We start from the raw sequence: 115,343 nt of genomic DNA, 5'->3' as shown, positions 1-115,343 counted from the left end.
CCTCCGTCCCTCATATCGACGCGATGCGGCCGGTCCAAGAGCAGCTGTCGTCCGTACTTTTAGGGTGGAGTGCAGCAGGGGGCTCGTTGCCCGGGTCACGATCCCTGTCCTTGGGAGCCACACCATGAAAATCGGAATCACCTGTTATCCGACGTACGGCGGATCCGGTGCTGTAGCTACCGAGTTGGGTCTCCTTCTCGCAGAGAGGGGGCACGAGGTCCACTTCGTGTCGTATGCTCTGCCGTTCAGGCTCAACAAGTTCCGCGAGCGGGTCTTCTTCCATGAAGTAGAGATGGAGGACTACCCCCTCTTCGAGCACCCACCGTATTCGTTGGCCTTGGCTGTCGCCCTCCATGACACTGCCAAGAAGCACGAACTGGACCTCGTCCATGTACACTATGCGATTCCGCATGCTACGTCGGCCTGGATCGCCCAGGAAATGCTCGCTCAAGAGCGCGATCTCAAGATTCTGACGACGCTGCACGGGACCGATATCACCCTGGTGGGTCTGCATCCGTCATTCCACGCGATCACCCGGTTTTCGATTCTTCGTTCTCACGGGCTCACTGCGGTGTCCGAGTTCCTGAAGCGTGAGACCGTTCGTGATTTCACTGTCCCGGAGGACCGTATCGAAGTGATTCCGAACTTCATCGATACGAAGGTGTTTCGACCGGGCCTGGAGCCCTGCCACAGGGCTACACTCGCGCCCGACGGCGAGAAAATTGTCATGCACATTTCCAACTTTCGGTCTGTGAAGCGCGTCGAGGACGTGGTCGCCACGTTCGCTCGCTTGAATGACAAGGTGCCGTCGCGCCTCGTACTGGTCGGAGATGGCCCGGATCGACTCAGGGCGCTCATGAAGGCGGAGGAACTGGGTGTTCGTGATCAGGTTCTCTTCTTGGGGAAACACACCTCCGTGCATGAGTTGTTGTCATGCGCCGACCTCTTTTTGCTCCCTTCAGAGAGCGAGTCGTTTGGCTTGGCCGCTCTGGAGGCCATGGCATGTGGGACTCCGGTAGTGGCATCGAACGCGGGTGGGATCCCAGAGGTCGTTGTGGACGGGGAAACCGGATATTTGTTGGACATCGGAGACATCGATGGCATGGCCGATGCCGGGACCCGGATCCTAGAGGATGAGGATCATTGGCAAAGACTGTCGGAGGGCGCCCGTGCCATGGCGGTTGAACGCTTCTCTGCGGCCCGCGTGGTGCCACAGTACGAGGCATACTACGACCGAGTGGTCAACGGCGGTGGCGAGTGACGATCTGGGAGGCCGTCTTTCTCGGATTCGTCCAGGGGGCCACCGAGTTCCTTCCCGTGTCGAGTTCGGGACACCTGGTCATCGCGCAGACCCTGATGGGGATCGACATGACCGGCGTCGTGTTTGAGGTCGCGGTTCATGTCGCGACTCTCGTGTCGATCCTATGGGTGTACCGAGAGCGTGTGTTGGCTCTTGTGTCCGGGATCTTTGCGAAGGACGGCAAGACCTACGAGTACGTCGGATTGCTGATGGTCGCGACACTCCCAGCCGGCCTGGCTGGTGTCTTTGCGAAGGACTGGATCGAGGGGCTCTTCGAGAACCCCATGGCGCCCGGGATCGCTCTTTTGGTAACCGGGGTCGTTTTGTGGTCGAGTCGGGGCCCCATTGAACGCGCGGCCCTCGCTCGGCCAGGCTGGACCGCTGCCTTGGCGATTGGGGTTGCGCAGGCATTCGCGTTGGTGCCCGGTATTTCCCGTTCGGGGTCCACAGTGGTTGTCGCACTGTGGCTCGGTGTCGCATCGGAGGAGGCAGCCGCGTTTTCCTTTCTGATGGCGGTTCCCGCGATTGCTGGAGCGGCTGTGTTGCAATTCGGAGGATTGGGCGGGGGCGGGGGACCAAGCTCGGCTGCTCTCCTGGCCGGTGGTGTCACGGCCGCGCTTACCGGCGTCTTCGCCATCAAGACATTCGTGGCCATGCTCAGCAAGAAATCTTTCTATCTTTTCGCTCCCTATTGCTGGGTCGCGGGAGCCGGGTTCCTGACCTTCCTATGGGTACGCTGAGCCTGCTCGCCTAGCAGATGCATCCGATGATGACGGAGTGGGAGGGGGCCCCGTTGCATACATGGGCCGCGGCATGGGGCGTCCCTCAATTGCTTGTGTGGGACCGGGTCACATCCACGAATGACGTACTCCTCGGCTGTGCCTCTGAAGGGGCTCCCGTACATACCGTCGTGATTGCGGATGAACAATCTGAAGGAAGGGGCCGCCGGGGGGCTGATTGGTTTTCTCCGTCGCAGGGCGGCCTGTGGATTTCTTTCCTCGCGTGTCCGGGGCCCGAGAGTGCTCCCGTGCTCCCACTCCTGAGTGGGATTGCCGCGGCCCGCGCCATTGAACAGTCAGTATTGGGGTGGCGCGGGTCTGCGTCTCGTGTGGGTCTGAAGTGGCCGAACGACCTCATCATCGCGGATCGCAAGGTCGGTGGTGTGCTTTGTGAGGCAGTGGGAGGTCGCGTCGTGATCGGGATCGGGATCAATGTGAGGGCGACAGTCCAGGACCTGCCCCCGGAAATTGCTGACCGTGCGGGTGCCGTTGAAGAGTTCGCAGTGACACCGGTGCGTCATTCGGCACTGGCAGGGGCGCTTGTTAGGGAGCTGGCAGGGCTCACCGAGACTGCGGGCCGTATGATCGGGGTGACCGAACTGGCTGAACTCCGGGACCGCGATGTTCTTTCCGGGCGTCGCGTGATCACGGAACAAGCCGGTGAAGGAGTGGCTATCGAGATCAGTCCGGAAGGAATGCTCCTACTGGAGCGGCCGGACGGCTCGCGGGTATCTGTCGTCGCAGGGAGCGTGCGGCCGATATTGTGATTCTTCTGTCGAGATTCTGAGTCTGGAGAGACCGATGCAACTCGTCGTCGACGTAGGTAACACCGAGACCGTTGTTGGTTTGGCATTGAGCCCGACCGACATCGTGAATCATTGGCGTGTATCTTCATCCGTCCCGCGCACTGAGGACGAGATGACCGCGCTCATTCGTGCATTCTTGACCGGCGATGGCGTCGATGAGAACCTCATCACCCAGGGGGTTGTCGGGTCCGTCGTACCGTCGGTGAACCACGTGTGGATGAAGACTCTCGGCAAGATCGTGAGCGGCGACGTGCTTGCGGTCGGTCCGGGGAGCGACCTGCCCATTCGGCTCGACGTTGAAGAGCCGATGTCTGTGGGCGCGGATCGTGTGGTAAATACACTCGCGGCTATGGAGCTCTACCATCGAGACACGATCGCGGTCGATCTCGGGACCGCCACCACCTTCGACTGCATTACGGGCGAGGGCGTCTTCAAGGGTGGGGTGATTTCCCCGGGGCTGAATGCCGGCATGGACTGGTTGGCCGCACGTACCGCCAAGCTGCCCAAGGTCGAACTCCAGCCACCCGGACTAGTAATTGGCCGCCGTACGGATACCTGTATCCAGAGCGGCGTCTTCTATTCGGCGCTCGACGCGGTAGATGGCATCGTGAGGCGGATAAAGAACGAGTGGGGAAGTCCGGATGCTCTAGTCGTAGCCACAGGCGGCTTCGCGAACACGATTGCTCCTCACCTTCAGACTGTCGATGAGACTGAGCCATTCCTGACGCTTTATGGCCTTGCGATGGCGGGTAAACACATTGCCGGTGCTTCCTGAGGACGGCGTGAAGTCGCTAGTTTCCCAGTCTTGGTACCTGTACCCAACACACTGATTCGGTCCCCATGACGCTTTCTCCCGTTTTTCGTTCCCAGGATGCTGTCCTGCTCCTCGCTGGACAGGGCGTTTGGGATCATTTGGCCGGTGATATGGAGGCCCAAGCGAACGCTGTGCGGATGGTCTACGCGGACCTGGAAGGGGTTCTCGGGGAGGAATTCCGCACAGAGGCCGCACACGTGCCGTCCGCGAGTGAAGTCACAACTCCAGAGGGGCTCCACTTTTTGCAGGAGTACTTCTTCTTGATCCTCTTCCGCTCGATCTTCGGGTCCCTCGGTGTGACTCAGGATCGGTTGAAGGCGTACACGGAGCTGAACTTCTGCATCAAGGGCACGATCACGGCCGCAGACAACATCTTCGACGACCAGGAAAAGTCGCTTCTGCCGCTCGCGCCCCACGCTGGGGTTCGCTTTGTGTCCATTCTACAGCTCATGAGCTTTGAGCGGCTGACACGGAAGGTGTTGGACCGGGCACAGGACGCTGCGATCCTCACGGGGGATCAGCGCGATGGTATACAGAAGGGGCTCTTGGACCGCATGGCCTCGATCGGCATCCTAGAAGGCTCCGAAGAGGGAGGGGTCGATGAGATCCCGACACCGGAGGTCATGGTCGAGAAGGTGCATCGGATCCGGGGCGGGTCGCTTTTCGCCTTAGCGTTTGCTGCTCCGAGCGTGCTTGAAACGGGCGACATGGCAGAAAAGATGGCCAAGGCCGAGGTCGCTGTGGCCCAACTCGGTACGGCTTTCCAGATCGTCGACGATCTCACCGATTTCGAATTCGATGTGGGCCGACGGACGCATAACCTCCTCACGTCGCAGATCCATCATCATGGATCGCCTGAGGAAAAGGCTGCGCTTGATCGATTCTGGAACGGTGAAGCCGTTGCAGAGGGTGCTGTCGAGAGCATCTTCCGCCACTCGGCGCGGGCTGTCCTCGAGACCGCGTATGCCGAGGCACGCGCTGCGTTCGCGGGTCTACAGGCGCTAGGTCACTGGTTTGATCCGGCGCTCGCAGACGAGGTCGTACATGCCATTGTCGGGTTAGACGGCGTCGCGCGAATGGAAGCGCTGACTTCCGAGGCGTAGTTCACCCCGAGCCGTGTCATGCGGGGAGCAGGGAGACACGACTAACGCCCCTGGGGCGTCGCGCCGATCAGTGCCGTTACGGTTTCACCGATGTGGACCATCTGCGCCTGTCGCCGGCCCGCCCAGGTAGAGAGCCTCAAGAGGTTCGAGGCCACGGCCGTTGCGCCGAAGAAGGTCATGAGGACCGGAAGGACGAGCGCCGCGCGCCCAAGATCCTTTGGCGCCGAACGTCTCGCGGAGCTCACCAACCAGCACGCCCCATTCCCGGTCTGTCAGTGCACGGGAGAGTGCGATCCAGACGCCTCAGATTCGGCATGAGGCTCGATTTAAGATCCGGTCACCGCCCGGCCAAAGATCTCGTTGAGCTCTTCGTCGCTGTATTTGTGCTCCTCGCTCATACCGACTTCCGGGCAATGTGTATGTTAGAGGCGAACACGGGGCGGCCCCCGGGAGTATGGGAAGATGTTCTATTCTGACTCGGCCGGTAAAGTCTTTCCACCACGCCGGTGAAACAAAAGGCAAGGGAAGGGAATGAGCATCGCAATTCTAATTTTGCTGTTCGCAGTCGTGATCGGCACGACCGGAATGGTCGGGATGTTTGCGTATTTCTTCCACCGCATGAGTCGATTAGAGAGTGGTCGCGGTACGGACGGTCGCTCGGATCACCTCATCCAGCGCGTCGAGGCGATGGAAGAGGAGTTGCTCGCTACCCATAGCGAAATCGTGGCATTGGTCGAGCGGTTGGACTTCACCGAGAAGCTCCTCACGCCGAGTGAGAGCGAATCGGGCACGAGGGATTGAGGAGCGAGCGGGTCTGATGGCAGGTTCTAGTTTTGGCGGGTTCGGCATCGGGGAGGTGCTGTTCATTATGGTGATCGTTCTTCTTCTTTTTTCAGTTCGACGGAGTAACCCAAGGCCATGAAAAGATTCTACTCCAGGTCACTCGGGGCGATTTTATACACCCTGCTGCTACTCGGACTCTCTGCCTGCGTGGCCGGGAGCGGGCGACCGACTGCCGACCCATTCGCTGGAGGCACTGGCGGTGCACGTCCGGAACGTTCTTCCGGACCTGAGTCGCGGACCGTCAAGATCCATGTACGGAATGTAAATTTCATGGACGCCACGCTCTACATCACGGAGCCGGGTCGGCGGCGCATTGGGCGAATTCCCGGAAACGAGACGCGCACCTTCGATGTGTCCTCGGCGGGATTCACGCAGGTACGGTTTCGCGCCGAGCTCTTGGGGGGCACGACCTGCACCACGTGGTACGTGCAAGCGGACGCCGGAGGTGACGTCGACGTCCTCATCGATTCGATGGAGCGACCCCGGCGGCCGAACGGACAAATGTCGCTCTGCGACGCGCAGACACGCCGCCGACGATAGGCGATTCGGGCCTCGCCCGTGAGCGAGGACGGGTCGCTAAGACTCTTCGAGTCGAACCCCTCGGATGGGGCCCGAATGAGAAAGCTCACCTAGGCGTTGCAAGGGCAGGGGAAATGCGCGAAGGTTGGGCGTACAAGAGTCATCAGAGATGAGGCTTGATTTTTGAAAATGACGGCGATGGTCTCGTGTTTCTAGGAGGTCGACGTCGTTTGGATTTGTGACCACGTTGGTCACGCCCGCGCGGGAGTGCCGCGCAATCAGCAGGTCGGTTAGTACGTATTTACGTGATTCCGGCTCGCATCACCAAGGAGCGCACGAAATGCGTACCAAGGGAACCGTTAAGTGGTTTAACGATCAGAAGGGATTTGGCTTCATCACGCCGGAGGACGGAAGCAAGGACTGCTTCGTCCATCACAGCGCGATCCAGGCCGAGGGTTTCAAGACCCTCGCCGAGGGAGCTTCGGTCGAGTTTGATATCGTCGAAGGAGCCAAAGGTCCGGCCGCTGAGAACGTGGTCGCTAGTTAGATCTGGGTTAAGAAGGACAGAAGAGGCGTCCCGCATTGCGCGGGGCGTCTCTTTTTTTGTCCCTACGGTTGCCGGCTTCCCGTTTTCTGCGACATGTTCTGGGATGATCTCTCAACTATGTCCGGCCGTGCGACGCACTAGGATGTGCTGCGCCTTGGCTGCGTGCCTTGTTCTCACTCCTCGCCCGGTCGACGCCCAGACTCGCGCGCTCACGACCAATAATCGGACGATCTTGGGTTCGTCTGAGGATCTGACGGCGGGGGTCACCTTCGTGGACGTTGACGGGGACCAGGACCTTGATGTCATCTACGCCAACGGACGGCACTGGGCCCAACTCAACGAGGTCTACCTGAACAATGGTGTAGGCCAGTTCACTGTGGGTTTCGCGCTGGGTCCGGAAAAGGCGACGACCTACGCAACGCCGGCCGGGGATCTTGACCACGACGGAGATGTCGACGTCGTGGTCGGAAATGATCGAGCCGAGAACTGGGTGTACCTGAATGACGGCCACGGTCGCTTCGAATTGGCGTGGTCTGTGGGTCCGGAGGTTGAACCAACACGGAGCGCGCAGCTCTACGACCTGAACGGCGACGGTTCGCTGGACGTCTTTGTTACCAATCGCGGTACCGCGAACGGGTTCTACCTGAATGACGGGACCGGACACTTCGGCCCCAAAGTGGAGTTTGGTGAGGCCGACGGATCCACGATTGCCGTCGCCATTGGAGATGTCGATGCGGACGGACACCCGGACCTGGTGCTCGCCAACCGTGACGGACAGGCGAACCAGATCCTCATCAACGACGGAAATCTCGGCTTCGACCGAGCCGTGGAGTTCGGCACGGGGAGCGACGAGACCCGCTCCGTGGCACTAGCGGACCTGGACGGGAACGGGACGCTGGATATCGTCGCGGTGAACATTGGTGAGCCGAACGCCACATATATGGGGCGAGGCGACGGGACATTCGCTCCGGGTCTCATGTTTGGTGGGAACGAGCAGACCTACGCGGTCGTGGTCACTGATGTCGATGGCGACGGGGCGCCTGACGTCGTCGTCGGCAACGTCCGGGAACGGAACGCTGTGTACTTCAACGACGGTGCGGGAGGGGTTACGGAAGGGCAGTGGCTCGGCGAGGAACGCGATACGTCCTACGGTATCACGGCAGGTGACCTCAACGGCGACGGGTTTCCCGAGATTGGATCTGCGAACTCCGGGGCCGTAAACCGGATCTTCCTCAACGTGCCCGCTGGGGCGGGGCGCTGACCCCGCCTGAAGCCTAAGGAGTCGGTCCGCCTTCTGGCGACTCCTGTCCTGCGCCGAGAAGATCCTCGGTGAAGTCCACACGCTCGGTCAGGCGCTAGACCTGTCGCTCGAGTTGCCGTATGTGCTCAGCCGTGTCTTCGTCGACGCTGTCGTCGACCCGCTGCAGCTTCGCCCATTCGAGCTTGGAATCGAGTTGGGCCTTGTAAGCCTTCAGGGCGATGATGCCGATACCAATCGCTCCTGAACTGAGAAACAGGGCGAAGGTGCCTGTTCCGTCCCAATCCACTGTGGTGATGCCGCGTGGACCGGGCCAGGATGAGATGCGTCGGGGTCTTATGGCCCCGGAGGAACCTATGGTTCGTACGGGTAGGAGTCCCGCCCGGGTTCCGTCGCCCTGAGACGGGTGGGTTCCGGTCCCGAGTCACCGCTGTTGGCGGGATCGAGACCGGAGTCCCCGATCTAGTTGTTGCCTCTGCCGCCGCTCCGGCTGCTTCCGCCGATCGGGTCACCAGCGGGCATCTGCAGCGTTGGCCCAGGAATCGTGTTTTCGATGCGCGACTGCCAGCGGCGAATATCTGCGGCCACTAGGCGCTCGTGAGGTGTTGCGGAGCCTGCGGCCTCGATTCCAGCGGCGAGCTGATCGATCCGGTCCGCGAGTACCGCGCGCACTTCCGCGGCCGTCTGCGAACGACTGGCCTGCTGCATCATTTTGTCGGCCACGGCCCGCTGTACGGTGTGGAGAACCTGCGCCTGATATTCGTTGCTCGGCGTTGCCACACCCCAGGTCGCGTCCAGCAGCCGGTCCGTGACCTCCTCAAGATCGGGATAGTCACCCTGACTGCCGTAAAGAACGAGTCGAGCCATGCGCTGCGGCTGCAGGATCTCTCCCACTGCGAAGGCCGCCGCGGCACCGGCCGCACCAAGGGGGTCGAAGATGAGTTCGGTGTTGCCCGGGAAGGACTCGCCATCCGCATGCCGATACGCCGGGGGCGGGAGGAGCTCGAGGATGTTGTCGGGCAAGGCGAGGAAGTCCACGCTCAACGTGGACAGGATCGTCTCCAGGGCGTCACGCTGCTCGTCTGCGTCGACGACGGTGAACGGCGTCTGTCCATCACCCTTCAGGGCGTAACGATAATCCGCACCGCCCAGACTCTGGGCTGCGGAGCGGAGCTGGAAGCGGTGGTGCATGTAGAGCGGCAGGAGCACGTACTCGAGGTTCGAAAGCGGCTCGCCGTCTCTGATGGCATCCGGCCCGAAGTTGTCCAGCCCGATGTCACGAATGCGAATCTCGAGTTTAAGGTGGTCAACCAAGTTGGAGCCGTTGTCCCATACGCTGGCGTATTGATGGGCTGCGCCGATGAAGTTGTTGTTCGTGTGGCCCATATAGACGAGCCCTTCCGCGACGCCCTGGTCTGCGATCTCTCGTAGCGCGGCAACCTCGTCCGTCCCCGCCGGAAAGTCTCGGTAGAGCCAGTTCACGCTGAGTTCGTCGTACTTCCCGATGCGTTGTACGTATGCATTCGAGAGGTCGATCTGGCCGTTCCGGTCTATTTGGGCGTATGGCGCCGGATAGTCCATCACACTCTCCCGGCCGTATGCGCTTGCCATGTAGTTGTGCGGGAATCCGATCGTGTGCCCGACCTCATGGGCGGACAGTTGCCGCACCCGTGCGAGGGCCATCTCGACGGCGTCCGACTCGGGAGCCACTTGTGCCAGGTATTCGAAGTTGGGCGCCGCTTCAAACTCGGCACAGGATTCGTAGTACTCACATCCGGACTCCAGCGAACCCGGCATGGCGGACAGGAAATCCTGTTCGGTAATGCCGCCGCCGCTGAAGGGAGGCACCATACCCTGGCCGTGTAGGTAGTCCTGGCGAAGGCGCAGTGAGCCCAAATTGACGACGCCCCGGATGATCTCGCCGGTGCGCGGGTCGGTGATGGTGTTGCCGTAGGAGTAGCCGCGTGTCCGCCGGTGCGTCCAGTGGATCATGTTGTAGCGGACATCTTGAGAATCAATGCCGTCAGGAAGCACTTCGACCTGAAAACCATCGATGAAACCAGCCGCTTCGAATGCGGTGTTCCACCAGCGGGCTCCCTCGATCAGGGCGCTGCGGACGGGCTCTGGAGTACCGGGATCCACGTAGTAGACGATGGGATCGACCGCGGCTGAGCGCTCGGCGATCGGATCCGTCCGCTCGAGGCGATGCCGCGCGACCCAACGGACTCGGAGATCTTCGTCGATCGCCGTCCCGTAATCGGCGATGGTCGGACCCTGCACGCCCACCCGAGGATCTGCGACCCTCGTCTCATAAGCGTTGTCGGGCAGGGCGATGAACGAATGATGCTGCCGGAGCGTGATCGCTCCACCACTCGCAGCGACACTGCGAACTAGAAAACCAGGGTCGCTACTCGTGAACGTGAGCGTCGCCTCCACTTCGATGTTCTCTGGGAACGCACGAGTCGCTGGTAAGTGGATCGCGCTGCGACTGCGATCGAGCGTGAAAGTTCCTTGATTACGCGCGGCGATTTGGTCAGCGATGCCACGAGCATCCCGGAGGAAGAACGAAGTCGCGTCCACCAGCACACGGTCATCGCTCTGAGCTACGATGTCGAAACCCCAATGCACGGACGGCGCGAAGGCGTCACGTACCGCATCCACCTCAGCCGGATTCTCAGAGATCGCGCGGAACCGATAGTTCGGCTCCATGAGAAGAACGCGTGGGCCGATTCGTTTGGCGGACAGGATGTAAGCCCCGCCGAGCTGACCCCGATCGATACCTACCGGGTTGCTGCCCAAGCCTGAGCCCATCGAGATCTGATAGAGGAACTCCGTGTCGAGCTTGTCGATCTCCCAATAGAAGGCACCCGTTCCGTCGTCCCAGTACAGGTTGAAGAAGCCAGTGAAGGCCTGCGTGCCCTCCGTCTTCGATTCGATGGTGGGGAGTTCGTCCTCCTGGGCTGTCGCCTGGGTGGGGGAGAGCGCGAGGGCGGAAACGGCTAGGAGCGCAAAAAGGAGTCGTGGTACGCGGAACGACATGGAGTCACCTCGGTTTGGAGCGGTAAGCGCCCAGGATGGGGGATCTCGCCCCGCGTCGCCAGTGAGGCCGGGTGCTCCGCTTGCCTCACGCCGACTCGGCCGCGTCCCCGGCCCTCTTGAGTTTGTTCGTCGGGGCACCTGTGGGCACGCAGCCTGCCGGATGGGCCCGTGTAATGCCGGCGGCGATGACCCTCGGCATGCTCCACTTCTTTTCGTCCGCCTGTTGGACTCTGCCTGGTGGCCTCCAGCGGAGTAGTGCCTCTACAGACGCTCCTTTGTCAGGCGCGCGGAATCGGGGCTCCCGGGGGATGGGCCGGTCGCCCATCCGGTCGCTTGACACCCCCGCATTCCCGGCGAAGTTATTTCCCTGTTAGCACTCAGATACAATGAGTGCCAACCTGGAAAACCTGCCTATCAATGCCCCATTTCAAGTAGGAGTATGGCCAATGGGTAACGCCGCGAATGAGGTCAAGCCACTTGCTGACCGCGTGGTCGTAATGCCGCTCGACGAAGCCGAGCAGATGCGGGGTGGCCTCTACATCCCCGATACGGCGAAAGAAAAGCCCTCCCAGGGTGAAGTCATCGCCGTCGGTCCGGGAAAGCTCTCTGATGAGGGTGCCCGGCTCGAGATGGACGTGAGTGTTGGCGACAAGGTGCTGTACGGGAAGTACAGCGGCACCGATGTCACGCTGGGCGGTGAGGAATACCTCATCCTCCGCGAATCCGACATTCTCGCCATCGTTCCGTAACGCAATCGCAATCGACTAGGAGATACGAATCATGGCAGCTAAAGAGCTGGGATTCGACGTCGAGGCGCGTGCGCGTCTCAAGAATGGCGTCGACAAGCTTGCTCGGGCCGTGAAGGTCACGCTCGGGCCGAAGGGTCGTAACGTGATTTTGGACCGGAAGTTCGGTTCCCCCACGGTTACGAAGGATGGAGTTTCGGTCGCGAAAGAGATCGAACTCGAGGATCCCATTGAGAACATGGGTGCCCAGATGGTGAAGGAAGTCGCCACCAAGACGTCTGACGTCGCTGGTGACGGAACCACCACCGCAACCGTGCTCGCTCAGGCGATCTTCGGCGAAGGGCTGAAGAACGTTACCGCCGGTACGAACCCGATGGGCATCCGTCGTGGAATCGATAAGGGTGTTGAGATCGTCGTCGAGGGCCTCAGGGCACTCTCCGTCGAGACGAAAGGCAAGAAGGAGATCGCACAGGTCGGCGCGATCTCGGCGAACAACAACGCTGAGATTGGTGAGCTGATTTCTGACGCGATGGAGAAGGTCGGTAAGGACGGCGTCATCACGGTCGAGGAAGCACGTGGCCTAGAGACGACGCTCGAGACGGTCGACGGCATGCAGTTCGACCGTGGTTACCTCTCCCCGTACTTCGTGACGGATCCGGAGCGGATGGAAGCGGTACTTGAGGACCCGATAATCCTCATCCACGACAAGAAGATCGGCAGCATGAAGGATCTTCTCCCGATTCTCGAGAAGGTCGCGCAGATGGGTAAGCCCCTTCTGATCGTCTCTGAGGACGTCGAAGGCGAGGCCCTGGCCACGCTCGTCGTGAACAAGCTCCGCGGAACGCTCAAGGTTGCCGCTGTTAAGGCACCTGGCTTCGGTGACCGTCGTAAGGCCATGCTGCAGGACATCGCTGTCCTGACGGGCGGCCAGGTCGTCTCCGAGGAAGTCGGCTTCAAGCTCGAGAACGCTGTCGCCACCGACCTCGGTAGTGCCAAGCGTGTCGTGATCGACAAAGACAACACGACGATCATCGACGGTGCGGGCGAGAGTGAGCAGATCAAGGGCCGGATCGACGAAATCCGTGTCTCGATCGATAAGTCCACGTCGGACTACGACCGCGAGAAGCTCCAAGAGCGTCTCGCAAAGCTCGCCGGTGGTGTGGCCGTCATTAACGTCGGTGCCGCAACCGAGACCGAGATGAAAGAGAAGAAGGCTCTCGTGGAAGATGCACTTCACGCGACACGTGCGGCTGTTGAAGAGGGCATCGTCCCGGGTGGTGGTGTTGCCTTGCTTCGCGCGCAGGCGAGCCTGAACGAGACCACGCTGGACGAAGATGACGAGCAGGTCGGTCTGCAGATCCTCGTTCGTGCGCTCGAGCACCCGATTCGTCAGATCGCGACGAACGCAGGTGTTGAGGCCAGCATCGTGGTCGAAAACGTCCGTAACGGTGAGGGCGCCTTCGGTTACAATGCGCTGACCGACGAGTACGAGGACTTGGTTAAGGCTGGCGTGATCGACCCGACTAAGGTCGTTCGCTCAGCGTTGCAGAACGCGGCTTCGATCGCGGGTCTGCTTCTCACCACGGAAGCGGTTGTGGTGGATACGCCTGCTGATGATGCACCGCCGGCAATGCCGGGTGGTGGTGACATGGGTGGGATGTACTAGCCCAAGCAGTTCTAATGGGTACGAACGCGGCCCGGTCACCGAAAGGTGGCCGGGCCGTTGTTCGTGCAGGGTCGTCTTATCTTCCGGCATGTCTATCAAATCCTATATCCGCACGGTCCCCGATTACCCGAAGCCGGGAATTCTATTTCGGGACGTGACCGGACTCTTAGAGAACGCTGCCGGACTGCGGGAGGCCGTCGACGCCATCGTGGCTCGTTACAAGGACCAACCGGTCGACCTGGTCGCCGGCATCGAGGCCCGTGGCTTCATCTTCGGGACCGCCGTGGCCTATGCGCTCGGCGTCGGCTTCATTCCCATCCGAAAGGCGGGGAAACTCCCTGGTGACGTGATCGGGATCAATTACGAACTCGAGTACGGCACGGACAGGATAGAGGTCCACGTCGGAGCCATCCAGGACGGGAACCAAGTACTACTGATCGACGACTTGATCGCCACCGGCGGGACAGCGATTGCTGCGCTTGAGCTGATTCGCCGGTCCGGAGGGGTCGTGCCCGAAGCGTGCTTCGTGATCGACCTGCCCGACCTAGGGGGCGCGGATCGGCTCAGGGCGTCAGGGTGCGAAGCCCACGCGCTCTGCGCGTTCGAGGCGAATGACTGAAGAAGCCGCACGAATCCTCGCGGACTGGATCTCGATCCGAGCAGCTCCGGACTCCTTGATGGGCCTCCCCGACATCTGGAGACACCGTGGCCTGGTTCGATACCGCAGGGTATAATATCAGCTGTATGATTACACGGATGCGGGCCCGTTCGGAGGCTGCTGAATGAGAATACTCACCGCCATGTCGGCGCTAGGCGTGGTGCTAATTGTTGCGAGTGAGTCGATCCCTGGTGCCACAGATCATCTGGTTCATTCCGCGACCCTTATCGGGGTGGGCGAGGCCACGGACGTATCCCTCGAGGAGAACGAGGTTGTCCAGCAGTATTGCGTTCGTTGTCACAGTGACCGTCGCCTTACGGGTAATCTCTCTCTAGAGGGCTTTGACGCCTCGGCCCCGGAGACCAACGCTGTCGTGGCCGAGCGCATGGTGCGGAAGCTCCGAGCCGAGATGATGCCTCCGCCCGGGGCTCGGCGCCCTTCGGGTGACACGTTGCTCCGTTTGGTGGAGGGACTGGAAGCGCGCTTGGACGCGACGGCGGCTGCGAATCCGAATCCGGGCGCACGCACGTTTCAACGCTTGAATCGGGTCGAATACGAAAGGTCCATTCAGGACCTTTTGGCACTGAACGTGGACGCGGGGGCATACCTGCCGCTCGACACGAAGAGTGCCAACTTCGACAACATCGCGGATGTGCAACTGCTGTCCGCGACGCTCCTCGATTCTTACATGAACGCGGCCAGTGAGATCAGCCGACTTGCCGTGGGTGATACGGAAGCGCTGCCGAGCACCTCGACGTACACGAATGCGGGATACGTGACCCAGTGGGACCGCATCGAGGGGGCTCCGTTCGGGACTCGGGGTGGAATCTCCGTCTCGCACACCTTCCCAGCGGACGCTGAGTACGTCTTCAACATGGCGTTCGAGCACACGACGACCGGTGGCTTCTTCGGGGGAACGACCGCTGGAGAGCAGATCGAGCTGTCGGTGGACGGCGCCCGCGTCCAACTCCTCGATGTCGATCGATGGATGGACGTATCGGACCCGAACGGGGCAAACATGCGCTCCGAGCCGGTGTTCATCCCGGCGGGCCCACATCGAGTGACAGCGGCGTTTCTCCAGCAGAGCGAGGGGCCCAAGGAGGACTTGGTCTCCCCCCACGAGTGGTCGCTGTCAGACCGTCAGGTGGGCGTGAACGGATATGGGGTCACCGCAGTCGCGCACCTCAAGGACCTGGCCGTGGTCGGACCCTACAACGTGCAGGGTGTATCGGACACGCCGAGTCGCGACAGGATCTTCACTTGCCGGCCGGCGTCTCGTGCAGAGGCGCGCCCGTGTGCCGAGAACATTCTGACTCGACTTGCCCGACGGGCCTTTCGCAGACCCGTAACGGGCGCGGACATCGACGGCTTGATGGGCTTCTATGAGATGGGCGAATCCGAGGCCGGATTCGAGCGGGGCGTCCGCACAGCCCTGGAGGCCATGCTCGCCAGCCCAGACTTCGTCTTCCGTTTCGAAGAGCCGGCTGGGGCGATCACGCCGGGTCAGCCGTACCGCCTGAGCGATGCGGCCGTGGCCTCGCGGTTGTCGTTCTTTCTGTGGGGTACGCCGCCCGACTCAGAACTTCTGGCCTTCGCGGAGCGGGGCGCTCTGAGCGATGAGGACGTGTATCAGAGTCAGGTCCTACGCATGTTGGCCGACCCGCGGGCTGAAGCGCTCGGCACCCGTTTTGCTGCTCAGTGGCTTCGGTTGGACGACTTGGAGAAGGTCCATCCGGATCGTCTTCTTTTCCCGGATTTTCATCAACAGTTGGCTGACGCCATGCGGCGGGAGACTGAACTCTTCTTCAGTAGTCTCGTCCGAGAAGACCGCAGTGCGCTGGACCTATACGCGGCGGACTATACCTATTTGAATGAACGCCTGGCCAAGCACTACGGGATCGATGGCGTGACAGGTGAGCACTTTCGGCGGGTCGAGTACCCTGACGAAACCCGCCGGGGCGTATTAGGGCATGGGAGTGTGCTCACGCTCACGTCGCACGCTGGGCGCACCTCACCGGTGCTTCGTGGCAAGTGGGTCATGGAGGTGCTTCTCGGAACGCCCCCGCCACCGCCGCCACCGGGGATCCCAGATCTGGAAGAGACCGAGGCCGCCGAAGACGGCCGTTTCCGGACGACACGTGAGCGGATGGAGATCCACAGCGAGAACCCGACATGTAATTCATGTCATCGATTCATGGATCCAATCGGCCTGGCGCTCGACAACTTTGACGTGACGGGGCGGTGGCGCATTCGCGAGAACGGAATGCCGCTCGACACACAGGGGAAGCTTTACGACGGCACCTCGATCACGAGTCCGATGGAGCTGCAGCGTGCTCTCGTCGCTCGGCCGATTCCGCTCATTCGGACGTTCACCGAAAACCTCATGGCCTATGCCCTGGGGCGCCGTGTTGAACACTTTGATCAGCCGACAGTGCGCGCAATCGGAGCGCGGGCAGCCGGTAACGACTACCGCATGTCAGAATTCATCATGGGAGTGGTCACGAGTGACGCATTCCTCATGCAGCTTGCACCCGACGTAGAGACGGACGGAATCACCAGTGGCGCCGCACAGCGGCATCCATAGGAGAGTCAGATGGACTTCATCACCGGCAAGCACCTTCCCAGGCGGACCTTTCTGAAGGGTATGGGTGCAACCGTCGCGCTGCCGCTCCTGGACGCGATGGAACCAGCGGGGCGCGCATGGTCGAAGCTTCCTAAGCGTGCGGATCCCGCACGCCTTGTGGCCATCGAGATGGTACATGGTGCGGCGGGCAGCAATGAGTGGGGTGCAACGCAGAATCTGTGGGCTCCGGCACAGGTCGGCGCCGACTTCGATCTGGCGCCGTCCGCGCTGAGTCCGCTGGACGCCTACCGCGACTACCTGACGATCGTCAGCAACACCGATGTGCGTATGGCAGAAGCGTTCCAGCCGACTGAGATCGGGGGCGATCACTTCCGCTCGAGCGCAGTCTTCCTCACACAGGCGCATCCGAAACAGACGGAAGGATCCGACGTGCATGTCGGCACGTCCCTCGATCAGCTCTACGCGAACCGCTTCGGTCAGGATACGCCGATCCCGTCCATGCAGCTCTGCATCGAGAACATCAATCAGTCGGGAGGCTGCGCGTACGGGTACACCTGCGTCTACACCGACTCCATCAGTTGGGCTTCTCCTACCGAACCGCTCCCTGTCATTCGTGATCCCCGCGTGGCGTTCGACCAACTTTTCGGGGCAGGCGGAACGCCTGAGGAGCGCAACGCCCGCAGGCGCACAAACAAAAGCATTCTGGACTGGGTCACAGGACGGGTCGCTGCGCTCCGCACACAGCTAGGGCCGACCGATCGGGAGCGGCTGGATCGTTACCTCGAAAATGTGCGTGAAATCGAGCGACGTATTCAGGCCGTGGAAGCACGCAACATGAGCGGAGCCCCGCGCGAGCTCCCGGAAGCCCCAGCGGGTGTTCCGGATTCGTTCGAGGAGCACATGCGCCTCATGTTCGATATTCAAGCCTTAGCATTCGCTTCCGACGTGACCCGCGTCTTTTCACTAAAAATGGGTCGGGACTCGTCAGCTCGCGTGTATCCGGGGAGCGGCTCGGACCGACCCTTCCACCCGGCCTCACATCATGGTGGACGCGAGTCGGCGATCATGGAATTCTCAAAGATCAACCAGTACCACGTCAGCATGCTGCCGTACTTCCTGGATCTGTTGAAGGACCTCGAGGAGGGTGACTCGAACATGCTCGACAAGACCATGATCATGTATGGCTCGCCCATGGCAGACGGGAATCTGCACAACCACCGGAGGGCCCCGCTAATCGCGCTGGGGAAAGCCAACGGTGCGCTCGAAGGCGGATTGCATCACAAGGCACCAGACGGAACCCCCATGGCCAACGCGATGCTCAGCATGATGCACGGCCTGGGGATGGACGACATGGACAGCTTTGGCGACAGCACAGGTGAGTTCACACTAGGGTCTACTCCAGGGTCGTCGCGCGGGTGATGTCCTCATGAGTCTCGCCGGAATCCGCCCCAGTGCGAGGTCGCTTGGGGCTCTGTGTCTCGTGTTGGTGCTGACGGCGGCGGGGTTAGTGGACACTTTGCCTGATGCGGCGCGCGAGGGTGACGCGGGCGAGGTGCGGGCGCTCCTTCAGAACGGTGCCGATGTCAACGCAGCTCACGCCGACGGCATGACAGCACTGCATTGGGCAGCCGAAGCGGGACACGCAGAGATCGCCCAGATCTTGTTGTCTGCGGGGGCCGACGCGGAGTCCGTGACCAGACTCGGAGACTACACCCCGCTCCATTTGGCCGCCCGGAACGGACACGCCGACGTGGTGAAGGCTCTCCTCGCATCAGGAGCGGATGCCAATGCTGCAACCACCGCTGGAGGAGCGACCGCGCTGCACTTCGCAGCCTCTGCTGGGAGCGTCTCGTCCGTCGAATCTCTGTTGGAAGCCGGGGCTTCTCCGAACGTACGTGAGTCCAGCTGGGGGCAGACGCCGCTCATCTTCGCGGCAGCCCGGGGGAGGACGGCTGCGGTTGAGGCCCTCCTCGAAAGTGGCGCCGACCCGAGCCTGACCTCTCGGGTGCTCGATCTGCCAGAGCGGTACGCCGAGGACGACGCGGCAGAGGAGCGGCGCGACGAAGTGCTCGCTGAGTTCCGGGCCGAAGCGGGGCCTGATGCTCGCGACTGGCGTCCGACACCGAGTCAGGTGCAGGCCGCCGTCGTCGCCGCCCGTGCGCCAGTCGCGAGCCCTGAAGAGATGGCAGCGGCTGAGCGGGCACTCGAGGCACGACTAGAACTGGAGGCGGCTGAAGAAGCGGCGAATCCCCAGCAGGCGCCGCCCACACAGGTGGCGCCCCAGTCGTTCGTTCAGGTGGTGGGGACGCTCGGCGGAATGTCCGCGCTTCTCCACGCAGTACGGGACGGCCATGGGGCGGCCGCCGTCGCGTTGTTGGATGCAGGTGCAGGTATCGATCAAGCGAGCGCCGGGGACGGTACGACTGCCGTCACGAGCGCGGTGATCAACGGGCACTTCGACCTCGCTCTGGAACTCCTGGACCGCGGGGCCGATCCCAACCGTGTGAACGCGGGCGGGATCGGGCCACTGTTCGCGGCGCTGAATACACACTGGGCACCCAAGGCGAGGTATCCGCAGCAGCAGGCGTACCGCCAGCAGCAGGCGACGTATCTCGAGGTGGCCGAAGCACTACTCGCCGCCGGAGCAGACCCGAATCAGCGCCTGGCGAAGCACGTGTGGTTCATGGAGTACACGTTCAGCCAGCTCAACATCAACATGACGGGTGCGACGCCGTTCTGGCGTGCTGCACACGCATTGGATGTCGAGGCCATGGAGCTTCTTGTGGCACACGGAGCGGATCCGAACATCCCGACGATCAAGGTGCCATCTCGGCGCCGGTCGTCCGGGGGTGGCGATCTCTCGGGTTTACCGGCAGTGGCTGTCGGAGGCCCGGGTGTCTTCCCGATCCACGCGGCTTCCGGTCACGCCTACGGATCGGGCTACGCGGGAAACTCTCACCGGCATGTGCCCGACGCGTGGATGCCTGCCATTCGGTATTTGGTGGAGGAACACGGCGCAGATGTGAATACCAGAGATGCCGCTGGATACACACCGGTGCATAACGCGGCCGCCCGGGGAGACACAGAGATGATCCAGTACCTCGTGGCGCGCGGGGGTGATGTCTTGGTGGTGAGCCGGGTTGGCCAGACCACGGCAGACATGGCCAACGGGCCGGTGCAGAGGATCCAACCGTTCCCTGAAGCGATCGCGTTGCTCGTGGGACTCGGTGCGAAGAACAACTTCAACTGCTTGAGCTGCCAGTAGATCCTATGACGGGTGGGGTCTCGCCCCCCTGATCCGGACGGCATAGGATGGGACAGTCGCCACCCTAATGACCGCTATCGAGGTTCAAGTCATGCTTCGCGCGCTCCGCTCTATCGTTCTTTCCGTTCTCGCCATCGCTACGGTGATGGCACCCGCCCCGGCCCAGGTCAGTCCGGACCAGTTCGAGTCCGCGACGCAGGCGCTGAAGTGGCGCGAGGTTGGCCCGACCATCATGAGCGGACGTGTGTCCGACTTGGCTGTAGTCGAGTCCGACCCGCGCATCTTCTATGTGGGCACGGCCACAGCGGGAATCTGGAAGACCGAAAATGCCGGAATCACCTTCGAGTCGCTCTTTACGGACGAGGTTACCGCGTCGATCGGTGATGTAACGGTGGCTCCGTCGAATCCGAACGTGGTGTGGGTCGGCACGGGCGAGCCGCAGAACAGGCAGAGTTCTCCCTGGGGAAACGGGGTGTATCGTTCGATGGATGGCGGACAGACTTGGAGCCATTTGGGTCTTGAGAATACCCACCACATCTCACGCATTCAGGTGCACCCGAGGGATCCCGACGTCGCTTACGTCGCCGCGATGGGGCACCTGTGGGGTGCGAACGCCGAGCGGGGTGTTTATAAGACCACGGACGGCGGGGCCACGTGGACCCATGTGCTCTTCGTGGATGAGAACACAGGCAGCATCGATTTGGTCATGGACCCCAATGACCCCGAGACGCTTTTCGCCGCCATGTATCAGCGGCAGCGTCGGGCGTGGGGCTACAATGGCGGTGGCCCTGGCAGCGGTATCTACCGGACCTACGATGGCGGCTCCACATGGACGGAAGTGACCGAGGGCCTTCCGGAGGGCGACAAGGGGCGCATCGGGCTGGATATCTACCGCCAGGACGGGAACCTTGTCTGCGCCATGGTCGAGGCGGACTCGCGGGCACCCGGTTCCGGACGCGGTGGCGGCGGTGGTGTGAGGAACAACGGTGTCTACTGTTCGACCGATCGCGGGGATAAGTGGGAGAAACGCAGCGACACCAACAATCGCCCGATGTACTACTCCCAGATCCGCATCGACCCGAACGACCCGGAGCGCATGTATTCGGGTGGCTCGGACATGTTCAGGTCATCCGATGGTGGGCGGACATTTACTAACGATGGTGCGGATGGTGTCCATTTGGATCACCACGCCATCTGGATCGATCCGTCTGACTCGGATCACATCCTGCTGGGATCAGACGGCGGTGTCTCGGTGAGCCGGGATCGTTCCGACAACTGGTTCCAATTTCGCAATCTCCCGCTCTCGCAGATGTACGAAATTGGCGTGGACATGCGCGATCCGTACCACGTGTGCGGCGGACTTCAAGACAATGGCTCATGGTGCGCACCGTCGGACACCTGGTCGAACCAGGGAATTCGTACGCGGGACTGGTACAACGTCGGGAGTGGTGACGGCTTCTTCACTGTGATGCACCCGACTGACCCCACAATCATGTTCGCTGAGTCTCAAGGGGGAAATCTGACTCGGGTGGACCTGACGACAAACGAGCGCGCGCGACTTCGGCCGATCGGCAGACCCGATGCCGAAGGCGAGATGCCTGATCTCCGCTGGAACTGGGATACCCCGGTACTGATCTCGGCGCATGACGCGAGCACGGTCTATCTGGGATCGAACGTCCTATGGAAGTCGACTGATCTTGGGCAGACATTCGCGCCGATCAGTGGAGACCTCACGCATGCGATCGATCGCGAGACGCTTAAGATCATGGGCGTGCTGGGCGCCGAGGCTCAGATCTCACTCAACGATGGACAGTCGAGCTACGGCAACCTGACGGCGATCGGTGAATCGCCGCTGGATGCTGGCCTGATCTATACCGGTGCAGATGACGGACGCTTGAACGTGACCCTGGACGGTGGCGCGACGTGGACAGATATCACTGGAAACGTCGAAGGCCTGCCGGCGAACACCTATGTGACTCGACTCGTCTCCTCGCATGCAGATGCGGGGACGGTGTATGCCGCGTTCGACGGCCACCGATCTGATGATTTCGCTGCTTATGTGTACGTGAGCACCAACTTTGGTGAAGACTGGGACCTCGTGACGAACGGGCTTCCCATGTCCTCTGTCAGCGCGCTGGCGCAACATCCCGACAACGCCGACCTCCTCTTCGTCGGGAACGAGCGGGGTGTCTACACTTCGATCGACGGGGGCATGGCATGGATGCCGTTACGGGCGAATCTCCCGACTGTCCCGGTTGATGACATCAAGATCCACCCGCGTGACAACGATCTCGTGATCGGGACCCATGGACGCGGTATCTGGATCATGGACGACATCGGGGTCCTCGAAGAGTTGGACGCATCGGTCATGGCTGCACCGGTACATCTCTTCGGCACACGCCGTGCGACCTCGTACAACCGGTACACGCCGCAAGGATGGACCCCCGGGATCTTCGCTTCCGAAAATCCTGCCATGGGTTCACGGATCCGGTACTGGCTCACGAGTGAGATGGACGACGTCTCGCTTCAGATTTTAGACCCCCGCGGCAACTTGGTGCGCGAAGTCGAGGCCTCCGGAGAGGCGGGTCTGAATGAAGTCATGTGGGACCTGCGCCTCCAGACTGAAGGAGCAGATGGCGAGCTGCTCGACCCAGGACCGCGAGTAATGCCGGGCACGTACCTCGTGCGCCTCGAAGCAGGGGACGTAGTCGTCGAAGGTGAGGCGTCCGTGCGGCTCGATCCGCGTTCATCCATGTCGCGCGACGTCATTGCGTCTCGCCATGCGGCAATGATGTCCTCGTATCGGCTCTCGGGGCCGGTGCAGAAGGCGGGACAGGCGATGCGTTCCGTTGGTGAACAACTCGATGCACTCGACGCGATGTTGGAGGCAGCTGAGAACTCCTCCGACGCCTTAGCTGAGCAGATCCAGAGTGTGCGGGATGCGCTGGATGAGATCGGCAATGAGCTCGATGACGTGTCAGGTGGCGCCAACGTCTGGGGCCGCATTCAGGGGGTGAGCGGACCCGCTACTGCGGACGCGGCGTGGATGATCGACGCAGGGTGGGACCGTGTACCAGCGGTGATCGCTCAGATGAATTCACTGATGTCTGGGGACGTCGCGGCGCTGTACCGCACGGCGTATCAGGACGCGACCCGTCCGGCTCTGCCGGGGACGATCGTCATGCCGAGCCGAGGTCGCTGACCGAAATGGCACGGTTCGTAGAGTCCGACCGGCTCTGGCCGCTCCTGGCGTTCTTCGCAGGGGCGGTCGTGGTCATGATCGGCGCGGACGTTGCGGTTGACATCTCGACCGCTGCGCCGGGCACCGTGTGGATCGTGGTCGGGGTCTGGTTCGTGGTCACGCCATTGGGTGCGTGGGGGATTTGGAAAGGCGGCAAAAGGCAGGACTAACATGACCGATGACCTGCAGGATGCCCCACGGCCTCGCCGAGCGCGGATCTACTCCTGTTCAGACAACAGGGTTTCGATGTCCTCGAGGAGGCGGTCCATCTCGAGTTTCAACGTGCCCGTGTAGAGACCTCTTATGTGCCCTTGTCCATCCAGTAGGGCGACGGCTTCGGTATGGATGAGATCGTAACCGCCCAGGTCTCCCGGCGTGGAGCCGACGTCCACGAAGTACCCGTCGCGGGCGAGCGCGGATATCTCAGCACGGTCGCCCGTGAGAAGGTGCCAACGGCGAGCATCGATGTCGTTCAACTCTGCGTATCGCGCCAGCGTCTCTTGAGAGTCCACCTCGGGCATCACGGAATGGCTCAGGATCACGAGTCGATCGTCATCTAGATACTGCGCCTGCACACGTGCCAACTCGTTCTTGAGAATTGGGCACACTTGGGCGCAGCTACTGAAGAAGAAGCTGGCCACCACGACTCGACCATTGACGTCGGACTCCGTGATGGGTTCACCGCGTTGATCTGAAAGCGCGAAAGCTGGGACCGTGTGGGCGGCGCCAGACTCTTCGGTCGTGAGCCACTCAGGCGTGAGTTCCGCCGAGTTATAGTAGGGAAGATCCTGAACAGAGCCCGACGCACATCCAGTTGCTACCAGGGCCAATGCGAGTAGAGGCGCTCTCATGTCGAGGTCTCTTCCACGCAGGCTTTGCTCCCAATCAGCCCGAAACGTCGGCCGTCTCGGACGACGTAGTTCGCACGTAGAGACCCGTCCGTGTACCACATCCTCTGGCTGCCTTCTTCGACGCCGGCCTCGTAGGTGGCTTCCCGGTAAAGCCTCCCGCCTGGAAACCACTCTCGTGCGACGCCTTCCAGAAGGCCGTCACGAAAGGACTGTTCGGACTTGATCTGACCGTCGGAGTACCACTCCCGGTGTTCACCGCGTTCGCGGCCGGACACGTAGTCACGTAGGAAGGCGATGCTTCCACTGGCGTACCATCCGGTGCTTTCCCCGTGCCGCAGGCCGGCCCGGTAGGCCGTTTCCTTGCGTGTCCGGAAATCGTCGGCTTCCGTAGTGACGACGCCGGTGAAGGGAGTCCCATGAAGATGGAGCAGCCCAGCCACCTGTTTCAGTCCGTCCGCGTCCGAAGCAACGACTTCGAGGCCGGTCGCCGCGGTGAGACCGAGCAGCCCCACCGCGAGTGCTAGCCCGCCGAACCAAGGGCGCACCTTCACGAAACCGATCCCTGTGTGCCAAAAAACCCGTTCCCGTTGATGTAGGGGTCTTCAAGCGTGATGTGGTAGTGATATGTGCCGTCCGGGTAGTCCGCCTTTACGCCGGTGTGCCCGTGGTAGTCGTCAAGGTCTCCGTTCGTGACGACTTCTCCGTTCTCCTCTGGGCCGTAAACCGGAAAGCCATCGAGCAAAAACCCGACGAGGCTCTCCTTACCAGCCTGGAGGGTGAGATAGAGCGGCTCGATGTGGTAGTGGTACTGGCCCGTTTGTTGGGGATGCCCGTTGTATTGATCGAAGGAGTTGATCTCAAACGTCAGGGGCCGATTCGGCCCTGCGTATTGGTTGAAGAGCGGGACGCCGTTCACCGCCACCCCGATTGCGCCTAGGGGGGTGGCGCTAGGGTTTGAACTGGCCTCCGGCGCGATCGGGATGCGGAACGTATACGACTGCTCCGCAATCCGGTTCGGGTTCAGGGCGAACTGAATGTTGGGACCGTTGTATGCTTCGTACTGCGAGTGGCTGGCATTGAAATAGGGGCTGCCGTGGGCCGGGATGCCGTCGCTTCGAATGACGACCATGTTTCCGTCTACGCTGATCTCGATTCCATCCGCGAAGTTCAGAAACACCGTTGGGACGTCCATAGTGATGCCTGTTGGATCTGATTCGCTCGAGCCACACGCGAACAGGGCTACCAGGACTGTCAGCGCCGTGCCCAACCTCATCTTCACCTTCATCGCGGTCTCGCTGATTCTAGATCAATGTTTCCCTACGTGCTTAGAAGCACCGAGACCAGGAACCGTTAAATCAACTCCGGTCCGGACCGAGATTCGTGATTCGCGACGGACGACCTTCCGGCCCATACTCAGGGCGAGTGATGACGCCTGAAGTGCCTTGTGAGCTGCCTGGCCCATCCCATGAACTCCCGATTTCAGAGAGACGTCATGAAGCGAGTGCTGATTCTGACAACCGCGACCCTTGCCGCCGTGGCGTTGGCTCCCTTGGGCGCGGTGGCCCAGTGGCCTTCAGACGATGCCGAACCCGCCGAGTTCAACCTGGCGATGAACGCCAAGATCATGTGCTCCGGCGTCTTCATGCAGGGGCGTGATCCTGAGGTTCACGCCTATGCCGACCTGCAACGCTTTGCTCACTTCGGGTGGGGTGACGACTTCACGTACGCAGTGGACAAGGAAGCGGGTCGGGTCACAATGAGTGCCCCAGGGGTCCCGGACCGGGTCGCCCAATTCAATGGTGACCAGGGCTGCAGCATCCTCCCGCGTGGCGCGGAAGACGTGTACTTCGAGTCGTCTGAAGTCGGGGCCGAGTGGCCCATCACGAACTGGCGTCTGTGGCCGATGGGAGATCGGCTCCCGGATGAGCCACTTCCCAGTGAAATCGACCGAGATGCTCTGAACACGGCACTCGACTTTGCGATCGCGAACCATGAACACGGCCAGAACACCCGGGCCGTGGTTGCGCTCTACAAGGGGCAGGTGATCGGGGAGCGGTACGCCACCGGTACCCCGGCCGAGATGCCGCACATCTCATGGTCCCAAGGGAAGAGCATCACCGCGGCGCTGATTGGTGTTCTCATCCAACAAGGGGAATTGACCCTTGATCAACCGGCGCCCATCGCCGAGTGGAACGAGAGCTCTGACGACCCACGCTCCGCGATCACGATTCGCAACTTGCTGAACATGAGCAGCGGTCTGGACTTCAATAATTTCGGGCTAGGGCGGGAGGAGTCCCTCTCCACAGAGAACCATCATTTCCGGATCTACTTCGACGGGATCAACGTCTTTGATCACGCGGTGAGTTTCCCACTGGAGGCTGAGCCAGGCGAGCGCTGGGAATACCTGAACTCGGATCCGCTGACCCTCGGAAGAATCGTGCGTGAGACGGTTGAGGCGCGTGGGCAGGACTACCACTCGTTCCCGTGGACAGACTTCTTCGACAAGATCGGGGTCAAAAATGCAGTACTAGAGACGGATGCCTGGGGCAACTTCATTCTGACGGGCTACGACTATATGTCCGCCCGCGACTGGGCCCGCTTCGGCCAGCTTCACCTTCAGGACGGAATGTGGGGTGAGCAACAGATCCTTCCCGAAGGGTGGAGTGATTTTGTGAGCACACCAGCTCCGGCTAGCACGAACAAGGGTTACGGCGGACTCTTCTGGCTCAACGCTGGCGGGGTGATGGATCGGCTGCCTGCCGATGCATATTGGCCTTCCGGATTCATGGGCCAGATGACGATGATCGTGCCGTCACGAGATGTGGTGGTCGTGCGGCTCGGCCCGAGCCCGGGCGGATCAGACGGATATATGAACAAGGTCGTTGGGTACATCCTGGACGCGATCGGGGAGCCTGAGGGAGGGAGATGAAGGGACGAGCGGTCGTGCGCTAATGGGCGATCTGTGGCCATCAGCGGGCCCGGTTGACCCCAATGGGCGATCCCGTCATCGTACAGCCACAACGATTCAGGGGAGAAAAGTGCGATGTACGCACGGCATACGACCGCAACGACTACCACGGGCCGGACCACCGGCCCTGGGGCGGCGTGCGTCACTTGATCTGAATCCAAGGAAGACGCAAAACGCGGCCCCGCACGACGGGTGCCGCGTTTTTTGTTGCAGGCGTGGCACCCGGGATTCGTAACTCGGAACCACACAACCAAGGAGGGGACTGAACGGTCCCCAGAGAACCATGTCCAGCGAACAGATCAAGATCACGCTTCCCAACGGCGACGTCCTCGACATGGAGCATGGCTCCACGGCGGGTGAAGTGGCTGCCGCGATTGGCCCGGGGCTCGCTAAGGCTGCTGTGGCAGCGGTTGTGAACGGTGAGACGGTGGGATTGATGGAGCCCATCGAGGGGGACGCCACGATTTCGATCCTCACGGACAAGAGTCCTGGGTCTCTCGATGTTCTTAGGCACTCGGCCGCGCACATTCTTGCGACGGCGGTCCGTGAACTACGCCCAGGCGCTGGGATCGGCTTCGGCCCCTCGATCGACGATGGTTTCTACTATGACTTCGAGGTGGACGCTCCATTCACCCCGGAAGATCTTGAGGCCTTCGAGAAGAAGATGGCCGAGGTCATCGATGCGGATCAGCCGTTTGAGCGCCGACAGGTCGACAAGGCAGAGGCTCGTGGGCTTTTTAGCGATGACCCGCTCAAGCTCGAGCGGCTCGAGGAGTTCGACGACGACGAGGTGATCACGGTCTATGAGAACGGACCCTTCTTGGATCTCTGTAAGGGCCCGCACCTCCCAAGTACGGGCAAACTGAAGCATTTCAAGCTGCTGTCCGGGGCAGGTGCGTACTGGAGAGGCGACGAGAAGCGCCAGATGCTCCAGCGCATTTACGGGACGGCGTTCCACAAGAAGCCGGACCTGGAAGGCCACCTCCACATGCTGGAGGAGTCCAAGAAGCGGGATCACCGGCGTCTTGGCCGTGAGCTCGACTTGTTCCAGTTCCATCCGGTTTCGCCGGGTTCGGCCTTTTGGACACCTCTTGGAACCATCCTCTACAACACCCTCGAGGAATTCGTGCGGGAACGGCAGAGGGAAGACTTCCTTGAGATCAAAACACCGCTCCTATACACGAAGGAGCTGTGGGAGCAGTCAGGGCACTGGGGGAAGTACCGTGAGAACATGTTCATGGTGCTGAACAATGAGTCGGGCGAGCACGACGCGTCGCTCAAGCCCATGAACTGCCCGTCACACCACCTCTTCTACGCATCACGGACGCACTCGTACCGCGAGTTGCCTCTCCGTTTTACGACGCTAGACGTGCTTCACCGCAACGAGTTGTCCGGGGCGCTCTCTGGTCTCACCCGCGTGCGCCAATTCGCCCAGGACGACTGTCACGTATACCTGCGTGAGGACCAGATCGCGGAGGAGGTCGAATTCCTGATGGACTTCATCCTCAGCCACTACGACACGTTTGGCCTGAAGTCCTCGGTGAAGTTCGCCACGCGACCGGAGCAACGCATTGGGAGCGACGAACAGTGGGACTCCGCGGAGGCCGCCCTGAAGGAGGCCCTGGAGGCCACGGGTCGCGAATACGAGGTAGAGGAGGGTGACGGAGCCTTCTACGGGCCGAAGATCGACTTCCACGTGACGGACTCGATTGGCCGGAGCTGGCAGCTCGGTACGATCCAGCTCGACTATAACGCTCCAGAGCGCTTCGACCTCTCCTACGTGGGCAGTGACAACACGGCGCACCGACCCGTGGTCATCCATCGTGCGGTGTGTGGGTCCTTCGAGCGTTTCATCGCCATCCTGATCGAACACTATGCCGGGGTCTTCCCAACGTGGCTCGCTCCGGAGCAGGTGCGCCTTATGTCTGTAGGTGAGCACTGGGACGACAGTGCCCTCTTATTGCTCGCGGATCTCAAGAAGGCCGGCGTGCGTGCTACGCTGCAGTCCCGTGAGACGCTCGGTTACAGGATTCGTGAGGCTGAGACTCTCAAGATTCCCTACATGGGCGTCGTTGGGGAGCGCGAGGCGGCCGACGGCACAGTTGCAGTGCGGAAGCGGGGTGCGGGGAAGAAGCAGGAAGTGATGAGCCGGGGTGATTTTATCGCCTCCATTGTCGAAGAGATCGAGACTAGAGCGCTCTCGTAAGGGTCCTGTGGTGGTCCCGTCGCAGGAGAAACGGCTTAGTCCCGCGCCATATGTTTGGTGCCAGAGCGAAACCGTTGACCTGACATGGGAGTCTGGACAGATTGTTCCTCCACCCTCAGGGGTGGATCACAATTAGGAAGAGGGCCGCGTTGACCTGCGGTTCCACCTTCAGGGCTCTTCGGAGCTGACTTGAGGGTCGCGAGGGTCGGCGTTTTCGGGCTGCTCCGAACGCTCTCCCTAGTCGCGGCCCGAGATGTATTCTCGGGCCTTTTTTTGTAATCGACTTCATCGGAGGTAGCTACAAATCAGCAAGGAAAGAGTCCGCGTAAACGATCAAATCCGGATAAGCCCAATACGGCTCATCCAAGACGATGGCGAACAGATCGGTATCGTCTCGATCGACGAAGCTCGGGAACGGGCAGGCGTGCGAGGAATGGATCTGGTAGAAGTGGCGCCCGAGGCCCGGCCGCCCGTGGTCAAGATGATGGATTACGGCAAGCACAGGTACGAAGCGCAACGGGCCTCCCGCGAAGCGCGGAAAAGGCAGCACACGATCAAAGTGAAGGAAGTGAAGTTCCGCCCTGGAATCGAAGATCACGATTACGAATTCAAGGTGGGACACGCCAAGCGATTCCTCGGTGAGGGACACAAGGTCAAGCTGACCATGATGTTCCGAGGACGACAGATCACTCATCCCGAGATTGGGCTCGAAGTCCTTTCCCGAGTGATGGACGAGCTGGCGGAGCTTGGCAAAGTGGAGTCACAGCCGAATATGGAGGGACGGGTCATGTCGATGGTCGTGGCCCCTCTTAAGTAAAACCGAGCCTCTGGTCCCAATAGGGAACAGATACAGAAGAGACTGATATGCCCAAGATGAAGACCCACCGAGGTGCCGCGAAGCGTATTAAGCGCACGGGTACCGGGAAGCTGAAGAGGATGCGGGCCAACAAGAGCCACATCCTGACCAAGAAGAGCACGAAGCGGAAGCGCCGCCTGCGGCAGTCCGACCTCGTCGCTCCGGCTGATGCGAAGAAGCTCAGACGTATGCTCCCCTACGGCTCTTAAAGGAGGCTGAACTATGCCTAGGACTACAGGTGCCGTACCGCGGAACCATAGAAAGAAGAAGATCTTCAAGGCTGCCAAGGGTTATTTCGGCGGCCGGAAGAACCTTTATCGCACTGCGAAGGATGCGGTGGAGAAGGGTTGGGAGCATGCCTACCGGGACCGCAAGGTAAAGAAGCGGAACTTCCGGCAGCTGTGGATCGCGCGCATCAACGCGGCGGCCCGTCAGCATGACATGCCCTACTCCAAGTTCATTAGTGGGCTCAAGGAGGCGGGGATTGAGTTAGATCGTAAGGCGTTGGCTGACCTTGCGATTCGCAATCCTGACGCATTTGCGGCTGTCGTGGACCAAGCGAAGGCGGGCCTCGCGGCGAAAGCCGGCTGATCCCCGAAGTCGTTATGGTCCACAGGGGCTCCACGGCGTATGCCGTGGGGCCCTTTGTGCTGCCTACCGAAATGCGATCCTAGGATTGCAAGACTCATGACCCCGGATAGCTTTCGTCGCAGAAGGCGAACATCCCGAAAAGTGCTTGTGAAATGACCGATCAAACCCCGATTGAAGCCCTGAAAGCGCTGGAGGCAGAAGCGGTCGCGGCTAGCGCAGCGGTGACCGATCTCGAAGCCCTAGAAGAGGTGCGCATCACCTACTTGGGCCGGAAGGAAGGGCGTATATCCCTGATTCTGCGGGGATTGGGCGGAATGTCAGCCGAAATGCGACCCAAAGTCGGCCAGGAGGCCAACCGGGTTAAGGGCGCCGTCTCAGAGGCTCTGGAGTCCCGGGAACGCGAACTCGCCGGGCCAGCTAGCGAATTGGGCGCGGATCTCACGCTCCCAGGGCGTTCGACTTGGGGTGGCGGACTGCACCCGATCACTCAGGCCGTAGACGAGATCTTCGACATCTTCCGCGACCTTGGCTTCACCCGTGCGCGCGGCCCCGAGGCTGATACGGAGTGGTACAACTTCGAGGCACTGAACACGCCGTTGGATCATCCGGCGGCAGACGAACAAGACACGCTCTATCTAGTCGATTCGGTTTTGCTCCGCAGCCACACATCTCCAGTGCAGATGCGCACCATGGAGAAGCATGAGCCGCCTATTCGCATTATCGCACCGGGTTGGGTCTACAGACGGGACACCTACGACGCGACCCACACACCAGCGTTCATGCAGATCGAAGGCCTTGTGGTGGATGAAGGCATCAGCTTCGTGGACTTCAAGGCTACGTTGGCTGAATTCGCCCGTCGTTATTGGGGTCCTGGCACACAGACGCGCTTCAGGCCCTCGTTCTTCCCATTCACCGAGCCGAGCGCGGAGGTCGACGTGAAGCGGGTCATCACCCGGCCAGACGGGACTCAAGAAGAGACCGACTGGCTGGAGATCATGGGCGCCGGCATGGTGGACCCCGCGGTACTCGAAAACGCGGGCTACGACTCCGAGCGATATACGGGTTTTGCCTTTGGAATGGGACCTGCCCGTATCGCCATGCTCAAACACGGTGTGGATGACCTTCGCACCTTCTTCGAGAACGACGTTCGCTTCCTCGCCCAGTTCGGCTCATGAACACTTCGTATCGTTGGCTTACTCAGATGGTCCCCGGCCTCACGCTGAGCCCTGAGGACCTAGCGGAGCATCTCGCCCTGCGGGGTGCCCCTGTGGAGTCGATCACATCTCCGGGGGCAGATCTTCGCGACATCGTCATGGGGCAGGTGGTCACGCGCATTCAGCACCCAAATGCTGATCGCCTCTCGTTGTGCACCGTGGATGGCGGCGACGGAGTGGTTTCGGTCGTATGTGGCGCCCCCAACGTGGAAGAGGGTGCGTGGTATCCCTTTGCTCCAGTCGGGGCTGTCTTGCCCGGTGATTTCAAGATCAAGAAGGCCAAGATTCGTGGTGAAGTGTCCCAGGGTATGTTGTGCTCCTCCAAGGAGTTAGGACTTGGGGTGGAACACGATGGCATTCTGAAGGTCGATGGTGCGTTCACCGCCGGAGAATCCTTCGTCGACGTCATGGGGCTGAACGACGCCACGCTGGATGTGGAGATCACGGCCAACCGCGGGGACCTCTTGTCTCACATTGGCGTGGCCCGGGAACTCGCTTCAGAAGGTGAGGGGCGTGTCATTCTTGCTGACATCCCTGGAGACCCTGGTATCGCGCCGGAATTCGAGCGAAACAGCCCGGAAATCCAGGTTGGCGCTGTCTCGATTCGAATCGATGACGCAGATCTCTGTTCTCGCTACCTCGGTGCGGTGATTCGAGGGGTGAAGATCGGCCCGTCACCCGCTTGGTTGCAGGAACGGCTGCGCGGCGCGGGGGCTCGGCCCATCAACAACGTCGTCGATGCCACAAACTATGTGATGCTGGAGCTTGGTCAGCCGCTCCACGCCTTCGATCTTAATCGTCTCGATGGCCAGAAGATCGTGGTCCGACGCGCATCGTCCGACGAAACGTCATTCACGACGCTGGACGACGAAGAGCGGAAGCTCACCTCGGACATGCTCATGATTTGTGACGGCTCCCGCCCGATAGCCATCGGTGGGGTCATGGGAGGGCTGCATTCCGAGGTCGAAGACGACACCGTAGACATCCTGCTGGAGTGCGCGATGTTCGACCCGAAGTCGATCCGTGCCACCCGTCGCAAGCTGGTGATGTCAACCGATGCGTCGTATCGGTACGAACGTGGTGTCGACCCCGAATCCATGGAACTGGCGGTCTCTCGGGCCGTTGCCCTCATTCTGTCGACGGCTGGCGGTTCGCTGGACGGCTCGGTCTTGGACTGTAGCCCGGGCGCTTTCGAGGCTCAGACGGTGGATCTCAGGCTGTCACGGATTGGTCACCTATTAGGCGTCCCGTTTGAATCGGCTCAGGTCACCGATTTGTTGACGCCTCTTGGCTTCGATGTCACAGGCGAGACCGAGGGGGTGCTCCATGTCCGTGTGCCCGGATTCCGCAGCTACGATGTGACGCGTGAGGTCGACCTGATCGAAGAGGTCGCTCGTTCGTTCGGGTACGATCAGTTCCCGTCGGATCTCGGGCCTTTCCGGCCCGGAACCGTGCCCGATCACCCGCTGTTCAAACTCGAAGACGAGCTGAGGCGTTCGCTCGCCGCGAGCGGGCTCTATGAGACGCAAACGCCAGCGTTCGTGCCCGAAGGTGAGGGGGACGTACTCGTGTCGAACCCTGTCACCACGACCGAGCCATACATCAGACGCGCTGTCCTTCCGTCGCTGATACGACGAGTCGAGTACAACCTCGCTCGTGGGAACCGGGATGTACGTTTCTTCGAGATCGGTACGTCGTTCCAGAAGACGGAAGCGGGTGCTCCTCCGCATGAAGAAACGCACCTCGCAGCCATCGTGACCGGACGACGTGCGCCCGCTCACTGGTCAGGAGACTCCGCTGCGCTAGACCTTTGGGATATGAAGGCCATCTTGGAGGACACCATTCGGCGCGCTTACGCCGGCCAAGCCCACGCCTCGCCATTTTTGGAGGAAGTGGTGCCGTACCAAGCGGGGCACATCCTCGAGGTGCGGACCGCTGATGGTACTGTCGTCGGTTATGGAGGAGTGCTGAATCCAGAGGCTGTGGACGCGCCGGTGTGGGCTGGAGACGTACTCGGCTTTGAGATCCAGCTCCCGGGGGAGCCTGTGGCGAACGAGCCTGTGGTCTTCGATCCGATGCCGCAGTATCCGGCGTCTGAACGTGATCTCGCGCTGATCGTCCCACAGGGTGTCGCGTCGCAGCAGGTGGCCAATGTGGTTCGAGAAATGGCCGGAAAGCATCTCGAACACGTCGAATTGTTCGACGTATATAGGGGAGAAGGTGTGGCCGATGAGGCCTCGTCGCTTGCGTACCGCTTGCGCTTCCGGGCGAAGGAACGGACCCTGAAGGACAAGGAGATCGACCGGGCGGTAAAGGCGATTCTCGGACGACTCAAGGAGGCGTTGGGTGTCGAACACCGAGGGTAAGGGCGATCAGCCCGACAGGGTTGCATTCGCGGAGTTGGAGGGGATCGTCACGACGGTCCTCGATCAACTGGTTCAGGCCAAGTCGCGGGCGGACGACGCTGAGGCAAAGAGCGTCGAGATGGAGGAGATCGTCCGGCGCTTCACGGGTGATGAGGGAGAAGCGGGTCGCCTCTTGTCTCAACTCGGCTCACTTCAGGATGAGAACACGGACCTGAAGCAGCGTCTCAAGACCGGTCGAGCGGGCATTGACCGACTTCTCGCCAAGATCCGTTTTCTGGAGGGACAGCGATGAGCGCTGAAAAGGCCTCGGTCACCGTTCGGATCGCCGGGGAAGAGCATACCATTCGGGCGAATGCGGAACCGGAGTGGACCAAACGGTGCGCCAAGCTCGTAGATGACCGGATCCATGAAATCCGCATGTCGGCTGGGCTCATCGAGGGTCACAAGGCCGCCATCCTCGCCGCACTTTCGATCGCGGATGAGTGTTTCGAGGCCATCGACGAGCTTGAGAACGCGAAGAGGGAAGTCGCTTCTCGGGCAACCAATCTGACCCGACGCATCGAAGCTGAGATCGGGACCGACGACACCGAGTAGGCGTGCCCAACTTGCGTGCTTCTTCAGCCGCCGCCTATTGTGATTCCACAATCGGTGCCTCCCGTCACTTTTATCGACGCATGGTCGGGACGGGGGGATCCACTACGCTCACCTTCGGTGCTCTGGCACTGATTTCGGAGTAAATATATGGTCACCCCGCCACTCCTATTGGCGGCGGCGGTTGGCCTCGTTCTCGGCGGTCTGGTTGGTTTCTTTTTTGCGCGAAACCGCGAACAGGCCCGGCAGGAGTTAGAAAAGGCAGAAGGAAAGGACGAGGCCTCCCGCATCCTCAAGCGGGCCAACGAAGAAGCAGACAACGCTCGCAAAGCCGGGGAGCTCGCCGGAAAAGAAGAAGGATTCCGACTTCGGGAATCTTGGGAAAAGGAAGAGAGTCGCAGGCGTGAAGAGACCGAACGCGCCGAGCGCCGGATCGAGGAACGATCCGATGCGCTCGACCGGCAGTTCGAGCGTCTCAATACGCGTGAGGCCGAACTCGACACGCAGAGTTCGGATCTCGAGCGGAGCACTGCGGATCTCGCCAGCCGCTCTGCGTCGCTCGGTGAAGCCGAGCGCGCTGCGCGGGCACGGCTCGAGCACCTCGCCAGCCTTAGCGCGGAGGATGCCCGTAAGGAACTCGTGGAGGATCTCAAAGACGAGGCTCGCGCGGAGGCTGCAAATGCACTGCGAGAGATCAAAGAGCAGGCCCAGCGTGAGTCGGAGCGCGAGGCAAAGAAGATCGTGGCGCTGGCCATTCAGAGGATGGCTGCGGACCTCACCGCGGAGACCACGGTGTCCGTGGTCCAACTTCCGTCAGATGAGATGAAAGGCCGCATCATCGGGCGAGAAGGTCGTAACATTCGATCCTTCGAACAGGTTACGGGCGTTGATGTGATCATCGACGACACGCCCGAGGCTGTGGTCTTGTCCGCGTTTGATCCGGTCCGCCGGGAAATCGCACGGATCGCGTTGGAGCACCTCGTGGAGGACGGACGCATTCACCCGGCGCGAATCGAAGAAATCGTAGAGAAGGCTTCCAAGGATGTCGACCAGACGATGATCGAGGCGGCAGAGGAAGTCCTGTACGAGTTGGGCATCCACAACGTCCACCCCGAGATCGTAAAGACGCTGGGTCGCTTGCGGTTCAGGACGTCGTATGGCCAGAACCAGCTGCAGCATGCCAAAGAGGTGGCTCTATTGGCCGGCAACATGGCCGCGGAGATGGGGCTGGACGTTCAGGTCACCAAGCGTGCGGGCATTTTGCACGACGTGGGTAAGGGAATGACCCACGAGCATGAGGGTACCCACGTCGAACTCGGCTACCGGCTCTGTAAGAAGCACAACGAGCACGAAGTCGTGCTCAACTCGATCAAGGCGCACCACGATGAAGAGCCCCACTTCACCGCGGAGGCTTTCCTGATCACGGCGGCCGATGCGATCAGTGGATCTAGGCCGGGCGCTCGGCGTGAGATGATCGAGGGGTATGTGAAGCGCTTGGAACGGCTCGAGGAGCTCGCGATGGAGCATCCCGGGGTCGAGCGGTGTTTCGCCATTCAGGCCGGCCGAGAGCTGCGAGTTATGGTCGAACCCAGTCAGGTGGGTGACGGCGAAATGGCCCAGATATCGGAGGCTGTGGCACGGAAGATCGAGAGTGAGCTCCAGTATCCGGGTCAGATCAAGGTGGTCGTCGTGCGGGAGACACGCGCCGTCGACTTCGCGAGGTAGGGCAATGCCGATCAAGTGGCGAATCGATCACGACCACCTCGTTGTGGTTTCGGAGATAAGCGGGCGAGTCGCACCCGCCCCAGCAGCGGCTTATATGGCTGCAACGTTTGGAGCCGGAGGCGCGGGGTATGATGAGCTCGTGATCAGTCTTCATGCGATCACCATCGACATGAAGGCGCCGGAGCTGAGGGCGTTTCTCGTCGAACGCGGTTTCCACCAGAGCGGTCGACCCGCCCGCATCGCCATGGTGTCCGACGCGAATACGGTGTTTGGGGTCGCACGCATGATCTCGATGATGGCAGAGAGTGTGGCGGAGGTCGAAGCGAGAGCCTTCCGAGACCTGCCCGGCGCTTTGGAGTGGCTCGGCTTGCCGGCCGACTACGCGGCAGGTGCGGAATTGCTTACAGGCGTAATTGAGTAGCTCCCCCGGGAGGTGCTACAAATCAAGAGACTTCCCGAAAAACCCCCTACTCGCAGGGGCTGCGGAAGGTGTTAGCTTGGATCTTGCCCAATCTGTGAACCCCTTTTGTGGACCCCTGTATGAGCGCCCAAATCATTTCTGGCAAGGACATTTCCGCGGACATTCGAGGAGAGCTCAAAGACGAGGTTTCCCGTTTGACCACAGAGACCGGGGTGACACCCGGCCTCGCGACTGTACTGGTCGGGGCGGATCCCGCCTCTCAGATGTACGTGGGAATGAAGAACAAGGCTGCAGGGGCCATGGGCATCAACTCTCAGCAGATCACGCTGGACGCGGACACGAGCCAAGACGAACTCATGGGTGTGGTCGCGGGACTGAACGCGGATGCGGATGTGCACGGGATCCTCGTCCAGTTGCCGCTTCCGGATCACATTGACGAAGGCGCGATCATCGAGGCCATCGACCCTCTGAAAGACGTGGACGGGTTTCACCCGATGAGCGTCGGTCGACTCGCGACAGATTCAGGTGACTTCTTCCCGCCATGCACGCCGGCCGGGGTCGTCGAGATGCTCATGCGCAGCGGACACGACCCGTCGGGCAAACATGTCGTTGTCGTTGGGCGCTCGAACATCGTGGGCCGTCCTTTGGCATCGCTGCTCATTCGAAAGGCCGTCGGTGGAAACGCGACCGTCACGGTGTGCCATTCCCGGACTCCGGATCTGGGCGCTGTGACCCGTACGGCAGACATCCTCGTCGTGGCCATGGGCCGTCCGGAGATGATCACCGCTGACCTCGTGTCTCCTGGCACGGTCGTGATCGACGTTGGCACGAACCGAGTGGACGCTCCGGGCACTGAAAAAGGCTACCGAGTTTGTGGCGATGTGCTCTACGATGAGGTCGCCGAGATCGCAGCAGCTATTTCGCCGGTACCGGGTGGCGTGGGTCCGATGACGATCACCATGCTCCTGAGCAATACGGTGAAGTCGGCGCGGCTGGCTGCCGCGCGGTAGAAGCGGCTTGTCCGGCGACAGTCTGGATCTCTTCGACGACATCGAAGGGGAGGAAGCACCACCCGAAGAGGGAACGGCGCCCGAGCCGGGCACGGGTATCACACCTGCTGAGCCAAAAGTCTGGTCCGTTACCCAGGTCAACAAAGCGGTGCGCACGCTACTGGAGAGCAGCATCGACTCTCTGTGGATCGGGGGCGAGATCGGGCAATGGACACGCTCTCGGCCGGGGCACTGCTACTTTACGCTCAAGGACGACCGCGCCCAGCTGAAGTGTGTCATGTTCGCCCGAGAGTCACAGAAGCTCCCGGTCGATCCGGAAGAGGGCATGCAGATCCGTGTCATGGGATCGCTGACTCTTTATGAGGCCCGCGGCGACTATCAGCTCGTGGTGCAGAAGGTCGAGACGGAAGGGGCGGACGGACTTTGGCGGCTCGCGTTCGAGAAATTGCGCTCGAAGTTGGAATCCGAAGGCCTGCTTGATGCCGCTCTCAAGAAGCCCTTGCCACGCTACCCGGCCGTTGTTGGTGTGGTCACATCACCCACGGGAGCTGCGTTGCGCGACATCATTGCTGTGCTCAAGCGTCGAGCGCCGTGGGTCCGCGTCATGCTTTCCGGGAGCCGGGTTCAGGGCGAGGGGGCCTCGCGTGAGGTCGCTTCAGCCATCGATCGATTGGTCGCTACGGGTGAGCCTGATGTCATCATCGTCTCCCGGGGTGGCGGCTCGGTCGAGGACCTTTGGGCGTTTAATGAGGAGCCGGTTGCCCGTGCGATTGCGGCGTCTCCGATTCCGGTCGTGTCCGGGGTCGGGCACGAGGTCGACGTGACCATTGCGGACCTCGTCGCCGACTTCAGGGCGCCCACGCCGTCTGCAGCCGCAGAGGCGGTGGTCCCGGATGCGGCGGTTCTCCGACAGGGCCTTCGGGGCATGCCCGACAGACTCGCGCGGGGCCTTCGCGGCACATTGAGGCGAAGGAGGGACGGAATCGCTCAGACCCTCCTGCACTTGAGCGTTGGTGTCGAACGACGGGCCGGTCCACTTAGGCAGAGGACCGACCGTGGGATGGCACAATTGGAGCGTGAGGTGAATAGAATGGTGGAACGGCGTCGTCAGCGGCTGCGTGCCGCTGGGGGGCGCCTGGACGCACTTTCTCCTTTAGCCACTTTGAGTCGTGGGTATTCCGTGGCACAAGCTGAGGCTGGGGGCGTGTTGCGAGAGATCGGAGACTTCACGGTGGGGCAGAAGTTCAGACTCCGCGTGAAGGACGGTGAAGTAATCAGCGAAGTTCACGACCTAGAGGAGTTGGATTCAGCGTGACTGCGGAATCAGAGAACATGGAATCGAGCGAAAAACCCACCGCCCTCGAAGGCCGCCTGAAACGGCTCGAGGAAATCCTCAGTCGCCTGGAATCTGACGAGGTAGCGCTGGAGGAGGCGCTCACCTTGTTCGAGGAAGGCGTCGGACACGTGAAGGAGGCGGAACGTGTGCTCGCGGCAACGGAACTGCGCGTTGATGAGTTGCTGGCCAGTGGCGCCACTAAGACGGTCGAGATCGACACCGAATGACGGCTTTCGAGCTTGCTCCATATCTGACCGCTCAAGGCGCCGAGGTAGAGCAGGCGCTCGAGCGAGCGGTGGTGGTCATGGAAGCAGACCTGGCCGATGACGTCGGGGCGGCCATCCGTCATGGTGTCATGAGCGGCGGAAAGCGGGTACGCCCAGTTCTGTGTGTCACGGCATACCGCGCGTGCGGCGCGGATGCGTCTCCGGCTGCCTACGACCTAGCGGCGTCCCTCGAGCTGATCCACGCCTACTCCCTCATGCATGACGATCTCCCCTGCATGGACGACGCGGAGTTACGCCGTGGTCGCCCGACGACGCACAAGGTCCACGGGGAAGAGCTCACAGCCCGTGCCGGAGCCGTCCTTATTCCGGCGGCGGCTCTTCAGGCCTACAGAGCTGCTTCGGCCCTGGGCTGTGGCCCCGACGTGGCGAAGCGGGTGGCATCGCGTCTGATGGAGGCTTCCGGAGCGGGCGGGATGGTCGGCGGCCAGTGGCTCGACCTGATGGGTGAGGGGCAGGCCTTGGGCGCGGAGGATCTCGACGGCTTACATCGCCGGAAGACGGGCGCTCTTCTGAGGGCGTCTTTGGAGTTAGGGGCGCTGGCGGCGGAGGCTCCAGCCCTCGTGGTCGAGGCGCTCAGTACGTACGGAAGAGCGATCGGGCTCGCCTTTCAGATCGCCGATGACATTCTGGACGCCACTTCGTCTGCTGAAACGCTGGGCAAGAACCCGAGCGACGCGGAGCTCGACAAATCCACCTATGTCTCGCTTTACGGATTGGATGAAGCCCGTATTCGGGCCTCGGAGCAGGTGGATACGGCGATCGCAGCGCTTGCCGAGGCAGGGATTCAAGCCCCCGCTCTCGTAGCATTGGCGGGCTATATCGTGCAGAGGGAGAAGTAGTCGCGCGCTTCCAAAGCTGTGCGGCACGATCCATGCGAGTATCTTTATCGTCCCTAAAGAACCAAACGTAAGGAGTGGTCCGGTGCCGTTACTGGATCGTGTCAAATATCCCGAAGATCTCCGCCGCCTAAAGCGCGAGGAGCTGAATCAGCTCGTGGACGAGGTACGCGCACGTCACATTGACGTCGTGTCCCAGAAGGGGGGGCACTTCGGTGCAAGCCTTGGCGTGGCGGAGCTCACAGTGGCCATGCACTACGTGTTCGATACCCCGCGCGACCAGCTCGTGTGGGATACCGGCCATCAGGCATACATCCACAAGATGCTCACCGGGCGCAATGAACAGTTGCCGACCATCCGGACGCGGCACGGCTTAGCGCCCTTCTGCCGTCGGGACGAGTCCGAGTACGATGCGTTTGGGGCGGGGCACGCAGCTACATCGGTGTCTGCCGCTTGGGGCATGGTGGTAGGCCGCGACCTGACGGACCAAGACTTCAAGGTCGCTGCGATTATCGGTGATGGGGCCATGACGTGTGGGCTCGCATACGAAGCGCTGAACAACGCGGGACACACGAATCGGGACTTCGTTGTCGTGCTGAACGACAACGACATGTCGATTGGGCCGGCGGTGGGCGCAATGAACAAGTACCTCACGTCCATGATCACGAACCCCGCCTACAACAAGGCGCGCAATCTCGTGAAGGAAGTGCTGCACCGGACACCGACGGCGTTGGGCGACGTGATGGAAGAGGTTGCCGGACGGCTCGAGGAAAGCGTGAAGCACATGCTGACCCCGGGGCTGATCTTCGAAGAGCTCGGCTTCCGTTACGTCGGCCCGGTGGACGGACATGACGTGCAAGCGCTGGTCGATACGTTTGGGCGGGTGAAGGACATGAAGGGCCCCATCCTGGTGCATGCGATCACGCAGAAGGGCAAAGGCTTTGCCCGCGCCGAGGAAGATCCGTGGACGTGGCACGCAGCAGGTCCGTTCGACAAGGTCACCGGAAAGGGCACCAAGAAGTCCGGCGGTGGCATGCCTCGGTACCAGGCCGTCTTCGGGAAGGGGCTAATCGAGCTCGCGGACGCGGACCCGCGTGTGATCGGGATCACCGCCGCCATGCCGGACGGCACGTCGACAGACATGTTCTCCGAGGCGCATCCGGATCGGTACTTCGATGTGGGTATCGCGGAGGGGCACGGTGTCACTTTCGCGGCGGGAATGGCCACGCAGGGTGTAAAACCCATTGTCGCCATCTATTCGACGTTCTTGCAGCGCGCATTCGACAATATCGTGCACGATGTGGCGCTCCAGGGGCTGCCTGTGGTCTTTGGTATGGATCGGGCGGGGATCGCGGGTGAGGACGGACCCACCCACCACGGCACGTTGGACATCTCCTACATGCTGTGTATTCCAGGAATGACCGTCACGGCACCCAAAGACGGGTCCGAGATGATGGCGCTGCTCCGTTTGGCCACTCAGCAAGAAAAAGGGCCCTGGAGCGTTCGCTGGCCGCGCGATGCGGTGCCTGAGGAAGTCCCACATCTCAGCGAGATTCCCGCGATCGAGCCGTACACTTGGGAAGTTCTGCGGAACGGCGGAGACTGCGTCGTCCTCGCAACCGGGACGATGGTTCTTCCCGCGGTTGAGGCCGCAGAGGCACTGGAAGCGGACGGCATCCGCTGCACCGTGGTCAACTGCCGCTTCCTGAAGCCGTATGACCGCGCGGTGTTCGAAGAGATGGTGCGAAGCCATTCCATCGTATTGACGCTCGAGGAAGGCCAGATCACGAACGGGTTCGGATCATTTATGGCCCGTGAGGTCCACGACCTCAATCTCTCGAAGGTGCCGAGGGTCGCATCTATGGGTATTCCCGACGAGTGGGTCACCCATGGATCCCGCGGTGGACTGCTTGCAGAGTTGGGCCTCGACGTCGCCGGTATCACAGAAAAGATCCGGAGCCTCGTGGAGGAAAAAGTTCCTGTGGAGGCCGGGTGACGCCAGGTAACGTCCGGAAGCTTTCCGGCCCGATCCAGAAGATTGGAGTCGTCCTTCGGAGGCGGACCTCTGATGTAGCTGAGATTGTTGCTCGGCTGGTCACCTTCAGTGAATCACGCGGGGTCGCACTCCGGTTCGAAGGAGGCAGTCCCGATGTGCCTTCCGGTGCTCAGGCTCTTGACTTGGAGCATGAGCCGGTCGACCTGCTTCTGTCCTTGGGAGGCGACGGCACCATGCTGCGCGCAGCGCGCTTGGGCATGCCACAAGACATCCCGGTCTTCGGGGTCAATCTTGGCCGACTTGGCTTTCTCACGGCGACCCCTGCAAAGGATCTCGAAGTACGATTGGGTGAAGTCTTGGACGGCGGCGCACAGATCGACCGACGTTTCACGATCGAGGCGGTCGTCGTAGGGCCGGACGGGAAGAGATCCGAGCCGTTCGAGGCCTTGAACGACATCGTTGTGCATACCGCCGGAGCTGCCCGGGTGACCGCTCTGAATTTGAGCGTCGGAAGAACGGAAGGACGTGAGGAAATCGGGAGCATCTCCGCGGATGGAGTGATCCTAGCGACACCCACGGGCTCGACTGCGTACTCACTCTCTGCCGGCGGCCCAATCATTGTGCCCGAGGTGGAGTGTTTCGTGGTTACGCCGATCTGCCCACACTCGCTCGCCGTGCGCCCACTCGTTCTGCCTGCGCACGAACAAATCATGGTTCGCTCACTTGATCCCGGCGCCAAGCTTCAACTCACCGTCGACGGCCAAGTCGTGTGTGCCGTGGGCCCGGGTGAGATCGTCAGCGTCGTGCGCGGTAGCAGTGAAGTGTCTCTCGTCAGAGTGGCCGGGCAGACGTTCTTCGGGACTATGAGCAGTAAACTCAACTGGGCTGCTCGCCCGCCAGAGCGCACCTGATGCTGGTAGAACTCCGGATCCGCGACTATGCCGTAGTCGATGACCTCACGCTGGAATTGGGCCCCGGCCTCAATGCGCTTACGGGAGAGACCGGTGCAGGGAAGTCGATCATTGTCGGGGCACTCTCGCTCCTTCTCGGGGAGCGGGCGTCTTCGTCCGTAGTCCGAGCCGGAGCAGATCGAGCCACGGTAGAGGCCGTCTTCGATGTAAAAGACGCGCCCCGGCTGACTTTGGAACTTGAGGAGTACGGCTTCAGGCCCGAGGACGGTCTCGTGATCCTTCGACGCGAGGTGGCGGCTGAAGGGCGCAACCGCGCTTGGGTGAACGGGTCACCCGCCACAGCAGGGGTGGTAGGGACTCTAGGCGCTGCGCTCGTAGACCTACATGGTCAGCACGAGCATCAGACCCTTCTGCGAAGTACAGACCAGCGCCGCATTCTGGACGCGTACTCCGGCTCCACCAGTGAGGCTAGCACCGTCCACGCGTTGCACGCGGAAGTCCAGGTCATGAGGCGTGAGATCGAAGACCGGGAGGAGCGCAGCCGGGAGATCGAGAGCCGAGCTGACTTCCTACGCTTCCAACTGGATGAGATCGACCAGGCCGAACTGCTGCCTGGCGAAGACAGTGCGCTGGAGTCTGAATCCGGCCGCCACGAGCACGCAGAGGATCTCGCTAGAGGTGCCTCTGACGGCTATCACGCGCTCTACGGTTCTGACGATTCGGTTTCCGACCGCATCGCCGTGACGCAGAAGATCCTGGAGCGGCTCGCTGAATTCGACCCGGGTCTTCGTGAACAGCTGGAGGCCCTGACCGGTGCCGCGCTCGAAGTGTCCGAGGTCGGCCGGCGACTGGGTGACTACGCTGAGTCCGTGGATCACGACCCGCAACGATTGGCCCAAGTCCGCAGCCGCCTGGATCTTATCTTCCGGATGAAGCGGAAGTACGGACCCGAGCTGGCCGACGTCCTCGAGACCGGGCAGCGGGTTCGCACCGAGCTGGGGGATCTAGACGACTCGGATCACGACCTAGACGTCATGCGCCATCGTCTAGGGGGGATCGAGGGCGAACTGAGCGCGGCTGCTGAACTCCTGTCCGCCAAACGGCGCGCCGGCGCAGACCGACTCGGGTCTGCCATCAGGGAGACACTCCCGGAACTCGGCCTTCCCGGTGCGGACTTCGAGGTCTCCCTTCGCGGGCACTCCGAGGTTGGGAGTGGCGGTGCGGAAGGTGTCGAGTTCTTGGTCGCACCCAACCAAGGCTTCGCGGCTCAGCCGTTGGCCCGCATTGCCAGCGGTGGAGAGTTGTCTCGTGTCATGCTCGCCCTGAAGTCGCGTCTCGCCGATGTGGACCGGGTGCCTGTTCTGGTGTTCGACGAAATCGATGCCGGCATTGGTGGAGTCGTCGCGTCTGCTGTGGCGCTCAAACTTGCCGAGGTCGCGAGCCGTCATCAGGTGTTCGTTGTCACACATCTGGCGCAGGTCGCCTCAAGAGCGGATACACACCTATTGGTGGAGAAGCAGCACGGCGCCGACATCACGTCGACGTCTGTGAGAGCCCTAGGCCAAGAGGACCGGGTCGAGGAGATCGCGCGCATGCTCGGTGGTGATCCGGATTCTGCCACATCTCGACAGCACGCCAGGGAACTACTCGGGTCGTAGGGCCTTAGCGGTTCGAGCGCATCGACTCCGACGGAGCAGGGGCGTCACCACCCCAGATTCCGCGGAAGATCTTGATCCCCATTTCCACGCGCATAGCGATCGGGGTTTGGCCACCCGAACCTGCCGCCGAGTAGAGGACCCGGGCGTGCAGTTCCATGGGCGAGGAATGGACTCCCGCGAACCACCCATCCGTACTGGAATAGCGGATTCCGAATCCCGCCTGGTGCAGCGTCACGCCGGATTCGCGCTCGAGGTCTGTCGCGTCCACCGGTACGCTGCCCGGCGCGGCCTCGCCGAAGATCTCGTATCCGTCCACGCCCTTGCTGTACAGGCGATAGGAACCGAACAACGACAATTCAGGCGAAAGGCGCCAAGTCGGTTCGAGTTCGAAGCCCAGGTAGGAGGCCGGCGTCCACGTCACTGCGCGGAGTGTGCCGACCCGCGGAGTCACAGTTTCCGGCGGTGCGACGCGGCGGAGTAGGTCTAGGGACTGTTGGATGCCGTAGCGCACGCCGGCGCGCAGGCCCAATCGTTCACCCACCCCAACGAAGCCGAAGAGACGGCCCTCGAAGTCCCTCTGCCCGTCGCCCGTGCCCAGGTCCAAAAACACGTCGTGGGCATCGACCGAACCCGTTCCAAGGCGCATCAGAAACCCAGCGCCGACCGAGTAGGTCAGCCGCGGAGCGACAGCCCCCGAGTCCCGTAGCTCTCCCCTGGCGATCCGGACCAGGGCTGTGAGCTCAACGTCACCTATCTGCCAAAGCGCATTGATTGGAGCGAGTGGCGCTCCCTGGATGCCCGAGCCGCCCTTGCTGGGAAGGCTTGCGAAGGTCTCTGATGTAATCCATTCAGAGGCGAATGCCATTGTCGCGCCCAGTCCGCCGAGCCCCGCAGCGTTCAGATCTTGATCGAGAGTTGTCGTGGCGTCAGTGAGGGCCCGGGCCGCTTGAGACCCCCGCATCGGGAACAGGGCCGACGAAGAATACGCATTCCGGGAGGTGGACAAGAAGCCGGATATTTGCCCTTCTAAGGAGGCCGCGTCGGAGCAGGCGCCCGTACCCGGGGTCGTCCCACAGATCGATGCAGCACGCGCCTGTGCGAGACCCAGGGCTGCCTCAAGAGAAGCGAGGAAGTCGTTGACTCCACCCGGATCCGATATCAGCGGGTTCAAGCCCAGGTTGCCACCCATGCTGTCCGGCCGGAACGCCACTTCCAATGCGGTCCGGTTCTTCATGACGGGGACCGTGGCACCTAGTGTCAGCCAATCGAAAACACCCAAATGGCCGCCAAGATCGATACGGGTCACGTCGTGGCTCACAAAGGCGCTGCTCGCGCCCGCAATGCCCACGAAGCCGCTGTTACCCGTCAGGGAGCGGATATGGGCCTCTAGCGAGGCGAGCCCCGGGAAGACCGAGGCCCCCGTTTCGCTCGTCAGGTCCGAGGCCAGATCTTCGTTCTCCGTCACCAAGGCCCCGTTCTCGAGGCGCTCGCCGAAACGGGCGTTCCAAGACGTGAAAGACGGGTCGAACTGGAGTCTAAGTTGGCCGCGCGGCACCAGAGTGACGTCTGTCACTTGGGCCTCCGCGACGCCTCCAGAAAGGGCGACCAAGCAGAGCAGGGAGGAGAGCGTGCGACGCATTCAGATCCGGGTGTGCGAGTCGGGTCTGGGCGAGGTGCCCAAAAGGCCGATTGGCCGCGAAACATAAGGGTTTACGTGGCGTCGTGGAACTTGGTTCCACTGTTCCCCTGGCATTGACCCCCCCAAATGTCTGTTCTAGCTTCCGGCGCTGAGAAAAGTGCGGGAATAGCTCAGTTGGTAGAGCACAACCTTGCCAAGGTTGGGGTCGCCGGTTCGAGTCCGGTTTCCCGCTCTGGTATGGGGGACGGCAGCGACGCTGTCCGTCCCCCATTTAGTATCGGCGCCGTAGCCAAGCTGGTAAGGCAGAGGACTGCAAATCCTTTATCCCCGGTTCGAGTCCGGGCGGCGCCTTTAGGGGAAACAACGGCCTCTTCGTGGTTTTCCACGGGGAGGCTTTTTTTGTGTGGGCACCACGTGGGCACAGGCGGCGATCTAAGTCGACGTAATAGGCCGACCGTTCACTGGCGGAAGCTCTGCCGGGAAAACTGACTTTGCCGCAGCAACAGCCCCTTCCGCCGAACCCGCACCACGGGAGCGAATCACGCCCCGGCTTGCCCGAGATCTATGAACTTGCTGCGTCTTCGTGCGGCACTATACTTTGACAAGAGCCCCTATCTGCGCCACACCAGAGTCGCGGAAAAGAAGCGGCCGTGTCACCATTTAGCGAACTCCGGTTAGGATCAGACTTATGGGAAATATCCCCAGCCACGCCGACTGGATGAAGAGCACTGAAGGAGGTTTCTTCGACAGTCGAAGTGATTTGCTGAAGGCGGTGGATACGGCAATTCTAGGATACAACACGCAGGGGAAGACTCCCGAACTCCTCGGCCGGATCAGGTCGACCCTTGAGGCCTATATTTCGGACCACTAGCGCCGGAAAACTCCTGAGGCATGGAAGCAGAGTATCCGGAATCAGAAGGGTGCCGTGGTCAGCCTGAGGTTGGCGGTGACGCCGGTCGAGGTGCCGATTGTCCAAGATCCGGAGCCGATCGTGGTTCCTCCGCCCGAGCCAAGGCCGGTTCCCGTCGTCAGGAATCCGGAGGCGGTTGCCATGATGGCCGAACTTAACCGAGAACTGCAGTACGCCAACACTACCCCGTTTCACGTGCAGCAAACGGCTCAGAACGTGGAATTGGAGGGTGCCCTCAACAGCCTGGCAACTGATCTGGGCAAGCTGTACACGGACATCAGTACAGGCTTCGGGGCAACCCGCTTGAGTTTTTTCCGCGTACTTGATGTTGCAAGCACTCAGTTCATTGGGCTCCATCAGGATGACGCGAAGGCAATCGACGCCAAGCTCAGCATCGCGAAGTCGGTGTTTGATGCCATGAAAGTTCTCCCGTTTCCGTTGTCCGCGATTGGCGGCATCGGAGGTGCCGTCACGGGTGCGCTGAAAACCAAGACATTTGTTCGGGCCGCGAATTACGTCCCGGTTGGGGTTCCAACGGCGGAGGGAATGGAAAAGACCGTGATGGACGCGGCCCAGAAATTCGACACCCTCCGCACGATGAACGTGAAGCCGGAGAATTTGAGTCTCTCGCTGCCGAAGATGACGTCAGACTTTTCAACAGCCTTCGATCAGTTCGAAGACACACTACGAGCGAGTTGGGCGAAGGAAACGGAACCCGTCAGTGATCGATCGAAGAGAAAGGCACTCGCACTTGCCATGGTCGGGACGTCGACGACGGGTAGGGGAATCACTACCGCGTCGGAGATGAAAATCCGCACCGCTGTGCTGAGGAAAGACATTGATCAGCAGGGCCGTGCAATCGAAGCGCACTTTGCAAGCTTCAAAGGCCGCGGCAACGTGCTCGTCCACGAGGAGTGCGTTAAGTGGGTCGTTGTGAGGCTGATCGCAGATTACGCCATCTCGGGCCTCTGCGAATCCAAGGATGTCACCCTAATGTCAGCGTCTGAGCTGGGGGGGAAGGCGTTTGGTCAAAAATTCGCGGAGTACCTTGCCGATACCCCCCTTCAGCTACTTAAAACGAAGTACGAAAAATCATCTGACGTTTGGAAGGAGGGGAAGATTCCATGGAAAGGCCACCCTACGCATACTGTGGGAGTAATGCTCTACCTCGACTGGGTTCGTCGTGAGGTAAACCCGTTCCTGCTTTGGGATCCCACAATCGCTTCCGCCCAGACCTTCCAGAAAAAGTCAGCTGAGTACATTCGCAGACTTGGTGCTGCGATTGAAATCCACCACGAGACACATATGCTCGGGCACAATACGGTCACGAGTGTCCAAGATGTCGCGAGAGGTGCGAATGGGTGAACGACTATAGGGGCGTCGAGGTATAGGCGTCATAGGGGCCAGGAATCCGCTTCCGGTCTACCCCAGAGCCAAGCAGCCAACGATGAAAAGGTGTTCTCCCCTTGGAGTGGGTGCACTACTAAGAGTGCAAGGAAAGGATCCCACGAACCGAGCAGGAGAACGCCCATGGACAGGTATGTCGGGCTGGACATCCACTCGTCTAGCTGCACACTGGCGGTAGTAGGGCCGAGCGGAAAACGGCTGGACTCGCAGGTGGTGGAGACGAATGCGGGTGCGCTGATCGAGGTACTGCGCGGGATCCCGAAGTAACGCCACATGTGCATGGAGGAGGGCACGCTGTCGGAGTGGCTGCACGAAGTTCTGGAGTCGCACGTCGAGGAGTTGGTGGTGACGGGTGTCGGCAAGAAGAGCCGCGGCCCGAAGCGCGACAGGGAGCAGTGGCTGGGCGCGTTGCCGGAGGCGAGCAAGGGGTGATGGCCGCTCAGCTACTAATCCTCCGAGTGCTCATCCACCACCGGTGGCAACTGCAGGACCTCCCCCGTGGCGTGCAGTTCCCCCCGCGTGGCAGGTTCAAGAGGGTCACGGCTCCGCGCGAGCACGACCCACCGATGCTCGTCAGATGCGATGCGTGACAGTTGATGGTCCGTCAGCATGCTCCAGTTGATCTTCGCTATCCCGCCGCCGACGTCCATACGCTGCCTCGGCGGCGCGAGCTCGGGTAGAACCCGCTCCACAACGCGCAGGGCTAGGACTCCATCAGGCTCCTCGAGCGGCCGGAGCAGTGCGCGGCGAGCCTTGCCCACCAGCCCGAACAACCATCGGTTGGGCGCCTCTCCCTGAAGCTGTGGTCACCAAGAACAAGACTCCCACGAGCCCAAAGTTCTCGCGTCCACGCCTGCCGCCATTGCCGCCTCAGCCTGCGTGTGTCCCAGCAAGCTGAGATAGGCTGCGGACAGATACTTTTCGCGGTCGCGGGGAGCACCGATCGGGTCGCTAGATTCGGACTTTGCCGCGGTCGCGTTCCGGCCGCCGCCTTCTTTAGACTGCATGCAGCCGCCCACTTCGCTCGGCGTCGGTGGATTGCATTGGGCCAGCGGACGCCACATTCTCTTGGGCATAACTTCGGGTCAGCTAACCCACTTCGGCATGTCTAGGTCCGGCTGATCCTCGGGGCGTTCGACCAACAAAGGAAGAGCGCCTCGAGGGCGCGCGGCAGTCGGGACCGAAACGAGTCAGCATGTTTATCGTGCGGGGTGTGGGCGCTATCTTCGCTTGAAGTGGTCGGATATATCAAGTTGCCTCTCAGGCAACAGAGAGGGCCTTCCACCTGCCCAAGGACGCTCGATGCGCACCGGAGATCTTCTCGGCGGCGACCCCCGATACCAAGCCTTGCTCGAAGAAACTGGGATTACGTGGTGAGCGAGGACACCGATCGACCGACGCCCCTATCTCGTCACCGAGATCTAAGCGGGGCAGGCGTGACCCAGACGATCGTGTACAAGGCCCGTCGGTACGACGTCACCGACTGGGTCGACCGCCACCCGGGCGGACCCGTCATCAAGGATTTTGTGGGCCAGGATGTCACATGCGCGTTTCACATGCTTCACGACATGCGAAACCCGATTTTTCTACGGTTGCTCGAGGGGATGGACATAGGCCCGGCAGACGACCACCCGATCAGTGACTTCGATCGAGATTATCTGGATCTCGAACAAGTATTTCTCGATCGCGGCTGGTTCGAAGTAAACTACGGCTGGTATGCCAGAGAGGTGGGCGTGGTCTTGGGATTGCTGGTTGTCGCGTATATCGCCACCGGGCCGATCCTCAGCGGCTTATTCTTCGGCTTGTTCATTCACCAAGCCGCTTTTCTGGCCCACGATGTAGCACACGACAGCGTTGTTCCGGCTCGGTGGCGCCGCCGCGCTTCGTGGCTGTTCGGTAGTGTCTGCTTCGGTATTAGCCACGAAAAGTGGACGCGGGAGCACAATGAACATCACCTCGAGGCCAATCGCCCCGTGAGTGATCCTCAGATGAATAGTATGCCTCACCTCGTTTACAGTCGGCGTGAAATCGACGATTTCGAACGGACCCGACGGCCCTTGACCAACTGGGAGAAGGTGAAGCTGGCGACGCAGCACATCTGGGTGCTTCCCGTCCTGCTGCTATACGGTCGTATCAACATCGTGAGCGGAGACCTGCGGCGGGCCGTGCGGGAAAGGGATGTGCATCACCTTTCGGCGTTCGCCATTCACACGCTGTTGTGGGTCACTTTGTTGTGGCTAGGGTGGCGTGGATTGGAAACGGCGGTGTCGGCCTCGTCGATAGCAGCAGGCGCGGCGTACACCGCGTGGTTTACGGTCGCCACCCTGGTGATTTCGGGGAGCATCCATCTCCAGTTGATCCTCTCGCATGCTTATGCGCCCCGCTTGTACAAGGAGGAACAGGAGGCGATGGGGATGAAATTTCAGGCACTCTCGAACCAGAACATCTCGACGTCACTGCTCGACGATTGGTTTCACGGGGGGCTTCAGCACCATGTCGAGCATCATCTTTTCCCCCGAATGCCTAGGCACAACCTCGCGAAGATTCGTCCGTACCTGAGGGAGCTGTGCGAAAAGCATGGCATCGAATACAAGTCCGATTCGTTCTTTCGCTGCATCCTGACCATGCTGAAATCATTGGCCAGCGCGAGTTCTGGCGTGCGGAAGGACCTGCGCACGCGGTATCTGCCCGGCTAGCGCTTCGTCTCGTGACTCGAGACTCATAACAGTGGGAGTTAAGCGAGACTCGCAACCAGCCGACTCGCCGGGCGGGTTGCCATATGGGAACTCGATTCCTGCACGGCGGCGCTGGGCGGCCAGGTCGACCTGGCCTACGCGATCGAGTCGTTCGTACACGCACCGGATGCCGGTGCGTTCTTCGGAAACGTGGCGACCGCACTGGCCCCGGGTGAACGGCTCCACTCGGCTGTAGTTCGTGGCCGTGAGCTCGATTGTCTGTGCTGCGAGGGAAGGAGCTAGCGGCGCCCTTGGCTCCGTTATGATGTGCGTGCTAGTATGCCGACGCCGTCCGATCCCCCCCCGGAGGAATCCCATGAATCGCCTGCGTCTCCTGACGTTTGTCGCCATCACACTCATGTTGCTGACCCCGAACATGGTCTCCGCCCAACGCACCCAGAAGCCGGTGCTGCACGCGAAGCACTGGATTGCGATCACCGGCAAGCCGATGGCGGCCACCGCCGGTTCGATGATGTATCAGAGGGGCGGAAATGCGGTCGACGCCGCGATGGCGATGCTGGCGGCGACAGCCACGATGTGGGATGTGCTTTCCTGGGGAGGAGAGACGCAGGCACTGGTCTATCATCCGGGCGAACAGCGCGTGATCGGGGTCAATGCGCTTGGCGTGGCCCCGGCGGGCGCAACGCCGGACTACTTCCGCGAGCGGGACATGGACTATCCGCCGGAAAGCGGCGTGGACGCGATGGTCACACCGGGCACGCCGGGCGGCCTCATGACGATGCTAGCAATGTGGGGGAAGCTGTCCCTGTCCGAAGTGCTCGCGCCGGCGATCGAAATGACGGAAGGGTATCCCATGGAAGCGGATGCGGTGCGTCGCATAAATAGCTCGGCCGAGTCAATGCAATCCTGGCCTTACACGTCTGCAGTCTTCTTCCCGGATGGTCCCGAGGGACCCGAACAGGGTCAACTGCTCGTGCAGGACGATCTCGGCGTCACGCTTCGCAAGCTGGTGGAGGCGGAAGCCGACGCACTCGCGGACGGAGTGGGCCGTGAGGAAGCGATCCTCGCTGCCTACGATCGCTTCTACCGCGGTGACATCGCTGCAGAGTACGTGCGGGGAGCTCGCGAGCAGGGTTCGACCGTCACGATGGCCGACCTGGACGCATGGCAGGTCTACATCGAAGAGCCGGTCATGACCACATACAAGGGAATCGAGGTCTACAAGCTGGCGGAGTGGACTCAAGGGCCGGTCATGAATCAGACCCTGAACATCCTTGAGAACTTCGATCTCCAGGAGATGGGATACAACAGCGCTCGGTATGTGCACACGCTGTATCAGGCGATGAATATGGCGTTCGCCGATCGTGACTTTTACTACGGTGACCCGTACTTCCCGCCGGCTGAACCGATCGAGGGCCTCCTGTCCAAGGAGTATGCACGGGAACGTGCCGGGGAGATCGACTGGGAGCAGAACGACGCCAAGATTCTGCCTGGTGATCCGTATCCCTTCCAGGGCGGGGTGAACCCATACCAGCACTTGCTCGAGCGCTGGGCGGGTGGTGGTCGAGTCATCACGGAAGAGGCTAGTGCCGAGGAGATGGACGACTTCCTTGAGGACTTCTATGGAGGCACAACGTCGATCCAGGCAGCAGACGAGGAAGGGTGGGTCGTGTCTATAACACCGTCCGGTGGTTGGATTCCGGCTGTCATCGCCGGAAACACCGGCATCGGCATGAGCCAGCGCGCCCAGTCGTTCGTGGTCAACGAGATCGACAACCCCTTCAACATGGTCGAGCCGAGCAAGCGGCCGCGGGTCACCCTGACGCCGGGGATGTCACTCAAGGACGGCCGTCCTCACCTGTCCTTCGCTGTACAGGGTGGAGATTCTCAGGATCAGAACCTCGTTCAGTTCTTTCTGAACATGGTCGAGTTCGACATGAACGTTCAGGAGGCGGTCGAGGCCGCGAACATCAACTCGTTTCAGATGCGTGGATCGTTCGGAGATCACGCGACCAACCCCGGAGGACTCCTCCTGCAGAACGCAACTCCGCCCTGGGTTCAGACGGATCTGCGGCGGATGGGCTATCAGCTTCAGTTCGCCGAGCGGACCTCGGGTCCGATCAACGCGATCTACTTCGACTGGGAGCACGGTTCGATGTGGGGTGGATCAAGCCACCACGGCGACGACTACGGAGTGGTCTGGTAGCGCCCCGAAACGCCTGAAGGGTGCTGGGGAAAGCCCCCGGCACCCTTCAAGGGCGGATTGTCGCCCGATTCCGGCCCGCGTGTTCGGCGGCTCTACACCCACTCAATCGAACGGCTCGAGTGTTTTTTGGTGCGGCCACGTCTCGTTCAGCCGGTTTCCTTCGTAGAGCCGTCCGTTCATCATCCCGTCGCTGATCGTGTTCGTATTCCCCAGGTCGTCTAGAGGGTTACCCGACAGAATGACGAAGTCGGCGAGCTTGCCCGCTTCAGATTGTCTCCATCGCTTCGGTCCGAGATGAAGACCAGTTGCGTGCCGTCAGAGCTGTTTCGGGGCTGCGTGTCGTACGCCATGCCCGCGGTAATGCGGCCCTCCTGCTTCTTTCTCTCGGCCGCGGTGTCCGCCGCCTCCTGTGCTACGAGTGCAGTGGGAGCGGAGAAGGACATCGCAGCGAGTAGCGCCGCGCCGAGGAGAAGATTCGCCCACGACTTCGTTAGCGTCCTCCGCTCTGTCTGTCTTGAGATACGAGTGCCGGTGCAGTAGCCAGTTCAAGCAGGTTCACCAGGAATGTCTCGCCCCCGGTGGTCCGTCCCTCGACGACGAGCGCTGCGTAGGGTCTCCTGCCGGGATCATGGGTCATGCCCGCGGTCCAGGTATGCGCCTTGGCCATCCAGCGGCTTCCTTCCGCGCGCTCCTGCGGGATGTCGGCTACGCTGACCGTTCCGTAGGACGGGTTGAAAACGACGTCGAGGTACTGATACGACGTCGAACCCGAGGGAACGTTCGAAGCGTCCACGACGATCTTCCAGGTGCCGGCGGCGGGGTCGCTCACGAATTCCGATTCGTCGCCTTCCGGGTCGGCGTCCGTCCTTGCGGGGGTGCATTCGTCGCCCGTGCAGTCAAAGACGTACACATCGAGATCAGCGTCCGAGTCGGTAGCATCGAACGCACGGGCGATGAGTCCGGTCGAACCCGGGAGGACCTCGATCTCGAAGACATGCTGTTCTTTCTCCGTGATCTCATGCGTTTCCGCGCGCGCGCTGCCCAGAGGCGTATTGACCGCTCCACCGTCGAACTTCGCCATCGGATTCGTGATCCACAGATCGTAGGTCGTGCCCTCGGTATCGCTTCCGGACGTATCGACGGAGCCACCGTGCGCCATCACGCTCACTCCCGCCGAAAGCGCCGTGATTGTCACGGTCGCGGGCGTAGGAGGAACGGGCTCCAGCTTCTTGGCCTGCTCCCAATCGAAGGTCCGGGTGTCCGCCACGTCGGTCAGACGGACCTCCCACACACCGGCCGCCGGGCCGTTGATCATCTGGCTGACGCCGCTGTCCGTAGTGATGCGCTCACCACCGGCCGACCGTGTGTCTGGTCGGGAGACCGCCAGACTCACCTCCCGGTCCTCCCACGTCAGGTCGACTTTGAGCGCGGTGACTCCTTCCGGAACGTTGTAGAAGAAGCTCTCGATACCAGGGCGGGGAACCTCGGTCTCGTTCTTCATGGTGAACCCGTTTTCGGCGTTCAGCGTCTCGGCGGCGACGATGGTTGCCAGTGTCCGGTAGGCGTATCCGGGCACGTCCGGGTGATCGAGCGTGAAGTGCGCCGTGTGTGCGCCATGTTGGGTCGGCGCAATCGTGATCGGCACGTCTACGGACTGATTGAGAGGTAGCGTCACGGTCGAGGGCGCCGAGAAGGTGCGGTGGTCGTTGCCGGCCCAGTTCACCGTGAAGGTCATGGGTCCGCTCGGCCCGCTCGTGCGCGTCAGAGTGATCATGCGTTGTCCGCGATCACCCACGTTCCAGCCGTCCCGTTCGTAGAGGCCGACGCCTTCGTGCGGCGTCGCAAGCATGTGGCTGTACGGATGCCGAACCGGCGCCCGACCCTCGATCTCGATCATCTGCCCGCCAGCGTCGAGGCGCTTCAGGATGTCCCACGCACCAGCCACGCTGATGACGCCGTTACCCTGTGTGTTCGCGCGGAGGTGCGGGACCCATCGCGCTCCGCGTGTCACAGCGTACTTCAATCGGTACGGGTCATAGCCGACTCCCTCCTGCTTCGCGGCGCTGATCAACATCGCGACCGAACCGGCCGCCGTCGGCGTGGCGGTCGAAGTTCCGCCGGCGATGGTATAGCCGGGAGGGAGCTGATACAGGCCGGGGATCGCGCGACCTTCGATGAAGCCGAGCGCCGTGCTCACATAGTTGGACGGCGAAATGATGTCGGGCTGCAACGCCCCGTTGCCCATGGGCCCATACCCGCCGGTGATGAGCAGATTGTCTTCGTGCTCGACCCGGACCCCGTGATTGATGAAGAAGTTCTCCTTGCTCTCGTGGCCGTTCACTCCGATCACGCCCTTGGCGAGAACGAAGTCGTCGATGCCGCCCAGAATCGGATAATTGTGCGTCGGTGACAGGATCGAAGCGCCAAAATTCTCGACCAATCGCTCATAGATGACGGTCGGTACCAGGCGACCGTCGCGGAGCAGGTACGTGCGCGTGATGTTCGAGCTCTGCTCGAAGTAGACGACGTCGGCGCCGTGGTCGATCACGGACAGTATGGTCGACTCGGTCTGGCCGTATGCCGATCCGCCCTCGGAGATACTGATGAGCTGGGCGCCCGGCGCCATCCCGTCGAACTTCCCGCTCTCTCCACGGCTCCCCACGGCGGCTCCCACCACGAGCGACGCGTGGCTGGCGATACCGAGGTTTAGAGCGACGAGCTTCCGGTCCTGATCGATCTGCACCCCGAAGCCGATGGACTCGCGGATTGGCGTGTCGGGATCGTCCGTGCCGAAGACACCGAATTCCGGACGCACCGCATGGTCGGTCAGTGCCTTTTCGTTCGTGAAGCTGAGGTCCTGATCCGTATCGACCCACACCTCGTCCGACGTCTCGTCCCAAAGGACCGCGAAGAGGCGACTCGAAGCTTCCGGATTCCCGTCTCGGTTCACGTCCCGGTCAAGGCCCTGGCTTCCGTAGGTGCCTGCGGTATCAGCCGTGACTTCGTTGAAGTGTGCGACGCGGAAGGTCCCCGCGCGTGGCGCGGTGTAGGTCTCGTCCCCGAACGTGAAATCGGTCGACGCGACGTCCACGATGTCGTCCATGCGGACCCATCGACCGTCGTCCTCCTCGTCGACGTCGAGCGCTGTGCCGTACCCGGCGATCTTGGGGATCGGCTCACCGTCGATCGTCATCGCCTGCTGTAGTTCTGGTAGAAGCATGTCGGGATTCATGTCGATCATCGCGATCTTCACACCACGTCCGTCGTACGTAGGGTTGGCCTCGCGGAATTCCACAGCCCGCACGTCATGAAGCGGGCTGTACCGATTCCGGAGCGGGTAGTCACCGAGCACCGGGGGCCAGGCCTCGATGATCGTGTCGGACACGAGGCGCGCATTGGAAGGGAGAGGACTTGTCGGTACGTCTGCGGGCTCCCGGTCTGCACGACTGAATGCGCGTGATCTGCGGTGGATTGATATGTCGACGCTATGGACGGAGGAATGCGTGACTACGCCTTCTACCCCATCGATAGGTACGCGAGCGCGGATATAATCCACGTCGTCGGACCGGAATTGGATCACCCCACCGGCCTGCGCTATGACGTTCGCGACCTGTGCGTTCTGCCCGATCTGAGCAGCGATGACGAGCAGCACGTCCGACTCTCCACGCGCTCTTGCTTGTGCGAGTTCACCGCGAGAATCCTTGAACAGGAACGGTCGCCGCTCGACCTGAGCGGAGAGGTCCGTGGAGGAGGCGCACAGGAGTGCGAGGAAGGAAAGCGCGATGGTGTACCGCATGATGTAACCTCGATGTCCGATCGGTCCGTGACCTGTTCGTTCGCGATTCCCGACCGCGACCGGTCGGACCGCTGAACCTCCGTCGCACCTGGGGTGTCCGCAACCATAGGAACGGGTCTGCGAGCCTCGAATCATCGGCCCAGCGGCGACCTGTCTACGGCTCGGGTGGCAGGCTCTTTACTCTATTTGAGCTGTGCCGGCCCGCGCTGCGCCGGGCCGTGATCAGATGCCGGAGTGCGGATGGCAGCGGACCGAGCGGGGGCGAGCGAGGTGAGGCGGTTGAAACACCTATTCTTTCTGCTCCCGAGGACATGTTAGAAGAACCCGTAGCGCTATGCGCTGCTGCAAATGCGTCATTCGCTCATGCTCTAACGACTGCAAAAATGAGCTAGGCTGATCACCGAGACGACAAAAGGCGCGCAGCAATGGATTATTGCTGAACTTCTTTATAAGCGACTTATAAGCTCCAGCGGTGAAACCCAGTCATCAGTTGTTTTAGCGATGCTGCGAGTTCATGCTCCGTGTTTACGCGCTCTAACGGCTCGAGATTCCGCTGCTGGGTCGAGCCGCAGCCATCCGCGCCAAAGAAGACATACGCATGCGGAGAAGCTGTCGATAATCATCAGGGTGTGCGAGTTTCCCCCCTATAGGATCCTCCATCTCTGTATGCAATAGCTTGGCTTTTGGACCAAGAAGTGGGTTGGATTCCTATTCGTTCCCGACACCACCTACGTATAAAGCCGCGATGAGAGTCCCCAAACGCATCCAGCCACTGGTCGACGACGGACTGGTGGATGAAGTCATCCGACCTTTGATGAGTGGCAAAGAGGCCGATGTCTTCGCGGTGCGCTGTGGCGCCGAGATCCGCTGTGCCAAGGTGTACAAGGAAGCCGGAAAGCGAGCCTTCAAGAAGGCCGCGCAATACCAAGAAGGGCGCAAGGTGCGTAACAGCCGCCGTGCACGCGCGATGGAAAAGGGGTCCCGTTTCGGCCGTGACCAGCAGGAGCAGGTGTGGCAGACTGCCGAGCTCAATGCCCTTTATTCACTCATCAGGGCAGGGGTTCGCGTACCACAGCCCTACGGCTGTTTCGATGGTGTGCTGTTGATGGAATTGATCCTCGACGGCGAAGGCCATGTGGCTCCGCGGCTAAGCGATGTCTCGCTGTCCCCGGAGCACGCTCGTGAGGACCACGCTGTGATGATGCGCTACGTGACGCGCATGCTTTGTGCCGGCCTCGTGCACGGAGACCTGTCCGAATTCAATGTGCTGCTGGACGAGGAGGGTCCGGTGATCATCGACCTGCCGCAGGTCATCACCGCCGCGGCGAACAACAATGCCGCGCGTTTCTTTGTCCGCGATGTCAGGAAAATCACGGCATACTATGGTCTGTATGCGCCGGAACTGCTCGCGACCCGCTATGACGGCGAAATCTGGTCGCTTTTCGAGGCTGGGGAGTTGCATCCGGAGTCCGAGCTCACCGGTGTGTATCAGGAAGACACCCGGCTCACCGACGTAGATTCGCTGCTGGACGAACTCGAGGCGGTGGAAATCGAGGAACTGGAACGACTTGAGCGTCTGAGCGATGAAGCCCTGATGGGTTGATGCGCCGCTGAGGGAGATCGAGGGCGCCTCCGCATATGGATGGGCTCGCCGTGACCAAGAGCCGCTTCAAGGTGCCAGACACCCTGATCATCCTCTTCGAGATGGTGGTCCTGGGCCCGGTTGCTTCGTATGTGCTGCCCGCCGGAGAATTCGACTATTTCGAAGAACGCTTGAGCCCTTTCAATTGATGAGGCCTGCCGCCTCCCCCTCACACTACCGGTCCTATGCCTCGTCTTCATCGACTATTCGTCGCCATCGCGCTCACGGCAGGGCTCTTCTGGCCCGCCGAGGCACACGCTCAAGCCCGTATCTCGGAGCAGGTGAGGACCCTCGAGACCTATCCATTCTCAGATCCCAATCCGATTCCGATCCTGGTGAAGGACACGCGGCTCTACCCGTACCACAGCATCGACGGGTATTCCCAGGAATCAACTCCTCAGGACTGGCGTGTGGTCGTCCTCGAGAACGACTACATCGAGGTGTTTGTTCTTCCCGATGTGGGCGGCAAGGTGTGGGGCGCAGTCGTGAAGGAGACAGGCCACGAATTCATCTATCGGAACGAGGTCATGAAGTTCCGGAACATTGCCCTGCGTGGACCGTGGACCTCCGGTGGCATCGAATTCAACTTCGGCGTGATTGGGCATACGCCGGCCACAGCGACGCCCGTCGACTACACGACTCGGGAGAATGCAGATGGCAGCGTGAGTGTGATCGTGGGAACGATGGACCTGCCGTCACGGACGCATTGGCGAGTTGAGGTCCGACTGCCCGCCGACAAGGCGTACTTCGAAACGAAAGTGCTCTGGTACAACCCGACGCCGCTGGCTCAGCCTTATTACAACTGGATGACCGCAGCCGCATTCGCTCAGGACGATCTCGTGATGTCGATCCCTGGGGACCAATACCTGAAGCACTCCGGTGAGGCACTGTCCTGGCCCATCGATTCACTCGGACGTGACCTCGCACCCTACGACAACAATCGATTCGAGGGGAATAAGTCGTATCACGTGGTGGGGGAGTTCAATGACTTCTTCGGGGGCTACTACGAGGCCGACGATTACGGCTTCGGACACTGGTCTCGATATGAGGAGATGCCCGGTCAAAAGCTCTGGCTGTGGGCTCTGTCGCGCCAAGGAGGGATCTGGGACGATCTCCTGACGGATACGGACGGGCAGTACGTCGAATACCAGGCTGGCCGGCTCCTCGTTCAGTACCAGCAGGGCGCCCATGTGAATCCGATTACCGAGGCTCAGTTTGACCCGATGTCGGCGTCTCAATGGACGGAGACATGGTTTCCTTTGGAAGGCACGGGCGGTCTTTCAGATGCGTCGAGGGATGGAGCGCTTTATGTGAGCCGTGAGGGCTCTCGTGCTGAGATCTCTCTGAACGCGTTCACCTCGGTGTCCGATACCGTGAAGATCTGGTCCGGAGGAGAGCTGATCGCGGCTGAGTTGGTCGAGCTCGGCCCACTCGGCTTGTTCCAGGCGACGGTCCAAGTTCCGGAAGGGGCTGCCATCCAAGTCACGTTGCCGGCGTTGCGGCTGGACTACGACTCGGATCCTGCGGACCGCGCCTTGTCCCGGCCGTTCGCGACGGATCCAAGCGCACTCCCCGCGATTCCCTTTGCGGAGCAGGCAGCTTTTCAGGGCCGTGAGCTCATGAAAGGGCGACGCTACTCGCAGGCACGGGCGCGTTTCGCCGAGGCACTCGCGGCCGAGCCCTGGCATAGGGAAGCTCGTCTAGGTGCAGCCGAGTTGGCCTACCGAAGCGGACTCTACACGGATGCGCTCCCGCACGTGAATCGGGTACTTGAAGTCGATGCCTACGATGCGGAAGCCAACTTCCTGGCCGGCACGATCTATCGGGCGTTGGGTCAGACCGCGGATGCTCGCGACGCCTTCGGGTGGGCGACGCGCTCGACCGGTACTCGTTCCGCCGCGTATGCACAGCTTGCCGCCGTCATGTTGACGGAGCGGGACTACGAGGAAGCAGTTCGCTACGCGCAGTTGGCCATCGACTTCGACAGGTACAGTGTGTCTGCGTGGCGTGCTCTGGCTGTTCTAGGTCGAGTCACGGACAGCCCCTCGCTCGCCGAGGAAGCTCGCCGCGAGCTGCAGGGCTTGGATCCACTCGACCGATTCTCTTTAGCAGAACGATATCTAGACGAAATGTCCCCGATGACGGCGCGCCGCTTGGCCGGTGCCATGGGTGGAGAATTCCCCGCACAAACCCTGTTGGAGTTGGCCACGGTGTACCAGGACTTCGGCATGGGCGGCGCCGCTCTGACCCTCCTCGCGCTGCCGACCGAATGGGAGAAGGGGCCGGTCATCGATGCTTGGCAGGCCTACCTCTCTGGAGATCCGGGGCCGCTCGCCCAGACCAGCGACCCGGCCTTCGTGTTCCCCTTCAGAAGGGAGACCTTGGACGTGCTGCAATGGGCGGTTGAGCAGAATCCGCACTGGTCGTGGGAGTACTATCGGGCGCTCAACCTTTGGGCTGTCGATCGGACGGCTGAGGCAGGGGAAGCCCTGGCGGGCCTGGGCGACATACCGGACTTGCCGGCCTTCTATGTGGCCCGGGGGCGACTCTTGGAAGATCTGCGAGGGCGTGACGGGACGGCGGACCACAGAAGAGCCGTGGCGTTGGCACCAGATGATCGTCTGATGCACGTTGCGCTCGCTCAGCATCTCGAGTCCAGCGGTGATTGGAACGCCTCTCTCGACGCACTCGGCGAGGCTCGAAGTCGCTTCCCTGGGGACTTCAACCTCGCGTTGTTCGAAGCCCGAGCGCTCGTTCGTGGGCTCCGACCTGAGGAGGCCCTCGAGATCCTCTCGGCCGTGAACGTGCTTCCGTCCGAGCACGCGCGTGGGACGCGGCAGCTGTACGCGGACGCGCACACATTATTGGCCCTCGACGCGATGGAAGAGGATCAACACTCGGCTGCCCGCGGACATCTGCGGCAGGCGCTTGAGTGGCCCGAGTCCCTTGGAGAAGGGCGGCCCTACGAGCAAGAAGAGCGCCTCGTACAGTTTCTATTGGGACTGGTTGAGCGTGAGATAGAGGGTGGTGACGCCGGGCTCGAGCACTTCCAGGCGGTGATCGACGCGACACCGGTTGGGAATGCACCCGCGGGTTCGTTGGATCGACTGGGTACGGCTGCGAGGCGAGTCGTGGCCGAAGGCGTGGGTGACCCTCGACGTGCAGGGGCCGCGACCGCCGAGCCAGAATCTCTCCAGGACGAACTCGTTCGACGCGCGCTTGCTTTGGCGGGTGTCCGATGAGGACAGAGCCATGGACCCAACGGACCAGCGCGCGGCTCTTTGGTGGACTGCTCTGCGCAGCCGCGATCTCAGCGTGTGGGAATGCTGCAACTGAGACGGCGATGCTCTATCGGGCCCCCGCGGTCAACAACGCGGTGGACGGTGTAGTCTTCGAGTCCGGGAACTGGGCGCCGCACCTCGCTGCGGGTGAAGAGGGGACCTCGTGGGGGAACCACCGGGCCGTCGTGGCCCTCGAACCGGGGGACACGAACACAGATGCAGTGTCCGTCACGATTCCGTGGAAGCGCCGAGACCACGCTCCGGAGCTGAAGTCCGTCGTCGTGGTCGATGCCGGCTCCGGACTGCCGCTCTCGAACGCGGTCGCCGTGCGCGTTGAAAACGACTCCGGGGAGGTACGCTTCCAGCCGGTGTCCGGCTCGACGGAGTACCACGTGTACTACATGCCTTGGCAGTCGACCGGCGGGTACTACCCGACCGTGACGTACCCGGATCTCGCGCCGGAGCCTGAGGGGGCGTGGCTGGCCAGGACCCGGGGCACCGATGCAGTTGACCTGCCTACGGCGCGGGCGACCCATATCCAGTCGGTAGACGACTTCCATTCTTTTTTCCCGATGGAGGTCAGCGCGACGAACGACGAGATGGCCGCGTTCATGGCGGGGGCCATGGGCGGATGGCGCGTCGTGGCCGAGCACCGTGATCGGCCGGTTCGTATGCGGCACCGCATTCCGCAGCACTGGGCGGCGGATTCCTACGGCGCCGCGCTGGAGTCGAGAGTTCTCAAGGACGAGGCATTCACGTTCCAGGTGGCCGTCGTGGCAGGGGACGATGGCCTGAGCGACGTGACGTTGGCATTCGAGGACTTCCCGGATCGTCTCAACGATTCGTGGACGTGTTTCAACTGCAGTGGCATCGACGAGCGCGGTGAACGGTTCGCCAAAACGGTAGACGTGCCAGCGGGGGAGGTTCAAGCGCTGTGGCTCGGCCTCCGGGTGCCGGACGATGAACCGGCCGGTTCGATCACCGGACGGGTCGTGATCGCGTCTGCGAACCGGGGAAGCCAGTCCGTTCCGGTCTCGCTCGAGATTGTGGACGCCCGCGCCGTGAATGGCGGCGCGGACGAACCTGATCTCATGACACGGCTCGCGTGGCTCGATTCGAAGGTCGGGACGGACCCCGACTTCATCATCGACCCGTTCGATCCGGTTCGGATCGAGGGCAAGGTGCTGTCCATTCTCGGACGGGAGATCACCTTGGGCGCGAATGGACTTCCCGAGAGTATCGAGAGCTTCTTCTCGCCCATGGTCACAGAGGTGTCGACCGAGGCCGCGCCCATCCTGGCGAGCCCCTTGGGCTTCGAAGTGAATGTCGGAGGGGCGGTTCTGGCTCTTGAACCCGAAGGTTATGCCGTCCGACAGGTCGGTCCTGGACGCGCCGAGTGGGCCGTAACGTCCACAGGCGGGGGACTCTCGATGACAGTTGAAGGTGCGCTAGAGTACGACGGCATGCTCGAATACCGAGTCGGTGTGTCCTCGTCGGCTGATGTCTCGTTGGACGACATCTCCCTTCCTATCTCTCTGGTCCCAGAGGCAGCCCGGTATGTGCTGGGTCTCGGGCGTATGGGAGGGGCCCGACCCGCAGCGATCGATTGGAAATGGGCCGTTGAGAACCACCAAGAAGGGGTGTGGCTCGGCGGCACCAACCGCGGCCTCCAGTACGTGCTCAGAGACGACGACTACCAACGTCCGTTGAACACGAACTTCTATCAGAACCAACCGCTCCGCATGCCTGTCGCATGGTTCAATGAGGGGCGAGGCGGGATCAGCATCTCTGAGTTAGACGGTGCCGTGGTGTCCCGGAATTACTCGGGCCCGCGCGAATTGGCCGCGGGTGACACGCTTCAGTTCAACGTCCGCTTCCTGATCACGCCCTTCAAGCCCATCGACACGCGGGAGCACTTCGAGACCCGCTTCGTGCACCAATACGTTCCGGTGGATTCCGTGATTGAGTGGGGCGGGACCGTGGTGAACATCCACCACGCGAATGCGATCAACCCGTACATCAACTACCCGTTCTTCGCCTTAGATGCGCAGGCCGCCTACATCGAGGAAGCCCATGCGAAGGGCATCAAGGTCAAACTGTACAACACCATTCGGGAGCTGACGTACCGGGCGCATGAGCTGTTCGCGCTGCGGAGTCTCGGTGACGAGATCATGAACGATGGAGAGGGAGGGGGACACTCATGGATGCAGGAGCATCTGGAGGAGGACTACCACTCTGCCTGGCACGCGTGGCGCGTTGACGACGCGGCGATGCTCAATAAGGGCACGTCCCGCTGGACTAATTACTACATCGCAGGGCTCGAGTGGCTCGCTGAAAACCAACACATCGACGGGCTATACCTCGACGATATCGCGTTCAGCCGCGCGACTGTGAAGCGGCTCGTGTCCGTGCTGAGCGAGCACCGTGACGAAGTGGTCATCGATCTGCATTCGGCGAATCAGTTCAATCCGCGAGACGGTTTCATCAACAGTGCCATGCTGTACATGGAGCACTTTCCGTTCATCTCTCGCCTCTGGTTCGGAGAGTATTTCGACTACAACGAAGGGCCTGACTACTGGATGACCGAGGTGGCTGGGATCCCCTTCGGGCTCATGGGTGAGATGCTGCAGGATGGCGGACATCCGTATCGCGGACTGCTCTACGGGATGACGGCGAGAAAGTACGGGAATGTCGATCCGCGGCCCGTGTGGGCCATGATGAACGACTTCGGGATCTCCGAGAGCGAGATGCGGGGGTATTGGTTGGAGGACGCCCCGGTGCGGACGGGTCGTGAGGACGTGCTGGCTACGACCTATGTGCGTGATGGCTCGGTTCTGATCGCGTTGGCATCATGGTCGGATAAGGATGAGGTCGTCGATCTCACAGTGGACTACGCGGCGCTGGGGCTTGAATCGGACGTGATCGCTCAGGCGGCCGAGGTCGCCGGTCTGCAACAGGGCGGGGCAGTCGACCTCTCGGCTGTGCAGATCCCGGCCGGGCAAGGTCTGTGGATTGTTGCCGGTCAAGGGAATTAGCTCACCGGGGCAGTCGACGTCCTAACCCGCTGCGGTACCGAAGGGATCTCGTGGAACGACATCGCATCCGGCGCACTGTTGTCTGCGGGCTCGAGCGTGCCGCTTTCGCAGGAAGTCGCGGCCACGATGGCGATGACCCCACGGATCAATCCGAGAGTGCGGTCTCAGGCCCTGTGGGTCTCGTGCACAGACGTTGAACGAACCTGCGCTGTCTGCCTTGCAGGCGAGCACGTGCGCCCGGTCCCAGCCAACCGTAGCTTGCCGCGTCGACTTCTTTCGCGGAGGCATCATGAGGAATCAACGGAACTTGATGGCTGCTCTTCTTGCAGCATCCATGTCTGCATGTGGTGGGGATGCCCCAGCAGTGGACTCCCTCGACGCCACACCAGGAGCGGCTCCTCTGCTCGGTGCCACCGTGGCCGTTCCGCCCGTCGCACAGGCGATCTCGTTCCTTGGAGACACGCTTCTGCCCGTTTCATTGACGGAGGCGCAACGCGAGGTCTACCTCGCCCGGTACGCCGAAGCGGAGGACGCCCTCTCGGCCGACCCTGAGGACATCGACGCGTTGATTTGGATGGGACGCCGCACTGCGTATCTCGGCCAGTACCGCGAGGCCATCGACATCTATACGTATGCGCTGACGCTGCATCCCAATGACGCACGCCTCTATCGGCATCGCGGGCACCGCTACATCTCCGTACGCGAACTCGACAACGCCATCGCCGACTTCGAACGCGCTGCCGAGCTCTTTGCAGGGCAACCAGACGAGGTGGAACCCGACGGACTCCCGAACGCACGCGGCATACCCACGAGCTCGTTGCAGTACAACACGTGGTACCACCTCGGGCTGTCTCACTTCATGCGCGGGGACTTTGCAGCGGCCATCGAGGCCTATGAAGCGTGTCAGGAGGTCTCCACGAATCCAGACGCAGTCGTAGCGACGGCCTACTGGCACTACATGACGCTGCGACGTTTGGGTCGTGACGCCGAGGCTGCGGAAGTGCTGGGTACGATCAGCCCGGATATGGATGTGTTCGAGAACACGTCCTACCAAGACCTGTTGTTGCTCTATACGGGCGACCGCGCGGTCGAAGACTTGACGGGTGATGGCGAGATTACGCTGGGGAGTACGACGACGTTGTTCGGGGTGGGTGTCTTCCACCTACTCAGCGGCCGGGAGGCCGAAGCGTACGAGACGTTTGAGCGCACACGTGACGGCATTGTTGGTCAGTGGGCGGCCTTTGGGTTCGTGGCGGCAGAAGCGGAACTGGCTCGACGTTGATCAACGACACTAGGAAACGATGAACGATTCAATGAACGCTAGAGGAGTAGTCGATGGGTAACACGCTTGCGGCACTAGTCTTGTCGGTCGTCTTCCAGACGGCTCCGGTCCAGGTCGACATCACCGCGGACCGGTCCGAGGTGCAGGTCCAGGAGACGGTCCAGCTTTCTGTGCGGGCTCTGGACGGGGCGGGGCGTCTCATCACGGACGCCGACGTCCGTTGGCTTTCATCCACACCGGAAATTGCAAGCGTCGATCAGACTGGCCGGATGATGGCGACGAATCCCGGGATCGCGAAAATCACCGTCGTTGTCGGCGGGAAGCCGGCTTCTACTCTGATCACGATTCACGAGTTGCCCGCAGCCGACCTGATCGTCGGACTCCCGATGGATCATCCGTACGCTGGTCAGGCCGTTCCGCTCAGTGTCACAGCGTTGAATCGATTGGGAGAAGGGGTGGGTGTCCCGGTCTTGTCCTATGCGAGTGCCGATCCCTCCATCGCAGCAGTCGACGGGGCCGGTCTCGTGTTCGCGCGCTCAGCAGGATCGACGCGAATCACAGTGACCGGGGGCAGCGCCTCCGCGTCCGTGGATGTCACGGTCCGCCCTGACCCAGGGCTCACCTACTCCCTGTCTCAGACGGAGGTCCAGGCCCGCACGGGTGACGTCGTGAGACTCCAAGCCACGATGGAATCTCCAGACGGACAGGTGAGAGCGTTCCCGGAGTGGTCCATCAATGGTGTGGGTGCGCAGGTCGAAGGTGAGAACGGCGAAGGTGTGTTTGTGGCTGAGGAGCCGGGGGCATACAGGGTGACCGCCCGGCTCGGTGAGAATGCTGTCGCGAGCGCGGTCATCACCGTCGAGGCTCGCGGAGCCGAAGCGGAACTCGTGCAAATCGGGCGGGGAGCGATCTCGGAGCATCACTCCGGAGACGTCTGGGTGTTCGAGGGTGTCGACGGTCGCGACTACGCGTACATCGGCACGTTCCAATACGACTGGATGAAGGTGTGGGACGTCACGGACAGTTCGAACCCGATCCTCACGGACTCGGTGCAATTGGACGCCCGCCGCATCAACGATGTGAAGATCCATCCGAACAATCGACTCGGCATCGTGACCCGAGAGGGAGCATCGAGCCGCAGGAACGGGATGGTGCTTCTTGACCTGGCGGTCCCCGCACACCCCACCGTGCTCTCGGAGTACACGGAGACGCTCACAGGCGGGGTGCACAACGTGTGGATCGACGGCGTGAACGAGCTGGTGTATGCGGTTCACAATGGGACACGGGCGGTTCACGTGATCGACATCTCTAACCCGGAGGCACCGAGTGAGGTGGGTCGGTGGGGCATCGACAATGAGCAACGCTCACTGCATGACGTGATCGTCCAAGATGGATACGCCTACGTTTCTTATTGGGATGACGGCGCGGTCGTGCTGGACGTTGGAGCGGGCAGTCACGGAGGTACGCCGCGGACGCCGGCATTTGTCAGCCAGTACAAGTACCCGGTCGGCAACACTCACGTGGCATGGCGCCACGGGAAGTACCTGTTCGTCGGGGACGAGATCTTCCCTCCAACTTGGGATGCAGACGGCCGCATCGACGCGCGGGGTTACCTCCACGTGCTCGATATGACCGACATGGAGAACCCGGTCGAAGTCGCCAAGTACGAGGTGCCCGAAGCCGGCGTGCACAACATTTGGGCGGAGGGTGACCGGCTTTACGTGGGCTACTACCAGGCGGGACTGCGTGTGCTCGACATCTCTGGAGAACTTCGGGGTGACTTGTACCAGCAAGGACGGGAGATCGCGAGCATCCTGACCGTCGACGAGAACTCTACGACGCCCAACTGGCCCATGACCTGGGGGGCCCAGATCCACAAAGGGAAGATCTATTCTTCCGACATCAACTCAGGCCTGTGGATTACCGAGCTCAAAGAGCGCCCGAGAGTCATTTCCTAGCGGTCATGTCAGACATATACGATTTCGAGGGCGCCCGGAGGGCGGTGGCTTCGCTCGCCCGTCGAACGCCACTTCTGCCCGCTACGGAGCTGAGCGAACGGTTCGAGCGGCCCGTGTTCGTAAAGGCCGAATGCCTGCAGGCGACCGGCTCGTTCAAGGTGCGAGGAGCGGCAGCGAGGCTGTCCGCATTGTCGGAGTCCGAGCGTGAGACCGGAGTCGTGGCGTGTTCGAGCGGTAACCATGGGCGCGCGGTGGCCTATGTGGCGCAGAAGCTCGGGGTGCCCGCCACGGTATGCGTCCCGGGATGGGTCGATCCGGTGAAATTGGATGGCATTCGAGGAGCGGGTGCCGAGGCGCTTCTCGTCGGGGAGACCTACGATGAAGCTGAGGCGCACGCCCTGCGGCTCGCGGATGAAACGGGCAGACCTTTCGTGTCGGCATATGACGATCCGTGGGTGATCGCAGGGCAGGGCACTCTGGCCGCGGAAATCACCGAAGACCTGGGCCGTCTGCCAGGGGCTGTGATTGCGCCCCTGTCCGGAGGTGGCCTTGTGGGCGGGATCGCCGCCGCGTTCGTTTCGCAGGGTGCCGCCGTTCGTTGCGTGGGCGCCACAGCGGAGAACGCGGGGGTAATGCTCGCGAGCCTACAGGCCGGGCGCCCGATCGATCTTCCTGAGAAGGAGACGCTCGCGAACGCTCTGGCCGGAGGGATCGGGTTGGACAATCAGTATTCGTTCGCCCTCATCCGGGACGCGATCGAAGAACATGTGACCGTTACCGAGGACCAGATTGGCGACGCGATGCGGTATGCCGTGCGCCAGCTTCACCTGGTGCTCGAAGGAGGCGGTGCCGTCGCGCTGGCCTCAGTCCTGTCGGGCGCGTGGGATCCCCGGTCTCTCGAGCCTGATTCCCCGCTCGTGGTGGTTCTCAGCGGCGGCAACGTCGCGCCGAAGGTGCTGGCCGCTCTTCTAACCTGACGCGGCCAGGCGGGGCGGTCCCTACGGCCCCCACGTCCACCCGTCGTCTAGCGAATCCGGACGACTAGGACCTCTGCCGGTTCTGCGAGGGACACCTCAATCTGAGCGCCGGTTCCCGACCCGTTGGATTCGAAGTCGTGGAAGCGCATTCCGGACGGTCCCATCGTGCCTTCGAACACCGCGCTCGTGAATCCTGCTGAGAGGTCGTCGTCACTGACCGTCGTGACGGGCCACGGGTATAGTCCCTCCGGCGCGAGCACTGCGGGCGCGGAGAAGATCCTCATCGCAGTTGTGAAGTCGTACGTCGTGAACGACCTGGTCGGTGCAGGTGCGGAGTTGTTGTGCAGAGCCATGGCCACTGCGAGCTGCTGGAACAGCTCCTCGTAGGTACTGCCTGTGAACTGCTCCAACGCCGCGATGCCAAGTGGCGACGTCGATGCCACAAGATTCTTGAAGAGTCCGGCATCGCCCATCGGTGTTGATGCGTTGCCATAGGCGTCACCGAGGAATCGATGAAAATGCCACCCGGACGCATAGATCGAGTGGAATTCGCTCGCGCCGTCCGGATTAGTGATGAGGCTGTTCGGCTGAGTTGAAGACCACACGATCGTATTCGCGAGCGCGTCCACGAGCCCGAAGATCTCCCTCGTGAAGCCACACGGATCGGTGGCGCACAGCGTCGCGATGAGGTTCGTGCGCGTCACTTGGGTTCCCAGCGCGGGACCGCCCGTGGTGGCCCAAGCGATGCGAGATGACATCGTTGAAGCAATCTCAGCCATGCCTTCTTCGATCCAAAGCGGCGGCAGGCCGGTGCCGGCGTCGAAACGTTTCCGGATGCTTACCAGGTGTTTGGTCTCATGAGCGAGCGTCGACAGGGGGGTCCAATCAGGATCCGCACCGTCCATCCCCAGGATGAGGTCGGCGTTGAAGAAAATGACCTCGCCAACGTTGCCGCTCGCGCAGGTCCCATTCGTGCGCAGGTCGCCGGTGAAGACAGCGGCCGCGACCGAATCGCCCAAGGACGGCGCAGTCGTCACGATGATTCTCCCATTACCGTCGATGTCCGAGACGTCTCCCCAATACTGCGGGATCATGTCCTTCACGTAGGCCGTGTAGTAGTCCAGCATCTCCTGCGTCGAGGTCTGGCTTATCGGCTTGGCGGAGCGTTCGGTGCTGTCTTGGTAGATCGCCAAGTCATCGTTGAAGTTGATGAGCGCCTGTGGGACGCGAGTCGCCGAGCAGGAGAATTCCGAAGAGATCTCGAGTCGACCCGGCGGATCGGCCATGAGGCGGAGCCCAAAGGACGCACGGTTGGGTGCGATTCCATCTGGCCCCGGTCCGCGCTCACGCATCTCCCGTTCGAGCATGTTCATGTGGAAACGAGCAGTGCTCTCCTTTAGCGCGTCATTTTCCAGGAGCCGGGTCCCATCGATCTCCGGAAATCCCGCGACCGGTGCTCGCTCGGCCGTAGCAACGGCCGAGGCTGGTGCCGCCGCGCTCTGCAGTGTCCCAATTCCCGTGACGGTCAACGTCGCATTCGGCACGTCGCTGGGGTTTTCGATAGAGGTTGGACGCGTGATGACCACACGGTAATAGTCTCCTGCAGATCCAGACGGAAGCAGGAGACATTCGCTCGCCTCATACGCCTGGAACTCCCCGGCGGCCAGAGACACGGGAGTCGCCTGTTCACAGTCGACGAGTTCCACCGTGAGGACCTGCGATCCCGCGACTCCACCTACGGTGGCGGTAATCGTACTCGTGCCCTCCGTGACGCCAGTCACGAGCCCTCCAGATGTGATCGAAGCCACATTCTGGTCGCTGCTGGTCCAAGACACCGTCTGACCTGAGACCGATCCGCCGGTGGAACTGTTCGCGATGGCAGACATCTGTTGGGTCGAGCCGATTTGGACAACCGGGCTCGCTGGACTCACCGTCACCGACGTGATGGTCGGTCCCGGATCCGGCGGAGGCGTGGACTCGGCGCCACCACATGAGGCGGCGAAGACGAGTGCGACAACCAGAGCATGTCGGGGGTGATTCATCTGGGTCCCGGTGGGAGCGGAAATGTCTCGAGGATATACGGCGGCGAAGCGGATGCCTTCCCGATTCTAATCAGTTGGAAAGGTCTACGTCGAGGAGGCTCGGCAGCACTTGTCCCGCCGCGCCCTTCAAACTCACTGAAGCGAATCTCGTCAACGGCGTGTCCTCCATGTTCACTTCGATGATGTGCCCGCCGCTTTCGACCGTAACCATGGGGACTGACGCAGCTGGATGTACCAAGGCGCTCGTGCCCACGACCAGGCACACATCAGCTGCCCTCGCGGTATCGAACGCTCTCCCGATGACGTCGGGGTCCAGGGACTCCCGGAACCATACGACGTCCGGCCGGAGCATGCCGCCACACACATCACAGTGCGGCAGTGTGGCTGCCGCCTTGACGTCTACGTCGGTGACCCCCGGCGTTCGAGCCCCGCAGGTCGAACATTTATCTCGATCGATCGCCCCATGCACCTCGATCGGGACGGCCGCGTCGGGATCTGCCTGACCCGACGCCTCACGTGCTGCGCGCGTATGAAGTCCGTCAACGTTTTGTGTGATGATCGACTTCCCTCCACGCCTCAAGGCGAACTCAGCCAGAGCGGCATGCCCTGCGTTGGGAGCACAATCGGCGATCAGACCTCTCCGCCACGCGTACCATTCCCATACGGTCTGCGGGTCACGACGAAATGCATCCGGAGTAGCGAGTTCTTCAGGACGTAACGACTTCCACAGCCCACCGGGACCCCTGAAGGTAGGGACTCCGGACTCGGCCGAGATGCCTGCACCGGTCAGTGAGACCACCCGGGTCGCATCCGCAATGATCGAGCGAGCACGGTCCAGGTCGGAGGTCATTTACGGAACGCGGTCCAGGCCAAGAGAACCCACCCAAGCAGGAACGCCGCTCCGCCGACGGGGGTCACGGCCCCCAGCCAACGCTGGCCGGTCAGGACTAGCGTGTAGAGGCTGCCGGAGAAGATGACAATCCCAGCAGCCATGCTCCAGCCAGCTAGCGTGAGCAACGGCGCGTCCCAGCGGGTCGAGGCCCAAGCGAGAGCCATGAGCCCGACCGCGTGGTACATCTGGTAACGAACCCCTGTCTCGAACGTCGCGAGATCCTCGGGGCTCAGCATTCCACGAAGACCGTGGGTCCCGAACGCGCCGAGGGCTACTGCCACGCCTGCGAAGATCGCACCCAGGCCGAAGAACAATCGATCGGTCGTCATATCTGCCCCGCCGACTTCAGGAGATCAGTACGCTAGACCGTAGGCTTCGCGTCTCGGATCGGACCCAACAGTTAGGGTGCCGGTGCCGGGCTCGACCAGAATCATCTGAGCACCGCCAAACGTCGCAGTCCATCCCTCGATGAGCCGCATTCCATGGCCGCGAGCGTTTAGGGCTGTGAGTACTCCAGAGTTCACTCGGTCTTCGATGTCGACGAGCAGCCCGTTGTACGACCTGAAGCGCGGGGCCTCGATCGCCTCCTGAGGCGTCATCTCGAAGAGAAGCAGGTTGTGGACGATCTGGAGCAGCGTCTGCGTCTGACTGTCTCCACCGGGTGTCCCGATCGTGAACGCGAAGCTGCCGTCACGAAGCGCCATCATGGGCGTGAGCGTGTGGTAGGGTCGTTTGCCTGGAGCCACCTGATTCGGATGACCTTCTTCGAGCGTGTAGAGAGCTCCCCGGTTGTGAAGAAGTACACCCGTTTCCGTATCCAGGAGGCCCGAGCCGAATCCTGCGAAGTTGCTCTGAATCCAACTGACCGCGTTGCCCCATCGGTCGACGGCTGTCATGTAAACCGTGTCACCTGAATCGTCGAGTTGGGTGTCCGTGGCGCCGCCCTCCGCGCCGAATCCCGGCTCCACGTCCTCAGCGGCATGATCCGGGTCGACCTGTTCGGCCCGGGCACGGAGGTATTCAGGATCGAGCAAACGATCGACAGGGACATCCGCCTTGGTCGGGTCGGCCACCCAGCGATCCCTGTCCGCGAATGCGAGTTTTTTCAACTCGATCATCGTGTGCAGGTAATCGGTCGAGTTGTGCCCTAGAGACGAAATCGGGTGCGACTTCGCCATCTCCATATACGACAACTGGGCTATGCCCTGCGTATTCGGAGGCATGACCACAAAGGTGTGGTCGAGGTAGTCACCTTGGAGTGGGTCGACCCAGTTGGACGTATGTGCTTCGAAGTCCGAAGCGCGTAGATGACCTCCCTCCGCTTCGACGAAAGCAGCCAACCGCTGGGCCACCGGCCCGGTGTAGTAGGCTGCCTTTCCGCCTTGGGCGATCCGAGTAAGCGTCGCGCCTAGGGCCGGGTTCACGAGAAGTGAACTCAGAGGTGGCGCGGATCCGCTCGGCAGATAGAGGGCCTTGCCCGCCTCGTTCAGATCGCCGCCTTGCGCCTCGAAGTCCATCTGAAGTCGCCGCGAAACCGGGAAGCCTTCGCTCGCAAAGTGGATCGCAGGTTGGAGCAGGTCCGCGAACGGCATTGAGCCGTAGCGTTCATGCGCATCGACCCATGCGGCGACTGCGCCCGGCACGCTCACTGCCATAGCGCCCTTCTCAGGGACCTCGTCCAATCCTTGGCTCGTGAAAAAGCCAGGTGTTGCCAACGCCCCCGAACGTCCGCTCCCGTTGAGCGTGGTGACCTCGCCCGTGGCACCGTCGTAGAAAATGCCGAACGCGTCTCCGCCGATGCCGTTCATGTGCGGACGAACGACCGCCAGCACGCCGGCCATCGCGATGATCGCGTCGGTCGCAGTGCCTCCATCTTGGAGGACACGCAGCCCCGCCTGCGCCGCGAGAGGATGACCCGCGGACACCGCACCTCGGGTGCCGCGCACATCAGGCCTGTTCTGGGGAGCGTAGACAACCGAGCCCCCCATGGCCTGTGCGTCACCACTCGGAGCGCGATCTGGGGCCGAACATCCAGCGGCGGTCGAGAGTGATACGAGAAGGGCTGCAAAAAAGAGGCGTCGTGGCTTCATCGGGTGATCATCCGGTCGTTGGTTCGTGTTCAGTATGCACGTTGGCAGGGCGTTCTCGTGCGCGCTAGTAGCGGTGGTCGCAGGGGCTGGGCGGGATTAACCTTTGAGCCCAATTTCGCCCTCTCAGCCGGAGTCCGGCCGTACCGTGCACGTCGACACGCCAAGCCGATCAACCGAGAGCCAATGGGCGGACTAGGGGCCGGTCCCCCGGCCCGGCAGGCGACACGCATTGCGGTAATCGTCTCGCTCGCACATGGGATCAACGACGCCTACGCGTCGTTCGTGCCGCCCCTCTTGCCCCGCATCATGGACAACATGGGGCTGTCCATCGCGTCCGCCGCGACCCTCAGCGTCACCTACGCCATTGCGGCGTCGCTACCTCAGCCGCTCTTCGGATATCTGTCCGATCGTTTCGGGCGTCGGGCATTCGCGGTTGCCGGCCCTCTCGTGGGCGCTGCCTTCATTGGAGCGATCGGGTTTGCGTCGTCCTACTGGGTCTTGGTGCTCTTCCTGCTCATAGCAGGGATGGGGAGCGCGGCGTTCCACCCTCCCGGCGCTTCCTACGCTGTGCGCGTCGGCGAAGGGAAAGGTGGAGGCACTAGGTATTCGATCTTCTCGTTCGGCGGGTCCGCGGGCTTTGCGCTCGGCCCGCTCATCGCCGTCGGGCTCGTTCAATGGGGCGGAATGGAGCGACTCTGGGTGGCCATCATCCCGGCTGCCGTGATCATGCCGATCTTCTTCTTCGGGCTTCCTAGCGGACGCGCGGAGGCGAAGATCGCCAAGCGGCCTCCACCCCCGGGGACGGTACTTCGTCACTTGGCCGGTCCGCTCGGTCTCATCTTCGGCATCAGCGCGACGATGGCCTTCGTCCAGCGTGCGTTTCTCACGATGGAGCCGATCATCATCGCGGACCTTGGTGGCTCCGAGGGACTCGGGGCGCTGGCTCTGACGATCTACCTGGGTGCGCAGGCATTCGGGACGGTCACCGGAGGTGTGCTCGCAGATCGAATGGATCGACGGAAGCTGCTGCTGTACCTGTGCTGTCTGGCCCTGCCGGCTCATCTGCTCGCAGTGTGGCTCGGGCCGCAAGGAGCGATCGGATTGGCAGCCGCCGGTGCGGCTGGCTTCCTCGGCATGGCTACGCTCCCACCCATCGTGGTGATGGCCCAGGAGTTGCTGCCCAGCGGTGCGGCAGTGAGTTCCGGCATCGTGATGGGACTCGCTTGGGCCACAGGATCGGTGTTCGTCCTGGCAACTGGTGCCCTAGCGGATGTGATTGGTCCACAGACGGCGACGCTACTGTCGATGCCGGCGATCATCATCGCGATCGGACTGGCCATGCACCCAGCGCTGAAGCACGGATGGAACGAACACGCTCAGGAGAGCTGATCGGGCCTTTCCAGCTCGTACCGGCTCGGAATCGGGGGCTCAATCAGTTGGGTCCAGAAGGCTGGCCCGATTGGACTCTCGTGACACCCGCCAGTGTTTCATGGGTCCCGAGGAGGGCTGCCCATCCAGCACCCGCCCCGGCCATCCCGGCCAATGGGCCGCGAGGTCCTTGAGTAGGTGTCCGTGATGGGCCACTTCACTGGATACAGGGGACATGTCGACGGCAGCGGCGAACAGAAGGAGCTTTGCGATGCCTTACGTGAGTTGGCCGAGAGCCTTCACGGACACGGCTGTGGCGGATCCTACCCTGCCGCGCGTGGCGAGGAAATGAACGCCTGCGGCGTGTCCGTCCATAAACGGTCCACCGTTGGAAGCCGTGGGCGTGACCGCGGTGATCCACAGCATGAAGGGGAATCGCACTCGGCCCGCACCCGCCAGGAGGATCACCCACTGCCACGCGACCAGGAGCAGGATACTGGCGTTAGCCAGCACGGCGACAATCAGCCAACGCCAGGAGGCCCCCTGTGCCAGCGCGGCCGCCTCGCCCTAATCCACGTTGCGGAAGGCCACGACGACGCACGCAAAGAGCAGGAGCCAACCGGCGATCCAGATCCAGCGACGGCGGGAACCCGGAGCGATCAAAGGAAGGCATTAAGGATCATTGCGCTGACGAGAGAGAGCGTCGCGCCGGCTGCCAGCACCTTCCAATGGTCGTAGAAGAAGTTGATGACGTGGGTGTCCCAATGTGCCCATGTATTTCCCCGGAGGTGGCGGACGTAGGACTGCCGCGGGTCACCGTGGCCGTGTTCGTCCAGGGACAGGAGCCGGAGGCCCTCGACCTCCCCGAAGTCGCGAAGGCACTCGGAGAAAAAGAGCGGTCCTGCGGTAGACAGGACACGGACGTGCCGGGGCCACACGAATCTCCGCTTCGCGAAGGCAGCAGGGAGAGAGGCGATGACGTAGTCGAAGAAGTCCTGACCTGGTTGCGCCAGCATCAGTTGGTTCGAGACGCCGAACGGTGTCGTGCGGGGCAAGACCACCCGCCCGGCGAGCAGGGAGTCCATGGGCTTCAGGCAGTCCATGTCGAGATCCGCATACAGCCCGCCGCACTCTCTCATAATCACGTAGCGGGCGGCGTCGACCCTCTGGATGTCTTCAGGATAGCGGTGGTAGAGCGACGCCAGCTCCGGGGCTCGCTCCGCGACCAGGCGCTCAAGGTCTTCGTCGGTCCAGAAACGGTACTCCCAGTCCGGATGAGCTGTGCGCCAACTCGCCTGCGCGGCTCTGAACCGCTCCGGAATGTCGTGGTCTTTCCACGTCTGATGAATGATGCGCGGGATCATGATCTAGATGGTCGAAAGGCTCGGACACCGAGGAGGGTCGCGCTGATGGGGAGAACGTGCCAGGAGAAGAAGATGAACGACTGCACTGTGCCGGTGCCATCCGTAGGAGGCCCGGACACGTATAAGGAATCGGAGCGCGCCAGTTCGAACTGAACACCCACCAGGGGGAACACTACCTTTCCGACCTTCACCAACAGGCATCGCTCGACTGACGGCGGACCGTTTGTCCCCGGGTGACGCACGAGCTCCCAGAGCCAGAACACGACCCAGACAAGGAACAGCACGCCGGGTACCATGTGTCCTGCGAAGCTTCTCGGGAGGTGCATCCGCATCTCTTCCATGCCCTGCAATGGTCAGAACTCCGTGTCCCAAGGTCGGCCGGCTCTACGCAGCGAGTGGGGAAGTTATCGGAGACGACCCTGAGCCCCCAGGGTGACCCCGAGGCGCACAAGAGAAGAGAGCCTGTTCTCCGAAGTGCCCTCCACGTTTCCGGCGTTGGAGACGAAACTTCTGCCCACGTCCCACTCCACGAAGAACAGTCGCTGTGGCTGGTAGCGGCCCTGAAGGGCCACTCGGCGTGTAGTCTCCATTACGCCCAAGAAGGTACCTGGCTATCCCTTATCGTTAGGATTGGGATAGAGGGTGGCGGCGTCCGGCGGGGTCAGCGATTCTCGGTCGTGACTTTCCCGGTCCAACTCGTCGAACAGGTGCTGCGTGCGACGTTCCTGCGGACCGTGAAGTCGCCCTAAAATGTCATCGACGTGATGGGTCATCTCAGGAGATTAGGGGAGAAGGCTGGTGAGTCGTTGTTCGATCAAGGCTGAGGCGCAGACCGGGACGCTACGTTCCATGCCGGCGATCATCCTCGCGAGCGGACTGGAGATGCACCTCGCGCTGAGGAACGGGTTGGCCCCGCTCGGTCAGGAGAGCTGACAGTGCCGTTCCAACTGGTCCCCGCTCGAGACCGGAAGCTCTATCGGTTGGTCAAGAAGGCCCTGCCCATCCGCATCGTGAAAGGGCGATCGCTCTACTCCGCCGGCGATCCGGCCAAGGACGTCTTTCTTGTCACCGAGGGGTTTGTTCGGCTCGTACTGCCGGGGATGGAGAAGGGAAGGGGGGAACGAACCGTCTCGCTTGCTTTGCCCTGGGAGTTGTTCGGGGACGAAGCGTTTACGGAAGGCCACCGTCGCTACGGTGCGCTGGCGGGGTCACGCTGTACGGTTGTGGCGCTGCCCGAAGGCCGGGTCCTGACCGGGCTCAAGACCGCGAAGAAGAGTCTCGACGCCTACTTGGAGGGTGCCGAGCGTGAGCTTCATCGGCTTCGGCATGCCCAGGGAGGCTCTCGTGGGCCGACGGCCGCACAGCGCTTGGCAGAAGTGCTTCTGGACCTCGGACAGCGTTGCGGTGAACGCAAAGGCCGCGGAATCGACCTTTCCGTGAAGCCCACACATCAGGTGCTTGCCGACCTGGCTGGCGCCCACCGGGCGACCGTAACGACGCTGCTCAACGACTGGTTGTACGAGGGCGTGCTCGGCGCAAGTCAGGAGGGAGGGCTTGCGATTCGGCGCCCCCATGACCTTTGGACGTTGGCGGGCTACCATCCAGGCGTAGACGATCCGGACGAGCAGGTGAACTGAACGTTGACCTAAAATCCCGTCCCGTCTAGCTTTTGGCGCTTTTCCGAGGCGCGGTTTGCGCCCGTACACCCCTGAGCAGGACCCGATATGACCAAGCGTCACCCCGGTGCGCGCCGGACTCAGCAGGACCACAACAACGATCCCGACGACATCTTCCTTGCGAGGGTGTTGAACACGGGTCAGTGGGCTCGCGCCAACCAGCAGCTTTTGACCATTGTGGGGGTCGTTGTGGCAATCGTTGTCGCAGGACTCGTCTACTACGGGGGGTACCAGGACCAACTGGTCCAGCAGGCTGCTCAGGAACTCGAGCTCGTCCATCAGTCGATCGCGCTCCAGGACCGCGAGGGTGCCAGGAACGGGCTCGAGGTCTTCTTGGAGCGTTTCGGCGGCACGGCGTATGAGGGCGAGGCTCGGCTTCTATTGGGTGACCTCTACCTGCAGAGCGACAACCCGCAGCAGGCGCAGGTCATCCTCGAGCCGTTGGGTGGCTCGCCGCGCGATCCAATCGAGTTCCAGGGTGCTGCGCTCCTCGGCGCCGCATATGAGCAGGAGAATCGGTGGGATGACGCCGAAGCGGTCTATTTGCGTATCGCTGACCGTGCTGACCTGAGCTTCCAGGTGCGCAACGCGCTGCAGAGTGCGGCTCGGATTCGCGCCGACAACGGTGATGCGGCTGGAGCCATCGAGCTCTACGAGCGTGTGTTGAGCGACATGGAAGAAAACGACATCGACCGCGGCGTCTTCGAGATGCGCATCGAAGAACTCAAGACCGCGATGAGTATCTAAGCTCGACCTAGTGGGAGATCATCTCCCGCGAAGCGTTGGCGTGGCATGGGCCGCCTCGGGACCTCCCGAGGCGGCCCATGTCGTATCTAGGTGTCACATGGGGGCTGTGCCTGGGCGTTGTTGGCGAATATCGACCGATAACGGCTGATTCATTCACATGTGACACCCAAAGCCGTAATTCACTTCGTATAAGATATATTATGTTAACTAACAAGAATGGGCGCCATTTCACGGATTCCTTTGGCTCGAGTTACCCCTAGCGCCCTACCCGAGTCTGATACGGCTCGAGCGCGCGCACATTTACGGCTGCGGTGCCTGCGCCCACCATTCCGAGTTTCAGTGCCGCCGTATATGAAACGTCGATGATCCGCCTGTCCGGGTCATGAAAAGGCCCCCGATCGGTCACCCTGAGGACAACGGACCTCCCGTTGGCCAGATTCGTCACCTCGACGTAGCTCGGAAGCGGCAGCGTTCGGTGAGCGGCCGTGAGTTCGTACATATCGTAGGTCTCCCCGCTGCTTGTCTCGCGGCCGTGGAACGGTTCTCCGTACCAGGAAGCCACGCCACGCTCGTCGTAGCCCTCCGAAGTGTCTAACACTCGGTACGTTTCCCCCCACTGTTCGTATTCGGAGCGGTTTCCGCGTCGACTTCGAGGCTCTGGAGTCAGCTCCAACTCCGGAACCTCGAGCAATGCCGCGATATCAGGCGCGACCGCGGCGGTTTCGGTGGTGCTTGCCTCACCTTCTCGACCCACGCCAGTCGCCGACAGGCCTGGTGTGTTGATCGGCCCCGGACGGGAACTCTCCGGCACCGGTGGCCGCTGTCGGGTCAACTCTTCGGATCCGATCATCTTACATCCAGATACGAGCGAGATGGCCGCAATCAGAGCGATCCGTGCGACCCACGTCATGGGTTCACCTCGGTGTAAACGGTCTGCACCATAGTGCTTTGCTCCGCAGGGGTTAAGCGCGCTAAGCGCCCACTGACAAAGCGGTTATCATCCGTCACTTCACGCAAGATATCGATGCCTTTAGGAGGCTCCGGCAGCGGGTCCGACTCGTCGTCGAGCTCGATCTCCATGAGCGCGAGGCCTTCCAGCGCGCCCAGAAAGCGGTCCAGCTCCCAAGGACCGATCTTGAAGCGGACCTTCTCGATGATGCGCTCACCAGCCAATTCCATCAGCAGCGGCGCCATTTCGTCAGGCACGACGGTTTCGACCTCCGTTCGGCGGACTCCGGACCCACTTTTTGTCCCGAGAACCGCTCCTCGTGGCTCTCCGGTGCGAATTCTGAGGGACGGCTGACCGTTCCGGATGTAGCCCTGACGGTAGTGGTGACCCTCGCCAAGGCTGGACCAGTAGGCTGTGGGCACCCGCATTAGAAAGCGACGCTCGATTTCCCAGCCCATATGCCCCTACTCCGCCGGTTTCCGGCCCAATACGGCCACCCTGCGCCTCATGAAGGGCAGAAAGCCCTGTAGGGCCCGTTCTGCAACGTTGAGCACCGGAAGGTGCGATTCAGCGTAGTAGGCCTTCTCGATCTCGAAGCCTGCATCGGTGAGCAAACCCCGCATCCGTGCCATGGATTTGTAGTCCACATGGCTGACATCCCGTTTGATGAGGATGTCACGGTTCTTCAGCGCTTCTAGGAAATGGCCGCGGTGCGGTGTCCACGTGCTGAAACGCCCGCCAGGCTTGAGGACTCGGAACGCCTCTTTCGCGACGCGCTCGGAGTCGTCCGGATAGAGATGCTCGAACAGGTCCGCAGCAATCACAACGTCGAAGGAGTCCGCACCCAGCCCTGAGGCTCCAGCGTCGGCCTGAACGAAGCTCAAGTTGGCATGGGGCTCTTCACCGAGGCGGCGACTACAGATCTCGATGCTCTTCTGGCTGAAGTCGAGCCCGACGATCTCACCGGTCTGCTGAGCCAGCGCGAAGCCGAACGTGCCCCAACCGCAGCCCATGTCGAGTACACGGTCTGTAGCCAACGGCGTGTGGATCTGGAACACCTTGGCGATTCGGTAGCGCTGGAATGGCGTGTCGAGCTTGCCCAGGTGGTCGTCGACACCCTCGAAGTAGCCGCTGGAGTCGTAGAACTCCTGCCCGATGCGCTCCTCAGTCATCAAAGGCGCCCGAAGATGTGCTGGAACTTCATCCACCACACCCGCCACACCGCCTCGCGAACGATCTTCTTCGACATCTTCGAGTCACCGGTATCCCGCTCCGTGAATAGGATCGGTACCTCGGTGAACGTGAAGTTCTTGACCCACGCTCGGAACTTTAGCTCGATCTGAAACGCGTACCCGTTGGAACGGACCCGGTCGAGCCCCACTTCTTCCAATACGCGCCGATGCCAGCCGTTAAAGCCACCGGTGGCGTCTCGCACCGGCATCCTCGTGATCATGCGGGCATACCAAGACCCGAAGTAGCTGACCAGGAGCCGGCTCATGGGCCAGTTGGACACCGTTACACGCCCCTCCACATATCGAGAGCCAATCACGAAGTCATGCGTGCCGATGGCCTCGATCAAGCGGGGCAATGCGTCCGGGGGATGCGAGATGTCCGCATCCATCTCGAAAATGACTTCGAAATCGTGCTCGAGTGCCCATTTGAAGCCAGCCAGGTAGGCCTGCCCCAGTCCGTCTTTGGATTTGCGATGCAGGACGTGTACTCGAGGGGCAGCGGCGGCCATCTCATCTGCGAGCTGGCCGGTGCCGTCCGGCGACGCGTCATCGACGACCAGGATCTCGATCCGCTCGTCTTGTTCGAGAATCAGAGGGGCCTTCCTGGGAAGGTTCTCCATCTCGTTGTACGTCGGCACGATGACGAGGATGCGCTCACTCATTCGGGGCGGCTCCCTGCCTCTTGTCTGTTGGAGTTTCGCGCAGGTGCATCAACCAAAACACGCCTGCTGGGACGACCTCGACACCGGTAATCCAGATCCGGTGGACGACGGAGATCGCGCCCGCGTTGACGATGCCGACATGTGGTGTGAGAAACGCGACCAAAAAACCCTCCCGGACGCCGAGCCCGGCCGGTGCAAAGATCATCAGGTAACCCAACACATACGCGGCAGCGAAAGCGGAGGCAGTGGGTATGAGCGGTACAGGCATCCCGAAGCTCGTAACGAGGAGCCAGAACGACAACGCGTACCCCATCCAATTCATGAGGTAGAACATGAACCACCGGATCCCATGGGCACTACCGAGTGATTCCGGGGGGTCTGTGCGGGCGAGACGAAACCAAAGCGCCACGCCTCGTTCGAAGACGGATGGGATGGCTATGAGGCAGATTCCCACCACGACCAGGACGCCCCCGACGATACCCGCCTGACGCAGGGCCTCGCTGCCGGTCAGCAGTGCGCCGAGTCCGATCGACCCAGCCGCCGCAACGGCCAACCCCTGTCCCAGGACAGCCGCACCCGTTGCCGTGGCGGCTGGTACTCCTTGCCCCTTCGCCAAGGCTGCTAGGCCGGCGATCTGCCACACCTTGCCCGGGATGTAGCGCCCTAGGTTCGCAATCATGAAGAGTCGTACCGCACGTGCCGTCGGAATCGACGGGCCTCCTAAGTCCACCACGATGCGACCCCAAATGGCGGCCGATACGAAATACATCATTAGCAGGAGCGTCACGGACGCAGCGAAGCCCAGAGCGTGGGGTCGCATGCTCCCGATTTCCATCGCCTGAAGTTCCTGGACGTTGAATCCGACTCGGTCCAGGATGAACCAGGTGACGACGAGCGTGAGGGCGAGTCGCGCGCCGTGCTTCAACCACGCCTTCAGGGTTCAGTGCTCCCGCGTGGGCGATCACGCCACCACACGAATCCGTTTGCACCAGCGAGCGCCAAAGACAGGAGGACGCTCACCCAGAGGCTCATGCGCACCGTGGCCGATGCATACCACACTTCGATCTCGGATTGTCCGGCTGGGACCGGGATCGCACGGAGCGTGTGGTAGGCTCGGAGTACTGGAGTGTCGACCCCGCCGACCGTGGCCTGCCATCCAGCAAACCAGTTATCCGAGATGACCAGCATGGCAGCTTGATCCGAGGTTACAGAGAGGCGCATCCGGTCGGGGCCTCGCTCCAGCCAGGTCACGTTCCCCTGCCCTGGGCCTCCACCAAGAGATGCGACAGGAGCCTCGGCCAGCACAACTTCCCGCTCGGGGTCGAAGGCGGCAGAGAGCATGTACGGCACCGCTTCTTCGTCGGACTTCACGACCGCACTTCCAACAAGGCGAGCCCTCGGCAGCGCACCAATCTCGATCATCGTTTCGAAGGGCTGCCCATCCGAGCCTTGTAGCCTCTGGATGATGCCTGGGCCTTCGTACGGCTGCCGCCGCGCGTAATCCGGATACAGGATGTACTTCACGTTGAGCAGCCGCCTGACAGTGCCGCTGTTTATGAGGTTCACTGCGTCTCCCGACCCGACCATCCCAATCAGTTGGCGGTAACGGGCGAGGTCGTTCGGATGATGACCGGCTGCGAGTTCGATACCGTGGAGCGCCGGGCTGACGTCCTGACTGTTCCGGCTCATCGAGAACAGTCGATAGGGCTCCGTGCTTTCCGCCTCCCGGTCCAGGACCGCTTGGATGTTGGCGTTTGGAGCGTAGAACTCGTCGTGGTCGAGCGTCACGATGAACGCCTGATCCAGACGAAGGGCGTCTACCGCAACCAACCCGACCAGGCCTGCCAATAGGGCGACCGGAGCGAGACGCCCTTTCCGGAACACGAGTGCGAGGCCCGTGAATCCCGCAGTCAGCAGCACGGATGCCCAAGCGCTGCGTGACATCTCCGGCATGAAGTCTGCCAACGCTTGAATCCTCCCGTCGCCCATGTCCTTGAAGACCATCGAGGGCCAGATCGAAGCTATGAAACCGCTCGAGATCATGATCGCGATCGCCGTGACGACGCCCAGTCCAGCCACCATCACTATGGAGAGGCTTCGTTCTTCTTCGTCCCCGTCAACTGGCTGACGGAGCAGTCGGTCGACGCCCAGCGCGGCGAGGGTTGCCATGCTGAAGGCGAAAAGGAACATCGCCTGCGAGGGGGCCCTGAAGAGGGAAATGCCGGGCACGATCGAATAAATGATGCCCCATACGGGGGTGTTCGCTCCGAGCGCGAAGAAGAAGGCAAGCGCGCTCAACCCAAGGAAATAGAAGCGTAGGCTGCGCCTTGCCCCGCCGACGAAGGAAACCGCCGCGAGGAGCATCAGGATGAGGCCGGCGTATTCGTGATTGTCCTTGGCCCCGTTGCGGCCCCAATACGGGGCCCCCTTCCAGTTTCGTGCTTGGTTCCCTGCGAAACCCGGGACAATGAGGGAAAGAGCCTCCTCAGGATGGATCGACCATGAACTCGACCAGGCGACGCTCGTCTCCCCCACTTCTGCTCGTGTAGTGGCGGTGCGCCTTGAAGATTGAGTCGCGTATTCGACAGCCGGCACTAATTGGAATGCCGCGATGCCTGCCCCCATCAGAGACGCAGCGAGGAACAGCCCGAAGGTGATGCCGGCGCGCGGACGCACGGGCAACGCCGAGGCCTTTCCCTGCCGTGCGAGTTGAGTCGCGCGAAAGATCGCGAACATCCCGACGCCGCCGAACAGGAAGTACGCCATCTGGAAGTGAGTCGTGTAAATGACCAGCCCGACGACCAACGCAACCGAAGTGAAGGTCGCGAGACGGGGCCGCACGAAGTGGCGTTCAACGACCCAGAACAGAAGCGGGGCGAGCGCGGTCACAAACAACTTTCCGTCACCGCCAGGGTGGACGAAACTCACCAGCATGGGCGACAACATGTAGCCGGTCCCGGCCACGAGTGCGGCGGCCCGGGAGGTACCGATGGCCCGCGTCCAACCGAACATGAAAAAGCCGGCCGCGAGCACATGGAGAATCAGTTTCCATCCAAGTGCTCGGTACGGCTCCATGATGAGCAGGAGCAGGAGCGAGGGCGGATAGAAGGACTCTCCGGCGGAGAGGGCTTCAAGGAATGGAGTGCCCCCCAAGATGTGCGGCTGCCACCGAGGGAAGCGACCGAGGGCTCCGATCATGTCCACATAGAGGGCACGAGCGATATAGCCCAACCCCATCGTGTCGTTCCCGAACAGCATCTGGTCGCTGAAAATGAACGATCGGAAGAGGAAGACGGTCAGTCCACCGAAGAGTACCGTGGGAAGCCACTTTGGCACCGTGGGTCCACCGCCGCTCTTTCTGTCGTCGCGTTTTCTAGCACTCATGACTGCCCCCCTTTGGCCCGTCGGCGCTCGATGACTTCTTCGTAAATCTCCAGGTGCCGTTCGGCCAGGCGGGCGTTGCTCCAACCCGCGACCACCCGTCGACGCCCTTCCGCCCCAAGCTCCTTCAGGCGCCCGGACTGGAGCAGCGAGACAACCTTGTCCGCCAGCGCGTTCGGATCGGCTGGCTCGAAGAGTCCACCTACCGCGTCACTTACGATCTCAGGCAGCCCGCCAACGTTGGTAGCTGCAACCGGCAGTTCACAGGACATGCATTCGAGCGCCGCGACTGAGGTCGCCTCCATGAGTGACGGAAAGACCGCGAGATCGCCTGAGGACAGAAGTCCCGGCATCTCTCCGTGCGGCCGTGCACCCATGAAATGCAGCCTGTCGGAAACGCCGAGTTCACCCGCCATGCGTTCGAGTCGATCACGCTCCGGTCCATCGCCAACCAGCACGGCTTCTACATCGGCCCGCTCTGCAATGAGCGGCATCGAGCGGACGAAGTGCTCGACCCCGTTCTTGTGGAAGAGCCTCCTGGGCACGATCAAGCGGAAGCGGCCCTCATCCAACGGAGGAAGCGTCGGCTCGATGTTTTGGAAGAAACCGGTGTCTACACCGTTGGTGAGCGGCTCGATGCTCGTTCCCGGCGCGATGCTTTCCCCTACCCCAGCGATCTCACCACTCGCAGCGAGGTTGTAGTCAGCCGCTTCCAGGAAGCGCTTGAAGACGGGCCGCCAGAACGGCGATCCCGCTCGTTTGAGGAAGTGGCTTGTGTGGTAGGTCGTAACGATGGGGGCGGACCGGACACGCTGCGCCACCATAGCCGGGAGCACAGACGCGATGTCCTGGGCGTGGAGGACGTCAGCGTGTTGGGCGAGGGTCGCGAAGCGATGCATCGACGCAAGCGCATGAGCGGCCCAGCCGGGGGTATTCCTGGACGGCATCCAAGTCCGCCACACGTTGACGCCACCCATTACTTCTTGCTTCGGCAGGCCCGGCTGAGATAGGGACGTCACCATGTCCACCCTGTGGCCCCGTTCGGCCATCGCCTTGCACAAGTAGTAGACGTGGCTCTCCAGCCCGCCTACCTCCGGCGGGAAGTAGACGCAGTGCATCAATACCTTCACGCGCCCCAATCCTCGGTCGTACGTGGTCGTCCCAATAGGTCCGCCGCAACGATGTCGGCAATCCGTTTCCCGGCGAGCCCGTCACCATAAGGATTGGTGGCAGGAAGGGTTTCCTGAGCCCTGCTCAGAATCGAGCGAGCTCGTTCAAGGATTCGCCCCCCATCCGTGCCCACCAGTTCTGCGACACCTGCGTCCACTCCCTCAGGTCGTTCCGTGACCTCACGAAGGACGAGCACCGGCGTCCCGAAGGTCGGCGCCTCTTCCTGAATCCCGCCCGAGTCGGTCAGGATCAATGATGCGGCGTCGAGCGCGGCTACGAGATCGAAGTAGCCGACCGGGTCAGTCAGGTGGATGCGAGGGTGATCACTCAGGAGTTCCTGAGCTGGCCCCAGCACATTCGGGTTCGGATGAACGGGGTACACGATGTCGATATCGTCGTGCTCTTCCGCGAGCGTTCGCACGGCAGCGAATACCTCACGAATCGGGGCACCGAACGATTCGCGGCGATGCGCCGTGAGGAGGACGAGTCGTCGATTACCCTCGATGACAGACCGGAGGACATCATTGTCGATGGGTCGGTGACCGTCGGATACCCGCTGAAGGGCGTCGACGACGGTGTTGCCCGTGATGAAGACGTTTTCCGCCGTGGTGTTCTCGGCTGCCAGTGCTTCTTTAGCATACGGCGTAGGTGCGAAATAGTAATCTGATACGATATCCGTGAGGCGTCGGAAAATTTCCTCCGGCCAGGGAGCCCACTTGTCGTGACTCCTCAGCCCCGCTTCAACATGACCGACCTTCACCTTCTCGAAGAACCCGACTAGGGAGCCGACGAATACCGTGGCTGTGTCCCCCTGCACGAGGATCGCGTCCGGTTGGAACTCCTGCACCACTCCTCGTAGCCCTTCCATCGCACGCTGGACGACGTCGTAGAGCGTCTGGCCCGGCTTCATGATGTCCAGGTCATAGTCGGGTTCGAGATCGAATGCCTCGAGGACCTGCGCCACCAGATCGGTGTGCTGACCGGTCAAGGCGAAGCGTGTTTCGATTTCCGGAGCGAGGTCACGAAATGCGTCGAGTACGGGGGCCATCTTGATGGCCTCCGGGCGGGTCCCAACGACGATCAACACCTTTTTGGGCTGTATTGAGGATTCGTTCACGAACCGGAATCCTTTCTATTTCTCCTCAGGTTGTCGATCTCGTAACGGACCTGAGCCACCTGTTCGGACACCAGGCCAAATCCGACGAGCACGAAGCCGAGCATCTCGAGCAGCATGACCAAGTATAAGAGCGGTCGATAACCCATTGGCGGGATGTAAGGGTCGAAGCCCACCATGGGGTGCACAAAACGCAAATACACCGCGATTGCCGCGACGAAGACTCCTAGGCCGGCCATCAAGATGCCGGAGGCTCCAAAAAAGAGCAGCGGCTTTCGTGAGAACAGCAGCAGGAAGCCCACTGACATCAGATCCATCACGCCGACCAAGATACGGAACGGGCCCTGGAACTTGGACTCCCCCGCCCTTCTGTCGTGGAGTTCGATGTCGATCTCGGTGACCGTCGCGCCACGCGAGTGGGCGAGTACGACGAAGAACCGATGCCAATCGTGACGAAGCGTCAGGCCGTCCAGGACTTCGCGACGGAAGGCCTTCATCGAATTCAAGTCCGACACTGGCACGTCGAAGATCTTCCGTGACAGGCGATTGTAGACCGAGGACACTCCGCGCTTGTCGTATGCTCCGACCTTCCGGCCGGTCACGATGTCCCACCCTTCGGAGAGCTTCTCCAGGAATCGCGGAATCTCGCTCGGGGTGTGCTGAAGGTCCGCGTCGAAGATGACCAGGGCTGTCTTCTCAGTCGCATCGGCGCCGGTGATCATCGCCTCGGTCTTTCCGAGGTTCTTATTGTGCTTTACAACCTTGAAGGCGTCCCACCCAGCCGACTCGCGTTCCGCGATGGCAGCCGTGTCGTCCGATGAGCCGTCGTCCACCAAGATGACCTCACCGTCGAGGCCGAAGCGCTCGAAAGCCTCTCGGAGCTCGCGTACGAGATCCGGAATCACCTCAGCTTCATTGAAGGCGGGTACGATGACCGCGAAGTCGTTCTTCGTCATACGCGTTTTCGCATACGGGCTGGGAGAATTCCGAGTTGGTCTCTGTACTTGGCGACCGTCCTGCGAGCGATTTTGACGCCGTCGGCCATCAAGAGTTTTACGATGGCCTGATCTGTGAGGGGTTTTCCACTGTCCTCGTCGGAGACCAGGCTCTTTATCTTGTCTTTTACGCCACGGGCGGAGATGTCCTCTCCGCTCGTCGTAGACAGTCCACTGGAGAAGAAGTACTTGAGGGAGAAGACGCCCCGGGGGGTCTGCACGTACTTCTTATTTGTCACGCGCGACACGGTCGACTCGTGCATCTCAATGTAGTCGGCGACCTCACGGAGCGTGAGTGGCTTCAAGTGCTGCACACCCCGCTCGAAGAACGCGCGCTGCCGATCCACGATGAAGTTCATGACCTTCAGCATTGTCTGACGCCGTTGCTCAATGGCCTGAACCATCCAGTTGGCCGAGTTGAGCTTGGCGGCGACGAATTCCTTGTTCTCACCTGTGAACTGCTTCTTGTCTTTCGCGATGTCTTTGTAGCTCTGGGAGATCCGGAGACGCGGCAGGCTCGTGTCGTTCGCGAACACCATGTACTCACCGTCGATCTGCTCAACAATCAAGTCCGGGATGACATAGTGCTCGGGCTCGGCTGAGTATTTCTGACCCGGCTTCGGGTCCAGGTGACTCAGTCCATCCGTGGCGTCTTGGACTTCGATGGGTTGCACACCGAGAGTCTTCGCGATGTCACTGACACGATGGTTGATGAGCGCATCGAAGTGTTCGTCAACGATTTTAAAGGCGAGCGAATCGCCTTCATCACGCTGCTGAAGCTGGATCAGGATCGATTCCCGAACGTCTCGGGCACCGATGCCCGGCGGGTCGAAGGCCTGGACCACCTGCAGCATGGCCACGGCTTCATCTAACACGTACGGACGGAAGGCCTCTACAATGGAGTCCATCTCAGACTGACGTTCGTGTTTGTCTTCGATCTGGGCCACCGCCTCTTCAGCGATCGGGCGGACTTCTTCGAGCCAGCTGTTCACGCCGGAGACACATTCGGACAGATCGCACGCGAGCATTCCGTCGTCGTCGATGTCGCCGATGATCTCTTCGCCCATGCGGAGTTCACGATCTGAGATCGTGAGAAGGCGCAATTGATCCTCGAGGTGGTCGTGCAAATCCCGCGTATCGACGGGAGTGGGTTCGAAATACTCTTTCTGCTCGAACTCGGCGCGTCTGCCGCCCACATCAAACCCGTCCAAGAGGATCGCCTCCCAGTCCACATCGTCGCCCAGAGGTTCGTCCGTCGTGTCCTCTCTGAGCTCGACCTCCATTTCAACTTCGGCTTCTTCCATCTCGAGCAGCGGATTCTCAGCGAGCTCTGCCTTCAGATGCTGTTGCAAGTCCAATAAGGGCATGTAGAGCAACTCCATCGCCTGATACAGGCGTGGGTTGATCCGCATCTCCTGCCGGAGGTTTGCGCTCTGATAGAGCTTCGTGTTGAAAGTGCTCATGGAAGGGTCGTTCGCCGGGCCTCCAAGCCCGAGTATCGATTTCTACTCCTGTGCTCCTGCCGTGTCGGGTTTCGCATACCGACCGCGCATCCGTTCGGTCAAAGTCGGGCCCAGGTAGATCTCCGCGACCTCATCGTTCCACACGAGTTCGGAGACCGTCCCGCTGACCCTAATCCCACCTTCATACATGATGTATGCCCGATCGACGATTTCGAGTGTCTGTTCAACATTGTGATCAGAGATTACGACCCCGATATCGCGATCCTTCAGACCGCGAACGATGTCCTGAATGTCGTGTACGGCAATCGGATCGATCCCTGCGAAGGGTTCGTCGAGCAGCATGAACTTAGGGCGCTGGACGAGTGCCCGCGTGATCTCGAGTCTGCGACGCTCACCACCGGACAGCGAATAGGCCTTGTTCTTGCGCAGTTCGCTGAGGCCCAATTCGGCCAAAAGGTGCTCCAAACGCTGCTTTTCTTCCTTCTTTGGCAGCTTCAGCGTCTCAAGGATTGCGAGTACGTTGTCCTCGACTGAGAGGCGCCGGAACACTGACGGTTCTTGGGCCAGGTATCCCACCCCTCGACGCGCTCGTCGATACATGGGCGTCTTGGTCAGATCGTCCCCATCAAGGTGGACCGTCCCGGAATGCGGCGGAATGAGTCCGACCATCATGTAGAAGGTCGTCGTCTTTCCGGCTCCGTTCGGCCCCAATAGGCCCACGATCTCGCCCTGACTCACGGCGATGTCAACGTCGTTCACGACGGTGCGTTTGCGGTAGATCTTCGTAAGGCCTTCGCCCGAGAAGCGGCTCACTGTCTCCGGTTCACCGTTCATATTTTCACTCAAATGTGTCTCCAGGGATCAGACGGATAGGCTTGAGACCGCTCCGGGCCAGGAGCGTCAGGCCCACCTCCGTCGTTCCGGGTATTCTCAGGTGTCTTCGTATTCCCAACCGCAGAAGTGTCCGGCACGACCGTGGAATCTGCGCCCAGGCTGTCCGAAGGAACACTGATTGGTATCGGCTCCAGGTGAACCCCCTGCGTCTGCCCTAGGACGTCCATGTGATCAATCTGCCCGTCGGCCATCACGATGGTGATTTCATCTCCCACCACATAGTGAACGGCTGGGGCGTCCGTCCCTGCTACCGAGTTGCTGTCTGCTGGCGGGAGCCGATAAAGGCTGCGTGCGCCTACCCGGGCAACAATACGGTCGATGCGGTTCTGAGCGGACGTGGAGTCCGAGCCCGCTTCCGTCTCGACTTCGGCCGTATCGCGCACGAAGGTCACGATCACGGTGTCGCCCTCAAGCCAGTCAGTCCGAGCGATTTCTGGGAGGACTTCGACGTTGAGGGAGTCGCGGTCGCTCGACACGCTGCGGGCGTTCCCCACTGCGAAGACCCTGTCCAACTGCTCGGCCGGTGCTAGGACCTCTAATGAGTCCGCGGTCAATTCGAACTGGGCGGACACCACTCGTGGCCGGGCGGGCGCATCTTCGGAGACGTTGGCGAGGTCGACCCTGTTCACGGCAACGAGCCGGTCGAGAAGGCTTCCCTCCATATACATGAAGATTACTGGAGCGGTCAGCCGCATGTCCTCACTGATGAGTAGAGCCTCTCGGCGCGCCACGACCTGGTCGATGTCGTCCCCGTTCATCCCCATGTTGATGGTCTCGCCCAGGAGATCGTACGTGGTGCCGTCGACTCTGGCCGAGCCATTGAGGAGAATGCGGCCGGCGGCCTGGTCGTACTCCGCGCTGTCCGCGAACGCGTGAAGCGAATCGCGCTCGATCTCGACGTCCCCAGTTGCGCGGAAATAGGTGTCACCCTGAATGAAGATGCGGTCACCGTCCACGACGTAGGGTGTGTTCGAGTCGTTTACGGATTCCGGCAGGCCGACTTCGACCGGAGTCGCCGCCGGTGGCAGGGCTGGATCGGACCCGGGAATCGAATCTGTTCCTGCCGAGGATGTGCTGGCCCGCATGGTCAGAATCGCTCGGGGCCTGACCCCATCAAGGCCCGTGGTCACGTCCATCTGGGCCCGTTGCCGTTGAGGCGTCTGGCGCAGGTAAATGAGCCGGCCGTTCTGAATCGTGAATCCCTGGACGGTGTCTTGGACGAACACATTGCGTTCAGCCTGAAGGCGGCCCTGCTCTGCGAAGTATCGGGCTTCGTCCGCGCGCAACTCACCGTTCGCGTCAAGAAAACGCACTGAGCCGATGAGGTGCTGCATTCCCTGTGCTGAATACGAAATCGCTGAGTCTGCCCAGATTTCGACCCCGTCGCGACAGAAGAGGTGAGGAGTCCCGACATAGGTGATGCTCGCCCCGCCTGACAACATGGTCATCACCAGGTCCCCTGACGGGAACACGAACTCACAGTCCTCTTGAGCCGCACCCTTGGCCGGGAACGCGAGGAGCGAGACAATCGCCGCGACGACGAGGAGGGCTCGTGGGAGGGAGACCGTCATCGGTCCGACTACCGGCCGACCGCTTGGCCGCGAATGCTCGAGATCCGGACGTTCCTGAACTCCATATCAGATTGGAACGCAGAGCCCCTCGTAACCGAACCGTTCGCGAGCGTCTGCGCCGTCGCCGAGTCCGACCAGATCCGATTCTGATTCGGGTCGTAGTGCAACTCGGAGCTTTCGATCTTTCGCCCGTCGTCATGCACCAAGAGGACCACGTCACCTCGTGCGGTCATCCGGTCCGTCTGCTGGTCCCAATCGCCCGAGGTGCCCGTCACCGTTGCACGCGCCGTGCCGTTCGCGTTGTAGAACACGATGCTCATTTGATGGAGCTGAGCTGAGGCCGAGTCCGCGAACATATATGCGGTGTCGGCGTTGACCCTACCGTCCCGAATGCCTCGCGAGGTCATGAAAGCAACCATACCGAAGACGACGTTATCCGCCCCGATCTCTAGGAGCGCTTCCGACGCGACCGCCGTCTCCACAGGTTCGTCACAGGCGGTGAGCCCCAAGATCGAAACCAGACCGATCACAGCAAGGGGGCGAATCATCTTAGATATTTTCATCAAACCGCTCCGGATCTCATCAAGTCGTGCAAGTGAACGATTCCCACGAGATGTCCGGCTCCGTTTTGGACCGGGAGGGCCATGATCCCGTGCTCTTCCATCCGACGAACGGCTGCGGAGCCCAGTTCGGCCTCGCTGGCGACCTTAGGGTTGAGCGTCATCACGTCTGCGACTTTCACGCCGAGGAACCCCGGGTCCGACTCCATGCATCGTGCCAGGTCCCCGGCCGTGAGTACACCCACAACTTTGGGGCCCTCCACCACGGGGACCGTGCCCCGCATCTTCGCGAGTGGCGCGATGGCTTCTTTCAACGAGACTTCGCCCGTCAGCGTGGGATATTCGTCGGAGATCATGACATCTCCTACACGGACGGAGAGCTTGGTTCCAAGTGTTCCACCCGGGTGAAGCGCCGCGAAATCCCCTTCCCCGAATCCCTTCTCCTGAAGGACCACCATGGCGAGGGCGTCGCCCAGGGCCAGCGTGGTCGTGGTCGATGAGGTCGGGGCCAGATCCATCGGGCACGCCTCCTCCGTCACCGAGCAGTCGAGCGTCACTGACGCGTCGCGAGCCAGCACGGAGTCCGGCTGCCCTGTCATGGCCACCACGGGAACACCGAGACGTACCAAGTACTCCGTGATGCGACCGAGCTCAGAGCCCTCTCCGGACTTGGAGATGAGGATCGCTACGTCGGCCTTCCCGACGATTCCAAGATCTCCGTGGAGCGCCTCGACCCCGTGTAGGAATGTCGAGGGCGTACCCGTCGAGGTGAGGGTACCTGCAATCTTCCGAGCGATGTGCCCCGACTTGCCGACCCCGCACACGACGATTCGGCCCTTCGCGCCCGCCACGAGACGGCAGGCCTCCACGAATCGACTGTCCAGTCGCGCGGATACCGTCGCGATGGCATCGGCCTCGATATTGAGAACACGGCGCCCTTCTGCGAGCAGCGCCTCGTCAGAGGACGTCATGCGGGGCTCCGGTCCGCAACATACTTCTCGATTACGCCACCCAGTTCGCCCCGCGCGGTGAGCAGGGCCTCGCAGAACTCACGTGCGGCGCCTTTGCCTCCCTCCTTCGCCGACTTCCAATCGGCGATCGCTGTGATCGTCGATGTAGCGTTTGCTACCGCAGCTTTGAGGCCGACCTCCCGGAGCACGGACAGGTCAGGGATGTCGTCAGCCAGCATCGCGACTTCGTGCCATTCAACACCCTTCCGAGCGATGAGTTCGCGGACGACCACAAGCTTGTGGGCGTTTGGCGCCTGGTGGCACTCATCGATTTCGAGCTCAGCCGCCCGCAGCGTGGTCGCCTTTGAGACACGACCCGAGACGATGGCGACTTCGAGCCCCGCCCACATGAGCATCTTGAGCCCAATGCCGTCTTGGATATCGAAGCGCTTGAGTTCGACCGATTCTCCTGATTCCGTTTCTCCGACATAGATGCCGGCATCCGTGAGGACACCATCGACGTCGAAAATCACGAGTTTGATCTGACGGGCCAGCGCGTCATTGATTGGGTTCTCGCTGGACATCAGGTGGCTCCCTCGGGGGCTAGGGCCGCTCGCACGGCCTGCACATTCCGGAGCAGTTGAGGCATCTCTTCCAGCGGAAGCATGTTCGATCCGTCCGACGGTGCTTGCTCCGGGCGCGGGTGGGTCTCCAGGAACAATCCAGCACATCCGGCGGCCACAGCGCCTCGCACGAGCGACGGAATGTGCTCCGGGTCGCCGCCACTGGCGCCGTCCAGAGCGCCCGGTCTTTGCACGGAGTGAGTGCCGTCGAAGTAGACTGGGCAGCCCGTCGCTTTCGTGCCTCGTGCGAACGACCGCATGTCGACGACTAGGTTGCCGTACCCGAAGAAGGTCCCACGCTCGGTGACCGCGACCTCAGGCGCTCCTGAGGACTCGAGCTTGTCCACAGCGGCCGCCATTTCCTCGGGCGACATCCACTGCCCTTTCTTCAAGTTGACGGGACGCCCCGTCTCCCCGACAGCGACGAGTAGGTCCGTCTGCCGACAGAGAAATGCTGGTATCTGGAGCGCGTCGACCACGGCAGCGACGCGTGCCGCCTGACCGGCCTCATGGATGTCGGTAATCACCGACAGGCCTGTTTCCCCTTTCACCCGTGCGAGCGCCTCGAGGCCGACCTCTAAGCCGGGACCCCGCTCGGCCGACAACTTCGACCGGTTTGCCTTGTCGAATGACGCCTTAAAAACGACCGGGAGATCGAATGACTCCGACCACCCCGAAAGCGCACGTGCGACTTCGAGGTTGATCTCATCACTCTCTAGGAGGCATGGCCCAGCGATGAGCGAGAATCGATCGAACATCCCCCTCCGTTCCTAAACGCTTGCCGGCTCAGCGGCCGGTTTAGCGGGTTGGTTTCGCGCGTACGCGGCAGCTGCTCCGACGAACGATGCGAACAGCGGATGCGGGCGGGTCGGGCGGCTCTTGAGTTCGGGATGGAACTGACCCGCGACGAACCAAGGATGTTCCGTGAGCTCGATCATCTCGACGAGCCCGCCGTCCGGAGACGTACCACTGATCGTCATGCCGTTGTCCGTAAGCAGGTCCCGGTACTCGTTGTTGACCTCGAAGCGGTGTCTGTGACGCTCGGAGATCTCGTCCACTCCGTAGATCTCCCTGGCTTTGGTTCCCTCGCCTAGGGCGCACGGATATGCACCGAGCCTCATCGTCCCGCCCATGGTGGTGACTTGCAGTTGGGAGTCGAGCAGGCAGATCACCGGATCCGGCGAAGCCTCCGCAAACTCGGACGAATGGGATCCTTCCAAGCCACACACGTTCCGAGCGAATTCGATGACCGCGCACTGCAGACCAAGGCAGATGCCGAAGAACGGCATCTGGTTTTCCCGAGCCCAACGGATCGTCTCGAGCATACCTTCGACTCCGCGAGGACCGAATCCACCTGGAATCAATAGGCCGTCATACTCTTTGAGTTTCTCTACGCCCTCACCGTTGTCGAATACTTCAGAGGACAACCAGTGGATGTCAGCCTTTACGTCGTTCGCGATGCCACCATGGATGAGTGACTCCTGAATCGACTTGTACGAGTCGATGTGGTCCGTGTACTTGCCGACCACCGCAATCTTGGCCGTACCCGCAGAAGGATGTTTGACCCGATTCACCATCGCAGTCCACGACGTCATGTCGGGCTGCGGCAGATCAAGTCCTAGGCGCTCCGCGATCACGTCGTCCAAGCGCTGCTTCTTGAGCGAAAGGGGAACCTCGTAGATGGTCTCGACATCGCGCGCCTCGATCACCCCGTCGATTTCGACGTTGGTGAAGAGCGCGATCTTGCGACGGATTTCGTCAGACAGCGGATGCTCGGACCGACAGATCAGCACGTGCGGCTGAATTCCGATCTGCATCAGCTCGCGCACGGAATGCTGGGTCGGCTTTGTCTTAAGCTCCCCCGCGGCGGTGATGAATGGCACCAGCGTCAGATGGACGAAGATCGCGTTCTCGCGCCCCACGTCCTGACGGAACTGACGAATGGCCTCAAGGAACGGGAGAGACTCGATATCACCCACCGTGCCGCCGATCTCGGTAATCACGACGTCGTTGTCGTCAGAGAGCCTGCTGATCGCCGACTTGATCTCGTCGGTGATGTGCGGGATCACCTGAACCGTGGACCCCAGGTAGTCACCGCGACGTTCCTTTGAGATCACCGTCTGGTAGATCCGACCCGTCGTGATGTTGTTTGCCTGGGAGAGGGATTCGTCGATGAATCGCTCGTAGTGACCCAAGTCGAGATCGGTCTCAGCCCCATCGTCGGTCACGAACACCTCTCCGTGCTGGAACGGCGAAAGCGTTCCCGGATCCACGTTGATGTACGGATCGAACTTCTGGAGCGTCACCCTCAGCCCGCGCTCCTTGAGGAGGCGTCCGATGGCTGCGGCGGAAATTCCCTTACCGAGTGACGAAACTACGCCGCCGGTAACGAAGATGTACTTAGTGGGCCTGTCATGCGTGTCGGTCATGGATTCCGTCATGCGAAAGTGGTGGCTCCGTACTCGGTCAGTTTCTTTTCCATCCTCAGAACATCCGCGGGTGTATCTACTCCCGGGTCCGCCGCACCCACGACGGCTACCCCGATCCTCAATCCCGCCTCGAGCGGGCGTAACTGTTCCAGCAGCTCGAGACGCTCCAGCTGTGATGGCGCGAGGGATACCCAATCATGCAGGGCGTCGCGCGTATAAGCGTAGATCCCGATGTGCCGAAGGAATGGCTCGTGCTCCAACTCCTCGGGTCCTGGCTTCTCGTCGCGTTTGTAGGGGATCGGGGCGCGAGAGAAGTAAAGCGCCTTCCCGCTGGCTGCTCTCGCGACCTTCACCACTGAAGGGTCTGCCCGCGCGTCATCTGTTCGCACGGGAATGGCACATGTCCCCACGTCCCATTTCCCCTCAACAACCAAGTCGATCGCGGCTCGAACGTGCGCCTCCTTAATCAGGGGCTCGTCGCCCTGCACGTTCACGACCACGTCGTACTGTCGATATGCGGGGCGGTTGACCACTTCAGCGACGCGGTCGGTCCCTGAAGGATGATCCGTTGCCGTCATTTCCACCGGGGCTCCCAACGCCCGGCAGACCTCCGCCACGTCCTCTGAGTCCGTGGCAACCACCGCGTGGTCGAGCACAGACATGTTCTCGATGCGCCGCCAAACCCACTCAATCAAGGGTTTCCCGAGGATCGGATAGAGCGGTTTGTTGGGGAGTCGGGTCGAGGCAAGCCGGGCCGGCACGATGCCTAAGACCTGGCCGCTCAAGGGGCTTTTCCGGGGCCGGAATGGCGCAAATGCAATGCAAAATTCACGCCAGGAAAGTTACTCGCGTGGGGGGGAGAGGGTCAACCGGATATCCAAAGTAAATTGGCGTCGGATTCGCCTGCCCGACTGAAGTCGACTTCGCGGCTGTTGGCCGGGACCGCCCACCGCTCAAGTCGCCTCCAAGAAATTCTGTAGAAGCTGCTTGCCGTATTGGCTGAAGAGGGACTCCGGGTGGAACTGAACGCCCCACAGCGGGAGGTCCCGATGCCGCATGGATTGGACTTCTCCCTCGTCGGCCTTGTCCGTGCTCCAGGCGGTTGGGACGAGAACCTCCGGCAACGCGGCCGTGTCGGTAACCAGGGAGTGGTAACGGGCAACCTCGAAAGGCGAGGGGATGTCGCGGAATAACCCGTCGCCCTCGTGCCGGATCGAAGCTGTTTTTCCGTGCATGATTCGGCTCGCTCGTACGGTGCGTCCGCCGAAAGCCTCTCCCATCGACTGGTGCCCAAGACAAACCCCGAGCATGGGTGTGCCCTGCGCTCCTAGTTGCCTGAACGCCTCCACACTGACGCCGGCCTCGGAAGGTGTGCACGGTCCAGGCGACACGACGATCCTCGCGGGCTTCATCGCTCCCAGCTCGGCCACAGACTTCTCATCGTTGCGGACAACGACCGGCTCAGCGCCCAGATCTCCGAGGTGCTGAACGAGGTTGAACGTGAACGAATCGTAGTTGTCGATTACTAGCAGCATCCCGGTCGCTCTTTGGTCGTTTCGGTAGTTCGTCGCACTCCAAGCTAGCGCTCGATGCTCCAGCCCAATACTTCCAGCGGATGAAATTGAGGATCCGACCCATATTCGCCGGGTAGCTGACTCACCTCCGACTACGTCACAACAGGAGACTTCGTGTATACCCGCTGTCTGGTTTGCGCCACCGCGTTCGAGCCCAACGATCAGTTGGAGCATCTGCCCAATGGGCAGCGCGTGGCGTTCGATCCAGGACGCGGGCGCCTGTGGGTCGTGTGCCCGACCTGTCGCCGATGGTCGCTGGCGCCCATCGAGGACCGATGGGAGGCGCTTGAAGAGCTCGAGAAGTTGACGGCGGACAAGGCCCGACTGCTGTCTCAGACGGACAACATCTCGCTCTTGAAGTCAGGTCCGTTGGAGATCGTCCGTGTGGGGAAGGCTCAGCTCACCGAAGAAGCGTGGTGGCGGTACGGGCGTGAATTGGCGTCGCGTCGACAGCGCTACAAGAAACTCTCCTTTGCGGGGACAGCCGCTGCGGGTGCCGTGGTGGTCGGCGGCTGGGCGACCGGTGGCATGACGCTCCTGGGCATGTGGTTCGTCATGGGCCACGCACCTGACTCGATCACCGATGCCGCTCGTTGGCTCCGGTTCGGGGGTTCGGCCTGGCGTGGCGCAGAAGAGTGCGGTTCTTGTGGGTACACCTTCCGCGCCTTGCCGTACAGCGACCGTGGCGGCCTCGGGCTCTTCCCGGGTTCCGAGCCGGGGAAGATCGAGCTGGTGCAGCGCTGCTCGAACTGCGGCGTGTATCGTGACGGTGGGTTGCGTCTTTCTGGCCAGGACGCCGAACGGACTCTTCGGCGTGTGCTCGCCTACCACCACTACCAGGGCGCGTCCGAGCGCCGGGTCGTGTCGGCCGCCCGGCTGATCCAGGAAGCTGGGTCCCCACAAGACTTGGCCCGTATCGTCATAAAGGACGGGAGGCGCTTGGGCGACCTACAACGTACCGGCGCGATCGCGTTGGAGATCGCGGCCAACGAAGCTTCTGAGCAGCGCCTACTCGCGCTCGAGCTTGCTCAACTCGAAGCGCATTGGCGCCGTGAGGAAGAACTCGCCGAAATCGTCGATGGTGAACTCAGCCCCCTGCCTGCGATCGAGACGATGCGCAGGCGGATCACCGGTCGGGGTTAGCCCGCGGGCTCCATCTTCCAGAAGATGATTCCGCCGGCCTGTTGACCTACCGCGGCGGACCCGACCAACTCAAAGCTGTCCAGGTCATAGACGTCGACCTTACCCGGCTCGGCGCCCTTACCTTCGACGCTCACGAAGGCGTACCGTGAGTCTGAGGAGATCGCGACCCCGTGTGGGAGAGTCGTGCTCGACGGAACGGTCGCTAAGATCTCGCCGGATGCAGCGTCGAAGAACTGAGCTTGCGCCGCACCTTTCAGTGAAGCCACGAGCACGCGGCCGTCCGGGGTAATCCCCAAGTTGTAGGGCGCTCGACCTGCTGGGAATTTTCGTTCGAGCGACCACGTCTCACGATTCACGACGAGGATCTCGTCACCCTTGTTGCAAGCCACGTACAGCGAGCCACCGTCCGGGGAGGGTTCCACCCAGGTGGGAGAGCACGTGGGGTTATGGGTCATACTCATGCCGCTCATAGGCTGTGACATCCCGTTCGCCCCCGTTACGACCTCACCCACCTCGTAGTTGTCGATCGCCATCTCAGATCCTTTCGAAACTGAAAAGCGACGAGACACCTCAAACGTGCGCGTGTCGATCTCGACCATCTGGTCGTCCATCATGCAGTTCGAGTAGGCGAAGAGGCCGTCTGGAGCTATGCGGAGCCCGTGAGGCATGACACAGGTGGCGATCTGATCGACCTCCACCAAGTCGGGCGTGTACACGACCGAGATCGTGCTGGGGACCATCTCACCGTGCAGATTGAAGTTCACGATAAAGGCGTAGAGCCCATCCGGCGTGAGATCGAGCGTCGCCGGAAAGTTGCCCAGGAGGATCGGGGCGGCCACGAGCGTATCAACGCCCGCCTCGTACTTCCATAACTTGCCGTCCGGCACTCCGTGCGCCGTCGTCATATAGAGATATTGGCCGTCGGGCGACACGTTCAGGCCGTGCGGCCCCTCAGTCTCGACCGCCATCTCACCTACGGGTGTGGTCTGGTCGACGGATACGCCCTCCGGCCCCAGGCGGATGCGATGGATAAGGTCGGCGGACTCTGCGCCGACGTACGCGTAGTAAACCACGTCCGGACCGGCGGTCTGCCCAGGAGAGGGTGCGTCATTCGCACTTCCCGCTCCACCATAAGAACCACCACACGCCACAATGAGAACCGCACAGGAGGTGGCGAACATGTTACGTAGGTTCATCGATCTCAGTCGTTTGGGTGGCGATCTGTTGCGCCGGAGGTCGACGGCTTCGACCTTCCACGCTTCTTCGGATTCACAGGGCAGTTGCGGAGCCGACCGGGGTCTAATAGGCCGAACATGAAGGACCTTTTCAAGGGAGCAGTGTGAAGATGAGACGTATCAGTTCACTCGTGGCCGTGATGGCGTTGGCTGCAGCGCCGGTTGCGGCTCAGGATGCGGCTCTCGAAGTCGGTCTCCGCGTAGCCAGTATTACCAGCGATCCCGCTGAGATTGTGATCGAGGCCGGTGCGCCCGCCTCGGTCTCAATTTTAGCCCTGGATGCCAACGGCCAAGTCGTAGACGCGACACTGCGGATACGTGGTCGGGGGGTTACCTACTCGAATGGCACATTGACTGGAGCGGAGGGCGGTGAGTACCAACTCATCGTATCGGTAGTGCTCCCGTCGAGTGCGTCACAGGCTCCGGTGTCTGCGTCGATACCTGTGATCGTCACGTGGCCGGCGGTTACCAAGATTGACGTCATGCCTGAGAATGACATGACGCTCTACCCCGGAACCTCTGTCGGATATTCGGCCGAAGCGTTCTTGGCGAACGGTGCCCTCCGTCCGGGTGCACCGATTTCTTGGTCGACGTCGAACTCAGCTGTAGCGACTGTCGACCCATGGGGCTCCGTCACCGCCCACTCGAGCGGCTCGGTCGCGATCGTGGCGACGTTCGAGGGAATGGACGGCGAATACCAAATCGACGTTCCCACGCTCGATGCTTCCCGCTTGGAGATCCGTGGTGGCGTTGATCAGGTTCGGCAGGGAGATGTCGTATCGCTCGAGGCGGTGGCCACTGGTGGAGCGTCTGAGGTCACGGACGTTCCGGTCACATGGTCCGTCTTTTTCGAGCCGGACGACACCATCAACGCGCCGGGAGCCTCAGGCCTGGTGACCGAAGGCAAGTTCGTTGGTGAAGTGCCCGGTCAGTACACCGTGCTCGCTACCGCGGGAGATATGGTCGCTCGTACGAAGATCGACGTCCGCTCGCGTGGCGCTGTTCAGGACATCGAGCTCATGGGCCGCGGAACCGTCTCAGATCAGCGTAGCTCTGACCTGTGGATGTTCGAGGGGATGAACGGACGCGATTATGGCCTCACGGGCACCTGGGGCGCGGACGGCTGGGCGTTCTTCTGGGACGTGACCGACGTCGGCAACATCATGAAGATCGACTCGATCCAGGTTGATGCGCGTACCGTGAACGATGTGAAAGTCGCTCCGAACGGGCGCTACGCTGCGCTTTCCCGTGAGGGTACGTCGACGCGTAAGGATGGGCCGGTACTCATCGATATGTCGGACCCGGACAACCCGGTGATCGCCTCTTACATCGACGACGAGCACATCACGGGTGGCGTCCACAACATGTTTGCGCTGGATAACTATTTGTTCGCCCTCTCGAACGGCGACAAGTACGTCATCTTCGATGTCACCGATTTGGCGAATCCCAAGTTCGTCAGCGAATACAACCATCCAGACAGCCGCGTCCACGACGTGTGGGTGCATAACGGCTTCGCCTACTCCTCCGAGTGGGGCACGGGTGTTGTCGTCGTGGACGTTGGCAACGGGCAGTACGGCGGTTCGATCGAGAACCCTGTCTTCGTCAACGCAGTGCCCTACCCCGTAGGTCGGACGCACGCTGCCTTCCCGTATTATTCGGAGACGGCGGACAAGTTCTACTTGTTCCTCGGTGATGAGATCATGGGCCGAGGCGACCAGGCGTGGCGTGGCACGGGACTCAACCGTGTGCCCACGGGCCCGACGGGTTCGCCCGTCGCGTTCAGTGGATATATCCACATCATCGACTTCACTGACCCCATGGACCCGAAAGACGTCGCGCGCTACGAGGTGTCGGAGTTCGGGACGCACAACAGTTGGGTTGAAGACGACGTGCTCTACCAGGCTTACTACGACGGTGGCGTGCGGATGGTGGACGTTTCCGGAGAACTCATGGGTAACCTCTACAATCAGGGTCGTGAGATTGCCGTGTTCAAGCCCTTCACAGTGGAGGGCTTTACGCCGAATACCAGCGTGGTGTGGGGTGCCCAGCCGTTCAAGGGCAACGTCTTCTTCACCGACCTGACCTCAGGGCTGTGGTCTGTAAAGCTGAAGCCGACGCAGCGCCCGATCAGCTGACGAAGCCGAGTTACATGAAGACGGGGTGGTCGCCAAAAGCGACCACCCCGTCTTCATTTTGGTGGCGGTCAGCCTCAGCCGGCCACTTGATTCACCGTGGTGACGCGTCCCTTTTCGGCCCAGCGCCCTAGCGTGGCCGTCTCGGGCTCCAGTCCAAGTCCCCACATTGCGTCCGACAATGCCGTCACGTGATAGTCGCGAGCCTGCATGCCGTCGATGGCCTGAGTCACACACACGTCACGTGCGACACCTACGACGAAGAACTCGAGAGACATTCCGAGAGCCATGGAGAGGCCCTTCAGGAAGGCGTCCGTCCCGGAATTCCCTTTGAATACATCAAAACGTGTCTTGTGAACGAATACTGGGAGATGCTCAGAGACCGCCGTTCGAGCCACTATGCGGGCCTCCTCCGCCCCTACATCATGCGGGAGCACGATCGGGTTGGCGGGTCGAATGCTCGGCATGATGGCCGCGCCTTCCTGTTCGTCCGGATCGCCTGACCGTCCCATACAGTGCGGAGGATACGTTCCCGCCGCAGGGTCAGGAGAGTCCGGGTCGATCTCGTCGTCGTCGAGCGCGTGCCAGTCGCCGGTATACACGACTATGTCACAGTCCGCGGTCATCCACGCCAATGCACGTTCCAGTGCCGTCATGATCTGTACGGACCCGCGGTCGGTGTCGTCCGAGAGGTCCTTCACGTACAGGCGGCCTTCGGGATCTAGAAAGTCCACCTGGGCGTCTACGACCCATCCCACTCGAGCAGTTGCGTTCATGTCACCCGCTCCAATCGATCGTTGGGCCTGAACCAACGTCCCACCTTCGCGGCGGGTTCGTCCCCGCGGAGGACCACGTCAGCCGTGTAGTCGTAGTTACCACGCACTAAGGCTGAACCGACTCCATAGGAATCGACCGGGACCCCGGAAGCTTCGAAGTACTGGATCTTCTTAACCGAAAAACCTCCGGATACAACAATTTTCACGTGTTGGAAGCCCTCGGCGTCGAGAGCGGTCCTCACATGCTCCACCAGGCGCGGATTCACACCCCGCGGATCGAAGTCGCCCATTTCTTCGTCGAGCGACTTGTCCACGAGAGCTGCCGAAGTGTCGAGTCGGACACCCCACAGCTTCTGGCCCAGCTTCCGAGCGACAGCGAGTGACGTGCCCACGCAGTCATTGTCGAAGTCGACCAGCGCGATGACGCGCACATCGTCCGACATGGCGTCCGCAAAGGCCTGCGTCGCCCCCACGGTATCACCTCCGAACGCGGCGATTAGTGCGTGCGGAACAGTGCCCACGCCCTCAGATCCCCACCATGACGCCTGGGCATCTGTCGAGACCCCGATCGCTCCTGCCACATGCGCAGCCCACCCGTCTCCCGTTTGGACCATCCAGTGGTCATGGCGTGCAGGAAAGAACATGATTGGGCGTGGCCAAGCCGCTTCAACCACCGCGCGTGTGTTCGTAGCGATGCGTGTACGCCGGGCCAGGACTCCCACATACAGTGTCTCGAGGTGGGAGAATGCTGCGTAGGGACCGGTGATGTGCATCACCGTCTCCCATGGACGCGCCCGGTCGCCGTCGTGCAGTGACGAGACCTCGAGATCACTGAATGAGTACCCGTCCGTCAGACACAACTTCAGAATCGCGATGGCTTCGTCCGTGCCCGCTACGAACGCCTCAGTCTTCTGGAAGACCTGCATGGTGACCACAGGGTCGAGGCCGCTGTTTGCGAGTACCTCACGCGCCCGGACGAAGTACTTATCCGAATAATATCCGGCACGCATTTTCTCGACCGGAAGCTGGAAGATTTCAGGGTCGAGTCGATCCGACGTACGAATGGGCTCGGGAGGGGCGGACGCCGTGTCGAAGCCCTTCAGCTCACCTCGCCCGTTGTGCGAGTCTTTTGTGCGGCGTGCCAGGTTAGACCTGGCAGGTCATGTCGACGGCGCAGCACATGGGCGACTTGATCTTGCCGTGGCCCTCAGGGCATTGGGAGACCTGAACCGTCGACCCATCGTCCTTGGTGAGCGTGTCGTTCACGAGTTCTTGGCCACACTTGGCACAGGTCATGTTTACGCTCATCCCGCACTGTCCGCAGGTATACGATGCCATTCGAAGCTCCGCTCGGTGTTGGTGTTGATCAGAACGAGGATGGTAACGCGAGCGGAACCGACTCGCACTCCCTAATCTTCGCTTTCTTCGCCTACCGTATCGACGCCTCGCGGTTCGCGGTCGGCGTGGAGGACTCGAAGCAATTTCGGCTCGAAGCCGATGGCGAATGTCGACCCCGCTCGTCGCGACGAGATCGAAGCGCGTGAGAGAGAAAGGCGACCGAGAGATGGTGAAGACCGCGATATGTACGACCAAAGAACAACGTGCCTCATAGAATTTCTCGAACCGGATGAACCACCGGCGCAGGACGACGAACTGCGTCACCGCGTGTGCCTCCAAAAACGCACCCACCCAAATCAGCCGTGGCTAAGGTCAGGTCGCCGAAGACCTAGTTGTTGTGCAAGAAGCAGAACGCGATCAGTACCTGCATCCCCACGAGCTGACGCACGGGCACCCGCTCAACATTGAGGTTGTAGAGACCCGGGATCGTGCCCCGATCCTCATGAGTCGAGGTCGAGCGATCACTCGACCTCCTCCAGTGGGGGAAGCTCTAACCGTGGGGAATTCGATGGACGTGCGCCTGGATCCTCGGCGGCTCTGGAATCGGACGGGGGGACTGAGAAGGATGCGGATCTGCCGACGAGACGTCCATACAGCCCCGCATGTGCAGCCATTCGACGCCTAGCGCGGGGTTGTCGCCCGCCATCCGCTTACCGATACTCACGCCACAATGATGACCCTCGCTTGGATTCTCGCGGCCACGCTCGCGATCTCGTTTCTGTGCTCCGTTCTCGAAGCGACGTTTCTCTCGATCACCCACTCCCACGTTGGCCTCCTCCGTGAGAGTGGTCACTGGGCTGGCGCCTGGTACGAGAAGGCCCAGAAGAAGGTGGAGGAGCCGATCGCTGCGATCCTCACACTGAACACACTCGCCAACACGATGGGTGCAGCGGTGGGGGGAGCCGTCGCGGGAAGCCTCTTTGGAAGCACCGCAGTGGCGATCTTCTCAGCGCTGCTGACGTTCTCAGTGCTCATCTTCGCAGAGATCCTGCCGAAGACGCTTGGTGCGACCTATTGGAAGCAACTGTCCATCCCTTCGGCGTACGTGCTTCGTTTCATGGTCTTGACCATGAGGCCGGTCATTGTGCCCCTCGGCTGGATTGGTCGCGTGATCGCTCGCAGTAGCGTACCCCCGACGGTGAGCCGTTCGGAGATTGAAGTATTGGCCGATATCGGGCGGCGCGAAGGAGCGCTGGACGAGGACGAGTGGAACGTCGTGAGCAGGGTGATCCGCCTTGATGAAGTCTCCATCGGTTCGGTCATGACACCCCGGACCGACATGACCGCGGTCCCTATCACAGCCACGGTGTCTGAAGCCAAGAGAGTCATGTTGGATACTGGACATCTGCGGATACCTGTATTCGACGGAACGATCGACAACATTGTCGGTGTCGTAGTCGCGAGAGATCTGTGGCGAGCGGATCAAGATGGAGTCGACATCCTCGCGGACGTGATGCGCTCTGCCCCGTTCTCTCCCTCCTCGAAGCCTGTCGAAGACCTGATCTCTGAGATGCGTGCGCAACGTATCAAGATGGCGATCGTGGTCGACGAGTTCGGGGGGACGGCAGGGCTGGTCACCCTCGAGGACCTGATCGAGGAGATCATCGGTGAGATTCAGGACGAACACGAGGAAGACGAGCCGGTGGATTTCCTGGAGCAGGCCGGTGGCCGTGTGCAGGTCTGGGGTGGCGTCTCATTGAGAGACTCCGCCGCTCGCCTGAAGCTCGAGCCGAACGATGAAGAGGAAGAGGGCTACGACACGGTAGGAGGGTTCGTACTCGGTCGACTCAATCGCATCCCTGTCGTGGGCGATCAGGTGGACGTCGCTTCCGGAAGCTTGCGGGTGACCCGGATGACGGGCCGCCGAGTCGACTATCTGCTGTTCGTTCCGGGAACTGCTGACCTGAACGACTAGGACCGGTCCGGCGCTACGGTGTCGCTTCTTCCGTCGTCGGCTCTGCAGGGTCGACCGTCGCTGCTTCCATTTGCCGCTCAGCCTGCTCCTCGAACCAGAAGGAGATCGCGAGGAGCACAGCACCGCATGTGATCGCCATGTCCGCAATGTTGAAGATCGGGAAGAGCCAAAATCCCAGATCTACCGGCCCGAGGAAGTCCACGACCCCCATGTCCCAGCGAACGCGGTCGTAGAGATTCCCGACCGCGCCGGACACCACGAGTGCGATCGACATGATGCGCAGGTAGTCGTTCTTCGCTGCCTCCTTGAAGAGTACTCCGAGTAGCACCAGCGCGATGAACGTCACCGGCACGAAGAACCAGCGGGAGTCCTCGCCCACGCTAAGCCCGAACGCAGCACCTTTATTGTAGGCGAGCGTAAGTGGCACGAGTCCGCCGAAGAGTTCACTGCTCCGGATCGACAGAGCGTCAAGCGCCCATCGTTTGGTCCAGATGTCGAGGACCATGATGAGCGGGAAGGTCATTCCTAACAGGGCGAATTTTGAGCGCACTCGGGCATCCGAGGGTTCGAGGTGGATTCTGCAGCAGTGTACGCGGTGCAGGTGGAGTTGGTTCCTAGCTGCGAAGAAGGTAAAACGGTTTGGGTGGGTGCGGCACGGTTGGCGGGATGCCTGCCCAGGCGGCGGCGGGAGTGACGACAGCCTGCGGCTGCCGTCGGCTCCTCGAGATATCGGGCGGGCCAAACGGCAGACCATCTGCGCTCGTCGGCTCGAACCTCGCTTTGCGTCCTCGGGTTTCGCCCGAGGACGCGCGGGTTCGCCGCCCGCCGCGGCATTTGGGGCCTAGATATCAGAAAGACTCTGACAACCTTGAGGTTATCAGAGTCTTTCTGATGGAGGCGGCGGGAGTCGAACCCGCGTCCGCGATCGGATCCCGAGAAGCTTCTACGTGCGTAGAGCGCTGATTAGTCTCGCCTCGGGGGGCCAGCGAACAACCGGACCCTCGGCCAGCCACCTAAAATCTCGCCCCCCACCCGGTGGCAAAGCGGGGGGACCAGCCCGAATTATCGTCGCTTCAGGAGACGCCTCGGGCGGGCGACTCAGGAAACGAGCTACTTAAGGGTTACTTAAGCGGCCAATGCCATATCAGTGTTGGCAATTAGAATTTTTCCCGAATTATTTACGAGGATCGAGACCTCGGCACGCTACTCCACCTTCACCGAACACGTCGAAACCGTGACGCCCCCGAAAAATGCAGATGATCTGTCAAACAGCTGTGGTAGGAAGTCTACCGGAAGCGGGTAGCCCCGGTCCACCCGTGTCAGGCCGTCGCCCCGGCCCTGTGCTCGTCGAGGTACCCTTCCAGGAGCCGTTCCACGTCGTCCAGAGTCTCGGACTGGAACAGTTCGATCCGTAGCAGACGCCCGCTGGGCAGCCCCTTCGTATACCATCCCAAGTGCTTCCGGAAATCGATAATCGCGCGTTCCGGATTGGACTCGAATGCGATCGCATTGCGGGCGTGCTCGAGGCAGATCTGGAAGCGTTCCTCCACGCTCGGGTCCGGCAGTATGGGATCGCCGTCTAGGGCAGCTCGTGCCTGTGCGAACATCCACGGGTCCCCATGTGAGCCCCGCGCGATCATGATGGCGGCGCACCCGGTCTCGTCCCTCATTCGCCGCGCATCTTCGCCCGAGGTGATATCTCCGTTTCCGATGACAGGGATGTCGAGGGCCTCGACGAGGTCGCGGATCTCTGACCACTGTGCCTCTCCCGAATACATGTCGGCTCGGGTGCGGGGATGGAGACATATAGCCTTGGCGCCGGCGTCCTGGCAGCGGAGGCCGATCGCGACCGGGTCTCGGCTCTTCTGATCGAAGCCGCTCCGGATCTTCACCGTGGTGGTGAGATCTGTGGCGTCGTCCACTGCGCGAATGAGGGTCTGGACTAAGTCGAGATCTCTGAGGCAGCCTGAGCCGCCATTACGCTTCACGACCTTCTTAACCGGGCATCCGAAGTTGATGTCGATGAAGTCCGGTCCGTATGTCTCGGCCACGTACGCCGCCGCATCGCCCATCATCCCAGGATCGGCACCAAAGATCTGGATCCCAATGGGTCGCTCTTCTTCGTCGAAGCGGAGGTAGTCCCGTGCCCGCTGCGAATTCATGACGATACCAGCCGCACTCACGAACTCGCTCACCACGACGTCGGCACCATACCGCCGGCACAGTCGTCGAAAGGGCGACTCGCTTACGCCAGCTTGGGGCGCGAGGTACAAGGGCGTGTGGTCGCCCGAGAGCATGGAGAGGAGGTGCGCAGACATACCTCGAAGCTACCCGTGATTCGTGCGACCGTGAAGCGGGACGCGTGCGGGCCCTGCCCTCCTTGGGAACGAGTGGTTATTCTCCGATTCTCGGTAAACGACCCGCGACCGAAACGGACTTCGGAGGCGACGGATGAGGTTGAAAGAGCTGTTCACAGTCGATGCGGTCAAGCTCGACTTGGAGGCCGGATCCAAGGACGAGTTGCTCCGCGAATTGGTGGCACTCGTGGGGCTCGACGAAAAGTCCGAGGGCATCCTCTTCAAGACGCTCAAGCGTCGTGAGAATCTCGGCTCCACGGGAATTGGCAAAGGGATTGCGATTCCCCACTGCCGGTCGCTCGTCGTAAGTCGCCTCCGCCTGGCCTATGGCAGGAAGCCTGCGGGCATGGGTTTTAACGCCATCGACAGCGCTCCGGTGCACAACTTTTTCCTGATCGCCGCGCCGCCGTTGGAAGTCTCCAATCAGTATTTGCCGGTATTAGGCAAGATCGCACAGTTCGCGAAGGACGCTGATGTGCTGGCGATGCTGAAGGAACTCGAGAAGCCTGAGGACTTCTTGGCCCTGCTCGACGAAAAGGCGCCCTAGCTCTCCAGGAGACGCGATCCCTCCTGCTCCACGAGAGCGTCCTCCAGTTCCGTTTCAAGCGTGTTTACAATGCCGGCTGCGGTCCGCCAGCGTACCGTTTGTATGATCATCGCGCCCACGACGAAAACGACGGCGAGCGCATTGTTGTCAGTCCAGACGGCCGCGAGTACCGGAAGGAGGGCCGCGGGTGTGGTCCCTACGAGGAGCAACGTCAGTTGCTTGGAACGGTTGGCCTCAGCTTCAGCGAGCCGCTCACGCGCGAGGACCGTGTCGGTCGGCCAGGCGTCTGGGAGTTTCGGTACTCCGGTGTGCCCGACCGCGACTCGGGGTTCGGTGTCATCGGTGGGATCTGCCATGAACCTTGGCCAAGGTTCGTTCTACTTGAGAACGAACATCTTTCGGGTCTTGCTGATCCCGTTGACCGTGAGCTGCACGAGGTAGATGCCCGAGGCGACTTGGCGTCCGGATTGATCCGTGCCATTCCAGAATGCCTCAAAGCGCCCAGGCTGTGCATATTCGAGTTGGACCACCTCAATACCGTCGCCGGTGGGATGTCCGAGGGCGACAGGAGATGCGACCAGCTGCTGGAGAAGATTGAAGATACGCACGGACACTAGGGCAGGACGTCCGTCAACAAACAGATCCGCCTCAAGAATAAAGGGGATGGTTGTCTCAGGATTAAACGGGTTCGGATAGTTCTGTATTAACTGAAATCCGTTCGCCTGTCCGGACGACGTGGGTGGGCCTGAATCTTGGGCAGACAGGCCTTCCGCCACGACGAACAAGGAGAGGAGGACGAACAAGACGCTTATGCGTCTCATTGATACCTCCGCACATATTGTGCAGTAGCCTAGGGTCGATCGCGCTCCATGCGAGGTGGTGTTTCGGCGACTCCGTGCCTTTCCCATAGTACGAGGTCAGTCACGTCACGGTCAAGTGAAATCTGTTCAAGAATATGGAAAAACGGCCAAGTCGATAGGTCTTGTACAGTCGGAGGGGCGAATGGTTGCAAATCCAGGTGCCTTCCCTGGTTATGGCACCTCTCGCCCGTCTTCTCCCCGCAACGTAACCCCCAGCCCATCGAAGTGATTGAGCAAGGGAATAAGGTGTCGTCGTGATACATCCAGGACCTCACGGAAGTCGGCTGGTCCGAGGCCGTGCCGGCCGCTCAGGGACGCCTGGATTCGAGAAATTGCATCGGAGAGTACCTGTGCCGACACGTAGTATCGGTCCGCGACGGGAGAAACACGCCCATCCGCTTCCATGTGCTTTAGGAGCGACCAGAGATCGGATCGCGCCAAGAGTTCATCTGGATACTCGTCAACGAGGGGTGCAGTGAGGCCTTCCGCGGAGAAGAAGGCCTCTAACTGAGTCACAGCGGCGCTCTGGTCTGCAGAAAGCTCCGCGTTGTGCTCCGGGTCCCTAACTCCGCCCTCGACTCGCTCAAGGGTGCCTTCGTCGCACAGTCGGTCGATCAGAGCGTCAGCGACCTCCTCATTGGCCCATCTCGGGACAGCTGACCTGGCCAACGCGAGCGGAATCGCTGGTTTTATCGGGTCTGCGGCGTGGGCGGATGACACCGCTTCGAGAATACCGGTGCGGCCCGCCTTCAAAATCGTCGCCGAAAACAACCTACGCGTCGAAGCGAGTAGCTCTCCTTCCGACATTTGACCCAGCACCGCTGCCGCCACTTCTGGCGGCAGCCCGCTGAGAACTGGCAGCAAGTCTCGTCGGATCCCGTGCCAGCCAGACATTTCCAGAAGAGAGCCGATGCAATCTACGGCGGCCCCACCCGCGATCCGGAATAGATGCTCACGCTCGACGTCAGTGAGTCGGTTGCGTTTGGGAGGAAGTGGCTCCGCCACGACACCCCCTCCGAACGTCGTGACCGGCGAATAGGCCCTGAGCACGACACGATCTCTGGCCCGCGCAACGACGGGCTCCTCGAGACGAAGTTGAACCCACCCCCGCCCCCCGGCGATGATGGAGTCCGGTTCGAGTAGTGCGACTCTGGCCATGACCTCGGCTGTCCCGACGTGGACTCGGACCCGCTGGTTGTGCTCAAGATTCCACGTCGTGTCGGGCAGCAGACCTACATGAACGGTCAGCATCCATGTGGCGTCCCATGCGGGAGATGAGACCATCGTTGCCCCTCGTGCAACGACGTCGCGATCTGAGCCGTCACCTGTCAACGCTACGGCGGCCCGATCACCCGCGCGCGCATCCTGCACCTCTTTTCCGTGAACTTGCAGCCCGCGGACCCTTGCTTGGAGGTCTGCAGGCAAGATCCGCACACGGTCACCCTTCGCGAGTGAACCGGTCCACACGGTGCCAGTAACCACCGTGCCAGTGCCTTGGATGGTGAACACCCGATCCAATGGGATCCGGACGAGGTCCGCCGATGCAGACGTTTCAACCCGAGTGGCTACGTCGCCCAAGACGTCCTTCAGCTCGGCCAGGCCCTCTCCGGACGCAGCGGAGTTCGGAACGGCGTGCGCTCCCTCATACCGGGTGCCCTCCAGTAGGTCAGCGATATCCGCCTGAACGAGTTCGAGCCATTCAGCGTCAACGGTATCGAGCTTCGTGATCGCCACGACCAGTTCCGGCACATCGAGAAGCTCGATGATGGCGAGGTGCTCCCTCGTCTGGGGCATTACGCTCTCGTCGGCGGCCACGACCATGAGGACGACATCCATTCCGGCGGCGCCCGCCACCATCGCTCGGACGAACGCCTCGTGGCCTGGAACATCGACTACTCCGAAGTGCACTTCGGGCAGCTCGAGCTCCGCGAAGCCCAGTTCGATGGTGATGCCCCGTTCTTTCTCTTCCTTAAGGCGGTCCGTGTCAGTTCCGGTCAAGGCAGCAACAAGTGCCGTCTTTCCATGATCGATGTGCCCGGCTGTGCCGAGAATCAGGTGCTTCATTCCGGTACTTCCTGATCGTGGGGCAGCAGGCCGCCCAGGAAGTGTAGAGATTTCAAGGGTTTCGACACCACGTGATAAGCGACGAAGTCGGACACGAGGCCCAGGTGTCGGCGAGCATGTTGGATCTCCACAGTGAGGTCGCCCGCGATGAGGGCTCCCACCTGCCCTCGTGCGATCGGGCCGACGCGCGGCCCGGCTGCTTCATCGGCGCAATCAGAACAGCGCACCCCGCCGGCCCCAAAATCGAAGCGCGCCACCTCATCAGATTCCAGGCCTCGCCCGCAGAGCACGCAGGCGTCGAGCTGCGGGGCGAATCCGAACCCTACGGTGATGCGCCAAAGGGCTGACAGCGCTGCCATGGGCGCGTGCTCCCGGTCGGCGCAGCCGAGGGAGTCCAAGCTGTCCTCAATCGCATGGAAAAGCTCCGGATGAGGTTCCTGATCCGCGTGGGCCAACACCAACTCCGCGGCGGCTGAGGCCCCCGCAAAGCGCAACACGTCCTGACCGATGCCTTCCCGAAGCTCTGTGCACGAAAAGTCCTTCATCGTATGCAGATCACGACCGGTTTTCACGTAGGCCGTTAGGTCTCCGGTGGCGAAGGTGGAGATGGTCGTAGAGCCCTTCCCGCTTCGCCCGCGGACGCCCCGCGCCATGACACTCAGGAGGCCGTAGTTCAACGTGTAGAAGCGGAGAATGCGACTCGTGTCCCCGTAGTCGTGGCCCCGCAGTAGGACTCCACGGGTACCGACAGGTGCCACTAAACGGCCTCTCGAATTCTCTGTAGAAGTTCTGCGCGCGATCGACGGTACTGGGCTGCGGCAGCAGCATCGGCCGGATCCGTAGCGTCGAATGACTCGTCGAGCCGAGCGATCGCCAAGAGGAGGTCCTCGCGGCTTGATGCCATGTCCGCACGGATGGTAGCCGAAGGGGACTTCTTCATCGTGACGATCCCCGCCCCTGCCAGAAGCAAAGCCAACACGACGGCAACCCATTCGACCGGTGGCTCGAAGGGCTCCTCCGCCGGGATCAAACGAAGCGAAGGACTCGACACATCAGCCCCACTGAAGTGGCGATACGTGGTTCCCTCCTCCAACTCCGTGCTTTCAACGAAGCTGAGTCCCTCAACGTCGAGGAGCGGCGCTGGTTCACGTACGAGCAGGTCCATCGCGAGCGTGGTGCCGGGCGTGGGCACAGTCACGAACACGTCGTCCGTCACATAACGAACGACGACGAGGCGCTCGCCCGGTGTCACTGGGGCGCGCAGGACAACGTCGCCATCCTCGAACGATGTGGCATCAGGAGCCAGGTCACTTTGACTGACCGTGAAGTCTGTGACGTTGTCCATGAGCG

At 61.5% G+C, this 115,343-nt stretch carries 105 protein-coding genes, 2 tRNA genes and 1 other RNA gene (2 of these 108 cut by a window edge); 60 read left to right on the top strand and 48 right to left on the bottom strand.

Annotated features, from left to right (window positions below):
* From miaA to P8L30_10755, 6 genes are all read left to right on the top strand, one after another.
* Positions 1 to 128: the 3' end of a tRNA (adenosine(37)-N6)-dimethylallyltransferase MiaA gene (miaA, locus tag P8L30_10780; protein MDG2240677.1), read on the top strand. 859 nt of this gene lie to the left of the window's left edge; only the last 128 of its 987 coding nucleotides appear in the window; the start codon falls outside the window, past its left edge; it ends in the stop codon at positions 126 to 128.
* A complete protein-coding gene (bshA, locus tag P8L30_10775) occupies positions 125 to 1,261 on the top strand; it encodes an N-acetyl-alpha-D-glucosaminyl L-malate synthase BshA (protein MDG2240676.1) in 1,137 nt (378 codons plus the stop codon). The genes miaA and bshA overlap by 4 nt, the downstream gene beginning before the upstream one ends.
* A complete protein-coding gene (locus tag P8L30_10770; protein ID MDG2240675.1) occupies positions 1,258 to 2,040 on the top strand; it encodes an undecaprenyl-diphosphate phosphatase in 783 nt (260 codons plus the stop codon). The genes bshA and P8L30_10770 overlap by 4 nt, the downstream gene beginning before the upstream one ends.
* 29 nt (positions 2,041 to 2,069) lie before the next feature.
* A complete protein-coding gene (locus P8L30_10765) occupies positions 2,070 to 2,846 on the top strand; it encodes a biotin--[acetyl-CoA-carboxylase] ligase (GenBank protein MDG2240674.1) in 777 nt (258 codons plus the stop codon).
* A 34-nt stretch (positions 2,847 to 2,880) separates the two neighbouring features.
* The gene (locus P8L30_10760) at positions 2,881 to 3,660 is read left to right on the top strand and encodes a type III pantothenate kinase (protein MDG2240673.1); all 780 of its coding nucleotides are present in this window, start codon (positions 2,881 to 2,883) and stop codon (positions 3,658 to 3,660) included.
* Positions 3,661 to 3,725: 65 nt separating this feature from the next.
* On the top strand, positions 3,726 to 4,802 hold the full coding sequence (locus P8L30_10755) for a polyprenyl synthetase family protein (protein ID MDG2240672.1): 1,077 nt from the start codon (positions 3,726 to 3,728) through the stop codon (positions 4,800 to 4,802).
* A 41-nt stretch (positions 4,803 to 4,843) separates the two neighbouring features.
* On the opposite strand, the gene P8L30_10750 is transcribed toward P8L30_10755, so the two are convergent.
* A complete protein-coding gene (locus P8L30_10750) occupies positions 4,844 to 5,047 on the bottom strand; it encodes a hypothetical protein (GenBank protein MDG2240671.1) in 204 nt (67 codons plus the stop codon).
* A gap of 286 nt (positions 5,048 to 5,333) precedes the next feature.
* On the opposite strand from P8L30_10750, the gene P8L30_10745 reads away from it, so the two are divergent.
* From P8L30_10745 to P8L30_10730, 4 genes are all read left to right on the top strand, one after another.
* Entirely contained in the window at positions 5,334 to 5,603 is a 270-nt protein-coding gene (locus tag P8L30_10745) for a hypothetical protein (protein ID MDG2240670.1), read from the top strand.
* 117 nt (positions 5,604 to 5,720) lie between these two features.
* Positions 5,721 to 6,185, top strand: a complete 465-nt coding sequence (locus tag P8L30_10740) for a hypothetical protein (protein ID MDG2240669.1) — start codon at positions 5,721 to 5,723, stop codon at positions 6,183 to 6,185.
* 319 nt (positions 6,186 to 6,504) lie between these two features.
* Positions 6,505 to 6,711 carry a cold-shock protein gene (locus P8L30_10735; GenBank protein MDG2240668.1) on the top strand — a complete coding sequence of 69 codons (207 nt, stop codon included), beginning with the start codon at positions 6,505 to 6,507 and terminating at the stop codon, positions 6,709 to 6,711.
* A 127-nt stretch (positions 6,712 to 6,838) separates the two neighbouring features.
* Positions 6,839 to 7,972: a VCBS repeat-containing protein gene (locus tag P8L30_10730; GenBank protein MDG2240667.1), complete on the top strand. Its 1,134-nt coding sequence runs from the start codon at positions 6,839 to 6,841 to the stop codon at positions 7,970 to 7,972.
* 94 nt (positions 7,973 to 8,066) lie between these two features.
* Here the strand turns inward: P8L30_10730 and P8L30_10725 are convergent, their stop codons facing one another.
* Together P8L30_10725 and P8L30_10720 are read right to left on the bottom strand one after the other, a co-directional pair.
* Complete coding sequence (locus tag P8L30_10725) at positions 8,067 to 8,258, bottom strand: hypothetical protein (GenBank protein ID MDG2240666.1); 192 nt, start codon at positions 8,256 to 8,258, stop codon at positions 8,067 to 8,069.
* A 173-nt stretch (positions 8,259 to 8,431) separates the two neighbouring features.
* Positions 8,432 to 11,008, bottom strand: a complete 2,577-nt coding sequence (locus P8L30_10720; GenBank protein MDG2240665.1) for a zinc-dependent metalloprotease — start codon at positions 11,006 to 11,008, stop codon at positions 8,432 to 8,434.
* Between the two features lie 446 nt (positions 11,009 to 11,454).
* On the opposite strand from P8L30_10720, the gene groES reads away from it, so the two are divergent.
* From groES to P8L30_10675, 9 genes are all read left to right on the top strand, one after another.
* Complete coding sequence (gene groES, locus P8L30_10715; protein MDG2240664.1) at positions 11,455 to 11,757, top strand: co-chaperone GroES; 303 nt, start codon at positions 11,455 to 11,457, stop codon at positions 11,755 to 11,757.
* Positions 11,758 to 11,788: 31 nt separating this feature from the next.
* Positions 11,789 to 13,420 carry a chaperonin GroEL gene (groL, locus tag P8L30_10710; protein ID MDG2240663.1) on the top strand — a complete coding sequence of 544 codons (1,632 nt, stop codon included), beginning with the start codon at positions 11,789 to 11,791 and terminating at the stop codon, positions 13,418 to 13,420.
* 88 nt (positions 13,421 to 13,508) lie between these two features.
* The gene (locus tag P8L30_10705; protein ID MDG2240662.1) at positions 13,509 to 14,039 is read left to right on the top strand and encodes an adenine phosphoribosyltransferase; all 531 of its coding nucleotides are present in this window, start codon (positions 13,509 to 13,511) and stop codon (positions 14,037 to 14,039) included.
* The gene (locus P8L30_10700) at positions 14,032 to 14,154 is read left to right on the top strand and encodes a hypothetical protein (protein MDG2240661.1); all 123 of its coding nucleotides are present in this window, start codon (positions 14,032 to 14,034) and stop codon (positions 14,152 to 14,154) included. The genes P8L30_10705 and P8L30_10700 overlap by 8 nt, the downstream gene beginning before the upstream one ends.
* 48 nt (positions 14,155 to 14,202) lie before the next feature.
* The gene (locus P8L30_10695; GenBank protein MDG2240660.1) at positions 14,203 to 16,662 is read left to right on the top strand and encodes a DUF1592 domain-containing protein; all 2,460 of its coding nucleotides are present in this window, start codon (positions 14,203 to 14,205) and stop codon (positions 16,660 to 16,662) included.
* 9 nt (positions 16,663 to 16,671) lie between these two features.
* A complete protein-coding gene (locus P8L30_10690) occupies positions 16,672 to 18,081 on the top strand; it encodes a DUF1552 domain-containing protein (protein ID MDG2240659.1) in 1,410 nt (469 codons plus the stop codon).
* A gap of 7 nt (positions 18,082 to 18,088) precedes the next feature.
* Positions 18,089 to 19,927 carry an ankyrin repeat domain-containing protein gene (locus tag P8L30_10685; GenBank protein ID MDG2240658.1) on the top strand — a complete coding sequence of 613 codons (1,839 nt, stop codon included), beginning with the start codon at positions 18,089 to 18,091 and terminating at the stop codon, positions 19,925 to 19,927.
* A 91-nt stretch (positions 19,928 to 20,018) separates the two neighbouring features.
* Positions 20,019 to 23,129: a hypothetical protein gene (locus P8L30_10680; GenBank protein ID MDG2240657.1), complete on the top strand. Its 3,111-nt coding sequence runs from the start codon at positions 20,019 to 20,021 to the stop codon at positions 23,127 to 23,129.
* A 5-nt stretch (positions 23,130 to 23,134) separates the two neighbouring features.
* Positions 23,135 to 23,338, top strand: a complete 204-nt coding sequence (locus P8L30_10675; GenBank protein MDG2240656.1) for a hypothetical protein — start codon at positions 23,135 to 23,137, stop codon at positions 23,336 to 23,338.
* Positions 23,339 to 23,386: 48 nt separating this feature from the next.
* On the opposite strand, the gene P8L30_10670 is transcribed toward P8L30_10675, so the two are convergent.
* The 3 genes from P8L30_10670 to P8L30_10660 are packed head-to-tail and all read right to left on the bottom strand — an operon-like array spanning position 23,387 to position 25,304.
* Positions 23,387 to 24,019, bottom strand: a complete 633-nt coding sequence (locus P8L30_10670; protein MDG2240655.1) for an SCO family protein — start codon at positions 24,017 to 24,019, stop codon at positions 23,387 to 23,389.
* The gene (locus P8L30_10665; protein MDG2240654.1) at positions 24,016 to 24,570 is read right to left on the bottom strand and encodes a hypothetical protein; all 555 of its coding nucleotides are present in this window, start codon (positions 24,568 to 24,570) and stop codon (positions 24,016 to 24,018) included. The genes P8L30_10670 and P8L30_10665 overlap by 4 nt, the downstream gene beginning before the upstream one ends.
* A complete protein-coding gene (locus P8L30_10660; protein MDG2240653.1) occupies positions 24,567 to 25,304 on the bottom strand; it encodes a YHYH protein in 738 nt (245 codons plus the stop codon). Before P8L30_10660 ends, P8L30_10665 begins: the two co-directional genes overlap by 4 nt.
* A gap of 207 nt (positions 25,305 to 25,511) precedes the next feature.
* Here P8L30_10660 and P8L30_10655 point away from each other — a divergent pair, with 207 nt between their 5' ends.
* From P8L30_10655 to recN, 18 genes are all read left to right on the top strand, one after another.
* On the top strand, positions 25,512 to 26,948 hold the full coding sequence (locus P8L30_10655) for a serine hydrolase (GenBank protein MDG2240652.1): 1,437 nt from the start codon (positions 25,512 to 25,514) through the stop codon (positions 26,946 to 26,948).
* 322 nt (positions 26,949 to 27,270) lie between these two features.
* Positions 27,271 to 29,193 carry a threonine--tRNA ligase gene (gene thrS / locus P8L30_10650; GenBank protein ID MDG2240651.1) on the top strand — a complete coding sequence of 641 codons (1,923 nt, stop codon included), beginning with the start codon at positions 27,271 to 27,273 and terminating at the stop codon, positions 29,191 to 29,193.
* A 304-nt stretch (positions 29,194 to 29,497) separates the two neighbouring features.
* On the top strand, positions 29,498 to 30,010 hold the full coding sequence (infC, locus tag P8L30_10645) for a translation initiation factor IF-3 (GenBank protein MDG2240650.1): 513 nt from the start codon (positions 29,498 to 29,500) through the stop codon (positions 30,008 to 30,010).
* Between the two features lie 47 nt (positions 30,011 to 30,057).
* Entirely contained in the window at positions 30,058 to 30,258 is a 201-nt protein-coding gene (gene rpmI, locus P8L30_10640; protein ID MDG2240649.1) for a 50S ribosomal protein L35, read from the top strand.
* Positions 30,259 to 30,271: 13 nt separating this feature from the next.
* On the top strand, positions 30,272 to 30,640 hold the full coding sequence (gene rplT, locus P8L30_10635) for a 50S ribosomal protein L20 (GenBank protein MDG2240648.1): 369 nt from the start codon (positions 30,272 to 30,274) through the stop codon (positions 30,638 to 30,640).
* Positions 30,641 to 30,792: 152 nt separating this feature from the next.
* Positions 30,793 to 31,815 (top strand): phenylalanine--tRNA ligase subunit alpha, encoded by a 1,023-nt coding sequence (pheS, locus tag P8L30_10630; GenBank protein MDG2240647.1) that lies wholly within the window; start codon positions 30,793 to 30,795, stop codon positions 31,813 to 31,815.
* Positions 31,812 to 34,220 carry a phenylalanine--tRNA ligase subunit beta gene (pheT, locus tag P8L30_10625; GenBank protein ID MDG2240646.1) on the top strand — a complete coding sequence of 803 codons (2,409 nt, stop codon included), beginning with the start codon at positions 31,812 to 31,814 and terminating at the stop codon, positions 34,218 to 34,220. Before pheS ends, pheT begins: the two co-directional genes overlap by 4 nt.
* Entirely contained in the window at positions 34,201 to 34,512 is a 312-nt protein-coding gene (locus tag P8L30_10620) for a hypothetical protein (GenBank protein ID MDG2240645.1), read from the top strand. The genes pheT and P8L30_10620 overlap by 20 nt, the downstream gene beginning before the upstream one ends.
* Positions 34,509 to 34,814 (top strand): cell division protein ZapA, encoded by a 306-nt coding sequence (locus tag P8L30_10615; GenBank protein MDG2240644.1) that lies wholly within the window; start codon positions 34,509 to 34,511, stop codon positions 34,812 to 34,814. Before P8L30_10620 ends, P8L30_10615 begins: the two co-directional genes overlap by 4 nt.
* Positions 34,815 to 34,961: 147 nt before the next feature.
* Positions 34,962 to 36,536: a ribonuclease Y gene (gene rny / locus P8L30_10610; GenBank protein MDG2240643.1), complete on the top strand. Its 1,575-nt coding sequence runs from the start codon at positions 34,962 to 34,964 to the stop codon at positions 36,534 to 36,536.
* Positions 36,537 to 36,540: 4 nt separating this feature from the next.
* Positions 36,541 to 36,957 carry a hypothetical protein gene (locus P8L30_10605; GenBank protein MDG2240642.1) on the top strand — a complete coding sequence of 139 codons (417 nt, stop codon included), beginning with the start codon at positions 36,541 to 36,543 and terminating at the stop codon, positions 36,955 to 36,957.
* A 119-nt stretch (positions 36,958 to 37,076) separates the two neighbouring features.
* Complete coding sequence (locus P8L30_10600; protein ID MDG2240641.1) at positions 37,077 to 37,967, top strand: bifunctional 5,10-methylenetetrahydrofolate dehydrogenase/5,10-methenyltetrahydrofolate cyclohydrolase; 891 nt, start codon at positions 37,077 to 37,079, stop codon at positions 37,965 to 37,967.
* A 7-nt stretch (positions 37,968 to 37,974) separates the two neighbouring features.
* Positions 37,975 to 39,282 carry an exodeoxyribonuclease VII large subunit gene (gene xseA, locus P8L30_10595; GenBank protein ID MDG2240640.1) on the top strand — a complete coding sequence of 436 codons (1,308 nt, stop codon included), beginning with the start codon at positions 37,975 to 37,977 and terminating at the stop codon, positions 39,280 to 39,282.
* Entirely contained in the window at positions 39,279 to 39,530 is a 252-nt protein-coding gene (gene xseB, locus P8L30_10590) for an exodeoxyribonuclease VII small subunit (protein MDG2240639.1), read from the top strand. The genes xseA and xseB overlap by 4 nt, the downstream gene beginning before the upstream one ends.
* The gene (locus P8L30_10585) at positions 39,527 to 40,429 is read left to right on the top strand and encodes a polyprenyl synthetase family protein (GenBank protein MDG2240638.1); all 903 of its coding nucleotides are present in this window, start codon (positions 39,527 to 39,529) and stop codon (positions 40,427 to 40,429) included. Before xseB ends, P8L30_10585 begins: the two co-directional genes overlap by 4 nt.
* A gap of 82 nt (positions 40,430 to 40,511) precedes the next feature.
* Positions 40,512 to 42,422: a 1-deoxy-D-xylulose-5-phosphate synthase gene (gene dxs / locus P8L30_10580; GenBank protein MDG2240637.1), complete on the top strand. Its 1,911-nt coding sequence runs from the start codon at positions 40,512 to 40,514 to the stop codon at positions 42,420 to 42,422.
* Positions 42,419 to 43,333: an NAD(+)/NADH kinase gene (locus P8L30_10575; protein ID MDG2240636.1), complete on the top strand. Its 915-nt coding sequence runs from the start codon at positions 42,419 to 42,421 to the stop codon at positions 43,331 to 43,333. Before dxs ends, P8L30_10575 begins: the two co-directional genes overlap by 4 nt.
* Entirely contained in the window at positions 43,333 to 44,991 is a 1,659-nt protein-coding gene (gene recN, locus P8L30_10570) for a DNA repair protein RecN (protein ID MDG2240635.1), read from the top strand. The genes P8L30_10575 and recN overlap by 1 nt, the downstream gene beginning before the upstream one ends.
* Positions 44,992 to 44,995: 4 nt before the next feature.
* Here recN and P8L30_10565 read toward each other — a convergent pair whose 3' ends face one another.
* Complete coding sequence (locus P8L30_10565; GenBank protein ID MDG2240634.1) at positions 44,996 to 46,630, bottom strand: hypothetical protein; 1,635 nt, start codon at positions 46,628 to 46,630, stop codon at positions 44,996 to 44,998.
* Positions 46,631 to 46,789: 159 nt separating this feature from the next.
* Between P8L30_10565 and P8L30_10560 the strand changes: the two genes are divergently transcribed.
* The 6 genes from P8L30_10560 (at position 46,790) to P8L30_10535 (ending at position 49,379) form a co-directional block, all read left to right on the top strand.
* Positions 46,790 to 46,862, top strand: a tRNA-Gly gene (locus P8L30_10560).
* Between the two features lie 47 nt (positions 46,863 to 46,909).
* Positions 46,910 to 46,981: transfer RNA gene (locus P8L30_10555), tRNA-Cys, on the top strand.
* A 337-nt stretch (positions 46,982 to 47,318) separates the two neighbouring features.
* Positions 47,319 to 47,501, top strand: coding sequence for a hypothetical protein (locus P8L30_10550; GenBank protein ID MDG2240633.1), 183 nt, complete (start codon positions 47,319 to 47,321; stop codon positions 47,499 to 47,501).
* Positions 47,502 to 47,756: 255 nt separating this feature from the next.
* Positions 47,757 to 48,905, top strand: coding sequence for a hypothetical protein (locus tag P8L30_10545; protein MDG2240632.1), 1,149 nt, complete (start codon positions 47,757 to 47,759; stop codon positions 48,903 to 48,905).
* Positions 48,906 to 49,070: 165 nt separating this feature from the next.
* Positions 49,071 to 49,214 (top strand): hypothetical protein, encoded by a 144-nt coding sequence (locus tag P8L30_10540; protein ID MDG2240631.1) that lies wholly within the window; start codon positions 49,071 to 49,073, stop codon positions 49,212 to 49,214.
* Between the two features lie 12 nt (positions 49,215 to 49,226).
* On the top strand, positions 49,227 to 49,379 hold the full coding sequence (locus tag P8L30_10535; GenBank protein MDG2240630.1) for a hypothetical protein: 153 nt from the start codon (positions 49,227 to 49,229) through the stop codon (positions 49,377 to 49,379).
* A gap of 14 nt (positions 49,380 to 49,393) precedes the next feature.
* On the opposite strand, the gene P8L30_10530 is transcribed toward P8L30_10535, so the two are convergent.
* Complete coding sequence (locus P8L30_10530; GenBank protein MDG2240629.1) at positions 49,394 to 49,708, bottom strand: hypothetical protein; 315 nt, start codon at positions 49,706 to 49,708, stop codon at positions 49,394 to 49,396.
* A 675-nt stretch (positions 49,709 to 50,383) separates the two neighbouring features.
* On the opposite strand from P8L30_10530, the gene P8L30_10525 reads away from it, so the two are divergent.
* Together P8L30_10525 and P8L30_10520 are read left to right on the top strand one after the other, a co-directional pair.
* Positions 50,384 to 51,643 carry a fatty acid desaturase gene (locus tag P8L30_10525; protein ID MDG2240628.1) on the top strand — a complete coding sequence of 420 codons (1,260 nt, stop codon included), beginning with the start codon at positions 50,384 to 50,386 and terminating at the stop codon, positions 51,641 to 51,643.
* A 355-nt stretch (positions 51,644 to 51,998) separates the two neighbouring features.
* Positions 51,999 to 53,849 (top strand): gamma-glutamyltransferase, encoded by a 1,851-nt coding sequence (locus tag P8L30_10520; protein ID MDG2240627.1) that lies wholly within the window; start codon positions 51,999 to 52,001, stop codon positions 53,847 to 53,849.
* Between the two features lie 218 nt (positions 53,850 to 54,067).
* On the opposite strand, the gene P8L30_10515 is transcribed toward P8L30_10520, so the two are convergent.
* Both P8L30_10515 and P8L30_10510 read right to left on the bottom strand, forming a co-directional pair.
* Positions 54,068 to 54,292 (bottom strand): hypothetical protein, encoded by a 225-nt coding sequence (locus P8L30_10515; GenBank protein MDG2240626.1) that lies wholly within the window; start codon positions 54,290 to 54,292, stop codon positions 54,068 to 54,070.
* 47 nt (positions 54,293 to 54,339) lie between these two features.
* Positions 54,340 to 57,645, bottom strand: coding sequence for a S8 family serine peptidase (locus P8L30_10510; GenBank protein ID MDG2240625.1), 3,306 nt, complete (start codon positions 57,643 to 57,645; stop codon positions 54,340 to 54,342).
* A 745-nt stretch (positions 57,646 to 58,390) separates the two neighbouring features.
* Between P8L30_10510 and P8L30_10505 the strand changes: the two genes are divergently transcribed.
* The 7 genes from P8L30_10505 to P8L30_10475 all read left to right on the top strand — a co-directional run bounded on the left by P8L30_10505 (position 58,391) and on the right by P8L30_10475 (position 69,820).
* Positions 58,391 to 59,248, top strand: coding sequence for a hypothetical protein (locus P8L30_10505; protein MDG2240624.1), 858 nt, complete (start codon positions 58,391 to 58,393; stop codon positions 59,246 to 59,248).
* Positions 59,249 to 59,298: 50 nt separating this feature from the next.
* Positions 59,299 to 59,436 carry a hypothetical protein gene (locus P8L30_10500; protein ID MDG2240623.1) on the top strand — a complete coding sequence of 46 codons (138 nt, stop codon included), beginning with the start codon at positions 59,299 to 59,301 and terminating at the stop codon, positions 59,434 to 59,436.
* Between the two features lie 36 nt (positions 59,437 to 59,472).
* Complete coding sequence (locus P8L30_10495; protein ID MDG2240622.1) at positions 59,473 to 62,529, top strand: DUF5107 domain-containing protein; 3,057 nt, start codon at positions 59,473 to 59,475, stop codon at positions 62,527 to 62,529.
* Positions 62,526 to 65,603 carry a DUF6067 family protein gene (locus P8L30_10490; protein MDG2240621.1) on the top strand — a complete coding sequence of 1,026 codons (3,078 nt, stop codon included), beginning with the start codon at positions 62,526 to 62,528 and terminating at the stop codon, positions 65,601 to 65,603. Before P8L30_10495 ends, P8L30_10490 begins: the two co-directional genes overlap by 4 nt.
* A gap of 289 nt (positions 65,604 to 65,892) precedes the next feature.
* Positions 65,893 to 66,885 carry a tetratricopeptide repeat protein gene (locus P8L30_10485; protein MDG2240620.1) on the top strand — a complete coding sequence of 331 codons (993 nt, stop codon included), beginning with the start codon at positions 65,893 to 65,895 and terminating at the stop codon, positions 66,883 to 66,885.
* A gap of 53 nt (positions 66,886 to 66,938) precedes the next feature.
* A complete protein-coding gene (locus P8L30_10480; protein MDG2240619.1) occupies positions 66,939 to 68,843 on the top strand; it encodes an Ig-like domain-containing protein in 1,905 nt (634 codons plus the stop codon).
* 5 nt (positions 68,844 to 68,848) lie between these two features.
* Positions 68,849 to 69,820, top strand: coding sequence for a threonine/serine dehydratase (locus tag P8L30_10475; protein ID MDG2240618.1), 972 nt, complete (start codon positions 68,849 to 68,851; stop codon positions 69,818 to 69,820).
* Between the two features lie 47 nt (positions 69,821 to 69,867).
* Here P8L30_10475 and P8L30_10470 read toward each other — a convergent pair whose 3' ends face one another.
* From P8L30_10470 to ggt, 4 genes are all read right to left on the bottom strand, one after another.
* Positions 69,868 to 71,862 carry an Ig-like domain-containing protein gene (locus tag P8L30_10470; protein MDG2240617.1) on the bottom strand — a complete coding sequence of 665 codons (1,995 nt, stop codon included), beginning with the start codon at positions 71,860 to 71,862 and terminating at the stop codon, positions 69,868 to 69,870.
* Between the two features lie 70 nt (positions 71,863 to 71,932).
* Entirely contained in the window at positions 71,933 to 72,712 is a 780-nt protein-coding gene (locus tag P8L30_10465) for an NAD-dependent deacylase (GenBank protein ID MDG2240616.1), read from the bottom strand.
* Positions 72,709 to 73,083, bottom strand: coding sequence for a DUF423 domain-containing protein (locus tag P8L30_10460; GenBank protein MDG2240615.1), 375 nt, complete (start codon positions 73,081 to 73,083; stop codon positions 72,709 to 72,711). Before P8L30_10460 ends, P8L30_10465 begins: the two co-directional genes overlap by 4 nt.
* Before the next feature lie 24 nt (positions 73,084 to 73,107).
* Positions 73,108 to 74,844, bottom strand: a complete 1,737-nt coding sequence (ggt, locus tag P8L30_10455) for a gamma-glutamyltransferase (GenBank protein MDG2240614.1) — start codon at positions 74,842 to 74,844, stop codon at positions 73,108 to 73,110.
* Between the two features lie 183 nt (positions 74,845 to 75,027).
* On the opposite strand from ggt, the gene P8L30_10450 reads away from it, so the two are divergent.
* Positions 75,028 to 76,233, top strand: coding sequence for an MFS transporter (locus P8L30_10450; GenBank protein MDG2240613.1), 1,206 nt, complete (start codon positions 75,028 to 75,030; stop codon positions 76,231 to 76,233).
* Positions 76,234 to 76,488: 255 nt separating this feature from the next.
* On the opposite strand, the gene P8L30_10445 is transcribed toward P8L30_10450, so the two are convergent.
* From P8L30_10445 to P8L30_10435, 3 genes are all read right to left on the bottom strand, one after another.
* Positions 76,489 to 76,725: a hypothetical protein gene (locus tag P8L30_10445; protein ID MDG2240612.1), complete on the bottom strand. Its 237-nt coding sequence runs from the start codon at positions 76,723 to 76,725 to the stop codon at positions 76,489 to 76,491.
* A gap of 146 nt (positions 76,726 to 76,871) precedes the next feature.
* Positions 76,872 to 77,576 carry a glycosyltransferase gene (locus tag P8L30_10440; GenBank protein MDG2240611.1) on the bottom strand — a complete coding sequence of 235 codons (705 nt, stop codon included), beginning with the start codon at positions 77,574 to 77,576 and terminating at the stop codon, positions 76,872 to 76,874.
* A 611-nt stretch (positions 77,577 to 78,187) separates the two neighbouring features.
* Positions 78,188 to 78,349: a hypothetical protein gene (locus tag P8L30_10435; protein ID MDG2240610.1), complete on the bottom strand. Its 162-nt coding sequence runs from the start codon at positions 78,347 to 78,349 to the stop codon at positions 78,188 to 78,190.
* A 25-nt stretch (positions 78,350 to 78,374) separates the two neighbouring features.
* Here P8L30_10435 and P8L30_10430 point away from each other — a divergent pair, with 25 nt between their 5' ends.
* From P8L30_10430 to P8L30_10420, 3 genes are all read left to right on the top strand, one after another.
* Positions 78,375 to 78,509: a hypothetical protein gene (locus P8L30_10430; protein ID MDG2240609.1), complete on the top strand. Its 135-nt coding sequence runs from the start codon at positions 78,375 to 78,377 to the stop codon at positions 78,507 to 78,509.
* Positions 78,510 to 78,511: 2 nt separating this feature from the next.
* Positions 78,512 to 79,213 carry a Crp/Fnr family transcriptional regulator gene (locus P8L30_10425; protein MDG2240608.1) on the top strand — a complete coding sequence of 234 codons (702 nt, stop codon included), beginning with the start codon at positions 78,512 to 78,514 and terminating at the stop codon, positions 79,211 to 79,213.
* Between the two features lie 87 nt (positions 79,214 to 79,300).
* On the top strand, positions 79,301 to 79,999 hold the full coding sequence (locus P8L30_10420; GenBank protein MDG2240607.1) for a tetratricopeptide repeat protein: 699 nt from the start codon (positions 79,301 to 79,303) through the stop codon (positions 79,997 to 79,999).
* Positions 80,000 to 80,255: 256 nt separating this feature from the next.
* On the opposite strand, the gene P8L30_10415 is transcribed toward P8L30_10420, so the two are convergent.
* From P8L30_10415 to P8L30_10325, 19 genes are all read right to left on the bottom strand, one after another.
* Entirely contained in the window at positions 80,256 to 80,909 is a 654-nt protein-coding gene (locus P8L30_10415; GenBank protein ID MDG2240606.1) for a septal ring lytic transglycosylase RlpA family protein, read from the bottom strand.
* A complete protein-coding gene (locus P8L30_10410) occupies positions 80,906 to 81,205 on the bottom strand; it encodes a hypothetical protein (GenBank protein MDG2240605.1) in 300 nt (99 codons plus the stop codon). The genes P8L30_10415 and P8L30_10410 overlap by 4 nt, the downstream gene beginning before the upstream one ends.
* Before the next feature lie 207 nt (positions 81,206 to 81,412).
* A complete protein-coding gene (locus P8L30_10405; protein ID MDG2240604.1) occupies positions 81,413 to 82,120 on the bottom strand; it encodes a methyltransferase domain-containing protein in 708 nt (235 codons plus the stop codon).
* Entirely contained in the window at positions 82,120 to 82,842 is a 723-nt protein-coding gene (locus P8L30_10400) for a polyprenol monophosphomannose synthase (GenBank protein MDG2240603.1), read from the bottom strand. Before P8L30_10400 ends, P8L30_10405 begins: the two co-directional genes overlap by 1 nt.
* Positions 82,835 to 83,767 carry a lysylphosphatidylglycerol synthase domain-containing protein gene (locus P8L30_10395; protein MDG2240602.1) on the bottom strand — a complete coding sequence of 311 codons (933 nt, stop codon included), beginning with the start codon at positions 83,765 to 83,767 and terminating at the stop codon, positions 82,835 to 82,837. Before P8L30_10395 ends, P8L30_10400 begins: the two co-directional genes overlap by 8 nt.
* 8 nt (positions 83,768 to 83,775) lie before the next feature.
* The gene (locus P8L30_10390; GenBank protein ID MDG2240601.1) at positions 83,776 to 86,226 is read right to left on the bottom strand and encodes a hypothetical protein; all 2,451 of its coding nucleotides are present in this window, start codon (positions 86,224 to 86,226) and stop codon (positions 83,776 to 83,778) included.
* Positions 86,223 to 87,353, bottom strand: a complete 1,131-nt coding sequence (locus P8L30_10385; GenBank protein ID MDG2240600.1) for a glycosyltransferase family 4 protein — start codon at positions 87,351 to 87,353, stop codon at positions 86,223 to 86,225. The genes P8L30_10390 and P8L30_10385 overlap by 4 nt, the downstream gene beginning before the upstream one ends.
* Positions 87,350 to 88,510, bottom strand: a complete 1,161-nt coding sequence (wecB, locus tag P8L30_10380) for a UDP-N-acetylglucosamine 2-epimerase (non-hydrolyzing) (protein ID MDG2240599.1) — start codon at positions 88,508 to 88,510, stop codon at positions 87,350 to 87,352. The genes P8L30_10385 and wecB overlap by 4 nt, the downstream gene beginning before the upstream one ends.
* Positions 88,507 to 89,463 carry a glycosyltransferase gene (locus P8L30_10375; protein ID MDG2240598.1) on the bottom strand — a complete coding sequence of 319 codons (957 nt, stop codon included), beginning with the start codon at positions 89,461 to 89,463 and terminating at the stop codon, positions 88,507 to 88,509. The genes wecB and P8L30_10375 overlap by 4 nt, the downstream gene beginning before the upstream one ends.
* Complete coding sequence (rpoN, locus tag P8L30_10370) at positions 89,460 to 90,965, bottom strand: RNA polymerase factor sigma-54 (protein ID MDG2240597.1); 1,506 nt, start codon at positions 90,963 to 90,965, stop codon at positions 89,460 to 89,462. The genes P8L30_10375 and rpoN overlap by 4 nt, the downstream gene beginning before the upstream one ends.
* A 42-nt stretch (positions 90,966 to 91,007) precedes the next feature.
* A complete protein-coding gene (gene lptB / locus P8L30_10365; protein MDG2240596.1) occupies positions 91,008 to 91,799 on the bottom strand; it encodes an LPS export ABC transporter ATP-binding protein in 792 nt (263 codons plus the stop codon).
* Between the two features lie 8 nt (positions 91,800 to 91,807).
* Positions 91,808 to 93,430, bottom strand: a complete 1,623-nt coding sequence (locus tag P8L30_10360; GenBank protein MDG2240595.1) for a hypothetical protein — start codon at positions 93,428 to 93,430, stop codon at positions 91,808 to 91,810.
* Positions 93,431 to 93,438: 8 nt separating this feature from the next.
* Positions 93,439 to 93,993: an LPS export ABC transporter periplasmic protein LptC gene (gene lptC, locus P8L30_10355; GenBank protein MDG2240594.1), complete on the bottom strand. Its 555-nt coding sequence runs from the start codon at positions 93,991 to 93,993 to the stop codon at positions 93,439 to 93,441.
* A complete protein-coding gene (locus P8L30_10350) occupies positions 93,993 to 94,961 on the bottom strand; it encodes a KpsF/GutQ family sugar-phosphate isomerase (GenBank protein ID MDG2240593.1) in 969 nt (322 codons plus the stop codon). The genes lptC and P8L30_10350 overlap by 1 nt, the downstream gene beginning before the upstream one ends.
* Positions 94,958 to 95,524, bottom strand: coding sequence for an HAD hydrolase family protein (locus tag P8L30_10345; protein MDG2240592.1), 567 nt, complete (start codon positions 95,522 to 95,524; stop codon positions 94,958 to 94,960). The genes P8L30_10350 and P8L30_10345 overlap by 4 nt, the downstream gene beginning before the upstream one ends.
* Positions 95,524 to 96,321 (bottom strand): 3-deoxy-8-phosphooctulonate synthase, encoded by a 798-nt coding sequence (gene kdsA, locus P8L30_10340; GenBank protein MDG2240591.1) that lies wholly within the window; start codon positions 96,319 to 96,321, stop codon positions 95,524 to 95,526. The genes P8L30_10345 and kdsA overlap by 1 nt, the downstream gene beginning before the upstream one ends.
* Before the next feature lie 12 nt (positions 96,322 to 96,333).
* Complete coding sequence (locus P8L30_10335; protein ID MDG2240590.1) at positions 96,334 to 97,992, bottom strand: CTP synthase; 1,659 nt, start codon at positions 97,990 to 97,992, stop codon at positions 96,334 to 96,336.
* 8 nt (positions 97,993 to 98,000) lie between these two features.
* A complete protein-coding gene (gene kdsB / locus P8L30_10330; GenBank protein ID MDG2240589.1) occupies positions 98,001 to 98,777 on the bottom strand; it encodes a 3-deoxy-manno-octulosonate cytidylyltransferase in 777 nt (258 codons plus the stop codon).
* A gap of 168 nt (positions 98,778 to 98,945) precedes the next feature.
* Entirely contained in the window at positions 98,946 to 99,527 is a 582-nt protein-coding gene (locus P8L30_10325; protein MDG2240588.1) for an aminodeoxychorismate/anthranilate synthase component II, read from the bottom strand.
* A gap of 153 nt (positions 99,528 to 99,680) precedes the next feature.
* Here P8L30_10325 and P8L30_10320 point away from each other — a divergent pair, with 153 nt between their 5' ends.
* Entirely contained in the window at positions 99,681 to 100,709 is a 1,029-nt protein-coding gene (locus P8L30_10320; protein MDG2240587.1) for a hypothetical protein, read from the top strand.
* Here P8L30_10320 and P8L30_10315 read toward each other — a convergent pair.
* Complete coding sequence (locus tag P8L30_10315) at positions 100,706 to 101,905, bottom strand: YncE family protein (GenBank protein MDG2240586.1); 1,200 nt, start codon at positions 101,903 to 101,905, stop codon at positions 100,706 to 100,708. The two genes, P8L30_10320 and P8L30_10315, sit on opposite strands and share 4 nt — an antisense overlap.
* 149 nt (positions 101,906 to 102,054) lie before the next feature.
* On the opposite strand from P8L30_10315, the gene P8L30_10310 reads away from it, so the two are divergent.
* Positions 102,055 to 104,079, top strand: coding sequence for an Ig-like domain-containing protein (locus tag P8L30_10310; protein ID MDG2240585.1), 2,025 nt, complete (start codon positions 102,055 to 102,057; stop codon positions 104,077 to 104,079).
* Positions 104,080 to 104,153: 74 nt separating this feature from the next.
* Here the strand turns inward: P8L30_10310 and P8L30_10305 are convergent, their stop codons facing one another.
* The 3 genes from P8L30_10305 to P8L30_10295 all read right to left on the bottom strand — a co-directional run bounded on the left by P8L30_10305 (position 104,154) and on the right by P8L30_10295 (position 106,190).
* On the bottom strand, positions 104,154 to 104,852 hold the full coding sequence (locus P8L30_10305; GenBank protein ID MDG2240584.1) for a cysteine hydrolase family protein: 699 nt from the start codon (positions 104,850 to 104,852) through the stop codon (positions 104,154 to 104,156).
* Entirely contained in the window at positions 104,849 to 105,862 is a 1,014-nt protein-coding gene (locus P8L30_10300; protein MDG2240583.1) for a hypothetical protein, read from the bottom strand. The genes P8L30_10305 and P8L30_10300 overlap by 4 nt, the downstream gene beginning before the upstream one ends.
* 136 nt (positions 105,863 to 105,998) lie before the next feature.
* The gene (locus P8L30_10295) at positions 105,999 to 106,190 is read right to left on the bottom strand and encodes a hypothetical protein (GenBank protein MDG2240582.1); all 192 of its coding nucleotides are present in this window, start codon (positions 106,188 to 106,190) and stop codon (positions 105,999 to 106,001) included.
* A gap of 730 nt (positions 106,191 to 106,920) precedes the next feature.
* Between P8L30_10295 and P8L30_10290 the strand changes: the two genes are divergently transcribed.
* Complete coding sequence (locus tag P8L30_10290; GenBank protein MDG2240581.1) at positions 106,921 to 108,165, top strand: hemolysin family protein; 1,245 nt, start codon at positions 106,921 to 106,923, stop codon at positions 108,163 to 108,165.
* Between the two features lie 13 nt (positions 108,166 to 108,178).
* Here P8L30_10290 and lspA read toward each other — a convergent pair whose 3' ends face one another.
* The 3 genes from lspA to dusB form a co-directional block, all read right to left on the bottom strand.
* Positions 108,179 to 108,715 carry a signal peptidase II gene (gene lspA, locus P8L30_10285; protein ID MDG2240580.1) on the bottom strand — a complete coding sequence of 179 codons (537 nt, stop codon included), beginning with the start codon at positions 108,713 to 108,715 and terminating at the stop codon, positions 108,179 to 108,181.
* Between the two features lie 339 nt (positions 108,716 to 109,054).
* Positions 109,055 to 109,410: a transfer-messenger RNA gene (ssrA, locus tag P8L30_10280) on the bottom strand.
* A 74-nt stretch (positions 109,411 to 109,484) separates the two neighbouring features.
* On the bottom strand, positions 109,485 to 110,483 hold the full coding sequence (gene dusB, locus P8L30_10275) for a tRNA dihydrouridine synthase DusB (protein MDG2240579.1): 999 nt from the start codon (positions 110,481 to 110,483) through the stop codon (positions 109,485 to 109,487).
* Between the two features lie 133 nt (positions 110,484 to 110,616).
* Between dusB and P8L30_10270 the strand changes: the two genes are divergently transcribed.
* Positions 110,617 to 111,069: a PTS sugar transporter subunit IIA gene (locus P8L30_10270; protein ID MDG2240578.1), complete on the top strand. Its 453-nt coding sequence runs from the start codon at positions 110,617 to 110,619 to the stop codon at positions 111,067 to 111,069.
* Here the strand turns inward: P8L30_10270 and P8L30_10265 are convergent.
* From P8L30_10265 to P8L30_10245, 5 genes are all read right to left on the bottom strand, one after another.
* Positions 111,066 to 111,425 carry a hypothetical protein gene (locus P8L30_10265; protein MDG2240577.1) on the bottom strand — a complete coding sequence of 120 codons (360 nt, stop codon included), beginning with the start codon at positions 111,423 to 111,425 and terminating at the stop codon, positions 111,066 to 111,068. The genes P8L30_10270 and P8L30_10265 overlap by 4 nt on opposite strands.
* A 21-nt stretch (positions 111,426 to 111,446) precedes the next feature.
* Positions 111,447 to 111,890 (bottom strand): hypothetical protein, encoded by a 444-nt coding sequence (locus P8L30_10260; GenBank protein MDG2240576.1) that lies wholly within the window; start codon positions 111,888 to 111,890, stop codon positions 111,447 to 111,449.
* Between the two features lie 210 nt (positions 111,891 to 112,100).
* Complete coding sequence (selB, locus tag P8L30_10255; GenBank protein MDG2240575.1) at positions 112,101 to 113,993, bottom strand: selenocysteine-specific translation elongation factor; 1,893 nt, start codon at positions 113,991 to 113,993, stop codon at positions 112,101 to 112,103.
* A complete protein-coding gene (gene recO, locus P8L30_10250) occupies positions 113,990 to 114,751 on the bottom strand; it encodes a DNA repair protein RecO (protein MDG2240574.1) in 762 nt (253 codons plus the stop codon). Before recO ends, selB begins: the two co-directional genes overlap by 4 nt.
* Positions 114,751 to 115,343: the 3' portion of a hypothetical protein gene (locus tag P8L30_10245; GenBank protein ID MDG2240573.1), read on the bottom strand. The gene runs 556 nt beyond the window's last position; the window shows 593 of its 1,149 coding nt (coding positions 557-1,149); the start codon falls outside the window, past its right edge; it ends in the stop codon at positions 114,751 to 114,753. The genes recO and P8L30_10245 overlap by 1 nt, the downstream gene beginning before the upstream one ends.

Source organism: Longimicrobiales bacterium, assembly GCA_029245345.1.
Classification (GTDB): Bacteria; Gemmatimonadota; Gemmatimonadetes; order Longimicrobiales; family Gaopeijiaceae; genus CALFPJ01.
The sequence above is the reverse complement of the archived record's forward strand: the minus strand, read 5'-3'. Positions and strand labels throughout refer to the sequence as shown.

Excerpts from the sequence above, each read along its gene's own strand:
- bshA (MDG2240676.1), top strand. The coding sequence starts at position 125 with ATGAAAATCGGAATCACCTGTTATCCGACGTACGGCGGATCCGGTGCT.
- P8L30_10765 (MDG2240674.1), top strand. The coding sequence starts at position 2,070 with ATGACGGAGTGGGAGGGGGCCCCGTTGCATACATGGGCCGCGGCATGG.
- P8L30_10760 (MDG2240673.1), top strand. The coding sequence starts at position 2,881 with ATGCAACTCGTCGTCGACGTAGGTAACACCGAGACCGTTGTTGGTTTG.
- P8L30_10755 (MDG2240672.1), top strand. The coding sequence starts at position 3,726 with ATGACGCTTTCTCCCGTTTTTCGTTCCCAGGATGCTGTCCTGCTCCTC.
- P8L30_10745 (MDG2240670.1), top strand. The coding sequence starts at position 5,334 with ATGAGCATCGCAATTCTAATTTTGCTGTTCGCAGTCGTGATCGGCACG.
- P8L30_10740 (MDG2240669.1), top strand. The coding sequence starts at position 5,721 with ATGAAAAGATTCTACTCCAGGTCACTCGGGGCGATTTTATACACCCTG.
- P8L30_10735 (MDG2240668.1), top strand. The coding sequence starts at position 6,505 with ATGCGTACCAAGGGAACCGTTAAGTGGTTTAACGATCAGAAGGGATTT.
- P8L30_10720 (MDG2240665.1), bottom strand. The coding sequence starts at position 11,008 with ATGTCGTTCCGCGTACCACGACTCCTTTTTGCGCTCCTAGCCGTTTCC.
- groES (MDG2240664.1), top strand. The coding sequence starts at position 11,455 with ATGGGTAACGCCGCGAATGAGGTCAAGCCACTTGCTGACCGCGTGGTC.
- groL (MDG2240663.1), top strand. The coding sequence starts at position 11,789 with ATGGCAGCTAAAGAGCTGGGATTCGACGTCGAGGCGCGTGCGCGTCTC.
- P8L30_10705 (MDG2240662.1), top strand. The coding sequence starts at position 13,509 with ATGTCTATCAAATCCTATATCCGCACGGTCCCCGATTACCCGAAGCCG.
- P8L30_10700 (MDG2240661.1), top strand. The coding sequence starts at position 14,032 with ATGACTGAAGAAGCCGCACGAATCCTCGCGGACTGGATCTCGATCCGA.
- P8L30_10695 (MDG2240660.1), top strand. The coding sequence starts at position 14,203 with ATGAGAATACTCACCGCCATGTCGGCGCTAGGCGTGGTGCTAATTGTT.
- P8L30_10690 (MDG2240659.1), top strand. The coding sequence starts at position 16,672 with ATGGACTTCATCACCGGCAAGCACCTTCCCAGGCGGACCTTTCTGAAG.
- P8L30_10685 (MDG2240658.1), top strand. The coding sequence starts at position 18,089 with ATGAGTCTCGCCGGAATCCGCCCCAGTGCGAGGTCGCTTGGGGCTCTG.
- P8L30_10680 (MDG2240657.1), top strand. The coding sequence starts at position 20,019 with ATGCTTCGCGCGCTCCGCTCTATCGTTCTTTCCGTTCTCGCCATCGCT.
- P8L30_10675 (MDG2240656.1), top strand. The coding sequence starts at position 23,135 with ATGGCACGGTTCGTAGAGTCCGACCGGCTCTGGCCGCTCCTGGCGTTC.
- P8L30_10670 (MDG2240655.1), bottom strand. The coding sequence starts at position 24,019 with ATGAGAGCGCCTCTACTCGCATTGGCCCTGGTAGCAACTGGATGTGCG.
- P8L30_10660 (MDG2240653.1), bottom strand. The coding sequence starts at position 25,304 with ATGAAGGTGAAGATGAGGTTGGGCACGGCGCTGACAGTCCTGGTAGCC.
- P8L30_10655 (MDG2240652.1), top strand. The coding sequence starts at position 25,512 with ATGAAGCGAGTGCTGATTCTGACAACCGCGACCCTTGCCGCCGTGGCG.
- thrS (MDG2240651.1), top strand. The coding sequence starts at position 27,271 with ATGTCCAGCGAACAGATCAAGATCACGCTTCCCAACGGCGACGTCCTC.
- rpmI (MDG2240649.1), top strand. The coding sequence starts at position 30,058 with ATGCCCAAGATGAAGACCCACCGAGGTGCCGCGAAGCGTATTAAGCGC.
- rplT (MDG2240648.1), top strand. The coding sequence starts at position 30,272 with ATGCCTAGGACTACAGGTGCCGTACCGCGGAACCATAGAAAGAAGAAG.
- pheS (MDG2240647.1), top strand. The coding sequence starts at position 30,793 with ATGACCGATCAAACCCCGATTGAAGCCCTGAAAGCGCTGGAGGCAGAA.
- pheT (MDG2240646.1), top strand. The coding sequence starts at position 31,812 with ATGAACACTTCGTATCGTTGGCTTACTCAGATGGTCCCCGGCCTCACG.
- P8L30_10615 (MDG2240644.1), top strand. The coding sequence starts at position 34,509 with ATGAGCGCTGAAAAGGCCTCGGTCACCGTTCGGATCGCCGGGGAAGAG.
- rny (MDG2240643.1), top strand. The coding sequence starts at position 34,962 with ATGGTCACCCCGCCACTCCTATTGGCGGCGGCGGTTGGCCTCGTTCTC.
- P8L30_10605 (MDG2240642.1), top strand. The coding sequence starts at position 36,541 with ATGCCGATCAAGTGGCGAATCGATCACGACCACCTCGTTGTGGTTTCG.
- P8L30_10600 (MDG2240641.1), top strand. The coding sequence starts at position 37,077 with ATGAGCGCCCAAATCATTTCTGGCAAGGACATTTCCGCGGACATTCGA.
- P8L30_10585 (MDG2240638.1), top strand. The coding sequence starts at position 39,527 with ATGACGGCTTTCGAGCTTGCTCCATATCTGACCGCTCAAGGCGCCGAG.
- recN (MDG2240635.1), top strand. The coding sequence starts at position 43,333 with ATGCTGGTAGAACTCCGGATCCGCGACTATGCCGTAGTCGATGACCTC.
- P8L30_10565 (MDG2240634.1), bottom strand. The coding sequence starts at position 46,630 with ATGCGTCGCACGCTCTCCTCCCTGCTCTGCTTGGTCGCCCTTTCTGGA.
- P8L30_10550 (MDG2240633.1), top strand. The coding sequence starts at position 47,319 with ATGGGAAATATCCCCAGCCACGCCGACTGGATGAAGAGCACTGAAGGA.
- P8L30_10540 (MDG2240631.1), top strand. The coding sequence starts at position 49,071 with ATGGACAGGTATGTCGGGCTGGACATCCACTCGTCTAGCTGCACACTG.
- P8L30_10535 (MDG2240630.1), top strand. The coding sequence starts at position 49,227 with ATGGAGGAGGGCACGCTGTCGGAGTGGCTGCACGAAGTTCTGGAGTCG.
- P8L30_10520 (MDG2240627.1), top strand. The coding sequence starts at position 51,999 with ATGAATCGCCTGCGTCTCCTGACGTTTGTCGCCATCACACTCATGTTG.
- P8L30_10515 (MDG2240626.1), bottom strand. The coding sequence starts at position 54,292 with ATGTCCTTCTCCGCTCCCACTGCACTCGTAGCACAGGAGGCGGCGGAC.
- P8L30_10510 (MDG2240625.1), bottom strand. The coding sequence starts at position 57,645 with ATGCGGTACACCATCGCGCTTTCCTTCCTCGCACTCCTGTGCGCCTCC.
- P8L30_10505 (MDG2240624.1), top strand. The coding sequence starts at position 58,391 with ATGAGAGTCCCCAAACGCATCCAGCCACTGGTCGACGACGGACTGGTG.
- P8L30_10495 (MDG2240622.1), top strand. The coding sequence starts at position 59,473 with ATGCCTCGTCTTCATCGACTATTCGTCGCCATCGCGCTCACGGCAGGG.
- P8L30_10490 (MDG2240621.1), top strand. The coding sequence starts at position 62,526 with ATGAGGACAGAGCCATGGACCCAACGGACCAGCGCGCGGCTCTTTGGT.
- P8L30_10485 (MDG2240620.1), top strand. The coding sequence starts at position 65,893 with ATGAGGAATCAACGGAACTTGATGGCTGCTCTTCTTGCAGCATCCATG.
- P8L30_10480 (MDG2240619.1), top strand. The coding sequence starts at position 66,939 with ATGGGTAACACGCTTGCGGCACTAGTCTTGTCGGTCGTCTTCCAGACG.
- P8L30_10475 (MDG2240618.1), top strand. The coding sequence starts at position 68,849 with ATGTCAGACATATACGATTTCGAGGGCGCCCGGAGGGCGGTGGCTTCG.
- P8L30_10470 (MDG2240617.1), bottom strand. The coding sequence starts at position 71,862 with ATGAATCACCCCCGACATGCTCTGGTTGTCGCACTCGTCTTCGCCGCC.
- P8L30_10465 (MDG2240616.1), bottom strand. The coding sequence starts at position 72,712 with ATGACCTCCGACCTGGACCGTGCTCGCTCGATCATTGCGGATGCGACC.
- P8L30_10460 (MDG2240615.1), bottom strand. The coding sequence starts at position 73,083 with ATGACGACCGATCGATTGTTCTTCGGCCTGGGTGCGATCTTCGCAGGC.
- ggt (MDG2240614.1), bottom strand. The coding sequence starts at position 74,844 with ATGAAGCCACGACGCCTCTTTTTTGCAGCCCTTCTCGTATCACTCTCG.
- P8L30_10450 (MDG2240613.1), top strand. The coding sequence starts at position 75,028 with ATGGGCGGACTAGGGGCCGGTCCCCCGGCCCGGCAGGCGACACGCATT.
- P8L30_10440 (MDG2240611.1), bottom strand. The coding sequence starts at position 77,576 with ATGATCCCGCGCATCATTCATCAGACGTGGAAAGACCACGACATTCCG.
- P8L30_10435 (MDG2240610.1), bottom strand. The coding sequence starts at position 78,349 with ATGACCCATCACGTCGATGACATTTTAGGGCGACTTCACGGTCCGCAG.
- P8L30_10420 (MDG2240607.1), top strand. The coding sequence starts at position 79,301 with ATGACCAAGCGTCACCCCGGTGCGCGCCGGACTCAGCAGGACCACAAC.
- P8L30_10415 (MDG2240606.1), bottom strand. The coding sequence starts at position 80,909 with ATGACGTGGGTCGCACGGATCGCTCTGATTGCGGCCATCTCGCTCGTA.
- P8L30_10405 (MDG2240604.1), bottom strand. The coding sequence starts at position 82,120 with ATGACTGAGGAGCGCATCGGGCAGGAGTTCTACGACTCCAGCGGCTAC.
- P8L30_10400 (MDG2240603.1), bottom strand. The coding sequence starts at position 82,842 with ATGAGTGAGCGCATCCTCGTCATCGTGCCGACGTACAACGAGATGGAG.
- P8L30_10390 (MDG2240601.1), bottom strand. The coding sequence starts at position 86,226 with ATGAGTGCTAGAAAACGCGACGACAGAAAGAGCGGCGGTGGACCCACG.
- P8L30_10375 (MDG2240598.1), bottom strand. The coding sequence starts at position 89,463 with ATGACGAAGAACGACTTCGCGGTCATCGTACCCGCCTTCAATGAAGCT.
- rpoN (MDG2240597.1), bottom strand. The coding sequence starts at position 90,965 with ATGAGCACTTTCAACACGAAGCTCTATCAGAGCGCAAACCTCCGGCAG.
- lptB (MDG2240596.1), bottom strand. The coding sequence starts at position 91,799 with ATGAACGGTGAACCGGAGACAGTGAGCCGCTTCTCGGGCGAAGGCCTT.
- P8L30_10360 (MDG2240595.1), bottom strand. The coding sequence starts at position 93,430 with ATGACGGTCTCCCTCCCACGAGCCCTCCTCGTCGTCGCGGCGATTGTC.
- lptC (MDG2240594.1), bottom strand. The coding sequence starts at position 93,993 with ATGAAAATATCTAAGATGATTCGCCCCCTTGCTGTGATCGGTCTGGTT.
- P8L30_10350 (MDG2240593.1), bottom strand. The coding sequence starts at position 94,961 with ATGACGTCCTCTGACGAGGCGCTGCTCGCAGAAGGGCGCCGTGTTCTC.
- P8L30_10345 (MDG2240592.1), bottom strand. The coding sequence starts at position 95,524 with ATGTCCAGCGAGAACCCAATCAATGACGCGCTGGCCCGTCAGATCAAA.
- kdsA (MDG2240591.1), bottom strand. The coding sequence starts at position 96,321 with ATGTTCGATCGATTCTCGCTCATCGCTGGGCCATGCCTCCTAGAGAGT.
- P8L30_10335 (MDG2240590.1), bottom strand. The coding sequence starts at position 97,992 with ATGACCGACACGCATGACAGGCCCACTAAGTACATCTTCGTTACCGGC.
- P8L30_10325 (MDG2240588.1), bottom strand. The coding sequence starts at position 99,527 with ATGCTGCTAGTAATCGACAACTACGATTCGTTCACGTTCAACCTCGTT.
- P8L30_10315 (MDG2240586.1), bottom strand. The coding sequence starts at position 101,905 with ATGAACCTACGTAACATGTTCGCCACCTCCTGTGCGGTTCTCATTGTG.
- P8L30_10310 (MDG2240585.1), top strand. The coding sequence starts at position 102,055 with ATGAGACGTATCAGTTCACTCGTGGCCGTGATGGCGTTGGCTGCAGCG.
- P8L30_10305 (MDG2240584.1), bottom strand. The coding sequence starts at position 104,852 with ATGAACGCAACTGCTCGAGTGGGATGGGTCGTAGACGCCCAGGTGGAC.
- P8L30_10300 (MDG2240583.1), bottom strand. The coding sequence starts at position 105,862 with ATGCGTGCCGGATATTATTCGGATAAGTACTTCGTCCGGGCGCGTGAG.
- P8L30_10295 (MDG2240582.1), bottom strand. The coding sequence starts at position 106,190 with ATGGCATCGTATACCTGCGGACAGTGCGGGATGAGCGTAAACATGACC.
- P8L30_10290 (MDG2240581.1), top strand. The coding sequence starts at position 106,921 with ATGATGACCCTCGCTTGGATTCTCGCGGCCACGCTCGCGATCTCGTTT.
- dusB (MDG2240579.1), bottom strand. The coding sequence starts at position 110,483 with ATGTCTGCGCACCTCCTCTCCATGCTCTCGGGCGACCACACGCCCTTG.
- P8L30_10270 (MDG2240578.1), top strand. The coding sequence starts at position 110,617 with ATGAGGTTGAAAGAGCTGTTCACAGTCGATGCGGTCAAGCTCGACTTG.
- P8L30_10265 (MDG2240577.1), bottom strand. The coding sequence starts at position 111,425 with ATGGCAGATCCCACCGATGACACCGAACCCCGAGTCGCGGTCGGGCAC.
- P8L30_10260 (MDG2240576.1), bottom strand. The coding sequence starts at position 111,890 with ATGAGACGCATAAGCGTCTTGTTCGTCCTCCTCTCCTTGTTCGTCGTG.
- selB (MDG2240575.1), bottom strand. The coding sequence starts at position 113,993 with ATGAAGCACCTGATTCTCGGCACAGCCGGGCACATCGATCATGGAAAG.